The 114,226-nt window shown below is 72.5% G+C and carries 104 protein-coding genes and 5 pseudogenes (2 of these 109 running past the window's edge); 73 read left to right on the top strand and 36 right to left on the bottom strand.

The window, feature by feature from the left end; genetic code table 11:
• Nucleotides 1-1,162: the 3' portion of a glyoxylate carboligase gene (gene gcl, locus ACF1A1_RS18970; RefSeq protein WP_392001112.1), read on the top strand. Its footprint begins 623 nt before the window's first position; the window shows 1,162 of its 1,785 coding nt (coding positions 624-1,785); the start codon falls outside the window, past its left edge; its stop codon occupies nt 1,160-1,162.
• 68 nt (nt 1,163-1,230) lie between these two features.
• On the opposite strand, the gene ACF1A1_RS18965 is transcribed toward gcl, so the two are convergent.
• The 17 genes from ACF1A1_RS18965 to ACF1A1_RS18885 form a co-directional block, all read right to left on the bottom strand.
• A complete protein-coding gene (locus ACF1A1_RS18965) occupies nt 1,231-1,905 on the bottom strand; it encodes a TIGR04222 domain-containing membrane protein (protein WP_392001111.1) in 675 nt (224 codons plus the stop codon).
• 74 nt (nt 1,906-1,979) lie between these two features.
• Entirely contained in the window at nt 1,980-2,225 is a 246-nt protein-coding gene (locus tag ACF1A1_RS18960) for a hypothetical protein (RefSeq protein ID WP_392001109.1), read from the bottom strand.
• A gap of 506 nt (nt 2,226-2,731) precedes the next feature.
• The gene (locus ACF1A1_RS18955) at nt 2,732-3,619 is read right to left on the bottom strand and encodes a 2-hydroxy-3-oxopropionate reductase (RefSeq protein WP_392001107.1); all 888 of its coding nucleotides are present in this window, start codon (nt 3,617-3,619) and stop codon (nt 2,732-2,734) included.
• Nucleotides 3,620-3,653: 34 nt separating this feature from the next.
• A complete protein-coding gene (locus ACF1A1_RS18950) occupies nt 3,654-4,493 on the bottom strand; it encodes a TIM barrel protein (protein ID WP_392001106.1) in 840 nt (279 codons plus the stop codon).
• Nucleotides 4,494-4,645: 152 nt separating this feature from the next.
• The gene (locus ACF1A1_RS18945) at nt 4,646-5,434 is read right to left on the bottom strand and encodes a hypothetical protein (RefSeq protein WP_392001105.1); all 789 of its coding nucleotides are present in this window, start codon (nt 5,432-5,434) and stop codon (nt 4,646-4,648) included.
• Nucleotides 5,435-5,478: 44 nt separating this feature from the next.
• Entirely contained in the window at nt 5,479-6,087 is a 609-nt protein-coding gene (locus ACF1A1_RS18940; RefSeq protein WP_392001104.1) for a hypothetical protein, read from the bottom strand.
• On the bottom strand, nt 6,060-7,337 hold the full coding sequence (locus ACF1A1_RS18935; protein WP_392001102.1) for an MCE family protein: 1,278 nt from the start codon (nt 7,335-7,337) through the stop codon (nt 6,060-6,062). The genes ACF1A1_RS18940 and ACF1A1_RS18935 overlap by 28 nt, the downstream gene beginning before the upstream one ends.
• Nucleotides 7,334-8,638 carry an MCE family protein gene (locus ACF1A1_RS18930; protein WP_392001100.1) on the bottom strand — a complete coding sequence of 435 codons (1,305 nt, stop codon included), beginning with the start codon at nt 8,636-8,638 and terminating at the stop codon, nt 7,334-7,336. Before ACF1A1_RS18930 ends, ACF1A1_RS18935 begins: the two co-directional genes overlap by 4 nt.
• Entirely contained in the window at nt 8,635-9,771 is a 1,137-nt protein-coding gene (locus tag ACF1A1_RS18925; RefSeq protein ID WP_392001099.1) for an MCE family protein, read from the bottom strand. The genes ACF1A1_RS18930 and ACF1A1_RS18925 overlap by 4 nt, the downstream gene beginning before the upstream one ends.
• The gene (locus tag ACF1A1_RS18920; RefSeq protein WP_392001098.1) at nt 9,768-10,871 is read right to left on the bottom strand and encodes an MCE family protein; all 1,104 of its coding nucleotides are present in this window, start codon (nt 10,869-10,871) and stop codon (nt 9,768-9,770) included. Before ACF1A1_RS18920 ends, ACF1A1_RS18925 begins: the two co-directional genes overlap by 4 nt.
• Nucleotides 10,868-11,911 carry an MCE family protein gene (locus tag ACF1A1_RS18915; protein WP_392001097.1) on the bottom strand — a complete coding sequence of 348 codons (1,044 nt, stop codon included), beginning with the start codon at nt 11,909-11,911 and terminating at the stop codon, nt 10,868-10,870. Before ACF1A1_RS18915 ends, ACF1A1_RS18920 begins: the two co-directional genes overlap by 4 nt.
• On the bottom strand, nt 11,908-13,155 hold the full coding sequence (locus ACF1A1_RS18910; protein WP_392001096.1) for an MCE family protein: 1,248 nt from the start codon (nt 13,153-13,155) through the stop codon (nt 11,908-11,910). The genes ACF1A1_RS18915 and ACF1A1_RS18910 overlap by 4 nt, the downstream gene beginning before the upstream one ends.
• A gap of 5 nt (nt 13,156-13,160) precedes the next feature.
• Nucleotides 13,161-13,976, bottom strand: coding sequence for an MlaE family ABC transporter permease (locus tag ACF1A1_RS18905; RefSeq protein WP_392001094.1), 816 nt, complete (start codon nt 13,974-13,976; stop codon nt 13,161-13,163).
• Between the two features lie 3 nt (nt 13,977-13,979).
• Nucleotides 13,980-14,750 (bottom strand): MlaE family ABC transporter permease, encoded by a 771-nt coding sequence (locus ACF1A1_RS18900; protein WP_392001093.1) that lies wholly within the window; start codon nt 14,748-14,750, stop codon nt 13,980-13,982.
• Nucleotides 14,747-15,715 (bottom strand): ABC transporter ATP-binding protein, encoded by a 969-nt coding sequence (locus ACF1A1_RS18895; RefSeq protein ID WP_392001092.1) that lies wholly within the window; start codon nt 15,713-15,715, stop codon nt 14,747-14,749. The genes ACF1A1_RS18900 and ACF1A1_RS18895 overlap by 4 nt, the downstream gene beginning before the upstream one ends.
• A gap of 102 nt (nt 15,716-15,817) precedes the next feature.
• The gene (locus ACF1A1_RS18890; protein ID WP_392001091.1) at nt 15,818-16,885 is read right to left on the bottom strand and encodes a sigma-70 family RNA polymerase sigma factor; all 1,068 of its coding nucleotides are present in this window, start codon (nt 16,883-16,885) and stop codon (nt 15,818-15,820) included.
• Between the two features lie 92 nt (nt 16,886-16,977).
• Nucleotides 16,978-18,024, bottom strand: coding sequence for a lytic transglycosylase domain-containing protein (locus ACF1A1_RS18885; protein ID WP_392001090.1), 1,047 nt, complete (start codon nt 18,022-18,024; stop codon nt 16,978-16,980).
• Nucleotides 18,025-18,233: 209 nt separating this feature from the next.
• Here ACF1A1_RS18885 and ACF1A1_RS18880 point away from each other — a divergent pair, with 209 nt between their 5' ends.
• The 7 genes from ACF1A1_RS18880 to ACF1A1_RS18850 all read left to right on the top strand — a co-directional run bounded on the left by ACF1A1_RS18880 (nt 18,234) and on the right by ACF1A1_RS18850 (nt 24,097).
• Nucleotides 18,234-18,482, top strand: coding sequence for a thiamine-binding protein (locus tag ACF1A1_RS18880; RefSeq protein WP_392001089.1), 249 nt, complete (start codon nt 18,234-18,236; stop codon nt 18,480-18,482).
• On the top strand, nt 18,479-18,847 hold the full coding sequence (locus ACF1A1_RS18875; RefSeq protein WP_392001088.1) for a helix-turn-helix domain-containing protein: 369 nt from the start codon (nt 18,479-18,481) through the stop codon (nt 18,845-18,847). The genes ACF1A1_RS18880 and ACF1A1_RS18875 overlap by 4 nt, the downstream gene beginning before the upstream one ends.
• A gap of 190 nt (nt 18,848-19,037) precedes the next feature.
• Nucleotides 19,038-19,547, top strand: a complete 510-nt coding sequence (gene uraD, locus ACF1A1_RS18870; protein WP_392001087.1) for a 2-oxo-4-hydroxy-4-carboxy-5-ureidoimidazoline decarboxylase — start codon at nt 19,038-19,040, stop codon at nt 19,545-19,547.
• Between the two features lie 15 nt (nt 19,548-19,562).
• Nucleotides 19,563-19,964, top strand: a complete 402-nt coding sequence (gene uraH / locus ACF1A1_RS18865; RefSeq protein WP_392001086.1) for a hydroxyisourate hydrolase — start codon at nt 19,563-19,565, stop codon at nt 19,962-19,964.
• A gap of 4 nt (nt 19,965-19,968) precedes the next feature.
• Nucleotides 19,969-20,925, top strand: a complete 957-nt coding sequence (pucL, locus tag ACF1A1_RS18860) for a factor-independent urate hydroxylase (RefSeq protein WP_392001085.1) — start codon at nt 19,969-19,971, stop codon at nt 20,923-20,925.
• A gap of 130 nt (nt 20,926-21,055) precedes the next feature.
• Nucleotides 21,056-22,435, top strand: coding sequence for an 8-oxoguanine deaminase (locus ACF1A1_RS18855; protein ID WP_392001084.1), 1,380 nt, complete (start codon nt 21,056-21,058; stop codon nt 22,433-22,435).
• Nucleotides 22,436-22,711: 276 nt separating this feature from the next.
• A complete protein-coding gene (locus ACF1A1_RS18850; RefSeq protein ID WP_392001083.1) occupies nt 22,712-24,097 on the top strand; it encodes a nucleobase:cation symporter-2 family protein in 1,386 nt (461 codons plus the stop codon).
• On the opposite strand, the gene ACF1A1_RS18845 is transcribed toward ACF1A1_RS18850, so the two are convergent.
• Nucleotides 24,063-24,665 (bottom strand): exonuclease domain-containing protein, encoded by a 603-nt coding sequence (locus ACF1A1_RS18845; RefSeq protein ID WP_392001082.1) that lies wholly within the window; start codon nt 24,663-24,665, stop codon nt 24,063-24,065. The two genes, ACF1A1_RS18850 and ACF1A1_RS18845, sit on opposite strands and share 35 nt — an antisense overlap.
• On the opposite strand from ACF1A1_RS18845, the gene ACF1A1_RS18840 reads away from it, so the two are divergent.
• Nucleotides 24,656-25,015 carry a winged helix-turn-helix transcriptional regulator gene (locus ACF1A1_RS18840; protein ID WP_392001080.1) on the top strand — a complete coding sequence of 120 codons (360 nt, stop codon included), beginning with the start codon at nt 24,656-24,658 and terminating at the stop codon, nt 25,013-25,015. The two genes, ACF1A1_RS18845 and ACF1A1_RS18840, sit on opposite strands and share 10 nt — an antisense overlap.
• On the opposite strand, the gene ACF1A1_RS18835 is transcribed toward ACF1A1_RS18840, so the two are convergent.
• The 4 genes from ACF1A1_RS18835 to ACF1A1_RS18820 form a co-directional block, all read right to left on the bottom strand.
• Nucleotides 24,975-25,397 (bottom strand): acyl-CoA thioesterase, encoded by a 423-nt coding sequence (locus ACF1A1_RS18835; protein WP_392001078.1) that lies wholly within the window; start codon nt 25,395-25,397, stop codon nt 24,975-24,977. The two genes, ACF1A1_RS18840 and ACF1A1_RS18835, sit on opposite strands and share 41 nt — an antisense overlap.
• A 58-nt stretch (nt 25,398-25,455) precedes the next feature.
• Complete coding sequence (locus ACF1A1_RS18830; protein WP_392001077.1) at nt 25,456-26,142, bottom strand: hypothetical protein; 687 nt, start codon at nt 26,140-26,142, stop codon at nt 25,456-25,458.
• A gap of 226 nt (nt 26,143-26,368) precedes the next feature.
• Complete coding sequence (locus ACF1A1_RS18825) at nt 26,369-26,968, bottom strand: histidine phosphatase family protein (protein ID WP_392001076.1); 600 nt, start codon at nt 26,966-26,968, stop codon at nt 26,369-26,371.
• A gap of 123 nt (nt 26,969-27,091) precedes the next feature.
• On the bottom strand, nt 27,092-28,300 hold the full coding sequence (locus ACF1A1_RS18820) for a pyridoxal phosphate-dependent aminotransferase (RefSeq protein WP_392001074.1): 1,209 nt from the start codon (nt 28,298-28,300) through the stop codon (nt 27,092-27,094).
• Nucleotides 28,301-28,381: 81 nt separating this feature from the next.
• Here ACF1A1_RS18820 and ACF1A1_RS18815 point away from each other — a divergent pair, with 81 nt between their 5' ends.
• Nucleotides 28,382-29,011 carry a winged helix-turn-helix transcriptional regulator gene (locus tag ACF1A1_RS18815; protein WP_392001073.1) on the top strand — a complete coding sequence of 210 codons (630 nt, stop codon included), beginning with the start codon at nt 28,382-28,384 and terminating at the stop codon, nt 29,009-29,011.
• A 146-nt stretch (nt 29,012-29,157) separates the two neighbouring features.
• Here ACF1A1_RS18815 and ACF1A1_RS18810 read toward each other — a convergent pair whose 3' ends face one another.
• The 3 genes from ACF1A1_RS18810 to ACF1A1_RS18800 are packed head-to-tail and all read right to left on the bottom strand — an operon-like array spanning nt 29,158 to nt 32,823.
• Nucleotides 29,158-29,961 carry a hypothetical protein gene (locus ACF1A1_RS18810; protein WP_392001072.1) on the bottom strand — a complete coding sequence of 268 codons (804 nt, stop codon included), beginning with the start codon at nt 29,959-29,961 and terminating at the stop codon, nt 29,158-29,160.
• Entirely contained in the window at nt 29,961-31,223 is a 1,263-nt protein-coding gene (locus ACF1A1_RS18805; RefSeq protein WP_392001071.1) for a VWA domain-containing protein, read from the bottom strand. The genes ACF1A1_RS18810 and ACF1A1_RS18805 overlap by 1 nt, the downstream gene beginning before the upstream one ends.
• Before the next feature lie 55 nt (nt 31,224-31,278).
• On the bottom strand, nt 31,279-32,823 hold the full coding sequence (locus ACF1A1_RS18800; protein ID WP_392001069.1) for an IucA/IucC family protein: 1,545 nt from the start codon (nt 32,821-32,823) through the stop codon (nt 31,279-31,281).
• A 74-nt stretch (nt 32,824-32,897) separates the two neighbouring features.
• Here ACF1A1_RS18800 and ACF1A1_RS18795 point away from each other — a divergent pair, with 74 nt between their 5' ends.
• From ACF1A1_RS18795 to ACF1A1_RS18785, 3 genes are all read left to right on the top strand, one after another.
• Nucleotides 32,898-34,451, top strand: a complete 1,554-nt coding sequence (locus ACF1A1_RS18795; RefSeq protein WP_392001067.1) for an IucA/IucC family protein — start codon at nt 32,898-32,900, stop codon at nt 34,449-34,451.
• Nucleotides 34,452-34,508: 57 nt separating this feature from the next.
• Complete coding sequence (locus ACF1A1_RS18790; protein ID WP_392001065.1) at nt 34,509-35,471, top strand: polysaccharide pyruvyl transferase family protein; 963 nt, start codon at nt 34,509-34,511, stop codon at nt 35,469-35,471.
• Nucleotides 35,472-35,647: 176 nt separating this feature from the next.
• The gene (locus ACF1A1_RS18785; protein WP_392001064.1) at nt 35,648-36,625 is read left to right on the top strand and encodes an SDR family oxidoreductase; all 978 of its coding nucleotides are present in this window, start codon (nt 35,648-35,650) and stop codon (nt 36,623-36,625) included.
• A gap of 325 nt (nt 36,626-36,950) precedes the next feature.
• Here ACF1A1_RS18785 and ACF1A1_RS18780 read toward each other — a convergent pair whose 3' ends face one another.
• Complete coding sequence (locus tag ACF1A1_RS18780) at nt 36,951-38,195, bottom strand: PP2C family protein-serine/threonine phosphatase (RefSeq protein WP_392001155.1); 1,245 nt, start codon at nt 38,193-38,195, stop codon at nt 36,951-36,953.
• Nucleotides 38,196-38,365: 170 nt separating this feature from the next.
• Between ACF1A1_RS18780 and ACF1A1_RS18775 the strand changes: the two genes are divergently transcribed.
• The 38 genes and pseudogenes from ACF1A1_RS18775 (at nt 38,366) to ACF1A1_RS18590 (ending at nt 78,835) form a co-directional block, all read left to right on the top strand.
• The gene (locus ACF1A1_RS18775) at nt 38,366-38,602 is read left to right on the top strand and encodes a DUF3072 domain-containing protein (RefSeq protein WP_392001063.1); all 237 of its coding nucleotides are present in this window, start codon (nt 38,366-38,368) and stop codon (nt 38,600-38,602) included.
• A gap of 422 nt (nt 38,603-39,024) precedes the next feature.
• A complete protein-coding gene (locus ACF1A1_RS18770) occupies nt 39,025-39,591 on the top strand; it encodes a hypothetical protein (protein WP_392001061.1) in 567 nt (188 codons plus the stop codon).
• A 459-nt stretch (nt 39,592-40,050) separates the two neighbouring features.
• The gene (locus ACF1A1_RS18765) at nt 40,051-40,995 is read left to right on the top strand and encodes a hypothetical protein (RefSeq protein WP_392001059.1); all 945 of its coding nucleotides are present in this window, start codon (nt 40,051-40,053) and stop codon (nt 40,993-40,995) included.
• A 1,023-nt stretch (nt 40,996-42,018) separates the two neighbouring features.
• The gene (locus tag ACF1A1_RS18760; RefSeq protein ID WP_392001058.1) at nt 42,019-42,345 is read left to right on the top strand and encodes a TcmI family type II polyketide cyclase; all 327 of its coding nucleotides are present in this window, start codon (nt 42,019-42,021) and stop codon (nt 42,343-42,345) included.
• Complete coding sequence (locus ACF1A1_RS18755) at nt 42,342-43,622, top strand: beta-ketoacyl-[acyl-carrier-protein] synthase family protein (protein ID WP_392001057.1); 1,281 nt, start codon at nt 42,342-42,344, stop codon at nt 43,620-43,622. Before ACF1A1_RS18760 ends, ACF1A1_RS18755 begins: the two co-directional genes overlap by 4 nt.
• Entirely contained in the window at nt 43,619-44,860 is a 1,242-nt protein-coding gene (locus ACF1A1_RS18750) for a ketosynthase chain-length factor (protein ID WP_392001056.1), read from the top strand. The genes ACF1A1_RS18755 and ACF1A1_RS18750 overlap by 4 nt, the downstream gene beginning before the upstream one ends.
• Nucleotides 44,861-44,896: 36 nt before the next feature.
• Nucleotides 44,897-45,166: an acyl carrier protein gene (locus ACF1A1_RS18745; protein ID WP_392001055.1), complete on the top strand. Its 270-nt coding sequence runs from the start codon at nt 44,897-44,899 to the stop codon at nt 45,164-45,166.
• 147 nt (nt 45,167-45,313) lie between these two features.
• A complete protein-coding gene (gene fabG / locus ACF1A1_RS18740; RefSeq protein ID WP_392001053.1) occupies nt 45,314-46,099 on the top strand; it encodes a 3-oxoacyl-ACP reductase FabG in 786 nt (261 codons plus the stop codon).
• Between the two features lie 21 nt (nt 46,100-46,120).
• Entirely contained in the window at nt 46,121-47,056 is a 936-nt protein-coding gene (locus tag ACF1A1_RS18735; protein ID WP_392001052.1) for an aromatase/cyclase, read from the top strand.
• Nucleotides 47,002-48,051: pseudogene (locus tag ACF1A1_RS18730) on the top strand (FAD-dependent monooxygenase); the annotation flags it as partial. The gene ACF1A1_RS18735 and the pseudogene ACF1A1_RS18730, both read left to right, overlap by 55 nt.
• Before the next feature lie 30 nt (nt 48,052-48,081).
• Nucleotides 48,082-48,549 (top strand): hypothetical protein, encoded by a 468-nt coding sequence (locus ACF1A1_RS18725; protein WP_392001154.1) that lies wholly within the window; start codon nt 48,082-48,084, stop codon nt 48,547-48,549.
• Between the two features lie 16 nt (nt 48,550-48,565).
• Complete coding sequence (locus tag ACF1A1_RS18720) at nt 48,566-48,814, top strand: acyl-CoA carboxylase subunit epsilon (protein ID WP_392001050.1); 249 nt, start codon at nt 48,566-48,568, stop codon at nt 48,812-48,814.
• Between the two features lie 93 nt (nt 48,815-48,907).
• Nucleotides 48,908-49,543, top strand: a complete 636-nt coding sequence (locus ACF1A1_RS18715; RefSeq protein ID WP_392001048.1) for an NAD(P)-dependent oxidoreductase — start codon at nt 48,908-48,910, stop codon at nt 49,541-49,543.
• Nucleotides 49,544-49,570: 27 nt separating this feature from the next.
• Complete coding sequence (locus ACF1A1_RS18710; RefSeq protein WP_392001047.1) at nt 49,571-51,085, top strand: FAD-dependent monooxygenase; 1,515 nt, start codon at nt 49,571-49,573, stop codon at nt 51,083-51,085.
• A gap of 18 nt (nt 51,086-51,103) precedes the next feature.
• Nucleotides 51,104-51,616: a nuclear transport factor 2 family protein gene (locus ACF1A1_RS18705; protein ID WP_392001045.1), complete on the top strand. Its 513-nt coding sequence runs from the start codon at nt 51,104-51,106 to the stop codon at nt 51,614-51,616.
• Nucleotides 51,617-51,626: 10 nt separating this feature from the next.
• Nucleotides 51,627-52,898, top strand: coding sequence for a nucleotide disphospho-sugar-binding domain-containing protein (locus ACF1A1_RS18700; protein ID WP_392001044.1), 1,272 nt, complete (start codon nt 51,627-51,629; stop codon nt 52,896-52,898).
• 6 nt (nt 52,899-52,904) lie between these two features.
• Nucleotides 52,905-53,480, top strand: a complete 576-nt coding sequence (locus tag ACF1A1_RS18695) for a dTDP-4-dehydrorhamnose 3,5-epimerase family protein (RefSeq protein WP_392001043.1) — start codon at nt 52,905-52,907, stop codon at nt 53,478-53,480.
• Nucleotides 53,481-53,718: 238 nt separating this feature from the next.
• Nucleotides 53,719-55,308 (top strand): MFS transporter, encoded by a 1,590-nt coding sequence (locus ACF1A1_RS18690; RefSeq protein WP_392001041.1) that lies wholly within the window; start codon nt 53,719-53,721, stop codon nt 55,306-55,308.
• 1 nt (nt 55,309) lies between these two features.
• A complete protein-coding gene (locus ACF1A1_RS18685; protein ID WP_392001040.1) occupies nt 55,310-55,705 on the top strand; it encodes a hypothetical protein in 396 nt (131 codons plus the stop codon).
• Nucleotides 55,702-57,078 carry an FAD-binding oxidoreductase gene (locus ACF1A1_RS18680; RefSeq protein WP_392001039.1) on the top strand — a complete coding sequence of 459 codons (1,377 nt, stop codon included), beginning with the start codon at nt 55,702-55,704 and terminating at the stop codon, nt 57,076-57,078. The genes ACF1A1_RS18685 and ACF1A1_RS18680 overlap by 4 nt, the downstream gene beginning before the upstream one ends.
• Before the next feature lie 17 nt (nt 57,079-57,095).
• On the top strand, nt 57,096-58,211 hold the full coding sequence (locus ACF1A1_RS18675; protein WP_392001038.1) for an acyl-CoA dehydrogenase family protein: 1,116 nt from the start codon (nt 57,096-57,098) through the stop codon (nt 58,209-58,211).
• 11 nt (nt 58,212-58,222) lie between these two features.
• A complete protein-coding gene (locus tag ACF1A1_RS18670; RefSeq protein ID WP_392001036.1) occupies nt 58,223-59,053 on the top strand; it encodes an SDR family oxidoreductase in 831 nt (276 codons plus the stop codon).
• Nucleotides 59,050-59,874 (top strand): SDR family oxidoreductase, encoded by an 825-nt coding sequence (locus tag ACF1A1_RS18665; RefSeq protein WP_392001034.1) that lies wholly within the window; start codon nt 59,050-59,052, stop codon nt 59,872-59,874. Before ACF1A1_RS18670 ends, ACF1A1_RS18665 begins: the two co-directional genes overlap by 4 nt.
• A gap of 28 nt (nt 59,875-59,902) precedes the next feature.
• Nucleotides 59,903-60,391: a flavin reductase family protein gene (locus ACF1A1_RS18660; RefSeq protein ID WP_392001032.1), complete on the top strand. Its 489-nt coding sequence runs from the start codon at nt 59,903-59,905 to the stop codon at nt 60,389-60,391.
• Between the two features lie 54 nt (nt 60,392-60,445).
• Entirely contained in the window at nt 60,446-61,276 is an 831-nt protein-coding gene (locus tag ACF1A1_RS18655) for an SDR family oxidoreductase (RefSeq protein ID WP_392001030.1), read from the top strand.
• A gap of 348 nt (nt 61,277-61,624) precedes the next feature.
• The gene (locus tag ACF1A1_RS18650) at nt 61,625-63,148 is read left to right on the top strand and encodes an FAD-dependent monooxygenase (RefSeq protein ID WP_392001028.1); all 1,524 of its coding nucleotides are present in this window, start codon (nt 61,625-61,627) and stop codon (nt 63,146-63,148) included.
• Nucleotides 63,149-63,237: 89 nt separating this feature from the next.
• Nucleotides 63,238-64,326, top strand: coding sequence for a methyltransferase (locus ACF1A1_RS18645; RefSeq protein WP_392001027.1), 1,089 nt, complete (start codon nt 63,238-63,240; stop codon nt 64,324-64,326).
• Nucleotides 64,327-64,578: 252 nt separating this feature from the next.
• Nucleotides 64,579-65,967 (top strand): FAD-binding oxidoreductase, encoded by a 1,389-nt coding sequence (locus ACF1A1_RS18640; protein WP_392001025.1) that lies wholly within the window; start codon nt 64,579-64,581, stop codon nt 65,965-65,967.
• Between the two features lie 342 nt (nt 65,968-66,309).
• The gene (locus tag ACF1A1_RS18635; RefSeq protein ID WP_392001024.1) at nt 66,310-67,548 is read left to right on the top strand and encodes an acyltransferase family protein; all 1,239 of its coding nucleotides are present in this window, start codon (nt 66,310-66,312) and stop codon (nt 67,546-67,548) included.
• Between the two features lie 356 nt (nt 67,549-67,904).
• Entirely contained in the window at nt 67,905-68,063 is a 159-nt protein-coding gene (locus ACF1A1_RS18630) for a hypothetical protein (RefSeq protein ID WP_392001022.1), read from the top strand.
• Nucleotides 68,060-69,226, top strand: coding sequence for an acyltransferase family protein (locus ACF1A1_RS18625; protein ID WP_392001021.1), 1,167 nt, complete (start codon nt 68,060-68,062; stop codon nt 69,224-69,226). The genes ACF1A1_RS18630 and ACF1A1_RS18625 overlap by 4 nt, the downstream gene beginning before the upstream one ends.
• A gap of 319 nt (nt 69,227-69,545) precedes the next feature.
• Entirely contained in the window at nt 69,546-70,613 is a 1,068-nt protein-coding gene (locus tag ACF1A1_RS18620; RefSeq protein WP_392001020.1) for a glucose-1-phosphate thymidylyltransferase, read from the top strand.
• Nucleotides 70,610-71,593: a dTDP-glucose 4,6-dehydratase gene (rfbB, locus tag ACF1A1_RS18615; RefSeq protein ID WP_392001019.1), complete on the top strand. Its 984-nt coding sequence runs from the start codon at nt 70,610-70,612 to the stop codon at nt 71,591-71,593. The genes ACF1A1_RS18620 and rfbB overlap by 4 nt, the downstream gene beginning before the upstream one ends.
• The gene (locus tag ACF1A1_RS18610; RefSeq protein WP_392001018.1) at nt 71,583-72,620 is read left to right on the top strand and encodes an NAD-dependent epimerase/dehydratase family protein; all 1,038 of its coding nucleotides are present in this window, start codon (nt 71,583-71,585) and stop codon (nt 72,618-72,620) included. Before rfbB ends, ACF1A1_RS18610 begins: the two co-directional genes overlap by 11 nt.
• A complete protein-coding gene (rfbH, locus tag ACF1A1_RS18605; protein ID WP_392001016.1) occupies nt 72,617-73,921 on the top strand; it encodes a lipopolysaccharide biosynthesis protein RfbH in 1,305 nt (434 codons plus the stop codon). The genes ACF1A1_RS18610 and rfbH overlap by 4 nt, the downstream gene beginning before the upstream one ends.
• Before the next feature lie 87 nt (nt 73,922-74,008).
• A complete protein-coding gene (locus tag ACF1A1_RS18600; RefSeq protein WP_392001015.1) occupies nt 74,009-75,418 on the top strand; it encodes an NDP-hexose 2,3-dehydratase family protein in 1,410 nt (469 codons plus the stop codon).
• Complete coding sequence (locus ACF1A1_RS18595; protein WP_392001013.1) at nt 75,415-76,374, top strand: Gfo/Idh/MocA family protein; 960 nt, start codon at nt 75,415-75,417, stop codon at nt 76,372-76,374. Before ACF1A1_RS18600 ends, ACF1A1_RS18595 begins: the two co-directional genes overlap by 4 nt.
• Before the next feature lie 868 nt (nt 76,375-77,242).
• Nucleotides 77,243-78,835 carry an acyl-CoA carboxylase subunit beta gene (locus tag ACF1A1_RS18590; protein ID WP_392001012.1) on the top strand — a complete coding sequence of 531 codons (1,593 nt, stop codon included), beginning with the start codon at nt 77,243-77,245 and terminating at the stop codon, nt 78,833-78,835.
• A 180-nt stretch (nt 78,836-79,015) separates the two neighbouring features.
• On the opposite strand, the gene ACF1A1_RS18585 is transcribed toward ACF1A1_RS18590, so the two are convergent.
• Nucleotides 79,016-79,783 (bottom strand): response regulator transcription factor, encoded by a 768-nt coding sequence (locus ACF1A1_RS18585; protein ID WP_392001011.1) that lies wholly within the window; start codon nt 79,781-79,783, stop codon nt 79,016-79,018.
• A gap of 1,152 nt (nt 79,784-80,935) precedes the next feature.
• Between ACF1A1_RS18585 and ACF1A1_RS18580 the strand changes: the two genes are divergently transcribed.
• Nucleotides 80,936-81,850 (top strand): HipA family kinase, encoded by a 915-nt coding sequence (locus ACF1A1_RS18580; RefSeq protein WP_392001010.1) that lies wholly within the window; start codon nt 80,936-80,938, stop codon nt 81,848-81,850.
• Nucleotides 81,847-82,122, top strand: coding sequence for a SelT/SelW/SelH family protein (locus ACF1A1_RS18575; protein ID WP_392001009.1), 276 nt, complete (start codon nt 81,847-81,849; stop codon nt 82,120-82,122). The genes ACF1A1_RS18580 and ACF1A1_RS18575 overlap by 4 nt, the downstream gene beginning before the upstream one ends.
• A 30-nt stretch (nt 82,123-82,152) precedes the next feature.
• On the opposite strand, the gene aceB is transcribed toward ACF1A1_RS18575, so the two are convergent.
• On the bottom strand, nt 82,153-83,778 hold the full coding sequence (aceB, locus tag ACF1A1_RS18570; protein ID WP_392001008.1) for a malate synthase A: 1,626 nt from the start codon (nt 83,776-83,778) through the stop codon (nt 82,153-82,155).
• A 198-nt stretch (nt 83,779-83,976) separates the two neighbouring features.
• Nucleotides 83,977-84,576 carry an NTP transferase domain-containing protein gene (locus ACF1A1_RS18565; RefSeq protein ID WP_392001006.1) on the bottom strand — a complete coding sequence of 200 codons (600 nt, stop codon included), beginning with the start codon at nt 84,574-84,576 and terminating at the stop codon, nt 83,977-83,979.
• Nucleotides 84,577-84,765: 189 nt separating this feature from the next.
• Here ACF1A1_RS18565 and ACF1A1_RS18560 point away from each other — a divergent pair, with 189 nt between their 5' ends.
• Entirely contained in the window at nt 84,766-85,080 is a 315-nt protein-coding gene (locus tag ACF1A1_RS18560; protein WP_392001005.1) for a DUF5955 family protein, read from the top strand.
• A gap of 242 nt (nt 85,081-85,322) precedes the next feature.
• On the opposite strand, the gene ACF1A1_RS18555 is transcribed toward ACF1A1_RS18560, so the two are convergent.
• Nucleotides 85,323-86,123 (bottom strand): IclR family transcriptional regulator, encoded by an 801-nt coding sequence (locus ACF1A1_RS18555; protein ID WP_392001003.1) that lies wholly within the window; start codon nt 86,121-86,123, stop codon nt 85,323-85,325.
• Between the two features lie 284 nt (nt 86,124-86,407).
• Between ACF1A1_RS18555 and allB the strand changes: the two genes are divergently transcribed.
• From allB to ACF1A1_RS18540, 3 genes are read left to right on the top strand one after another with little or no spacing between them, the layout of a single operon-like run.
• Nucleotides 86,408-87,745, top strand: a complete 1,338-nt coding sequence (gene allB, locus ACF1A1_RS18550; RefSeq protein WP_392001002.1) for an allantoinase AllB — start codon at nt 86,408-86,410, stop codon at nt 87,743-87,745.
• Nucleotides 87,746-87,792: 47 nt separating this feature from the next.
• Nucleotides 87,793-88,908 (top strand): allantoicase, encoded by a 1,116-nt coding sequence (gene alc / locus ACF1A1_RS18545; RefSeq protein ID WP_392001000.1) that lies wholly within the window; start codon nt 87,793-87,795, stop codon nt 88,906-88,908.
• A gap of 32 nt (nt 88,909-88,940) precedes the next feature.
• Nucleotides 88,941-89,204: a hypothetical protein gene (locus ACF1A1_RS18540; RefSeq protein WP_392000999.1), complete on the top strand. Its 264-nt coding sequence runs from the start codon at nt 88,941-88,943 to the stop codon at nt 89,202-89,204.
• A gap of 79 nt (nt 89,205-89,283) precedes the next feature.
• Here the strand turns inward: ACF1A1_RS18540 and ACF1A1_RS18535 are convergent, their stop codons facing one another.
• A complete protein-coding gene (locus ACF1A1_RS18535; protein WP_392000998.1) occupies nt 89,284-90,030 on the bottom strand; it encodes an SDR family oxidoreductase in 747 nt (248 codons plus the stop codon).
• Between the two features lie 526 nt (nt 90,031-90,556).
• Between ACF1A1_RS18535 and ACF1A1_RS18530 the strand changes: the two genes are divergently transcribed.
• A complete protein-coding gene (locus ACF1A1_RS18530; RefSeq protein ID WP_392000996.1) occupies nt 90,557-91,186 on the top strand; it encodes a dihydrofolate reductase family protein in 630 nt (209 codons plus the stop codon).
• Between the two features lie 93 nt (nt 91,187-91,279).
• Here the strand turns inward: ACF1A1_RS18530 and ACF1A1_RS18525 are convergent, their stop codons facing one another.
• The gene (locus ACF1A1_RS18525) at nt 91,280-92,095 is read right to left on the bottom strand and encodes an RICIN domain-containing protein (RefSeq protein WP_392001152.1); all 816 of its coding nucleotides are present in this window, start codon (nt 92,093-92,095) and stop codon (nt 91,280-91,282) included.
• Between the two features lie 718 nt (nt 92,096-92,813).
• The gene (locus ACF1A1_RS18520; RefSeq protein ID WP_392001150.1) at nt 92,814-93,878 is read right to left on the bottom strand and encodes a LacI family DNA-binding transcriptional regulator; all 1,065 of its coding nucleotides are present in this window, start codon (nt 93,876-93,878) and stop codon (nt 92,814-92,816) included.
• Between the two features lie 202 nt (nt 93,879-94,080).
• Here ACF1A1_RS18520 and ACF1A1_RS18515 point away from each other — a divergent pair.
• A pseudogene (locus tag ACF1A1_RS18515) lies at nt 94,081-94,251 on the top strand (transcriptional regulator); the annotation flags it as partial.
• Nucleotides 94,252-94,272: 21 nt separating this feature from the next.
• Here the strand turns inward: ACF1A1_RS18515 and ACF1A1_RS18510 are convergent.
• Nucleotides 94,273-94,473, bottom strand: coding sequence for a hypothetical protein (locus ACF1A1_RS18510; RefSeq protein WP_392000995.1), 201 nt, complete (start codon nt 94,471-94,473; stop codon nt 94,273-94,275).
• Between the two features lie 328 nt (nt 94,474-94,801).
• Between ACF1A1_RS18510 and ACF1A1_RS18505 the strand changes: the two genes are divergently transcribed.
• The 3 genes from ACF1A1_RS18505 (at nt 94,802) to ACF1A1_RS18495 (ending at nt 98,654) form a co-directional block, all read left to right on the top strand.
• The gene (locus tag ACF1A1_RS18505; RefSeq protein ID WP_392000993.1) at nt 94,802-96,064 is read left to right on the top strand and encodes a sensor histidine kinase; all 1,263 of its coding nucleotides are present in this window, start codon (nt 94,802-94,804) and stop codon (nt 96,062-96,064) included.
• A gap of 681 nt (nt 96,065-96,745) precedes the next feature.
• Nucleotides 96,746-97,426, top strand: coding sequence for a response regulator (locus ACF1A1_RS18500; RefSeq protein WP_392000992.1), 681 nt, complete (start codon nt 96,746-96,748; stop codon nt 97,424-97,426).
• Nucleotides 97,427-97,469: 43 nt separating this feature from the next.
• A complete protein-coding gene (locus tag ACF1A1_RS18495) occupies nt 97,470-98,654 on the top strand; it encodes a cytochrome P450 (RefSeq protein ID WP_392000990.1) in 1,185 nt (394 codons plus the stop codon).
• 333 nt (nt 98,655-98,987) lie between these two features.
• Here ACF1A1_RS18495 and ACF1A1_RS18490 read toward each other — a convergent pair.
• Nucleotides 98,988-100,001, bottom strand: a pseudogene (locus ACF1A1_RS18490) (Gfo/Idh/MocA family oxidoreductase); the annotation flags it as partial.
• Nucleotides 100,002-100,131: 130 nt separating this feature from the next.
• On the opposite strand from ACF1A1_RS18490, the gene ACF1A1_RS18485 reads away from it, so the two are divergent.
• The 4 genes from ACF1A1_RS18485 to ACF1A1_RS18470 all read left to right on the top strand — a co-directional run bounded on the left by ACF1A1_RS18485 (nt 100,132) and on the right by ACF1A1_RS18470 (nt 105,907).
• On the top strand, nt 100,132-100,869 hold the full coding sequence (locus tag ACF1A1_RS18485; RefSeq protein WP_392001148.1) for a GntR family transcriptional regulator: 738 nt from the start codon (nt 100,132-100,134) through the stop codon (nt 100,867-100,869).
• Nucleotides 100,870-101,148: 279 nt separating this feature from the next.
• A complete protein-coding gene (locus ACF1A1_RS18480) occupies nt 101,149-102,297 on the top strand; it encodes an ROK family glucokinase (RefSeq protein WP_392001146.1) in 1,149 nt (382 codons plus the stop codon).
• Nucleotides 102,294-102,887, top strand: coding sequence for a sugar kinase (locus ACF1A1_RS18475; RefSeq protein WP_392000989.1), 594 nt, complete (start codon nt 102,294-102,296; stop codon nt 102,885-102,887). The genes ACF1A1_RS18480 and ACF1A1_RS18475 overlap by 4 nt, the downstream gene beginning before the upstream one ends.
• A 176-nt stretch (nt 102,888-103,063) precedes the next feature.
• On the top strand, nt 103,064-105,907 hold the full coding sequence (locus ACF1A1_RS18470; protein ID WP_392000987.1) for an SNF2-related protein: 2,844 nt from the start codon (nt 103,064-103,066) through the stop codon (nt 105,905-105,907).
• Here the strand turns inward: ACF1A1_RS18470 and ACF1A1_RS18465 are convergent.
• Complete coding sequence (locus ACF1A1_RS18465; protein ID WP_392001158.1) at nt 105,885-106,178, bottom strand: hypothetical protein; 294 nt, start codon at nt 106,176-106,178, stop codon at nt 105,885-105,887. The genes ACF1A1_RS18470 and ACF1A1_RS18465 overlap by 23 nt on opposite strands.
• Before the next feature lie 343 nt (nt 106,179-106,521).
• Here ACF1A1_RS18465 and ACF1A1_RS18460 point away from each other — a divergent pair, with 343 nt between their 5' ends.
• The 7 genes and pseudogenes from ACF1A1_RS18460 to ACF1A1_RS18430 all read left to right on the top strand — a co-directional run.
• The gene (locus tag ACF1A1_RS18460; RefSeq protein ID WP_392001145.1) at nt 106,522-108,642 is read left to right on the top strand and encodes an SWIM zinc finger family protein; all 2,121 of its coding nucleotides are present in this window, start codon (nt 106,522-106,524) and stop codon (nt 108,640-108,642) included.
• 577 nt (nt 108,643-109,219) lie between these two features.
• The gene (locus tag ACF1A1_RS18455) at nt 109,220-109,708 is read left to right on the top strand and encodes a GNAT family N-acetyltransferase (RefSeq protein WP_392000986.1); all 489 of its coding nucleotides are present in this window, start codon (nt 109,220-109,222) and stop codon (nt 109,706-109,708) included.
• Between the two features lie 641 nt (nt 109,709-110,349).
• Nucleotides 110,350-111,372 (top strand): aldo/keto reductase, encoded by a 1,023-nt coding sequence (locus ACF1A1_RS18450; RefSeq protein WP_392000985.1) that lies wholly within the window; start codon nt 110,350-110,352, stop codon nt 111,370-111,372.
• A gap of 36 nt (nt 111,373-111,408) precedes the next feature.
• Nucleotides 111,409-111,912 (top strand): annotated as a pseudogene (locus ACF1A1_RS18445) (aldo/keto reductase); the annotation flags it as partial.
• A complete protein-coding gene (locus ACF1A1_RS18440) occupies nt 111,864-112,511 on the top strand; it encodes an aldo/keto reductase (RefSeq protein WP_392000984.1) in 648 nt (215 codons plus the stop codon). The pseudogene ACF1A1_RS18445 and the gene ACF1A1_RS18440, both read left to right, overlap by 49 nt.
• 702 nt (nt 112,512-113,213) lie before the next feature.
• Nucleotides 113,214-113,424: pseudogene (locus ACF1A1_RS18435) on the top strand (aldo/keto reductase); the annotation flags it as partial.
• 291 nt (nt 113,425-113,715) lie between these two features.
• A protein-coding gene (locus ACF1A1_RS18430; RefSeq protein WP_392000983.1) for an SMP-30/gluconolactonase/LRE family protein crosses the window boundary here: on the top strand, nt 113,716-114,226 show its 5' portion. The gene runs 497 nt beyond the window's last position; the window shows 511 of its 1,008 coding nt (coding positions 1-511); it begins with the start codon at nt 113,716-113,718; its stop codon lies beyond the right edge, outside the window.

Raw genomic sequence — 114,226 nt, 5'->3', positions numbered from 1 at the left:
CGTCGCCGGCGGCGGGGTCATCACCGCCGACGCCTGCGCCCTCCTCGTCGAGTTCGCCGAGCTGACCGGCACCCCCGTCGTGCCGACCCTGATGGGCTGGGGCGCCGTCCCCGACGACCACGAGCTGAACGCCGGCATGGTCGGCCTGCAGACCTCGCACCGCTACGGCAACGCGACCTTCCTGGAGTCCGACTTCGTCCTCGGCATCGGCAACCGCTGGGCCAACCGCCACACCGGCAGGCTCGACGTCTACACGCAGGGCCGCACCTTCGTCCACGTCGACGTGGAGCCCACCCAGATCGGCAGGATCTTCGCCCCGGACTACGGCTTCGCCTCCGACGCGAAGGCGGCCCTGGAGCTCTTCGTCGAGGTGGCGCGGGAGCTGAGGGCCGCGGGGGAGCTGCCCGACCGCTCCGCCTGGGCCGCCGCCGCGCAGGAGAAGAAGGCGACCCTCCAACGCCGTACGCACTTCGACGACGTCCCGATCAAGCCGCAGCGCGTGTACGAGGAGATGAACAAGGCCTTCGGCCCCGAGACCCGCTACGTCACCACCATCGGCCTCTCGCAGATCGCCGGCGCCCAGATGCTGCACGTCTACCGGCCGCGCCACTGGATCAACTGCGGCCAGGCGGGCCCCCTCGGCTGGACCATCCCGGCCGCCCTCGGCGTCGCCAGGGCCGACCCGGAGGCGAGCGTCGTCGCCCTCTCCGGGGACTACGACTTCCAGTTCATGATCGAGGAGCTGGCGGTCGGCGCGCAGCACAAGATCCCGTACGTCCACGTCCTCGTCAACAACTCCTATCTGGGCCTGATCCGCCAGGCGCAGCGCGCCTTCGACATGGACTTCCAGGTCAAGCTGGAGTTCGAGAACATCAACTCCCCCGAGCTGGGCGGCTACGGCGTCGACCACGTCAAGGTCGCCGAGGGCCTCGGCTGCAAGGCGATCCGGGTCACCGACCCGAACGAGCTGGGGGCCGCCTTCGAGCGGGCGAAGAAACTCGCCGCGGAGTTCCAGGTCCCGGTCGTCGTCGAGGCGATCCTGGAGCGCGTCACCAACATCTCCATGAGTGGCACCAACGACATCGCCGGCGTCGTGGAGTTCGAGGAGGTCGCGACGGAGGAGTGGCACGCGCCGACGGCCGTCAGGACGCTGAAGGTCTGACCCGTCGCGCGTCGCGCAGGTGAGGGGCGGCCCATCCCGGGGACGGGCCGCCCCTCTCGCACGCCTGCTCAGTCGGAGCCGCCGCCTCCGCCCCCGCAGGAGTACGCCACACCGCCGGTGCCGCCGCCCCGGGGCGAGCGCGAGTGGAAACCCCTGTCCTCCGTCACCTCGGCCCGGGCGACCAGCCCCGCCCGCAGGGCGAAGCGCGGGACCAGGACGTGCAGGGCCGGTCCGCCGTGCAGGGCCACCGCCATCAGGATGCCGGACGTCGACAGGCCCCTGCGGCTCGTGGGCAGCGGGTGCTCGGCGTCCAGGGCGTCGAGCAGCCGCCGGGCGGCCCGGGTGCGGTGGGGCGGGAGGGCGCGCAGGAAGCCCGCGGACTTCAGGCCGGCGCGCAGTCCGGCGAGTTCCGACCGGACGCCGGCGTGGTCCAGTACGTCCGCCGGGCCCGCGGGCCGGCCGAGCGCCGCGTACACGGCCTCGGCGAGGGGCGGAAGCGGAGGCGGGGCCTGCCCGGCAGCCTCGGTGGACGCTCCCGAGGTCCGCAGTCTGCCGGGCCGGCCCGCCTCGACGGCGCCCCGCAGGTGCAGGGCGACCACGGCCACCGTGACGGCGGCGCGGGGGCCGCCCCGCAGCAGTGCGACCTCGTGCGGCTTAAGCCGCACGGTCCTGTCCGCGCTCATGGCACACCCCCTGGGGCGGGATCCGCCGCCCCCGTGCCGGCGGACCCCGCGTGACCACAATGTGCCCTCGAGCAGGGGTGGTTGAAGCCCGCTGAACCATGTTCAGAGGTTGATTTGAGGTTGGCGTACCCGGCCTACGTCTCCTGCTGTGAGTGGTGCTCCGACAGCCCCGGCCAGTCCTCCGGGCCGCCGCCCTGCCACTCGACGAGGTCGCTCTCCTCCACGTCGATCTCGTCCAGGTCGGCCAGCCGGAGGATCTCGACCACGTCGTCGAGATGCGTGGCGATCCCCAGGGGGACGTCACCCGCGGTGACCCGGCGGGAGCCGTCCAGGGCCGGGGCGTGGACCACGATGTGCGGGTTCTGCGTCGGATTGCCCATGCCTTCAGGCTGCTGCGGCCGGGACGGATCCGCACGCCGGGACGGCCGGACCCCGCCCCGGGCCGGGGCGGTGGCCGTCCGACGGCGCGAGGCCGGGCGCGACGGGACGTTCGCGCCGCCGGACGGGGTCCGGGGGTGCCGTGGGCGGGGACCGCGGCGGATGCGACGGAGCCGCCGGTGTCCTCCCTCTGGTCGAGAGGAGCACCGCGTTCCTTCACCACCGCACTGGCTCGCACGCCGCCGCGGTCCTCACCCTGCCCGCCGCGTGCCGTGCGACCACCCCTCATCCCGGACGGCGCGGTGGCGGCGGGCCGCGCGCACCGGATCACGACCTCCCGTCGGATCCCGTGCGCGAGCCGGGGGGCCGGTCCTCGCGCGGGGCGGGGACCGTGAACCGGGCGACAACGGTTTCGTTGACGTCCGGTGTGTGGTTCCGGGCGGCGCCGCCACCTTGGGCGCGACAGGACAAGTGTCGGCGGCGGCGCCGCCCGGAGGTCTCGCAGGGGTCAGACCCGCGCGCCGGACAGGCGCTCCACGCTCCGCAGCAGCGCCGAGTGGTCGAGGCCGCCGTCGCCCTGCGCGCGCAGGCTCGCCACGAGCTGCGCGACCACGGCGCCGACGGGCAGGGCCGCGCCGACGTCGCGGGCGGCGTCCGTGACGATGCCCATGTCCTTGTGGTGCAGGTCGATGCGGAAGCCGGGCCGGAAGTCGCGGTTCAGGAAGTTGTCCTTCTTGCGCGTCAGCACGGTCGACCCGGCCAGTCCGCCGCCCAGGACGTCCAGCGCGGCCCTCAGGTCCACGCCCGACTTCTCCAGGAAGACCACGGCCTCGGCGCACGCCTGGATGTTCACGGCCACGATCAGCTGGTTGGCGGCCTTCACGGTCTGGCCGGAGCCGTGCGGACCGCACAGCACGACGGTCCTGCCGAGCGCCTCGAAGAGCGGCTTCGCCCGGTCGAAGTCGGCCTGCTCGCCGCCGACCATGATGGACAGCACCGCCTCGACGGCGCCTGCCTCACCGCCGGACACGGGTGCGTCCAGGACGCGTATGCCCTTGTCCTTCGCCGCCTTCGCCAGATCGATCGAGGTCTGCGGGGTGATCGAGGACATGTCGATCAGCAGCGTGCCGGGCCTGGCGTTCTCCAGGATGCCGTCGGGGCCGTACGCGACGGCCTCGACCTGTGGGGAGGCGGGCACCATCGTGACGACGACGTCGGCGTCGCGGACGGCCTCGGCGAGGGACGTCGCCGCCGTGCCGCCGGCCGCGGCGAGGCGGTCGAGCTTCTCCTGCTCCAGGGTGAAGCCGGTGACGTCGTAGCCCGCCTTGATCAGGTTCTCGGACATGGGGGAGCCCATGATGCCGAGGCCGATCCAGGCGATCTTGGGGAGACTCATGGGGGTACCTCTCTGCAAGCGGTGCGGGGGAAGGTCAGCGGGCCGCGCGGGCCTCGGCCGGCAGCCATGCGAAGGCCTCGGCGCTCGGGCGGTCGCCCGGCTTGTACTCGAGGCCGGTCCAGCCGTCATAACCGGCCTTCCGCAGCCGGTCGAGCAGGTCCTCCAGCGGGAGCGACCCGGTGCCCGGGGCGCCGCGGCCGGGGTTGTCGGCGATCTGGACGTGACCGGTCCTCGCGGCGTACCGATCGATCACCGACGGCAGGTCCTCGCCGTTCATGGACAGGTGGTAGAGGTCCATGAGGAAGCGCGCGTTGCCGAGGCCGGTGGCCTCGTTGACCCTGTCGACGACGCCGACGGCGGCCGGCGCCGAGACCAGCGGGTACCGCGGTGACTCGGGCCGGTTCAGCGCCTCGATCAGCAGGATCGCGCCGATCCGGTCGGCGGCCCGGGCGGCGAGGGCCAGGTTCTCCAGCGCGAGCGCGTCCTGCTTGCCGGGGTCCACGCCCTCGACGCGGTTGCCGTACAGCGCGTTGAGCGCCCGGCAGCCGAGCGACTGGGCGAAGCCGGCGGCCACGTCGATGTTGGCGCGGAACCTCTCCGACTCCTCGCCCGGGACGGACAGGGCGCCGCGGTCCGGGCCGGGCAGCCGTCCGGCGTAGAAGTTCAGGCCGGTGAGCTGGACGCCCGCGTCCTCGATCGCCTTCTTCAGGGCGTCGAGCCGGGACCGCTCGGGCGTCGGGGAGTCGGTCCAGGGCCACCACAGCTCGACCGCGGTGAAGCCGGCCGCGGCGGCGGCCGCGGGGCGCTCCAGGAGCGGGAGTTCCGTGAAGAGGATCGACAGGTTGACGTTGAAGCGCTGCTCTGCGAATCCCATGGGGCCGGCGCTCCCTTCCATGCGTGAATTTCGTATCGTGGAACTTGGTTTCTGCTTAATGGAAGACTGCCTCTCTTCGGGGACGGCTGTCAAGAGCCGGGAACGCAGAGAGCCCCCGCGCGATCTCGCGCGGGGGCTCGCCGGGGTGCAGGTCAGAGGGCGTCGACGGCGCTCACCTTCCAGCCGGCGGAGGTACGGGACATCGTCATCCGCACCCGGTTCAGATCCACGCGGGACCCCGTGACCTGAGTGCTCTCGGTGACCTGGTTGACGAAGAGCAGCACGACGACCCGGTCCGGCGAGGCCGACACCACCGAGGCCGCCGGGGCGCCACCGCCGGGCGGCTCCACCACCGTCGCCTTCACCACCCCGTCGTACTTCTCGGCGGTCGGCCCCACCACCGCCTTCGTCGTCCTGCCGTACTCGCCGCGGAACTTCCCGGTCAGCAGGGCGCGCGCCCGGGCGAAATCGCGGTCCAGGTGACGGTGGTCGTACGACAGCACGACGGGCGCCGCCTCACGCGCCGCCGCGAGCGCCTGCCGGCGGGCCTCCTCGGTCGCCCGCCCCTCGCGGTACTGCCACCCGAGTACGGCCACCGCGACCAGGCCGGCCAGGAGGAGCAGCGCGAGGGACGCCGTCAGCAGCCTGCGCCCCCGCCCCGGGCGGGCCGGCAGCACGTCGTCGTCCTCCGCGGAGTCCGGTCGCGGCTCCGGCGGGTCGTCCCAGCCGTCCGGCGGCTCGATGAGCACGGTGCGCCCGGACGTCTGGTCCTCGGCCCGCCGCGGCTCCTTCGCCTCGTCCGCCCCGTCGGCCCCGTTCGTCTCGTTCTCGTGGAGCCGCTCGGCGCGCTCCGCACGCTTGGCCGCCGCCCGGGCCGCCGCGCTCAGGGTGCGCCGGGTGGGCGAGCCGGAGCCGCGGGGCTTGGAAGTCAGGTTCGCCACGGTCGTTCTCCTTACTGGTCGTACATCGGGGGGCGGGTGGCGAGTCAGCCGACGAACTCCACGTCGGACGTCAGCCAGCGGCCGTTCTCCAGGACGAGGTCGAGTTGCAGGCGGTACGTGCGGGCCTCGCCCCCGGGCACGGCGACATTGGTGACCTTGCTGTCGGCGACCACCTGCACGCGGGCCGAACGCTCGTCCGCCCGGACGATGCCCGCCTCCAGGACCTGGCCCTCGGACACCGACTTGTTCTGCGCGACCAGCTTGGTCAGCTCGGCGGTCTGCGCCGCGAACTGCTCCTTGAAGTCGCCCGTGGCGCCCTTGAGCACGTTCCCGCTGTCCCGGTCGTAGTGCCGGTAGTCGAGCGAGGTGAAGTTCAGCGCCGACTGGCGGGCCGCCGCGAGGATGTCCTGGCGGCGCTGATCCGTCTGGCGCTGCTCGTACACCCGCACGCTCAGCCAGACGGCCGCCGCCGTCGTCAGCACCGTCGCCGCCACCAGCCCCGCCGGCAGCAGCCGGGCGCGCACGAGGCCCCGGCCACGGGTGTCCGCCCGCCCGGCCAGCAGCCGCCGCAGCGGCCGTACCAGCCGTGCCGACGAGCTCAGCACCACCGCGAACAGGCTCCCGTTCACGCCATCGGTCCGACGAGCAGCCATTGCCAGGACTCCTTTCCGAACACGGCCTGCTGGCCGCCCGTCGAGCCGATCTCGACGGATCTTCCGTCCGGCCCCGTGGCGAGACCGGTCTGCGGGTCGTACGGCGAGACGTACGCGGCCCGGTCGGCGCCATCCGGGCCGGACCGCGCGCCGGGCGCGTTCTGCGCGCCCCGCACCGAGGTGTCGCTGCCGCGCGGCTCCGTGCAGCGCGCCCCGGTGTTCGCCGGGCGGGTGCTGGTGTCCGCCGGGTCGCGTCGCGGGGTGCCGTATCCCTGCGTGCACGCCGACGGGTCGTCGGCGTTGACCACCAGCCCGAAGTGGGTGGTGCCGTCGCCGGGGAGGACGGTGTAGCTGTCGGAGACCACCACCGGGAAGGTGACCAGGGCCTGTTCCACGCCGGGCAGCCGGGCCAGCGTGACCTGACCGCCGCTGATCAGGTTCGCCAGCAGCACCGACAGCCGGGGGCCGGTCGACTTCAGCAGCGAGTTCACCTCGTGGGCGGCCGGCGTCGCGTTGCCGATCAGTTTGCGCAGGTCCCCGTCGCTCGCCTTCAACTGCGCGGTGAACGCGGCGAGATCACGCGAGAACGACGTGATCGCCGAACCCTGGTCGGCCTGCGTCTTCAGGACCGTCCGCGAGTCCTCGATGAGGTCGATCGTCTCCGGCAGCGCCTCGGACGCCGACTCGACGAGCGCGTTGCCCGAGTCGACCAGCCGGCCGAGGTGCGGCCCCGTTCCGGCGAACGCCTTGCCCAACTCGTCCACGGTGACCCGCAGGTCGTCCTTGCCCACCGACTTCACCAGCCGGTCCAGGCTCACCACCATGTCCGTGGCGGGCAGCGGCACCCGGGTCCTGCCGCGCGGGATCGTGCTGCCCTCCAGCAGATACGGGCCGTCCGTCCGGCGCGGCTGGAGGTCGACGTACTGCTCGCCCACCGCCGAACGGTTCGCCACCACGGCGAGCGTGTCCGCCGGGATGCCCGGCGAGCCGTCCTCGATCTCCAGCGCCACCGAGACGCCGCCGTCGCCGCTCAGCCGCAGTGCGCCGACCCGGCCCACCGGCACCCCGCGGTAGGTGACCTCGGCGCCGGTGTAGATGCCCCCGGAGTCGGCGAAGTCGGCCCGCACGGTGTAGCCGCGGCCGAGCAGCCCGTCCACCAGGCCCGTGTACTCGGCGCCGACGTAGGACACCCCCACCGCGGTGACGGTGGCGAAGGCCAGCAGCTGTGCCTTGACCGTACGTGTGATCACGGCAGTATCCCCTTCAGCAAGAGCTCCGCGAGCGCGAGGTCGATGCCCGGCGGGAGACCGTCGGCGGTGCGCCCGTCCTCGTACGCGGCCTGCGTGCCGGTGCACACGGGCGGGCACAGCGGGCCGCCGTCGCCGCCGCCGTCGCCGGAGGGTGCCGACGGCTCGACGGGCGTGTCCGGCAGGCCCGGGGTGCCCGGCAGGCTGGGCTGCGGCACGCCGGGCACCTCCGGGAGGTCCGGCAGCTCCGGCGTGTCCGGGAGGCCGGGTGTCTTCGGGGAGTCCTCGCTCCCGTCGGGCTCGTCGGCGAGGTTGCCGTAGATGCTCGACAGATCGAGGTCGGCGGTCACCGCCAGGTTGACGTAGTCGCCCTTGATGGCGTCCACGGCGTTCCGGGGGAACGGGTAAGTGGTCAGCAGCTCCAGCGAGTTGGGCAGGTCGTTGCCCGCCTTGTTGAGCTGGGCGAGGATCGGCCGCAGCGCCTTGAGGTTGGCGACCGTGTCGTCGTGCGACGCGTTCACGACCTTCGTGCCCGTCTTGCCGAGGTCGGACAGGGCCGTGAGCATCTTGGTCAGATCCCGTCGCTGGTCGGCGAGGACCTTCAGCGCGGGCGGCAGCGTGTCGACGGCCACGGCGATGGTCTTCTTCTCCTTCGCCAGCCGCTTGGCGAGCCGGTCGATGCCCTCGAGGGCGCGGACGATCTCCTTGCGCTGCCCGTCCAGGCCGCCGAGGCACGTGTTCAGCTCCTTCAGCAGCCCCTTGACCCGGTTCTCCCGGCCCGCCAGCGCCTTGTTCAGCTCCACGGTGATCGTCTTGAGCTGGGCCACGCCGCCGCCGTTGAGCAGCGCGGACAGCGCGGACAGCACCTCCTCGATCTCCGGGTTCCGGCCGCTGCGGGCCAGCGGGATCCGGTCGCCGTCGCGGAGCCGGCCGACGGGCGCGGTGCCCACGGGGGAGGTCAGCGCCACGTACTTCTCGCCGAGCATGCTCGTCTGCCGCAGCTCGGCGACCGCGTTGCCGGGCAGCTTCACCGAGTCGGCGACCCGCAGCCGCACCTTGGCGTGCCAGCCGTCCAGCTCCACCTTCTCGACGGCGCCCACGGTGACGTTGTTGACCTTCACCGCGGACTGCGGCACCAGGTCCAGGACGTCGCGGAACTCGACGGTGACCCGGTACGCGTCACCGTCCGCGGCGGCGCCTCCGGGCAGCGGCACGTCGTACCAGCCGTCGAACTGGCAGCCGGACAGCAGCAGCGAGCCGGCCGCCGCCCAGGCGACGGCCCTCCTCGTGGGGATCCCGCTCATGCGTCGGCCTCCAGGATTCCGCCCAGCGTCCGGTCGACCGTGCCCGTGCTCGGCACGGCCGGGGCCTTCGGCACCTCGGGCAGGGAGTCGAACAGCTTCTCCAGCTCCCGGCAGTCGGGGTTCTTGCCGCCCTCGTCCCCGGTCGTGCGCAGGATGGAGCACAGCAGCGCCGCCGGGTCCTGCGGATGGTCGGGGTTGTTGCGGGTGTCGAGGGTGCCGGAGGACGGGTTGCCGGCGTTCTGGAGGTTCGACAGGCCCGTCGGGGCGACCTCCAGCAGCTCCTCCAGCGCCGCCCGCTGGGTGACGAGCACCTCGGTGACCTTGCTGAGCCCCTTCACGTTCGAGGTCAGTGACTCCTTGTTCTTCTTCACGAAGCCGGACACGTCGCCGAGCGCCGTCCCCAGGTGCTTCAGGGCCTCCGCCAGGTCCTTGCGTTCCTCGGCGAGCTGGCCGGCGACCTTGGCGAGGGTGGTGTTGAACGACCGCACGCTCTTGTCGTCGGCCGCCAGCGCCGCGGTGAACACCTGGAGGTTCCGCACGGTGCCGAACAGATCGCTCCGGCCGTCGGAGAGCGTGGTGACCGCCAGCGACAGGTCCTCGACCGTCTGGTGGATGTCCTCGCCCTGGCCGTCCAGGTTGTCCGCGCTCACCCCGAGCAGCCGCGCCAGCGAGCCGTCCTCGTTGGCCCCCTTCGGGCCGAGCGCCTCGGACGTGGTGTGCAGGCTGTCGAAGACACGGTCCAGTTCCACGGGGACGGCCGTGCGCGACTCGGGGATGACGGCGCCGTCCCGCAGCGCCGGGCCCTCGCGGTACACCGGCAGCAGCTGCACGTAGCGGTCGCTGACCACCGAGGAGTTGATGATGGCGGCCTGGGCGCCCGCCGGGACCTTGCGGTCCGCGTCGTACTCCAGCACCACCCGCACCCGTTCGCCCTGCGGCGTGATCTCTGCGACCTCGCCGATCCGGACGCCGAGGACCCGGACGTCGGAGCCGGGGTAGATGCCGACGGTGCGCGGGAAGTACGCGGTGACCCGCACGGTCTCCGACCGCGGCCACACCGCGAACGCGGCGCCGGCGACGAGGGCGAGAACGACGACGACCGCCCAGCGCCTGGTGATCCTGGGCTTCTTCACCGGTCGCCTCCCGTCCGCGGCACCACCGGAGCGGCGACCATGTTCTGGACGTAGCTGTCGAACCAACGGCCGTTGCCGAGGGTGTTGGTGAACACGCGCACATACGGTGCGAGCAGCTTGATGCTCCGGTCCAGGCTCGACTGGTTCCGTTCGAGCATCCCGACGACGCGGTTCAGGCCCTTGAGCGCGGGCCCGATCTCCTTGTCGTTGTCCTCGACCAGCCCGGAGAGCTGGATGCCGAGCGCGGCCGAGGTGGTGAGCAGCTTGTGGATGGCCTTGCGCCGCTTGCTGATCTCCTTGAACAGCTTCTCGCCGTCGCCGACCAGCGCCGTGAAGTCCGCGGACCGCTCGGCCAGCACCCCCGTCACGCCGTTGGCGTGGTCGAGCAGCCCGCGCAGCTCCTTGTCCCGCTCGGCGACCGTCCTGGAGATCTCCGACAGGCCCTTGATGGAGGCCCGCACCTCCTCGGGGGAGTCCTCGAAGGTGGTGGAGATCGTGTCCAGGGCGGTGGCCAGCCGCTCGGTGTCGACCTCCTCCGTGGTGGTCGTGAGGTCGCTGAACGCCTGCACGACGTCGTACGCCGGGACCGTCCGCTTCAGCGGGATCTCACTGCCGGGCGCGAGCCGGCCCGGCCCCTCGGGGTGCAGGGCCAGGTACTTCGCCCCGAGGATCGTCTTCACCCGGATCGACGCGCCGGTCGTGGTGCCGAACTCCGGGTCGCCCTTGATCTTGAAGGTCACCTTGACGTGGTCGCCGTCGAGGTCGACCTCCTCGACCTTGCCGACCTTGACCCCGGCGATGCGCACCTCGTCGCCCGGCTTGAGCCCGCCCGCCTCCGCGAAGGCGGCGCTGTAGGTGTCGCCGCCGCCGATCACCGGAAGGCTGTCGGCGTTGAACGCGGCCGCCGTCAGCAGCGCGAGGGTGGTGAGCCCGACCGCGCCGACGACCACGGGGTTGCGGTCCCGGAACGGCTTCAGGCGTGGTCGGCCCGCCTTCCGGCGCAGCCTGATCCTCGGCAGCTTCGGTGGCAGGATGCGCACCTTCATCAGGGGCTCGGGGCGGCGGCGCCGCGTCCCGCGCGGCACGATGCGGATGCTCATGCGCCGCACCTCGCCCGCGCCACATGCAGCTCCGGAGTGAGCACCTGCCGCGTCTTCGGCAGCACGATCCGGCCGTCGAAGTCGCAGAGGTAGAAGTTGAACCACGAGCCGTAGGACGCCGTCCCGGTCAGCTCGTTGAGCTTGTTCGGCAGCCGCTTCAGCACGCCCTCCACGGTCTTCTCGTTGTCGTTCAGCGTTCCGGTGAGCTCGGTCAGCTCGGCGATGTCGTCCTTGAGCGGCGGGCGGGCGTCCGCGAGCAGTCCGGAGGTGGCCTCCGTCAGGTCGCCGATGCTCACCAGGGACTCGCCGAGGGGCTTGCGGTCGGCGGACAGACCGGAGATCACCCGCCGCAGCTGCTTGAGCAGGCTGGAGAACCGGCCGCCGCGCTTGTCGAGCGTCTCCAGGACGGCGTTGAGGTTGTCGATCACGGATCCGATCAGCTGGTCGCGCCCGGCGAGTGTGGTGGTGAGCGACGCCGTGTGCGCGAGCAGGCTGTTCACGGTGCCGCCCTCGCCCTGGAGCGTCTTGATGATCTCGGTGGCGAGCTGGTTGACGTCCTGCGGACTGAGTGCGGCGAACAGCGGCTTGAAGCCGTTCAGCAGCACGTTGAGGTCCAGCGCCGGCTGGGTCCTCGACAGCGGGATGCGCCCGCCGGGCGGCAGCCGGGTGCCGTCGCCGGTGCCCTCGGTCAGCGCGATGTACCGCTGCCCGACCAGGCTCCGGTAGCGGACCACCGCGCCGGTGCTGGTGAGCAGCGGCCGGTCCGAGCTGACCGTGAAGTCGACCTCCGCCAGCGTCCGGTCCTTGATCCGGATGTCCTCGACCTCGCCGACCCGCACCCCGGCGACCCGGATGTCGTCGCCTTCCTCCAGGCCCGTGACGTCGCTGAACACCGCGCGATACGTGTGCTCCGGGGTGAAGTCGAGGTTGACGATGGTGGCGGCGAGCAGGGTGGTCGCCAGGACCGTCACCACCGCGAAGAGGCTGAACTTGACCAGGGGCGCGGCGGTCTGCCGCGCTGCCGTCGTCTTCACGCTCATGCGACGCTCACCGCCGTCCCACGGGCCATGGGCCCGAACAGCAGGGTCGCGACGGGCGGCACCTCGTCCACCGGTACGCCCATGACGGGTGCCACGAGCGAGCCGACCGCCCGCTGCTCGGCCTCGGTGGCGGACACGTTGACCCCTGCGGGCAGCACACTGCCGGCCCTCCCTGACTTCGTACCGTCGTCGAGCTTGGTGGGTGGTGCGGGCACCGTCGGGTGGGGCAGGCCCCGGCAGTTGGGCCCGGACCGCTCGCCGTAGCGCGGTTCCTCGCCCGGTTCGTACGCGGGCCGCTGGCGGACGACTTCGAGGGTGATCCGCATCTTCCCGCCCCGGAACGCCTCCTCCGACACCTTCTCCTGCCGGACCAGCCCCTCCAGCAGGCACGGGTACTGGGGCGAGTAGCGGGCGAACAGCTCCAGCGTGGGCCGGGAGACCTGGCCGAGGGTGATCAGCCGGTCCCCGTTGGTGTCCAGGAAGTCCTCCGCGGTGCCCGCGACGCCGGTGGTCGAGGTGAGCGCGGCGGCCAGCCGGTCCCGCTTCTCGACGATCGTGCGGCTGGTGGTGACGGTGTTGCGCAGGATCGCCATCAGGTCGGGCGCCGCGTCCCCGTACATCTCGGCGACGTCCGCGAACCGCGAGATGTCCTCCTTCAGAGAGGGCAGGTGCGGGTTGAGGCGCCGCAGATAGGCCTCCACGCGGCTGAGGTTGTCGCCGATCCGGTCGCCGCGTCCTTCGAGCGCGCCCGCGAACGCCGAGAGGGTGGCGTTGAGTTCGCCCGGTCGCACGGTCCGCAGCAGCGGCAGCAGGTCGTTCATCAGCTGTTGCAGCTCCATGCCGACCCGCGTGCGGTCCTGGGTGATGACGTCGCCCGCGCGGATGGCCCGGCCGGACGAACCGCGCGGCACGACCAGGTCGACGTACTTCTCGCCGAACAGCGTCTTCGGCAGCAGCCGCGCGTGCACGTCCGCCGGGATGAACCGCACGTGCTCCGGCTTGAGCGCGATGTCGAGCGTCGCCTTCGCGCCGTCCGCGCGCACCTCGCGCACCTCCCCGACGAGCAGTCCGCGCAGCTTGACGTCCGCGCGCCGGTCGAGCTGGTTGCCGAGGCTGTCGGCCTCCAGCGTGATCCGCACGACGGGTGTGAACGCCTGCTGGTAGACGGCCACGGCCAGCGACAGCAGCAGCGCCATCACCGCGATGAAGGCGACTCCGTACAGCCGCAGTCTCAGCACTCTCATCGACGTCACCCCGCGATCCGTACGGTCGTGTTGGCGCCCCAGATCGCCAGGGACAGGAAGAAGTCCACGACGTTGATGGCGACGATGGAGGTGCGCACCGCGCGGCCCACCGCGACGCCGACGCCCGCCGGGCCGCCGCTCGCGTAGTAGCCGTAGTAGCAGTGCACCAGGATGATCAGCACGGCGAAGACGATCACCTTGCCGAACGACCAGAACACGTCGACGGGCGGCAGGTACTGGTGGAAGTAGTGGTCGTACGTGCCGGTCGACTGCCCGTAGTAGCCGGTGGTGATGGTCCGGGCGGCGAGGTACGAGGACAGCAGCCCGACGACGTACAGCGGGATCACCGCGACGAAGCCGGCGATCATGCGCGTGGTCACCAGGAACGGCAGCGAGGGAACGCCCATCACCTCCAGGGCGTCCGTCTCCTCGCTGATCCGCATCGCGCCGAGTTGCGCGGTGAACCCGGCGCCGACGGTCGCGGACAGCGCGAGCCCGGCCACCAGCGGGGCGATCTCGCGGGTGTTGAAGTACGCCGACAGGAACGCCACGAAGTTGGACGTGCCGAGCTGGTTGAGGGCGGCGTAGCCCTGGAGGCCGACCTCGGTGCCGGTGAAGAACGACAGGAAGGCGATCACGCCGACCGTGCCGCCGACCACGGCGAGCGCGCCCCGGCCGAAGCTCACCTCGGCCAGCAGCCGCAGGATCTCCTTCTTGTAGCGGCGCAGGGTGCGCCCGGTCCAGGCCAGCGAGCGGCCGTAGAAGGTGAGTTGGGTACCCAGCTCCTCCAGGGAGCGCAGGGGGCGTTCGAGAAGTCTCATGTGCTAACCCCTCTGCGGGACGACCTGGAAGTACACCGCGGTCATCACGAAGTTCGTCACGAACAGCAGCATGAAAGTGATCACCACGGACTGGTTGACGGCATCGCCGACGCCCTTCGGGCCGCCCTTCGCGGTCAGCCCCTTGTAGGAGGCGACGATCGCGGCGATCGCCCCGAACACCAGCGCCTTGACCTCGGCCGCCCACAGGTCGGACAGCTGGGCGAGCGTGGTGAAGGAGGCGAGGTAGGCGCCGGGCGTGCCGTCCTGGAGGACGACGTTGAAGAAGTAGCCGCCCGCGACACCGACCACCGACACCAGGCCGTTGAGCAGCACCGCGACCACCATCGACGCCAGCACGCGCGGCACCACCAGCCGGTGGATCGGGTCGATGCCGAGCACCTGCATCGCGTCGATCTCCTCGCGGATCTTCCGCGCCCCGAGGTCCGCGCAGATCGCGGTGCCGCCCGCACCGGCGATGAGCAGCGCGGTGACGATCGGCGAAGCCTCCCGCAGCACGGCCAGCACCGAGGCGGCACCCGAGAACGACTGCGCGCCGAGCTGCCGGGTCAGGCTGCCGATCTGGAGCGCGATCACCGCGCCGAAGGGGATCGAGACGAGCGCGGTGGGCAGGATCGTCACGGACGCGATGAACCACGCCTGCTGGATGAACTCCCGTACCTGGAACGGCCGTCGGGGCAGGGTCCGCAGGATGTCCAGGGCCATCGCGAACAGGTTGCCCGACTGCCGCAGCGCCCCGGTCGGAGACAGGCTCACGCGTCCGCCACCTCCTTCCGGTGCAGTTCGGTCTCCCGTCTCGCGATCGCCTCCCAGCGGGGCGGCCGGGTGATGCCGGGGCCCGGCAGCAGACGGGGAGTCAGTGCCTGGCCGCCGGGAGTTCCGCTGCCCTTGCCACCGCCACCGCCACCGCCTTCGCCTTCGCCGAGCTGGGCCAGCTCCTGCTCGACCTGGGCGGCGTCCTTCTCCTCCGCCATGCCGATCGGCCCCTGCATCCGGCCGTTCAGGAACTGCCGCACGACGGGCTCGTCACTGGTCAGCAGCTTCTCGCGGGGTCCGAACACGACCAGCTCACGGCGGAACAGCAGCCCGATGTTGTCCGGGACCTGGCGCGCCGAGGCGATGTCGTGCGTGACGATCAGGAAGGTCGCGTCGATCTGTGCGTTCAGGTCGACGATCAGCTGGTTGAGGTACGCGACGCGCACCGGATCGAGACCCGAGTCCGGCTCGTCGAAGAGGATGATCTCCGGGTCGAGCACCAGCGCCCTCGCCAGCCCGGCCCGCTTGCGCATCCCGCCGGAGATCTCGCCGGGCAGCTTCTCCTCGGCGCCGATCAGCCCGACCATGTCCATCTTCTCCAGCACGATGCGCCGGATCTCGCTCTCGGGCTTGCGGGTGTGCTCGCGCAGCGGGAAGGCGATGTTGTCGTACAGGTTCATCGACCCGAACAGCGCGCCGTCCTGGAACAGCACGCCGAACAGCTTGCGCACCTCGTACAGCTCGTGCTCGCGCAGCCGGGTGATGTCCCGGCCCTGGATCGTGATCGAGCCGCGCTCCGGCTTCAGCAGCCCGACGAGCGTCTTGAGGAACACCGACTTGCCCGTCCCCGAGGGGCCGAGCATGACCGAGACCTCCCCGGCGGGCAGCGTCAGCGAGACGTCCTGCCAGATGACCTGGTGACCGAAGGACTTGGTCAGTCCCTCCACGCAGATCTCGACACCCATCCGGTCCACCCTTCAGCCGGCTGTGGAGCAGCTTTGACATCTGCTCTACGGGGAGGGGCGGGGCGTCCGTCGCGACGGATCCGGATTTTTTTTCGAGGAGGGCTACGGCAGTGCGCTCACCGGGACGGAGGGCAGCGCGGGGGCCTCCGGAAGGTCCGGGGCGTCCGGGGTGTCCATGACCTCGGGCGGAGCGGGGAGGTCCGGCACGGTCTGCGGGAGGTCGATCGCGTCCGGGGCCTGGGGGGCGACAGGGAGGTCCGGCACCTGCGGTACGACGTCCGGCACCTCGGGAGCGGGCAGCTCCGGCGCCGGGGACAGCTCGACCTCCGGCAGGGACGGCACCGACAGCGGCAGCAGCGGCCGCTCGCCGGGGGCCGGCGTCGCCCGCGGAGCCGCGGGCGTCGGGGCCACCGGACGCCCGTGCCCGTCCGAGGGCCGCACACGGTCCTCGCTGTACGGCCACTGCCAGGCCTCCGGGGCCGGCGAGACGGAGGGCTGCGGCCCCGTGCCCCGACCGTCCCAGTCGTGGACGTACGGCAGGGCGAACCCGGCCACCACCAGGGTCGCCGCCGTCGACGCCACCGCCACGGCCTGGGCGTGGCCGCCCGCCCGCGGCCTGCCGCGCCCGGACAGGAACAGGGCGAGGCCCAGCGTGCCGGCGAGCGAGTTGCGCAGCGTCCGCCGGGCGCGGGCCAGCAGCGACTCGACGGTCCGGTAGCTCAGGCCCATCCGGACGGCGACCTGGTTGACGTCCAGGTCCTCCGACTTCAGCCGCAGCGCCTCCGCCTGGCGGGCGGGCAGTTCCCCGCTGCGCACGGCGAGCCACTTGGCCTCGGCCCGGTCGCACACCACTTCGTCGACCGGCACCGGGCCCGGCTCCACCAGCGTGGGACTGCGGTGGACCTCGGCCTCCCGGCTGACCTGGCGGTGGCGGTCGACGCACAGTCGCATCGTCACCGTGGTCAGCCAGGCGGCCAGCCGCTCGTCGTCCAGGTCCGGGCGCTCCGCGGCGCGCAGCATCGCCTCGTGCACCGCGTCCTCGGCGTCCTCCAGGCTCACCGACCTGCGGCGCGCCACCTTGAGCAGGTGCTCGCGATGGCACCACATACGCTGCCAACGGTCGTGGGCCGCCTGTATCTCCATCTCCGCAGGCATGTCCGTCGTCGCCATGAAGGCCCCTTCGCGCTCACCCGCCGGACCGGTGCTTCCCGGCGGGTGGCGACATTACCGCCGAGTATCCGCGGTTGTGGAGGGGGCCGCCGCTATCGAGTCGGCAACGGTCCGTCATCACCCCCGACCAGCGGCAGCGCCTCGTCCGGGGGCAGGTCGACGCCGGTGCCGGGGAGCGGGGCCACGGGCTCCTCCGGCTCGGCGGGCGCGATCGCCGTACGGGACGGGCCGGGGGAGGGCGAGGACGGCGCGGCCGGTGCCGCCGGCGCGGGCGAGGCGCCGCGCCGTTCCGGCCGTGGTGACGGTTTCGGCGAGGGCGTGGCGGACGCGGTCCGGGACGGCGCCGGGGACGGCTCGGCCGGGGAGGCGGCGGCGTCGGGAACGACCCGGTGGCCGTCGAGGAAGTACGCGTACCAGGCCCGGACCGTCCGCAGGTAGGCCAGGGACTGGTTGTAGCCGAGGATCGCGCGATCCAGGTCGCCGGGCAGGGACAGGTCCCGGTCGCCCGCGCACAGGTAGCGCCCGGCGGCGAGCGCGGCGTCGTGCACGTTGTTCGGGTCGGCGCGGCCGTCGTCGTTGCCGTCCGCGCCCCAGACCGCCCAGGTCGACGGGATGAACTGCATCGGGCCGACCGCACGGTCGTACGCCGTGTCGCCGTCGTGGGCACCGCCGTCGGTGTCCCGGATCTCGGCGAAACCGTTGCCGTCCAGCCGCGGGCCGAGGATCGGCGTCAGCGTCGTGCCGTCCGCCGCGACCCGTCCGCCGCGCGCCTGCCCGGACTCCACCTGGCCGATCGCGGCCAGCAGCTGCCAGCGCAGACCGCACCCCGGGTCGGTCCGCGCCAGTACGTCCTCGGCCCGGCGGTACGCGGTGAACACGCTCGCCGGCAGCGCCCCGGCGACGGGCTCCGCCTCGGCCGCCCTCTGCCCGGCCTCCCGCTCCGGGGCCCGCAGCGGCGGGAGCTCCGTGCGGTACGGAGTGTCGCCGGACACGCTCGGCCCGCGCTCGACGGGCGCCTCCGGCGCGGGCTGCGAGGCCCGCGCGGTCACCGCCCCCGGCGCCTGCGAGGCGGTCAGCGCGGCCATGGCCGCCACCGCGATCGCCGTTCCCCTGCTCCGTCTGGCTGCCCGCGTCGCCATGTCTGCGGTCCCCTCCCTGCGCGGAATCGGTCATCTGCTCTGCTCTACGGGGAGACGCGGGGGTTCCGTCGCGGCGAACCCGGCTTTCCGTCACGGGCGGATGCGGGGCACCGGTCGGTTATGGTCGTCAGCGAACGGCCGGGGCGGACCCGTCCCCGACCGCGGACCTGGCGGAACGCGCCGGCCGGAGCGGATGCCATGGGGGCACAGTGCGACTGCGAGTGGAATTCACGACCGAGCCCTTCGATCTCGACGAGGCGCCCGCGCACGCGCTGGTGGCCCGCGAGGTCGTGGAGGCGGCCGAACTGGACGCGGTGGACGTCGGCCCCTTCGGCAACACCGTGGAGGGCGGTGCCGACGAGGTCCTCACCGCCGTGGACGCCCTGCTGCGCAAGACCCTCAAGGCCGGCGCCACCCGGATCTCGCTCCAGGTCAACGTCCTCGGGGAGGGCGAGTGACCGGGACCGGGCAGGAGACCTTCATCGCCGCCGTCAAGCCGCTCGTCGACGCCATGGGCGGGGAGATCCTCCCGCCCGACGAGGCCGGCCCCGACGACGTCGTCCTCTCCTGGGAGGGCGCCGACGCCGTCGCCGTCCGGCTGCCGCAGCTCGCCGACTCCCTCGACCACATCCTGGCCGCCATGGAGCGCAAGAAGGGCAAGCCGCTCGCCGACCTGGACCGCAAGGCGAAGCAGGAGGTCGTGCGGGCACTCGAGGCACGCGGCGCCTTCTCCGTACGGCACGGCGTGGAGACCGTGGCGAGCGCGCTCGGGGTGAGCCGGTTCACCGTCTACAACTACCTGAACCGCGAGAAGGAGAGCTGAGGGCGGCCACTGGGCCGGCTGCCGACGAAGTTCGGCGGGGCCGCCGCCCCGGGGCCATCGTGCGGGGGCCCGGGTTCCGTCACCCTCGCCCCCCGAATTTTCAACAAAGTGTTGACGTCGTGTCGTGGGAGGGCGTTAGCTGGCCCCAGCCCGTTCAGCACGACGGCCGTTCGCGGCCACGGAGGCTCCCGTGACGTCCACTTCCCCGCCCCCGGGCCTGGCCCGCGTCAACGACCTCGAGGAGTCCGCGGCCCTGGCCGTGCTCCACGAGGTCTGCGCCTCCACGGCCTGGGCGAAGCACCTGCTCGCGGCCCGCCCCTACGACACCGCCGACGAGTTGTACGCCACGAGCGACGCGGCCGTGGCGGAGCTGACCGCCGAGGATCTCGACGAGGCGATGGCCGGGCACCCCCCGATCGGCCGTCCCCGGCCCGGCGACCCGGCCTCGGCCCGCGAACAGCGCGGCATGGCCGGCGCCTCCGAGGAGCTGAAGGCGGAGATGCTCGAACTGAACCTCGCCTACCAGGAGAGGTTCGGCCACGTCTTCCTGATCTGCGCCACCGGCCGCACCGGCGAGCAGATGCGCGACGCCGTCAGGGAGCGGATCGGCAACGCGCCGGAGCGGGAGCGGGAGATCGTCCGCACCGAGCTGGGCAAGATCAACCGTATCCGCCTGGCACGACTCGTCGAAGACGACTGAAGAGGACGCCCGACCATGAGCACCAGCACCACCGCCTCCGTGTCCACGCACATCCTGGACACCTCCGTCGGCCGCCCCGCCGAGGGCGTCGCCGTCCACCTCTCCGCCCGTACGGGCCGGGACGCGCGGTGGCGGGCGCTCGGCGGCTCCACGACCGACACGGACGGCCGGTGCAAGGACCTCCCGGCCCTGCCGGAGGGGACCACCCACGTACGGCTCGACTTCGCGGTGGAGCCGTACTTCGAGAAGACCGCGAAGAAGCAAGCCGATGCGCAGCAGGACGCCCCCGCGAACCGGGACAGCGGTGCCGTGTTCTTCCCGGAGGTGGCGATCACCTTCGCCGTGAACCCCGGCGAGCACTACCACGTACCGCTGCTGCTCAACCCGTTCGGCTACTCCGTTTACCGAGGGAGCTAGCTACATGACCGTCCATTCCCGCCCTGCCCGCCCCGTGCTGCTGGGACAGAACCAGTACGGCAAGGCCGAGAACCGAGTCGTCAGGATCACGCGGGACGGCGCCACCCACCACATCAAGGACCTGAACGTCTCCGTGTCGCTGAGCGGCGACATGGACGAGGTCCACTACTCCGGGTCCAACGCCAACGTCCTGCCGACGGACACCACCAAGAACACGGTGTACGCGTTCGCCAAGGAGCACGGCATCGAGTCCGCCGAGCGGTTCGGCATCCACCTCGCCCGGCACTTCGTCACCTCGCAGGAGCCCATCCACCGGGCCCGGATCCGCATCGAGGAGTACGCCTGGGAGCGGATCGGGACCTCCGGCGCCGGCGCGAAGGCCACCGGCGCCGACGAGGCCGGGCACTCCTTCGTGCGCAAGGGCCAGGAGACCCGCCTGACCCAGATCACCTACGACGGTGCGTCGTGGGAGGTCGTCTCCGGCCTGAAGGACCTCGTGGTGATGAACTCGACCAACTCCGAGTTCTGGGGCTACGTCAAGGACAAGTACACGACGCTCAAGGAGGCCTACGACCGCATCCTCGCCACCGAGGTCTCCGGCCGCTGGCGCTTCGGCTGGTCCGACGACGAGCAGGAGATGCCCGACTGGGAGGAGTCCTACGAGCAGACCAGGACGCACATGCTCCAGGCCTTCGCCGAGACCTACTCGCTCTCGCTGCAGCAGACGCTGTACCAGATGGGCGCGCGGATCATCGAGCACCGCGGCGAGATCGACGAGGTGCGCTTCTCCCTCCCGAACAAGCACCACTTCCTGGTGGACCTGGAGCCGTTCGGGCTGAAGAACGACACCGCCGACGGAGCCGTGTACTTCGCCGCCGACCGCCCCTACGGCCTGATCGAGGCCACCGTCCTGCGGGACGGCTGCGAGCCGAGGATCCCGGTGGACCTCACCAACCTCTGACCTCTCCGCATCCCGCGGCGCATCCCTTTCGGCACCCGTGGCCGGGGAACCCGGTAACCGCCCCGGCCACGGCACTCACATCTCCCGGGGTCCTGCCGTGCCCCCTCCACCTCAGCGCAAAGGACGAACCATGGCAGCAGACCGGCGCATCGTCGTCGAGAACTGTGCGATCGCGACCGTCGACGCCCACGACACCGAGCACGCGAGCGGTCACGTCGTCATCGCCGGCAACCGCATCGAGGCTGTCGGCGCGGGCAGGGCCCCCCAGGGCCTGGAGAACGTCGTCCGCCGCATCGACGCCACCGGTCACCTGCTCACTCCGGGTCTGGTCAACACCCACCACCACTTCTACCAGTGGATCACCCGGGGCCTGGCCACGGACCACAACCTCTTCGACTGGCTGGTCGCCCTCTACCCGACCTGGGCCCGCATCGACGAGCCGATGGTCCGCGCCGCCGCGCAGGGCTCGCTGGCGATGATGGCCCGCGGCGGCGTCACCACCGCCATGGACCACCACTACGTCTTCCCGCGGGGCTCCGGCGACCTCTCCGGCGCGATCATCGGCGCCGCCCGCGACATGGGCGTCCGCTTCACCCTCGCCCGCGGCTCCATGGACCGCAGCGAGAAGGACGGCGGTCTGCCCCCGGACTTCGCCGTCGAGACCCTGGAGGGCGCCCTCACCGCCACGGAGGAGACCGTACGGCGCCACCACGACCCCTCCTTCGACGCGATGACCCAGGTCGCCGTCGCCCCCTGCTCCCCCTTCTCCGTCTCCACCGAACTGCTCCGTCAGGGCGCGGAGCTGGCGCGCCGGCTCGGCGTGCGCCTGCACACCCACGGCTCGGAGACGGTCGAGGAGGAGAAGTTCTGCCACGAGCTGTTCGGCATGGGCCCGACCGACTACTTCAAGTCCACCGGCTGGCTCGGCGAGGACGTGTGGATGGCGCACTGCGTCCACATGAACGACTCCGACATCGACGCCTTCGCCCGCACGAGGACCGGGGTCGCCCACTGCCCGTCCTCCAACGCCCGGCTCGCGGCGGGGATCGCCCGGGTCCCCGACATGCTCGCGGCCGGCGTCCCGGTCGGCCTCGGCGTCGACGGCACGGCGTCCAACGAGTCCGGCGAACTCCACACCGAACTGCGCAACGCCCTGCTCATCAACCGCCTCGGGGCTCACCGGGAAGCGGCCCTGAACGCCCGCCAGGCCCTGCGCCTGGGCACCTACGGTGGCGCCCAGGTCCTGGGCCGGGCGAGCCAGATCGGCTCGCTCGAGCCGGGCAAGCTTGCCGACCTGGTGCTGTGGCGGATGGACACCCTCGCCCACGCCTCCATCGCCGACCCGGTGACCGCCCTGGTCCTCGGCGCGGCGGCCCCGGTCACCGCCTCCTTCGTGAACGGCCGTCAGATCGTCGAGGACGGCCGTCTGCTCACCGCCGACGAGGACGCCATCGCCCGCTCCACGCGCGAGGAGGCACAGCGTCTGGCCCGCGTCGCCGGGCGGGCCTGACCCGTTGAGACTCCGGCCGGGAGGGACGGCTCCCGGCCGGTGGCCGTGGACTCCAGCGGAGTTCACGCCGGCCGTGGCCGGGGCGCGCGTGTGACGCGTGCGCCCCGGAACGGTCCCCGTCCCCGCTCCCGCTCCCGCGCGAAGGGTCCCCGCCCTCGTGGACGGTGCCTCCCCGCTCCCGGCTCCGCTCGAGCGGGAGGTACCGCACGACCACACGCACCACCTCCTTGACACCCACGTCAGAGCCGACGTGCAACCGACCGGAGGAGAGCCGCCGTGTCCGTCCACCCAGTCGACGAGAAACTCCCCGCCCTGAAAACGGCGACGAGCGGCCTGCAGCACGTGGCCGCCATGTACGCGGGAGTCGTCGCCCCGCCCCTGATCGTCGGCGCGGCCATCGGCCTCACCGGCACCGAACTCACCTTCCTCACCGGCGCCTGCCTCTTCACCGCGGGCCTGGCCACCTTCCTGCAGACCCTGGGCATCTGGAAAATCGGCGCCCGCCTGCCCTTCGTCAACGGCGTCACCTTCGCCGGCGTCGCCCCGATGACGGCGATCGTCGCCTCCACCGAGGACAAGGCCGACGCCCTGCCGGTCATCTTCGGCGCGGTCATCGTCGCCGGCCTGCTGGGCTTCCTCGCGGCGCCCGTCTTCTGCAAGGCGGTCCGCTTCTTCCCGCCGGTCGTCACCGGCACGGTGATCACCCTCATCGGCGTCTCGCTGCTGCCGGTCGCCTTCGGCTGGGCCCAGGGCCCGGACCCGGCGGCCGACGACTACGGTTCGACGACCTACCTCACCCTGGCGGGCATCACTCTTCTGCTCGTCCTCCTCCTGCGCCGCTTCACCCGCGGCTTCGTCAAGCAGATCGCCGTCCTGCTCGGCCTCGTCGCCGGCACGCTCGTCGCCATCCCCTTCGGCGTCACGGACTTCGGCCCGGTCGCCGACGCGGACTTGATCGGCTTTCCCACGCCCTTCCACTTCGGCACCCCGCAGTTCCAGCTCGCCGCGATCCTGTCGATGTGCGTGGTGATGGTGGTGTCGATGACCGAGTCGACCGCGGACATGCTCGCGTTGGGCGAGATCGTGGAACGGCCGGCGGACGAGAGGACCATCGCGGCGGGACTGCGCGCCGACACCCTCGGCTCGGCGATCAGCCCGGTGTTCAACGGCTTCATGTGCAGCGCCTTCGCCCAGAACATCGGCCTCGTCGCCATGACCCGGATCCGCAGCCGGTACGTCGTGGCGGCGGGCGGCGGCTTCCTCGTCCTCATGGGCCTGTGCCCGGTGGCCGCCTCGCTCATCGCCGTCGTCCCGCGCCCGGTCCTCGGCGGGGCGGGCGTGGTCCTCTTCGGCTCGGTGGCGGCGAGCGGCATCCAGACCCTCGTCCGGGCCGGTCTGGACCGGGACAACAACGTCCTGATCGTCGCGGTCTCCCTCGCCGTCGGCATCATCCCGATCACCGCGCCGGAGTTCTACCACGCCTTCCCGGAGACGGCGAGGATCGTCCTGGACTCGGGCATCTCCACCGGCTGCGCGGCGGCCGTCCTGCTCAACCTCGTCTTCAACCACCTCGGAAAGGGCGGCGACGCCCAGGACGTGACGCACCCGATGGAGGCGGGGGAGGAGATCACCGGGGCGACCCGGGCCCCGGCCACTCCATGAGGCGGGCGAACAGCTCGGCCTGCTCGACGGCGTCGTCCAGGGCATGGTGCGTGTGGCGGCGCTCCGACAGCAGTTCGCGCGGCATCGTGCCCTTGGCGACGCTCCGCAGCGGCACCCCCGCCTTCGTGGCGTACAGCGTCTTCATGTCCAGGCACCCGGAGTGCCCGAAGGGGTTCGCCCCGGTGAAGCGGATCAGGTACCAGTACAGGAACGTCCAGTCGTACGAGGCCGGGTAGCCGCACATCACCGGCTGCGCGCCGCCGCTCACCTCGCGCACCCAGCCGGTGAACCGGGCGAGGGCCAGGGCGGGTTCGAGACCCTCCTCACGCAGGCGCTCCCGGTCCAGCCCGCTCACGGCGAGTGCTTCGGGAACGAAGTCCTCGCTGATCGGACGCAGTTCACGGTAGAAGGTGTGCCTCTCCGGGTCGGCCGCCGTGAACCCGTCGGCGTCCTGCACTCCGGCGACCGCCGCGCCCAGGCTCAGCATCGAGTACGGGCCGGGGATCGGGCCGTCGGCCTCGATGTCGACGGAGATGTAGAGGCTGGGTCTGATGCGTCGTGCGGCCATGGAGGGGGAGCATTTCAGGTGTCCGGGGCTACCCGCATCCGGATTCCGTCGAGGGCGTCAGCCGCCGCGTGCCCACCCTCACCCCGCGCGACCTGGAGCGCGACGGACTCGTCACCCGCACCGTCCACCCGGCGGTGCCGCTCAGGGTGGAGTACGAACTCACCCCGGTGGCACGGGAGGTGCACGCGACCCTGCAAACGCCTGACCGACTGGGCCGGGCGCACAGGGTCTCCATGGCCGAGGCGCGCGCGGCCCACGAGGGCGAGCACGCGCCGGAGCCGGTGGACGCGCAGGCGGCGCAGGCCCCGGTCAGAGGCCGAACAGGCTCGGATCGGATGCCAGCTCCTTGAAGTAGTCCTGCGGGTTCGCCACCATCCGCCGCTCCTTGAGGTCGAGCAGCCCGCCCACCGCGGACACCTCGGCCGCGACCGTGCCGTCCGTCTTGCGGATGGTCTGCTCGATCCGGAACGTCTTGCCGCCGCCCCATTCGAAGGCGCACGTCACATCGACCTCGTCACCCGCGAGGAGTTCGCGCTGGTAGCGGATGGTCGTCTCCAGGGCGACCGGTCCGACGCCCCTGCCGATCAGTCCGGCCTGGGTGATGCCGGCGGCCTGGAGCAGCGACCAGCGCGCGTGCTCCGCGTAGTTGATGTACACGCTCTGGTTGAGGTGGCCCTGTACGTCGGTCTCGTAGCCGCGGACGGTGACCCGGACGGAGAACGGCTCGCTCACTGCTTCCCCTGCTCGTCGACGAGAATCGATGCCCTGTCCACTGATCTTGGCATGTCCCTCACACCCGGCGGGGGGAAGCCAGCAGATAGCGCGATCTCGTCCGGGGATCGGTGTGCTCGCCGACCTGCCAGCCCGCCTCTTCCAGTGTCGCCGAGCAGGCCGGCAGCGTCCCGTCGTCCGGTCCGTGCACCGCGACGGCCTCGGGCTGCGGGGTCGCGCGCACCCGGTAGCCGTCGCCGTCCGGCCCGGCGGGGCGGTGCCCGGCCGCCTCCAGCGCGAGCGCGGCGGCCCGCACGAGATGCGTACGCTCCCAGCCGCACGGCCGGTCCACGGCCCCGTCCCGGTTGGTCATCCGGCGCAGCTCCAGCAGCCCCTGCCAGGCACTGTGCACCTCCCGCGCGCGGGACGGACCGGTGTCCGGGCGCTCCTCGCCGCCGACGCGCGCGGCGAACACGCCGGTGTCCGCGGCGGGGGTCTCGGCCGCGGGGGCCTCGGACGCGGTCCCGGGCCCCACCCCGGACGCGGCCTCGGACCCGGCCCCGGGGGCGGAGGGCACGGGTGCCTCCTCCCGTATCCGATGCCCCGCCGGTGTCAGGAAGTGGTCGTGCGGCGGGCGTGGGTGCCGGAAGGCGAGCCCCCGCCTGACCAGCGCCGCGAGCTGGGCCTCGGTGCCCCGCAGGCGCCCGGTGACCGGCTCGGCGGCGTCGATCACACGCCGCTGGGCGGCGGTCGGCGGTCGTGTCACGGCGTGCTCCTCCCTGCTGCCGGGGCCGGTCGTCCCCCACATGGCCTCTGCCCGGCCCCCGCTCGTCCCCTTGCTCCGAAGGCTACGACGAGGGTCTGACAGCCGGTCCCCGGCGGGATCGGACCATCGGATCCCCGGCGGGACCGGGCCGTCGGATCCCCGGCGGGACCGGGCCGTCGGATCCCCGGCGGGACCGGGCCGTCGGATCCCCGGCGGGACCGGACCGTCAGATCCCCGGCCGGATGTTCCACCCGGCGATCACCGGCCGCCCGTGCTCCGTGCCCAGCCGGCACACCGTCCCCGTCGCCAGCTGGAACAGGGCTCCCGCGGCCGGCGGCAGCCCGAGCCGCCGTGCCGTGAGCACCCGCAGGAAGTGCCCGTGGGCCACCAGCACCACGCACCCCTCGGTGTTGGCGAGCGCCGCGTCCGCCTCGGCCAGCACGCGGTCGGCCCGCTCCCCGACCTGCTCCGGCGTCTCCCCGGGATGCTCGGGCGGCCCCGGCGCGACCCCGTCGGTGAACAGGAACCAGCCCGGCCGGGTCCGCTGGATCTCGACGGTGGTCACGCCCTCGTACCCGCCGTAGTCCCACTCGCGCAGGTCCGCGTCGATCCGTACGTCGTGCAGCCCGATCAGCTCCGCAGTCTCCCGCGCCCGCTGCAACGGGCTGACGAACGCGGCCCCGATCCGGTGCGAGCGGATCAGCGGTACCAGCCGCCGGGCCTCCTCCCGGCCGCGCTCGGTGAGGGGGACGTCCGTCGAGCCGGTGTGCCGGCCGGAGCGCGACCACGCGGTCTCACCGTGCCGGACGAGGAAGAGATCACCCATGCCCCTCAGGCTAAGGGGTCCTCGCACGGCGCCCGCCTGGTTCGCGCGGCCTGGCAACGCGGCGAGGCGCGCCGCCGGACCACGCGACCTCATGGGCCGCTCATAGGCCAGGACCGCTGGGGGCTACTGCCGGTACCCGCTGAGGAACCGCCCGATCCGCCCGATCGCCGCCTCCAGGTCCTCCGCGTGCGGGAGGGTGAGGATGCGGAAGTGGTCGGGGGTGGGCCAGTTGAAGCCGGTGCCCTGGACCACCTGGATCTTCTCCCGCAGCAGCAGGTCCAGGACGAACTTCTCGTCGTCGTGGATCCGGTGCACCCCGGGGTCGATGCGCGGGAACGCGTACAGCGCCCCCTTGGGCTTGACGCACGACACGCCCGGGATCTCGTTCAGCTTCTCCCAGGCCACGTCCCGCTGCTCGCGCAGCCGTCCGCCCGGCGCGGTCAGCTCGTGGATGGACTGGCGGCCGCCGAGCGCGGCCTGGATGGCGTACTGGGCGGGCGCGTTGGCGCACAGACGCATGGAGGCCAGCATGGTGAGGCCCTCCAGGTAGTCCCGGGCGTGCTGCTTGGGGCCGGTGACGACCAGCCAGCCGGAGCGGAAGCCCGCCACCCGGTAGGTCTTCGACAGGCCGCAGAAGGTCAGGACGACCAGGTCGGGGGCGAGGGCGGCGGCCGAGTGGTGCACGGTGCCGTCGTAGAGGATCTGGTCGTAGATCTCGTCGGCGAAGACCATCAGGCCGTGCCGGCGGGCCAGGTCGAGGATGCCCTCGACGATCTCCTTCGGATAGACCGCGCCGGTGGGGTTGTTGGGGTTGATGATGACGACGGCCTTGGTGCGGTCGGTGATCTTCGAGGCCATGTCGTCCAGGTCCGGGTACCACTCGGCCTGCTCGTCGCAGAGGTAGTGGACCGCCTTGCCGCCGGCGAGCGTGGTGACGGCCGTCCACAGCGGGAAGTCCGGGGCCGGGATCAGGATCTCGTCGCCGTCCTCGACCAGCGCCTGCACGGCCATCGAGACCAGTTCGGACACCCCGTTGCCGAGGAAGACGTCGTCGACGTCGACCTCCAGGCCCCGGCTCTGGTACCGCTGGGCGACGGCCCGGCGGGCGGAGAGCACGCCGCGCGAGTCCGTGTAGCCGTGCGCCTGCGGGAGCATCCGGATCATGTCCTGGACGATCTCCTCCGGCGCCTCGAAGCCGAAGAGCGCGGGGTTGCCGGTGTTCAGGCGCAGCACGCTGTGGCCCGCCTCCTCCAGCGCGTTGGCGTGCTCGATCACCGGGCCGCGGATCTCGTAACAGACCTCGCTGAGCTTGTTCGACTGCCGGAACTCCATGCGCCCCTCCGGTATCTAGTGTTGCTTGGTTTTACCAAGTTCCAGCTTGGAAAGTCCAACGACATGTCTAGACTGCGTCGCATGTCTCGTCGCCGAAGCTACGACCAGTACTGTTCCGCCGCCCGCGCGCTCGACGTCGTCGGCGACCGCTGGACCCTGCTGATCGTCCGGGAACTGCTCGCCGGCCCGCGCCGCTACACGGACCTGCACGCCGACCTGCCGGGCGTGAGCACGGACGTCCTCGCCTCGCGGCTGAAGGACATGGAGCGCGACGGGCTCGCCGGCCGGCGCCGGCTGCCGCCGCCCGGCGCGGCCTACGTGTACGAACTCACCGGCCGGGGGCGGCAGTTGCTGCCGGTGCTCCAGGCGCTCGGTGCGTGGGGGCAGGCGGAGCTGGGGGCGCGGCGGCCCACCGACGCCGTCCGCGCCCACTGGTTCGCGCTGCCCCTGCTGCGCGCGCTGGAGGGGGAGGAGGGGCTCGTCGAAGTCCGCCTGGAGGAAGGGGACTTCCACCTCTTCGTGGGCGCACAGGAGGGACCGGTGTATGGCGACGGTCCCGCGCCCGGGGAACCCGACGCGCGGCTCGTCCTGGACGTCGACACCTGTACGGCCCTGGCCCAGGGGGAGCTGGGTCTGCCCGAAGCGGTGCGGGCCGGGCGGATCGACGTCGGCGGCGACGGCACGCTCGCCAAGGCGTTGCGGGAGGCGTGAGAAGGTCCCACCGGCGTGAGACGCGAGGAGGCCCACCGCGACACCGCGGTGGGCCTCCTCAAGGGATTCAGGCGCATGTTGTCAGGCACCTGCTCCAGGGCACCTGCTGTCCGGTTCCCGCCGTTCCCGCCGTCCGGCACCCGCTGTCAGGCGCTCGGCGGCACCCGGGCCGGCCGTCCCGCCCCGCGCGTGAGCGCGTACCCGCCGATCCCGGCGAGCGCGGCCAGCACACCGCCCACCGCCGTCCACACCCAGCGGTCCGACCACCAGCCGGACGACCAGCCGTCGTCCGGCTCGATGCTCGACAGCACGGCGGAGGCCGACGAATCGTCCTCCTCCGTCTCGGACGCCGCCGCGACACCGGGCACCAGGGGCTTCGCCAGCGAGCCGTCCACGGCCGCCGAACCGCCGATGTCCTCGGACTCCACCCGCAGTTCGGTCTCCACGGGCAGACCGAGGTCGGCCGTCCGCAGAGCGACCGCCGTGAGGCGGACGTAGTACGTGCCCGGCAGCGGGTCGTCGGCCCACGGCTCCGACCAGGCGCGGACCGTACGCAGCACGCAGGCCAGCTCCAGGGAGGCGGTGCCCGGGGCGGCGGTGCGTGTCTGGGCGCCGTACTGGCAGGCCTGGCGGCGGCGCAGGCCGTCGTAGACGTCGACCTGCCAGGTCTGGGCGGCGTGCTCCTGGGGCAGCTTCACCGTCGCCGTGACGGTGGGGCGCAGGCCGGTGTCGGCCGGGAACGACCAGTACAGGTAGTCGCCGGTGGAGCCGCCCGCGGTGGCCGTCTGCCCCTGCTCGACCTCCGTCGCCGTACGGAACGACGTGCCCGCCTCGGTGGGCGCGGAGCCCTCCTCGGAGGGGCTCGCGGAGGGGGTGGAGTCGGCCGCGGCGGGCCCGGCCGCCAGGCCCAGCGCCAGCAGGGCGCCGCTCAGCACACGTGTGATCCGCATCAGTTGGTCCTCCAGACCGCGACACGCCAGCGCGACAGCCAGCCCCACAACACACCCGCGAGGAAGCCGGCCAGCACCAGGGCGCCGAGCAGCCACCAGCCCCGGCCGAGACCGAAGGAGGCCACGTCGCTCGCCCCCGACGGGCCGTCGACGACGTCCACGGTCAGCTCCAGCGGCATACCGGGCGTGGTCTTCACCCCGGCGGCCGCCGAGAAGGAGTTCGTCACCTGGAGGCACACCGTCTCGGCCGGCGCCTCGTCCTCGTCGCTCCGCGCCTTCGGGTAGCGCAGACCGGTCGAGATGACGTCCGTGCGGCCGATGCCGGCCGCCTCGCCGCGCACGATCTCCCGGCCGTGCGCCGTGACCGCCCGCAGCAGCACCCCGTAGTCGGGGTTCATGGCCCGGTCCGCCGACACGCTCACCGAGGCCCGCAGCTCCTGGCCCGGGTCGACGTCCACCCGGTACCACCGCTCCTGGCCGAACTCCTCGCGGTCGGTGTACAGGCCCGACGTCAGCGTCGGCGCCTTCGCGCAGGAGTCCGCGCCCCGGGTGGCGACCGGCGTCACCACCGGGTCGGCCGCGCGGTCCACCAACTGGTTGACCTTGTCGGTGAGTTCGTCGGTGTGCTCCACCGAGGTGTACGTACCGCCCGTGGCCTCGGCGATGCAGCTGAGCTGCTGCCGCATCTTGACGTTGGGCACCAGGCCGAGGGTGTCGATGGTCAGGCGGATGCCCTTGGCCGCGATCTCCCGGGCCACCTCGCACGGGTCGAGCGGCGCGCAGGTGTCCTCGCCGTCGCTGATCAGCACGATGCGCTTGGAACCGGTGCCGCCGTCGAGGTCGTCGGCCGCCGCCAGCAGCGCGGGGCCGATCGGGGTCCAGCCGGTCGGGGACAGGGTCGCCACCGCCGTCTTGGCCTCGGTGCGGTCCAGCGGGCCGACCGGGTAGAGCCGCGCGGTGTCCTTGCAGCCCGTCTTCCGGTCGTCGCCCGGGTAGTTGGCGCCCAGCGTGCGGATGCCGAGCAGAACGGTTTCGGGGGTGGCGTCCAGCACCTCGTTGAACGCCTGCTTGGCCGCGGCCATCCGCGTCCCGCCGTCGATGTCCTTCGCCCGCATCGAACCGCTGACGTCGAGGACCAGGTTCACCTTCGGCGCGTTGGCTGTGGTCTCGTCGGCGACCGCCCCGGCCGGGAACGCGATCCCGGCCGTGAGCGCGGCGAGCAGGGCACACGCGCCCGCCGCCAGCCGTTGTGTTCTGATCATCGGCGGATCCTATTGATCAGAGGTCTCCCCTCACAAAACGGGGTACCGCCCCTCGTCAACTCCCGGAGCACACCAGGGGATTGGGCAGCTCCGTCCACTGGTCCCCGGCCACCCCCGGCGACAGGCGCATCAGCGTCAGCGCCTTCACCGGCAGCGGCTCCTCGCACAGCGCGACGAGATCCGGGGTGCGCGGCACCTCCCGTACGGCCTCCGTCAGCACCGCCCGCAGGGCGTCCCGGCTCCCGGCCGCCCCCGCCAGCGCGCCCGCCACCAGCGAGCCGAACAACTTGCGGCGCAGCGCCGTCACGTCGTCCGTGAGGATCCGCCGCGGCACCTCCGGCAGCGGCAGCCCGTGGTGGGCCAGCCGCGCCGGGCTGACGCGGATGTCGGCGAGGTCCCGGTAGACCAGACGCAGCGGGGCGCCCGACGCCGACAGCACGACCAGCAGGTTCTGCCCGTGCGCCTCCAGCGCCACGCCCAGCTCCAGCAGGCGCAGCCCGACGGTCAGCGCCAGGCGCGCGAACGTCGCCAGCCAGCCTGCCGATCCGGGCAGTCCGGTGGTGGCGAGGGCGGCCACCGGGACGACCCGCTCGCCCGGCCCCGCGTGCACGGCCGGCGACTCGCGCAACACGGCCGCCAGGTCGGGGGAGTGGGCGGTGACCGCGCCCAGCGTACGGGTGATGTGCAGCAGGCCGTCCGTGTGCGCCGCCAGCGTCTCCCCGAACGCCGACAGGGCCGCGGAGGCGGCGACCGACCCGACGGAGATGTCCCGCACCGACGACGTCAGCCGGGCGCTCAACGCGGTCTTCACATGCGGCCCGTCCGGCACCGCGAGCGTGCGCAGCGACATCAGCGGATGCGCCGCCGGCCCCTCCTCGCACGACCGCTTGAGCACGTGCCGCGCCTGCCACGGATGCACCGGGACCACCAGCCGCTCCCCGTCCCGCAGCGCGGCCGGCCACACCCCCGACACCAGGCACTCACCGGCCGGCACCGGCAGCAGCCCCAGCCGCACCGGGGGCGGGCGGTGCTCCGGCGCGTACGCCAGTTGCTCGGCGACCGAGAACCCGGGCCGGGAACGGCAGCCGGGGTGGTACGGGTGCCCGTCGACCACCCGCTGTTCCCACTCCCAGTCGTGCGCGGGCCACTCGTTCGTGGCGCGGTCGGAGGGCTGCCCGGCCCGGGACAGCGCCAAGGACGCCGCACTGTGCGCGAGTTCGGCCGCGAGGCCCCCGCCGTGCGGCACCGCGAGGTCCGTCATCAACCGCGCCGGATCGTCGTACACCACCCCGCCCGGCGCCACTCCGCCCGCCACCACCGCGTCCAGGCGTACGGCGGTCACGTACCCGTCGGTCGCGAACGGGTCGGCGTGCGGGCCGTGCAGGCGGCGGCCGTCACGGAGGTACAGGGTCAGGCCCTCCCGGCCCGGCTCGCGGCGCGCGATCCACGGCAGCGGTTCGTGGGCGAGCGCCCGCCACAGCCGTGTCAGCACGGCCGCGCGGGCGCCGGGCAGCGCGGCCGCGAACCGCGGACCGAGCGCGGGGCGCACGGCGGCGAGCTCGGCGGCCAGCTCGGCCTCGGCGGTGGGGGGACGGTGCACGGGCGGGCTCCTCGGGTACGAGTAGGTCATCACAGCGGGCCGCGACGACAGCGATACTGATCGTCTTCGCCCGAATGAACCGTAGGGAACGAGTACGACGCGTGGACCTCATCCCCCCGCCCGCCGAGGCCGTGGCGCCCGCCGACCGCACCGCACGCCCCGGCGTCGACGGCCGCGCCGACGCCCACGCGGCCGCGCCGCTGCTGAACTGCCTGCTGCGGGAGGTGGCCGAACCGCCGGCGGAGCGCGCCGGACGGCTCGTGCACCGGCTGCCCTCCGGCCGTCGGCTGCGGGTCCGGGGCGCCCGCCGTCCGGCCGAGCCCGAGGTGTACGCGGCCGGCGCCTGGCACCGCCTCGACCACACCGCACTCGTCACCCTCGTGACCGAGGAACTGCGCCGACACACCGGCCTCGCCAACCACGAACTCGCCGCCGAGATGGCAGACAGCCGGGACGCGGTCGCCGCCCTGCTCTCCGCACGCGCGCTCGCCACCCCGCCCGACGACCCCTACCTGCGCTCCGAGCAGTCCCTCATCACCGGCCACCCCCACCACCCCGCCCCCAAGGCACGCGGGGGTGGCCCGGCCGCCGCCTGGCTGCCGTACGCCCCCGAGGCGCACGCCCGCTTCCCGCTCGTCCTGCTCGGCCTGCGCGAGGACCTGGTCGTCGAGGAGGGCGACACCCGCGCGCTCGACGCCCTCGGCGAGGCCCCGCCCGGCTACCGGCTGCTGCCCGCCCACCCCTGGCAGCTCGACCTGGCGCGCCGCGCGCTCGTGCCCGCCTTCGCCGACGGCCGCCTGGTCCGGCTCGGCGCGACCGCGTTCGAGGCCTGGCCGACGGCGGCCGTACGCACGCTGTACGCGCCCGGGCCGGACCTGTTCCTGAAGTTCAGCCTCGATGTGCGCATCACCAACGACATCCGCCGGCTGTGGCGCCACGACCTGCTGAGACTCCGCCGGACCGACGCGGCCGTCACACGGGCCTTCGCGGCGGTCGACGGCCGCGCCGCCTGGCTCAGCGACCGCGGCTACCGCACCGCCGCGTTCGCCTTCGAGGAACTGGCCGTGCTGGTCCGCGACGGCCTGCGCGACCACGTGCTGCCCGACGCGACGCCGCTGCTCGCCGCGAGCCTCGTGGAGGACCGCCCGGACGGCCCCCCGGCCGGCGCGGCCGACCCGGCGGCCTGGTGGGAGGCGTACCTCGCCGCCGTCGTGCCGCCGGCGCTGGCGGCCTTCGCCGACCACGGCGTCGTCCTCGAGGCGCACCTGCAGAACACGCTGGTCGCCGTCGACGCCGACGGCCTCCCGGTGCAGGCCCTGTTCCGGGACGCCGAGGGGGTCAAGCTGCTGCCGGACGTGCCGCGCGCCGCCGGCTGGGAGCGGCTCGTGTACTGCCTGGTCGTCAACCACCTGACCGAGGTCGCCGCCGCCCTGGCCGAACGGCACCCGGGCCTGGATCCCTGGCCCGCCGCCCGCCGCGAGCTTCGACGCCACGACCTCCCCGAGGCGCACGCCCTGCTCACCGCGCCCACCCTGCCCGGCAAGACGAACCTCCTGCTGCGCTGGACGGGCGCGGACGGAGCCGACGCCCGCTACCAGCCCCTGCCGAACCCGCTGGCCGGTGGCTGATCCTGGCGCCGCCGAGTGGGTGATTGGCGCCCGCCCGGCCGGGAACCCGGTCGCACTGTGCGCGAACAACTGCTGGGGGCCCTGCCGGACACACCCCGCAAACTGCTGCTGACCGGGTGGTTCAGCTTCCTGCACGGAGAGGTGACCGCCGGGGACGTGCTGGCCCTGGAGCGGGTCAGGGACGTGCTGGGGCGTGCGGGCATCGCCCATGACATCGCCTGGAGTCCCGGTTTCCGTCCCGAGGGCCTCCACCTGGAGGACGTGCGGCCCGAGGACTACTCCGGCCTCGTCTTCGTGTGCGGTCCGGTGCAGGGGTGGCAGATCGAGGAACTGCACCGGAGGTTCGCGCACTGCGTGCGGATCGCCGTCGGGACCTCCGTCATCGCCGCGGGCAGTCCCGCCGTGACCGGGTTCCATCGCGTGCTGGCGCGGGACGCGTCCGACGCCGAGCCCGGCCGGGACCTGGCGGCCCGGGCCCCCGCCCTCCCGCCGAGGCCGGTCGTCGGGGTGGTGCTCACGCACGGCCAGCACGAGTACGGGCGGCAGCGGCGGCACGAACAGGTCGCCGGGCAGGTCACCCACTGGATGGCGGGAAAGGACTGCGCACGCCTGGAGATCGACACCCGGCTCGACACCCACGACTGGCGTCTGTGCGCGACGCCCGCCCAGCTGGAGTCCGTGCTCACGCGGCTGGACCTCGTCGTCACGGACCGGCTGCACGGACTGGTCCTGGCGCTGCGCGCGGGTGTTCCGGCGCTGGCCGTCGACCCGGTGGAGGGCGGGGCGAAGGTGACCGCGCAGGCGCGGGCCTGCGCGTGGCCGGCGCTGGTGCCCGCGGAGCGGCTGGACGGGCGTGAGCTGGAACGCTGGTGGCACTGGTGCCTGACCTCCGGGCGGGTGACCGCGCGGCACCTTGCCGCCGAGTTCCGGGAGGGCGTCGTCCGGGACGGCGCCGACCGTCTCGTGGAGGTGCTGCGGACGAGTCTCGCCGACCGGGGGCCGGTGGGCCGCACCGGATAGCCGGAAGGGCCGGCCGGGCACCCGGAAGGAGCACTCCGCCACCGGCGCCGGGGGATGCCCAGTGGGCAGGGCCGGGCGGCGCAGGGGGGCGCCCCGGGAGCACTCGCCGACCGGCGAAGCCACCGGTCCGGTGATTAAGTGACTCATCGGACAAAAAGTGCGGAAGGGGACTGTCCATGCGAGTGCGTGATTCCGTGGTCGTGATCACCGGTGCGTCCAGTGGCATCGGGCGGGCCACCGCCCTGGCCTTCGCCCGCAAAGGATGCTCCGTGGTCCTGGCCGCGCGGCGGGAGGAAGCGCTGGAGGCGGTCCGCAAGGAGTGCGAGAGCCACCGCGGCACGGAGGCCCTGGTGGTGCCGACCGACGTCACGGACGCCGGGGCCGTCGACGACCTCGCCCGGCGTGCGACGGAGCACTTCGGCCGCATCGACGTCTGGGTCAACGCCGCGGCCGTGACCGTCTTCGGCCCCTTCCAGGAGGTGCCCCTGGAGGACTTCCGAAGGGTGCTGGACGTCAACGTCATGGGGTACGTGCACGGTGCCCGCGCCGCCCTTCGCGTGATGCGCGAGCAGGACCGGGGCACGCTGGTGAACGTCTCCTCCGTCGTCGGCGTCGTGAGCCAGCCGTACACCCACGCGTACGCCATGTCCAAGTACGCCGTCCGGGCGCTGAGCGCGAGCCTGCGCCAGGAACTGATGCTCGACAAGGCGAAGCACATCCATGTGTGCACGGTGCTGCCCGCCACGATCGACACGCCGCTGTTCGCGCACGCGGCGAACTACACGGGACGCAAACCCGTGGCCATGCCCCCGGTCTACAGCCCCGAGCGGGTGGCCCGGACCATCGTGGACCTGGTGCGCGTCCCCCGCCGCGAGGTCGTGGTGGGACCGATGGGCCGTTCCATGGTGCTCGAGTCCCGGGTCATGCCCGGCTTGGTCGAGCGGACGATGGCCCGGCAGGTGGACAGGGCACACCTGTCCCGTGAGGAGCCCGCCCCGGCCGGCCATGGCAACCTGCACGTGCCGGCGGCCGGGGAGGGCGCCGCTCACGGCGGGTGGGGCGGACGGCGCCGCACCACGATGCGCCGGTTGACGACCGCCACGCTGCTGGCCGGCGTGGCGGCGGGTGTCGCGCGCAGGGCCCGGGCGCATTGAGCCGCCGGGACACGCACGCGCACCCGGCCCGCGGCCGGCACCCGCGTCCACCCCGCCGTGCCGGGGCCCCGTAGGGCTCCCGGGTGGTTGTGCGTCGACGGCCCGGCCCCGGCCGCTCGCCGCCACCGGCTGTCGGCTGCGTTCGCCGGCACTCTCTTGCCGCGCGCCAGAGCCGTCGTCGTGGGCTCCCGGGCTGGTGTGCGTCGACGGCCCCGGGCTGCTCGCCGCTACCGGCTACCGGCTACCGGCTGCCGTTCGCCCGCGCCGGCGCTCTCGCGCCGGGCGCCGGCGGCGTCGTCGTGGACCTGTCGCGCGAGGCGCCGGCTCAGCTGTCGGCGGCGGGGTCGGGTACTCCCGCCAGCGGGGCCGCGCCTGTCGCGGCGTCGGCTCGGGGGCCGAGCCATTCGCACAGCAGGATGGTGGCGTCGTCCTCCAAATGGTGGTCGTGGTGGCGCAGATGGGCGCGGATGAGGCGGCGCAGGGTCTCGGGGACGGAGAGGCCGTCGCTGTGGTGGCGGACCAGGAAGTCGATGAAGCGGGTGAGCCCGAACTCCGCACCGCCCCAGGTGCGGGCTTCGGTGATGCCGTCGGTGTAGAGGACGAGGCGGTCACCGGGCTGGAGCTGCTCGTGGCAGAGCGTGGTGGGCAGACGCAGATCGGCGCCCATGGGATGCGCGGGCGGACAGTGCAGGAGGGTGGTCCAGCGTCCGTCGCGGATCAGGACGGGGGGATGGTGGCCGCGGTTGACCCAGGTCAGCATGCCGGTGGAGGCGTCGAGGTCGGCGAGGACGCCGGTGACGTAGCGGGTCGGGCCGAACTGTTCGAGCAGCACCCGCTCGATGGCGTCGCCGAGATCGCCCAGTCCCTTTCCCTGCCTGCGGTGGTTGCGGCAGGCGCCCATGGCGAGGTTGGCGGTGAGGCCGGCCGAGGTGTCGTGGCCCATGGCGTCGAAGATCGACAGATGGACGACGTCGGCGGCGGTGGCGTAGTCGTAGGCGTCCCCACTGACCTCGTACGCGGGCTCCATCACGGCGCCGATGACCACCCGGTGGTCGGCGTAGGTGCGGGGCGGCATCAGCGTCCACTGCATCTCCGCGGCGACGTTCATCGGCTGGACGCGGGTCAGGCGGGCGTACGAGTCACTGCTGTCCCGGCTCCCGATCACCAGCATCGCCACCAGGGAGGCCAGGGTCAGCAAGTCCTGGCGGACGTCCTTGCCGTCCTCGGCGGCGGAGGCGACGTACAGCACACCGAGGCGTTCGGTGCCGTCCAGGAGCGGCACCCACCATCCGTGCGGCCCGTCCCCGGTGCCGGGGACGGGCACGATGACCCCGTACTGGTACGCACGTCCGGCGACCGTGCCCTCCACCGACAGCTCCGCCTTGTCCTGCGGCGCGCCCTCGGCGGCATCCAGTCCCCTGCCGGTGAGCAGCCGCAGAACGTCGCGTTGCAGGTCCCCCAGGTAGATGAGTACGTCGGAGAAGCCGGCCGTCGCGGCGTGCTCGGCCACCCTCGCCGGCAGGCACTCGAACGACATCACGTGACTCTCGGCCAGCAGCCCCGTCAGCATGCGCCGCATCGCACTGTCCCGCTCTGTCACGGCACACCTCCCTGGACCTCACCCCTCCCCACACCACCACGTCCTGGTACGTCTACCCCGCTGACCGCATCCGGACCCGGCGGCTCGGCCGGTGTGGGTGCCTGTGGGGAGGCGGGGCACAAAACGGGTATTCGGGCGTCATGAGTGACGCGGATCCGACCAAGAACGTCGACGACTGGGCGACCGGCGACGAGCCCGCCACCGGTCCGCAGCTGAGCTACCTGGGGACCCTGGCTCGTGAGGCGGGCGAGGAAGTCCCGGACGACCTCACGAAGGCGGAGGCATCGCGGATGATCGACCGCTTGCAGCGCGCTTCGCCCCGCACGGGAGGGACGGGCGCAGCGGACGGCGGACGCCCCGGCGACCAGGGGACATGACCGGCCCGCTGCCGCGATGCGCGCGACCGCGCCCCGTCCGCTCCGGCCGGCCGCCCTCGGCGGCCCGAGTCCCCGCCCGCCCCTTCGCCGGCCGACCCGGGACAGCGCCGGCCGGCTGCCGAACGGCTTCAGCGGCACGCGGCGAGCGGCGTCACCGTGCGGTGCCCGACGGGGACACGCGGCCGAGCCGTGACCGCGCGGCGCGCCGGACGTGCTCCGTGAGGAGTGGGCTCTCCCCTTCCGGGAGGCCGTCGGCGCGGCCCCCCGGTTCCCGATCCTCGGCCGGGGCGACCGGTGCGGCCAGGGGCCGACCCGGCCACCGCCCGGGCCGCTCTCCCTGCCGCGGCCGCCGAGCGGTCCGGGCACCGGTGATCCCCCGGACGGCCCGGGCCCGGCACCGGGACTCGGGTGCCCGCAGGCGCGTGCCGAAGAACCCGGTACGGCGGGCCGGGAGCTCGGGGCAGGTCGAGGTCCGGCCCGGCAGCCCGGCGGTGTTCTTCCTGGCCCTCGGCCTGTCCGTCGACCCCGGTGACCCGCTGCCGGCGCTGCCCGCCGGCGCGGCCCTGGCCCTGGTCACCGCGGTCACCGAAGTGGCGCAGGAGGGTACGCCGCCCGCAACGCTCGGGGATGGCCGGGGATTCCAAGCCGGCCGCACCCTCGGGGACGGCCGGGGATCCGGAGGCGGCCGCAGGCCCCCAGGCAGCCGCAGGCTCGGACGCGACGGGGCGGGTCGCCGCGGCCGACTGCGGGCGGGGACCGCGCTCATCGCCCGCGGCGAGTTCTCGGTGGTCATCGTCGGCCTGGCAGGCCCCGCACAGGGCCGCCTCGGGGCGCTGGTCACCACCTACGTGATGATCCTGGCGGTGTGCGGCCCCCTGCTCACCCGTGTGGCCTCCGCCCCCCGGCGCCGCCGCCGAAGGCGGCACGAGGCGGTGGGCCGGCGCACTCGGTCAGACGCGTCGGCTCCCCGCACCACCGCCACCGGGTAGTGCGCGTGGTGCACCGGGGCCTGACCGACCGGCCCCAGCAGGCGGCCGGTGAGCCCCTCGGCCGGCGGGCCGGTGACCCATACGGTGATCCGCGACGCCCGGTGCCCGGTCGCCGTGGTCCCGCGCGACCGAGCCGCCCCCACGGCCGCGAGGGCCGGGTGACGTCCTCTCCGCCTCCTCCGGCCCTCGCTCCGGCACCGTCACTCGAGGACGAATCCGGAAGGGCCGTTCGATAATGGCCCGGACCGCGTCCTCGGCGGTATCGCCGTTCGGCTGAAAACCGATCACGCGCCGTCCGGAATATGATGGCCGTCATCCCTTCCAGCCGATCGACATATGCGGGACAGCTCCCTCAGGGAAAGGGAAGGCCCGCTACAGAGAATTGACATGGAGGGGGTCTTTCCTTGCCTGTCGATAAATCCGCGAAATAGATTCGCCCCACTCGAGACGGGGGCAAACATGACAAGCGAATGCAACGACATGACACGAGCGCCCTACGCGGTGGCGGACCTCACGGAATGCGAGGGCATCGCCTGCCGCGGGAGAAGCAGGACATCGGGGCGTTCACGAGACCTCGCCGTGGCCGGGAGCCGGCTCTGCTCGGCCTGCGCCCTCCACCTGACCAGCGATCTGACGCGGCTGCTCCGCCTGTACGAGGAGTGCGGACTGCTTCTCGCGGGCTCCGACCGGCCGCGCGACCGTACGTCCGGCGGCGGCTCGCTGCCCGGGCTCCCCTTCAACACCGCGGCGGCCGAGGCCCGCACGGTGATCCTCGGTGTGCTGCGGTCCTGGGCCGGGCTGGTCGTCGAGGAGCGGGGCGTCGCCGCGCCCCGGGACACGGTGGCCGGCGTCGTCGGCTTCCTGGTGCGGCACGCCGGGTGGCTCGCTGCGCACGATGCCGCGGGCGAGCTGTCCGCGGAGGTGGCGCGGGCGGTACGCCGGGCACGGTATGTGATCGACCCGTCCCCCGGCCGGGGGATGCGGCTCGGCGCGTGCGTCGTGGCGGACTGCGAGGGCGCGCTGACGGCCGTGGTGCGCGTCGACCGGGCCGATCCGCCGGTCGAGATCAGGTGCGCCGCGGTTCCCTCGCACCGCTGGTCCGCGCAGGAGTGGATGGCGCTGGGCCGCGGCGCGTCGACGGGCCGGACCGAGCGGCCGGCCGAACCGGCGCTCACCGCGTCGACGGGCCGGACCGAGCGGCCGGCCGAGCCCGCGCTCACCGCCTCGACGGTGCGGTGGCTGAGCGCCCGGGACATCTCCCTGCTGTGGGGGATGCCCTCCGGCAGCGTCTACCGCCATGCCAGCGAACAGCGGTGGCGGCGGCGCACCGGCAAGGGTCGCACCTTCTACCACGGGGAGGACGTGCTGGGGTCTCTCGGAGTGCGCACGGGCGGTCGCTCCTGACGGACGGGTCCTCCAGGGACGAGCGGGCACGGCCACGGCGCCGTGCCCGCTCCGGTTTTTTCCGGCGGATATGCGGCTGCGTGCGAAACGGTGTCGCATCCGCGTCCTGGTCAGGTGAAACCGCCTTGTCCGCGCACCGGGACTTAACCATTCTCTGACTCAGCCCTGTCGCTGCTGTGAGAAATCGGCATTGACATCCTCCGGTTCTTCGAAGAAGCTGTTCACTAACTTCCTCAGCACTGTGCCGATTCGCCGGCCGGGATAATCGACGGCCGTTTCGGGGACACTTCTCGAGACTTTTCCGGTGGCACGGTGATGTCCGGCCCACTCGGCGACGGCGGCGCCATTCGCGTCATCGTCTGTTTCACCGCGTACCGGCCGGAAGCCTTCGCCGCTGTCGTGGCGCCGCCCTGGAATCACCGCTCGACACGTACCCCGTGGAGCGGCACGTGGTCGGCGAGCGATCGATGACGAGCCTGAAAACGCAGGGCCTGAGGACGCAGGGCATGCCGTCCCTCCCCGGTGAGGACGTGCGCCCGCCGCACGACGTACTGGCCGAGCTGCTCCGGTTCGAGGAGGCCGGCCGTCACCCCGCCGACGTGGTGAGCGGTCCGCAGATCCGCTGCGCCGCCGGCCCCGACAGCCGCCCACCACCGGGACCGCGCTTGCCGCACCCGGAGCCGGTGACCCGCGGCCGGAAGACCGGCGGCACGCGGGAACCGCACGCCGACAGGGCGTTCCGCCCGGTCCGGAGGACAGCGCCGTCCTCCGCGACCGGACGCCCGGGCGGTCCGTCCGTGGGGTGCGGACATGGTGCGGACATCGTGACCGCGGCACCCCAGGGCTCCGGCCGGCAGCCCGCTCACCGGCACATCGGCCGTCCTCGGCCACCGGCACATCGGCCGTCCTCGGCCGCCCCGACGGGCACGCCGGGCCGCGCCCGGCAGCCACCATGACCCGCCCATGGCGCTCGGCGCCGGTTCGGCCCCGTCCGGATCTGATCGTCCAGACAAGGAGATGTGGATGCACAGCACGTTGATCGTGGCCCGGATGGAACCCCACTCGGCCGCGGAGGTCGCGCGTCTCTTCGGTGCGTTCGACGACACGGAGATGCCCCATCGGATGGGGACCAGGCGCCGAGAGCTCTTCTCGTACCGCGGCCTGTACTTCCACCTGCAGGACTTCGACGGCGAAGACGGTGGCGAGCGCATCGAGGAGGCGAAGACCGACTCCCGGTTCGTCACCATCAGCAACGACCTGAAACCGTTCATCACCGCCTACGACCCGGCCACCTGGCGCTCTCCCGCCGACGCCATGGCGGAGCGCTTCTACCACTGGACCGCGCGGTGAGCGCGGCGCACGGCCGACGGGTCGTCATCACCGGAATCGGCGTCACCGCGCCCGGTGGTGTGGGCGTCAAGAACTTCTGGAGTCTGCTGACCGACGGCCGCACCGCCACCCGCCGCATCAGTTTCTTCGACCCGGCCCCGTTCCGCTCCCAGGTCGCCGCGGAGGTCGACTTCGACGCCGAACTCCACGGACTGAGCACCCAGCAGATCCGGCGGATGGACCGGGCCGCGCAGTTCGCCGTGGTGACGGCACACGAGGCGGTCGCGGACAGCGGACTGGACGTCGCCGCCCTCGATCCGTACCGCACCGGCGTGACGATCGGCAGCGCGGTCGGCGCCACCATGGGGCTGGACGAGGAGTACCGCACCGTCAGCGACAGCGGCCGGCTCGAACTCGTCGACCACACCTACGCCGTCCCGCACCTCTACAACTACCTGGTGCCCAGCTCCTTCGCCGCCGAGGTGGCGTGGGCCGTGGGCGCCGAGGGCCCCGCCACGGTGGTCTCCACCGGCTGCACCTCCGGGCTGGACGCGGTGGGCTACGCCACCGAGCTGATCCGCGAGGGCTCGGCCGACGTCATGGTGGCCGGCGCGTCGGACGCCCCCATCTCACCGATCACGGTGGCGTGTTTCGACGCGATCAAGGCGACCACATCGCGCAACGACGATCCGGAGCACGCCTCCCGTCCCTTCGACCGCACCCGCAACGGATTCGTCCTGGGGGAGGGAGCGGCCGTCTTCGTCCTGGAGGAACTGGACAGCGCCAGACGCCGCGGCGCGCACGTCTACGCCGAGGTCGCCGGCTACGCCACGCGCAGCAACGCCTTCCACATGACGGGCCTGCGGCCCGACGGACGGGAGATGGCCGAGGCGATCCGGGTCGCCCTGGACGAGGCCCGGCTCAACCCGGACGACGTCGACTACATCAACGCGCACGGCTCGGGCACCAAACAGAACGACCGGCACGAGACCGCCGCCTTCAAGCGCAGCCTGGGCGAGCGCGCCTACGAGGTGCCCGTCAGCTCGATCAAGTCGATGGTCGGTCACTCACTGGGCGCCATCGGGTCGATCGAGATCGCGGCCAGCGCGCTCGCCATGGAACACGGTGTCGTGCCGCCGACCGCCAACCTGCACACGCCCGACCCCGAGTGCGACCTGGACTACGTGCCGTTGACGGCACGTGACTGGCGGACCGACGCCGTGCTCTCGGTGGGCAGCGGCTTCGGCGGGTTCCAGAGCGCGATGGTGCTGGCCCGTCCGGAGAGGAGCGCGGCATGAGCGACGCCGCCGTGAGGACCGTGGTCACCGGTCTGGGCGTGGCCGCCCCCAACGGCTGCGGCACGGACGCGTACTGGACGGCGGTCCGCAAGGGGATCAGCGGCATCGGCCGCGTCTCGCGGTTCGACCCCGCGCAGTACCCGGCCCGGCTGGCGGGGGAGATCGACGACTTCGTCGCCGAGGACCATCTGCCGGGGCGGCTGCTGCCGCAGACCGACCGGATGACCCGGATCGCTCTGGCGAGCGCCGACTGGGCGCTCGCCGACGCGGGCGTCGACCCGCGGGAACACTCCGACTACGACATGGGCGTGATCACGGCCAGCTCGTCGGGCGGCTTCGAGTTCGGTCAGCGGGAGCTGCAGGCGCTGTGGAGCAAGGGCAGCCGTCACGTGAGCGCCTACCAGTCCTTCGCCTGGTTCTACGCGGTCAACAGCGGCCAGATCTCCATCCGCAACGGCATGCGCGGCCCGAGCGGTGTGGTCGTCAGCGACCAGGCGGGCGGGCTCGACGCGATCGCGCAGGCCCGGCGCCAGATCCGCAAGGGCACCGGGCTGGTGATGTCGGGTGCCGTCGACGCCTCGATCTGCCCGTGGGGCTGGGTCGCCCAGATGGCGGGCGGCCGGCTGAGCACGAGTGAGGACCCGGAGCGGGCGTATCTGCCCTTCGACGCGGCAGCGCACGGACACGTGCCGGGGGAGGGCGGGGCGCTGCTGGTCCTCGAGGACCTGGAGAGCGCCCGTGCCCGAGGGGCCCGGGTGGTCTACGGGGAGATCGCCGGATACGGCTCCACCCTGGACCCACGGCCGGACAGCGGCCGTCCCCCCGGGCTGGCCAGGGCGATCGAACGGGCGCTGGCCGACGCGGACGTCGCCCCCGAGGAGATCGACGTGGTGTTCGCCGACGCGGCCGCCATCCCCGAACTGGACCGTGTCGAGGCCGAGGCGATCCGCCGGGTGTTCGGTCCGCGGGCCGTGCCCGTCACCGCGCCCAAGACCATGACCGGACGCCTCTACTCGGGCGCGGCACCGCTGGACGTGGCCGCCGCGTTCCTCGCCATGCGCGACGGGGTGATCCCGCCCTCCATCGGCGTCACCCCCGACCCCGCGTACGACCTGGACCTGGTCGTCGACGAGGAGCGCACCGCGACGGTCCGCTGCGCCCTGGTGATCGCCCGCGGCCACGGCGGCTTCAACTCCGCGCTGGTGGCACGCGCCGTCCAGCCCGGCCCCCCGCAGTGACCACCCCACCAAGATGAGATGAAAGGACAGCCATTCATGTCTGCTCGCGAGTTCACCGCCGATGACCTGAAGCGCATCCTGCGCGAGGGGGCCGGCGCCGACGAAGGCGTCGACCTCGACGGAGACATCCTCGACACCGACTTCGAGTCGCTCGGCTACGAGTCGTTGGCCATGCTGGAGACCGGCAGCCGCATCGAACGCGAGTTCGGTGTGACGCTGGGCGACGAGACGCTGACCGACGCCAGGACGCCCCGCGCCCTGATCGAGGCCGTCAACGGCGCGCTGGTGCCCTCCGGCGTCGCCTGATCCCCGACCGCGCCGCCGGTCCCCGCCGGTCACCCGTCGATGCCCCCGGCGGGGCCCGGCGGCGCACCCACTCCACTTCACGCCCCCGCACCGCCGTGCCACGGCCGGCGTGCCCGGCGTCGCCCACCGACGCAGTCAGGAGACAGCATGACGGAGCACAACCCGAAGGTCGCCATCGTCACCGGCGCCACCAGCGGCATCGGCCTGGAGACAGCCAGGCTGCTGGCCCGCCAGGACCACCGCGTGTTCCTCTGCGCCCGCACCGAGGAGAGCGTGACCCGTACCGTCAAGGAGCTCGTCGACGAGGGACTCGACGTCGACGGCGCCCCTTGCGACGTCCGCTCCGCGGCGGACATCCACCGCTTCGTGCAGCAGGCCGTCGACCGCTTCGGCCCGGTCGACGTGCTGGTCAACAACGCGGGCCGGTCCGGTGGCGGGGTCACCGCCGACATCGCCGACGAGCTCTGGTTCGACGTCATCAACACCAACCTCAACAGCGTGTTCCTGATGACCCGTGAGGTGCTCACCACCGGCGGCATGCGGCACAAGAACCGCGGCCGGATCATCAACATCGCCTCCACCGCCGGAAAGCAGGGCGTGGTGCTCGGTGCCCCGTACTCCGCCTCCAAGCACGGCGTCGTCGGCTTCACCAAGGCGCTCGGCAACGAACTGGGTCCGACCGGGATCACCGTGAACGCCGTCTGCCCCGGCTACGTCGAGACCCCGATGGCGCAACGCGTCCGCCAGGGCTACGCGGCCGCCTACGACACGAACGAGGAGGCCATCCTCCGCAAGTTCGAGGCGAAGATCCCGCTGGGCCGTTACTCCACCCCCGAGGAGGTCGCGGGACTGGTCGGCTACCTGGCCTCCGACACCGCCGCCTCCATCACCGCCCAGGCACTGAACGTCTGCGGCGGCCTGGGCAACTTCTGACACTCGCGGAGAAGAGGACCGATGACGAACCGTCTGGTCGAGCACGAGATCACCGTCGACGCCCCAGCCACCGCCGTCTACCGGCTGATCGCCGAGGTGGAGAACTGGCCCCGGATCTTCCCGCCCACCATCTACGTCGACCACGTGGAGCGAGGCGTCGACGAGGAGCGCATACGGATCTGGGCCACCGCCAACGGCGAGGCCAAGAACTGGACCTCGCGCCGCACCCTGGATCCGCGAGAGCTGCGGATCACCTTCCGGCAGGAGGTCTCCAGCCCGCCGGTCGCCGCCATGGGCGGCACCTGGATCGTCGAACCGCTGTCCGACTCGGCCTCCCGGGTGCGGCTGCTGCACGACTACCGGGCGGTCGACGACGACCCCGAGAGCCTGAAATGGATCGACGAGGCCGTCGACCGCAACTCCCGCAGCGAACTCGCCGCCCTGAAGCAGAACGTCGAACTGGCCCACGCCTCCGAGGAGATCACCTTCTCCTTCGAGGACACGGTCCAGATCCAGGGCCAGGCCAAGGACGTCTACGACTTCGTCAACGAGGCGGGGCTGTGGGCCGAGCGGCTCCCGCACGTGGCGAGCGTCCGCCTGGAGGAGGACACTCCGGGGCTGCAGACCCTGGAGATGGACACCCGCGCGAAGGACGGTTCCACGCACACCACCAAGTCGTACCGGGTGACCTTCCCGCACCACAGGATCGCGTACAAGCAGGTCACCCTGCCCGCCCTGATGACGCTGCACACCGGCTACTGGACCTTCACGGAGAACGAGCGGGGCGTCGCCGCCTCCTCGCAGCACACCGTGGTCCTCAACACCGACAACATCGCCCGGGTGCTCGGCCCCGAGGCGAGCGTCGCGGATGCCCGGGAGTACGTCCGCAACGCGCTGAGCACCAACAGCCGCGCCACCCTCGGCCATGCGAAGGACTACGCGGAGAACAAGCGCTGACCATGGCCGCGCATTCTGTGGACACCGACGTGATCGTCGTGGGCGCCGGACCGGTCGGGCTGATGCTCGCCGGGGAACTGCGGACCGGCGGGGCGCGGGTGACCGTACTGGAGCGGCTGGCCGAACCCACCACCGAGTCGCGGGCGTCGACCCTGCACGCCCGCACCATGGAGATCCTCGATCAGCGAGGGCTGCTCGACGCGCTGGGGACGGTGCCCCACGACATGGTCGGGCACTTCGGCGGGATCCGCCTGGACTTCAGCGGGCTGGACAGCCGGTACCGGGGCCAGTGGAAGGTGCCACAGGCCCGCACCGAGCGACTGCTGGGCGACTGGGCGGTCGGTCTCGGCGCGGTCGTCCGGCGCGGTCACGAGCTGGTGGGCCTGCGGCAGACCGGGTCGGGGGTCGAAGCCGAGACCGTGGGCCCCGACGGCCGGGTCCGGATCCGGGCCGCCTACCTGGTGGGCTGCGACGGGGAGAGCAGCGCCGTACGACGGCTGGCGGGCTTCGCCTTCCCCGGCACGGACGCGACGAAGGAACTGCTCCGCGCCGACGTGGCCGGCATCGACGTGCCCAACCGCCGGTTCGAACGCCACGAGCGAGGCCTGGCCATCGCCCACCGCCGGCCCGACGGGGTCACCCGGGTCATGGTGCACGAGTTCGGCCGGACTGCCCAGCCCCGTGCCGGGGAGCCGGAGTTCGCGGAGGTCGCCGCCGCCTGGGCGACGGTCACCGGGGAGGACATCGGCGCGGGCAGGCCGATCTGGGTGAACGCGTTCGGGAACGCCCGCAGGCTGGCCGAGCGGTACCGCAGCGGCCGGGTGCTGCTCGCCGGGGACGCCGCCCACGTACAGATGCCGGTCGGAGGCCAGGCCCTCAACCTGGGCCTTCAGGACGCCGTGAATCTGGGCTGGAAGCTGGCGGCGCAGGTGCGTGGCCGGGCGCCGGCGGAACTGCTCGACAGCTACCACGACGAGCGGCACGCCGTCGGCCGCCGTGTGCTGGCCAACATCGAGGCGCAGGCCATGTTGCTGCTCGGCGGCGCGGAGGTGGAGCCGCTGCGCGCGACGGTGGCCGAACTGCTCGGCCACGACGAGGTGGTCGGGCACCTGGCCGGCATGATCAGCGGTCTGGACGTCCGGTACCCCGACAAGAGCGACGCCCCGCTGCTCGGCGGCCGGGCGCCGCACTGGGAGCTGACCACCGAGACCGGCCCGTCCACCACCGCGGAACTGCTCCGCACCGGCCACGGGGTGCTGCTCGACTTCGCCGCCGGCCTGCCGTCCGAAGCGGTCGCCGGCTGGGCGGACCGGGTCCGCGGGGTAGCGGCCGCGCCACCGCACGGCCCTGGGACCGGGTCCCCGTCCGAGTCCGGCGGCACGGCCGTCAACGCGGTCCTGCTCCGCCCCGACGGTCACGTCGCATGGGTCGACGACGGTACGACACCTCTCCATGCCGCGCTGCACCGTTGGTTCGGCGCCCCGAACCCCTGACCGAGAGAGGACCCGCATGAACGAGAGCGCGAGGAAACGGCACGGACCGGCTCCGGCGGACGGCGCGGGCGCGCTGATCGGTGTGGTGAGGGGGTGCCCGACGGCCGAGGAACTGGCCGCCGTGGTCACGGTGCTGCTGGCGCGCCAGGAGCCCGGCTCTTCCGCGCCCGTCCCGGCGCGCGGTGCCGCCGCGGGCTGGCGGCGCCTCGAGCGGGCAGCGGGGCACCCGTCGCCCCGCAGTTGGCAGTCGCCCGCCGATGCGTGAGGGCGCCCGGGCGCAGCCGTTGCCGTCCGCCGTCGAGGGCGGCGCCACCCCGCACACCGGGGAGACCGGGCAGGTCCGGCTGAAGGGAAGCGCATGAGGCTCACCGTTTTCGGGGCGACCGGCGGCACCGGCGTCCAGATCGTCCGTCAGGCCCTGGACGCCGGTCACCGGGTCACGGCCGTCGTGCGCGATCCGGACGCGCTGACCGTCCGTCACGAAGCACTGGAGGTGCGGGTCGCCGACGTGACCGACCCGCGGGCGCTGCGGCCGCTCCTGACCGGACGGGAGGCGGCGATCTCCGCCCTCGGCGCGCGTGGCAACGCCGGCGCGGGCATCGCGTCGGCGGCGACCCGGGCGATCGTCGAGGCGGCGCGGGACTGCGGGGTGCGGCGGTTCCTCGCGGTGAGCGCCGCTCCGGTCGGCCCGGTCCCCGAGGGGGAGAGCCTGCTGATCCGCACCGTGATCCTGCCCCTGGTGTCCCGGACGTTCCGGCCGCAGTACGACGATCTCGCGGTGATGGAGGACCTCATCCGGGGCAGCGCCCTGGACTGGACGATCGTGCGCCCCCCACGGCTGCTGGACCGGCCACTGTCCCGGGAGTACCGCAGGGTCGTCGGCGGCAACGTGCCGAAGGCCCATTCCGTTTCCCGGGCCGATCTCGCCCACGCCGTCCTGGCGATGGTGGACGACCCGGCGACGGTGCGGCAGCCGGTGGGCGTCGCACGCTGAGCCCGGAATCTGAACAGGAGACCACTGATGGATGATGCATTCGACGCCGAGGTCATCGTCGTCGGCGCCGGGCCGACCGGGCTCATGCTCGCCGGGGAGCTGCGGCTCGCCGGGGTCGAGGTCGTCGTGCTGGACCGGCTGGCCGAACCGACCACCGAATCCCGCGGACTGGGCTTCACCCCGAGGACCATGGAGGTGTTCGCGCAGCGCGGCCTGGTGGACAGGTTCACCATGCTGGACACCCCGTTGCAGACAACGACCCGCGGGCACTTCGGCGGGCTGCCCCTGGACTTCGGGGTGTTTCCCGAGGCCCATCCGGCCGTCGTGAACCTGCCGCAGGTCCACACCGAGACCATGCTGCGTGGCTGGGTCGCGGAACTCGGCTGCGACCTGCGCCGCGGCCACGAGGTCGTCGGCCTGGCCGACACGGGCGAGGCGGTGGAGGTCCAGGTCGAGGGCCCCGACGGGCCGCTGAGGCTGCGCGCGCGGTACCTGGTCGGGTGCGACGGCGGCCGCAGCACGGTCCGCGGGCTGGCCGGTTTCGACTTCCCCGGCACCCCCGCCACCCTCGAGCTGTTCCTCGCCGACGTCCGGGGCTGCGACATCCGGCCACGCTTCATCGGCGAGTGGCTGCCCGGCGGCGTCGCGATGTCGGCCCCCATCGGCGACGGCGTGGACCGGGTCGTGGTGTGCGAACGGGACACGCCCCCGCAACGGCGCACCGAGCCGCCGACGTTCAGCGAGGTCGCCGCCGGCTGGCAGCGGCTCACCGGAGAGGACATCAGCCACGGCGAGGCGCTGTGGGTGAGCGCCTTCGGCGACGCCACACGACTGGCGACCGAATACCGCAGGGGGCGGGTGCTGCTCGCCGGCGACGCCGCGCACGTCCACCTCCCGGCGGGCGGGCTCGGCATGAACACCGGCATCCAGGACGCCTTCAACCTCGGCTGGAAGCTCGCCGCCGTGGTGCGCGGCCGGGCCCCGGACGCCCTGCTCGACACCTACCACGACGAACGGCACGCGGTGGGCAGGCGGCTGCTCAACAACACCCGCGCCCAGGGGCTGCTCTTCCTGGGCGGCACCGAGATGCAGCCGCTCCGCGACGTGCTGGGCGAGCTCACCGACCACGACGTCGTGCACCGGCACCTGGCCGGCATGGTCAGCGGGCTGGAGATCCGCTACCCGACGGGCCCGGGTGACCACCCGCTGCTCGGGCTGCGCATGCCCGACCTCGAGCTCGCCGGCGAAGCGGGGGCCACCACGGTCTTCCCCCTGCTGCGCGGGGCGCGCGGCCTCCTGCTGGACCTCGCCGACGACGACTTTGTACGGCGGTCCGCGCAGCCGTGGGCCGACCGGGTCGACGTGGTGACCGCCAAGCCGGCCGCCGATTCCTCGGTCCCGCGGGTGGACGCCGTGCTGGTGCGGCCCGACGGGCACGTGGCCTGGGCCGCGCCCGGCGGCCGCGAGGAGCTGACCGACGCGCTGGACCGCTGGTTCGGCGCCCCTGCCACCCCGGCGGACCCTGCCACCCCTGTCGGCTGAGAGCACAGGAGGACGCACATGCCGCACGACACGGGCCCACTGCGCCGGCTCGCCGACCGGATGGATGTCCAGGACCTGGTCGACCGCTATCTGGCCGGTCTGGACGAGGCCCGGTTCGACGACGCCTGGGCACGGTCGATCTTCACCGAGGACGGCAGGTTCCAGTTCGCGGTGGGCGGTCACGACGGAGTGGCCGGCATGGCCGAGTACACCGCCGCGATGATGGGCAAGTGGCGGCGGACCCACCATGTGGCCGCCGGCCACCTCGTCGAGATCGACGGGGACCGGGCACGGGTGAGGGGAAACCTGATCGCCACCCACCTGCACCCCCAGAAGGCGACACCGGAGCGGCCGCCCGGGCGGTCGGGGGCGCGGGAGACGCCCGCGGCACCCGAGCCCTTCCAGGTCGGGGACCGCTTCGAGGGCGAGGCGGTGCGGACCGACGCCGGCTGGCGCTTCGCGCGGCTCGCGTTCGAGGTGGTCTGGACCCGCGGTACGCCGCCGGGGCGCGTTGACATCCACGACGACTAGGGCCATACACATGCGGATTCTCATCGCGGTCGCACCACTGACCGCTCATCTCTATCCCAGCGTCCCGCTGGCGTGGGCGTTGCAGAGCGCCGGACACGAAGTGCGGGTGGCCAGCAACACCGGGCTGGTCGAGCAGATCACCGCAGCCGGTCTCACGGCGGTCGGGCTCGGCGAACGCACCGCGCCGCCCGCGCCGATCACCGACGAGGAACTGGACCGCTTCAGCGACGCGCTCGGGTTCGAGGCCGGCTCCGGCTTCGACCAGCTCTTCCGGGCGACCCGCTACTACCTGGTGGCCGCGTACAAGCGGTACCACCCGGACGAGGAGGGACGGCAGGAACTCGCCGACACCCTGGTCGAGTTCGCCCGGAACTGGCAGCCGGACCTGGTGATCTGGGATCCGGCGTGTCCGGTGGGGCCGGTCGCGGCCCGCGAGTGCGGGGCCGCGTCCGCTCGGATGATGTGGGGCCCCGACTACTTCGGCTGGGTCCGCAGGCGCCTGCTCGCACGCATGAACGACCCGGCGTCCGCGGTGAGCGCGGACACCGATCCCCTGGCCGCGACCCTGGCGCCGGTGTTCGGGCGGTTCGGCCACGACTTCTCCGACGACCTGCTGTTCGGCGACTTCACCGTGGACCCGCTCCCCGCGCAGTTGCCCAGGCCCGAAGGGCTGCGCAGCGTGCCGATGCGCTGGGTGCCGTACACCGGGGCGGCCCCGGTGCCGCGGTGGTTGTCGCAGCCGCCGTCGCGGCCCCGGGTGTGCCTGTCGTTGGGCGTCACCGGGCGTACGGTCTCCGCCGGCCGGGACGAGCGGGTCGCGGCCGTGCTCGAGGCGGTGGCCGGCATGGACGTCGAGGTGGTGGCCACGGTCAACACCGACCAGCTGGGGGAGGACCGGAAGGTCCCCGACAACGTGCGGTTGGTCGACTACCTCCCGCTCACCCAGGTGATGCCGACCTGCTCGGCGATCATCCACCACGGGGGCTTCGGCACGTTCTTCGCCGCGGCCGCACACCGGGTGCCCCAGATGATCGTCATGGAGGAGTTGGGCAGCGCGCTGTCCAGTACCCGCTACCTGGAGGCCAGGGGCGCGGGCGTGGCCCTCCCCGGCGACGGTCTGACCGCGGCGCAGGTGGGCGGCGAGCTGTCCAGGCTGCTGAGCGAGCCGTCGTTCCAGCGGGGGGCCGCCGCCGTGTACGCGGACATGACCGCCGCCCCCGGACCCGGCGAGATGGTGCCGATCCTGGAGCGGATGGCCGCGCAGTACCGCACCCGGGACTGACCGGACGTGGACGTGGTCGAGAGCCGGGTACCCGGCGCGTTCGTGTTCACCCCGAAGCAGATCCGCGACGAGCGGGGTGCGTTCTTCGAGGCGCTGCGCTGCGACCGGGTCGAGGCGGTCACCGGGCGTCCGTTCCGGCCCGAACAGATCAACTACTCGGTGTCCCGGCGGAACACCCTCCGCGGTCTCCACGGAGTGGCCGTACCGCCGGGACAGGCCAAGTACGTCACCTGCGTGCGCGGGGCGCTCCGCGACATCGTCGTCGACCTGCGGGTGGGGTCGCCCACCTTCGGCGCGCACGACGTGACCCTGCTGGACGCCGACTCCGGGCGGTGCGTGTACGTGCCGGAGGGGGTGGGGCACGGATTCCTGTCGCTCACCGACGACGCCTGCATCTGCTACGTGGTCTCCACCCCGTACGTGCCCGGCACGCAGATCGACATCAACCCGCTCGACCCCGACCTGGCGCTGCCGTGGGGGTTCGGCGAGCCACCGCTGATGTCGGAGAAGGACGCGCGGGCACCCGGGGTGCAGACGGCGCTCGCCTCGGGGCTGCTCGCCAACTGGCATGACGTGCGCTGACCCTGCCCGACGGGCGGGGCGCGCGGACGGCAGCGCGTCGACGGCGGCGGCGCCCCGAGCACCGTCGACCGGCGTGGCCTCCACCCTCCCGCGGACCGTGTGCCGGTGCCGCCGGTGGCGCGCGGATGCGGGGAGCGGCCGGCGGAGCGGCAGCAAGATCAGCTCTTGACCTCAACTCGGCTTGAGGTTCTAGCGTTCCCTCGACCAGCGCTCCCATGACAACGCAAGGAGATTCCCTTTGAGTACCGACGTCGGTACGTCGGCAGCACCGCGGGCGACCAGAAAAGAATGGCTGGGGCTGGCGGTCCTCGCGCTTCCCACCGTGCTCATCGCCATGGACCTGACCGTCCTGCACCTGGCACTGCCCACGCTCACCGCCGACCTGCGGCCCGGCAACACCGAGCTGTTATGGATCGTGGACATCTACGGCTTCCTCATCGCCGGCTTCCTCATCCCCATGGGCGCGATCGGGGACAGGATCGGCCGCCGGCGGCTGCTGCTGATCGGCGCGGTCGCCTTCGGAGCGGCCTCGGCGATCTCGGCCTTCGCGGTCAACCCGCCGATGCTCATCGCCGCCCGGGCGCTGCTGGGCATCGCGGGCTCCACGCTGATGCCCTCCACCCTCTCCCTGATCCGGGTCATGTTCCAGGACCCCAAGCAGCAGGGCGCCGCGATCGGGGCCTGGACCGGCTTCTTCGGCCTCGGCACGGTGATCGGACCACTGGTCGGCGGCACCTTCCTGGAACTGTTCTGGTGGGGCTCGGTCTTCCTGCTCGGCGTCCCGATCATGGTGCTGCTGGTCGTCTTCGGCCCGCTCGTGCTGCCGGAGTACCGGGATGAGTCGGTCTCCCGCCCGGACTTGATCAGCGCGATCATGTCCGTCGTCGGGATCCTCGGCCTGATCTTCGGTCTGAAGCGGATCGCCGCGGACGGCCTGAGCCTCGAGTCGGGCCTCGCCATCGTCGTCGGCCTGGCGGTCGGAGCGCTCTTCATCTCCCGCCAGCGCCGGATCGACCAACCGCTGGTCGACCTCACGCTGTTCCGCAACAAACTGTTCGGCACCGCACTCGGCATGCTCGTGCTGGCGACCCTGCTCTCCGCGGGCCTGCAGTTCCTCGTCATGCAGTACCTCCAGCTGGTGCGCGGGCTGGACCCGATCCAGGCCGGGCTGTGGACGCTGCCGATCACACTCGGCGTCATGGTCGGCGCCATGGGGGGACCGGCGCTCGCCGGACGGATGAAGCTGAGCACCCTGCTCTCCGGGGGCCTGGTGGTCTCCGCGCTCGGCATGGTGCTGCTGACCCGCGTCAGCGGCCCCTCCGACCTGTTCCTCGCGGTGACCGGGACGGCCGTCATCGGTCTCGGGCTCGGCCCGATGATCTCGCTGGGCACCGGACTGATCGTGGGAGCCGCACCGCCCGAGCGGGCCGGTGCCGCCTCCGCGATGGCCGCGACCGGCACCGAACTCGGCAGCGCGCTGGGCGTCGCGGTGATCGGCAGCGTCGGCTTCGCGGTGTACCGGGCGGACCTGGCCGACAGGCTCCCCGAGGGGCTGCCCGCCTCCGCCGGCGAGGCGGCCAAGGACACCCTCGCCGCCGCGGCGGACGTCGCCCGCACCCTGCCGGCCGCCGACGGCTCCCGGCTGTTGTCGGTGGCCCGCGAGGCCTTCGTGAACGGCCTGCAAACGACCGCGATCATCGGTGCGGCGCTCGCCGTGCTGCTGGCCGTAGCGGCCGCGACCCTGCTGCGCACCGCCCGGATGCCGGGCCCTCCGCCGCTCACAGAGGCGGACGACGCGGCGAACTCCTTAGAAAAGGTGGACAACTGACGTGCTGGACACGAACTCCGCGACCGACGCCGTCCAGACCCCCGTGGGTGTCTGGACCGGCCAGGTGAGCTACGACGGTCACACCGACTCCTACACCATCTCCTTCGCGCCGGACGGCACGGTCGCGCTGCGTACGTCCGCGACCGTGGGCACCGGGACCTGGGCCGCCGGGCCGACGGGGGGATTCACCTACGACCTCACCGAGACCTTCACCCCGGCGAGCGGCCGCGCGGGACGGGTGGAAGCACATGTCGAGGCCAGCCTCGAAGGGGCCGCGCACAGCGGAGTCGGCACCGCCCGGATCTACACCCCCGACGGCGTCATGGTGCACACCACCACGGCCGAGTTCACCGGTGAGCGGGTCGGTGACGCACCGGCCGCCTGGCACGCCGCGTGAGCCTGGGCGCACCCGTCCGCGGACGCACGCTCCACCCCGGTGACGACGGCTTCGAGGAGGCCACCTCCGGCTGGCTGCTGACGGTCGAGCACCGGCCAGCGGCCGTCGTGGTCGCCGCCGGAGCCGACGACGTGGCCGCCGCCGTCCGGTTCGCCGCCACGGCGAACCGGCCGGTCGCGGTGGAGTCGACCGGGCACGGCAGGTCGGTGCCCGCCGACGGCGCGGTGTTCATCGCGACCGGGGAGCTGCGGGAGCTGTCTGTCGATCCGCAGGCCGCGACCGCCCGGATCGGGGCGGGGCTGCGGTGGGGCGAGGTGCTCGCCGCCGCCGCCGAGCACGGCCTCGCGCCGCTGTGCGGCTCCTCGCCGGACGCCGGGGTGATGGGCTACCTGACCGGCGGCGGACTGCCGCTGACCTGCCGCACGTACGGCTTCGCCGCGGACCGTGTCCGCTCCCTCGAACTGGTCACGGCCGACGGCCGGATCCGCACCGTCTCACCGGCCCGGGAACCCGACCTGTTCTGGGCGGTGCGGGGCGGCAAGAGCAACTTCGGCGTGGTGACCGCGGCCGAGATCGACCTGGTGCCGCTGCGGAGCGTCTTCGCCGGCGAGCTCTACTACCCGGGTGAGGACCGCGCGCACGCGGCGCACGTGGTGCGGTCCTATCTGGCCTGGGCCAAGGACCAGCCGGACGAGATGTCGTCCTCGGTGACCCTGCTGCGGTTCCCGGACCTGCCGAAGGTGCCCGACGCGTACCGCGGCCGGTCCTTCGTGCTGGTGCACATCGTCCACACCGGCGACGAGGCGCAGGGCGCCCGGCTGGTCGAACCGCTGCGCGCGCTCGGCCCCGAGACGGACACCTGCGCCACGATGCCGTACACGCGGCTCACCGAGATCCACCACGACCCGAAGCACCCGGTCAGGGTGCACTTCCGCAGCGCGCTGCTGTCCGAGCCGGACGACGGGGCGGTCGAGGCGCTGGTCCCGTTCATCGATCCGGCGGCGCCCGGAGACCCGTTCGTCAACATCGAGCTGCGCCACCTGGGCGGCGCGCTGAGCCGGCCGCCCCGACGTGCGCACGCGGTGGGCACCAGGGGCGCGGCGTTCCACCTGTGGATGCGGATCCCGGCCCCGGCCGAGGAGGCGGGCGCGGCGCGCCGGGCCGCGGACGAGGTGCTGGCACGGCTGAGGCCGTGGGACACCGGCGACCTGCTGCCGGGGTTCCTGTTCGACCACGACTGCGACCCCGAGCGGGTCCGGCGGGCCTACGCGGAGCCGGACCACCGGCGGCTGACCGAGCTGAAGGCCGAGTACGACCCGAACAACCTGTTCCGCATCAACCACAACATCCCGCCCGTCGTCGACGGCGCGTGAAGGGGGGAACCACCGGAATGTCACTCTCTACGGAGACACAGTCGGCGATCGTCGAGGTCGCCAAGCTGGCCGGGGCGCAGGCCGCGCAGGCCGACGCCGAGCGCAGGGTGAGCCCGGACGTGATCCGGGCGGTGGTGGACGCCGGGTTCGCCCGATGGCTGGTGCCGGCCCGTTGGGGAGGGGACGAGCGCGGCTACACGGAGCTGACCGCCGCGGTGGCGAAGCTGGGTGAGGAGTGCTCCTCCACGGCGTGGCTCGCCTGCCTCGCCGCGCATGCCGCCCGCTACGTGGCCTGTCTGCCCGAGCAGGGCCAGGCCGACATCTGGGCGGACGGCCCCGACACGCTGGTGGCGGCCGTCATCAAGCCGCTGGGGACGGCCGTCGCGGTGGAGGGCGGGTTCCGGCTCACCGGCTCCTGGACCTATGTCAGTGGCGTCGAGTACTCCGACTGGGCGCTGTTGACCGGCCCGGCCCCCGGCCCCAAGTCCGGCGGGCAGCCGATGAGGATCTTCGCGGTACCGCGACAGGACTACACCTTCCAGGACACCTGGGCGTCCCTCGGCATGCGGGGCACCGGCAGCCACACGCTCGTGCTGGACGACGTGTTCGTGCCCGAGCACCGTGTCTGCCTGCGCGAGGACGCCTTCCGGGGCGCGACGGTGGGCCTGCCGGGGCGCGCCCCACTGCCGAACGCCGCCGTGAGCGGGCTGACGTTCGTCGCTCCCGTCCTGGGGGCCGCGCGTGGTGCGCTCGCCGTCGCGGCGCAGCTCGTGGCGGTCGCCCCGACCGGTCCCAGGGCCGCCGCCGGCCAGTCGTACCAGGTGGACTTCGCCAGGGCCGCCGGAGAGATCGACGCGGCCCAGCTGCTGCTGGAGCGGGCCTCCACCGTCGTGGACGGCGGCGCCCTGACGCCGGAGCTCGTGCGCCGCAACCGCAGGGACTACGCGCTGGCGCTCCAGATGCTGGCCGACGCGACCGACCGGTTGCTGAGGACCGGCGGCACCAGGGCCCAGGAGGACGGGCACCCGCTCCAGCGGTACTGGCGGGACGTGCGCTCCGTCACCAGCCACGCGGTCATGCAGTTCGAGCCCGCGGGGCTCGACTACACCCAGGGTCTCGTCGGGACGGCCTGAAGGAGTCGACAATGATCTTGATATCCGGAGCCACCGGGCACGTCGGCAGACCCCTCGTGGACGAGCTGCTCGCGGCCGGCCGAAAGGTGCGGGCACTCAGCCGCGACCCGGGCCGGGCCGACCTGCCCGCCGAGGTCGAGGTGGCCGCCACCGCCGATCTGCCCCTGGACGGCATCGAGTCCGTCTTCTTCGTCATGGCCGCGTTCCCGGGAGGCTCCGCGGAGCCGGTCGCCCGGATGAAGGCGGCGGGGGTCCGCCGCATCGTCGCCCTGTCGTCCTACTCGGTCCTCGACGACGACCCCAAGAACATGATCGCCGTGAAGCACCGGGAGCTGGAGCGCCAGATCCGGGAGACCGGTGCGGAATGGACGTTCCTGCGGCCCGCCGGAGGGTTCGCGGCGACCGCCCTGGAGTGGGCCGAGGGGATCAGGACCGACGGCGTCGCCCGTTTCCCCTTCGGGGACGCGCGGACCGCCCCGGTGCATGAGCGTGACATCGCGGCGGTGGCCGCCCGCGCTCTGCTGACCGATGAACTCGTGGGCGAGGCACCGCTGTTCAGCGGGCCGCAGTCGCTCAGCTACGCCGACCGGGCACGGATCATCGGCGAAGTGACCGGCGAGCCCGTCCGCTTCGCGGAGCTCACCCACGACGAGGCCCGGCAGGAGTGGCTCCGGGCCGGTGTCCCCCCGCACGCCGTGGAGGCACGGCTGAGGATGTTCGCCAAGCTGGTCGGCCGCCCGCACGAGATCTCGCCGGTCGACTCCTACCTCGGCAGGCCCGGGCTGACCTTCGCCCAGTGGGTGGCCGATCACGCCGACCAGTTCCGGAAGGGAACGTCATGATTCTGGTAGCCGGTGCCACAGGCAACGTCGGCGGCGAGCTGCTGCGGCAGCTGCGTGCCGAGGGGGTCCCCGTCCGGGCGCTCAGCCGGAACCCGGGGCGGGCCGCGCTCCCGGCCGACGTGGACGTGGTCGGAGGGGATTTCACCGCACCGGAGTCTCTGGCCAAGGCCTTCACCGGGGTGGAGGGCCTCTTCCTCATGATGTCCGGGAACGAGACCGCGGTGGTCGAGGAGGCGGCCCGCGCCGGGGTGCGGCGGATCGTGCTGCTCTCCAGCGTGGCCGTGGAGACCCGCCCGGACTCCCTGATCGGCAGGGTGCACCGGGAGGCCGAACGCGCCGTCGAGGAATCGGGTCTCGAGTGGACGTTCCTGCGTCCGGGCCAGTTCGCCTCCAACACGCGGGCCTGGGCGTCCCAGATCGCGCAGGGCGACGTCGTCCGCACGCCGTTCGCCCGGGTGGGCCTGCCCGCCATCCACCCCGGTGACATCGCGGCGGTGGCCAGGATCGCGCTCACCGAGGAGGGGCACGCCGGCGCGGTGTACCCGCTCAGCGGCCCCCGGCCGATCACGCCCGTCGAGCAGGTGGCGGCGATCGGCGAGGCGATCGGCCGCAAGCTGCGGCACGAGGAGATCACCGCGGAGCGGGCCGGCGAGGAGATGGCCGCCTTCATGCCGGCCGAGATCGTGGCCGCCACCCTGGACTTCCTCGGCAACCCCACCGTGACGGAGACCCAGGTCCTGCCCACGGTCGAGAAGGTGACGGGGGAGCCGGCGAGGACGTTCGCGCGGTGGGCGCGCGACAACGCCGACGGGTTCCGCTGACGCCCGGGAAAGGGCAGGGTGCGCGACAGTGTTGACCCAGCGCAGTTTCCGCGACGTACTGGGATGTTTCGGCACCGGAGTGGTGCTGGTGACCGCGGAGTCGGACGGCGGGCCGGTCGGCATGGCGGTGAACTCCTTCACCTCCGTGTCACTGCATCCGCCTCTGATCGCGTTCTGCGCCGCGCTGACCTCGACCACGTGGCCGGCCATCCGGGCGACGGGCGGTTTCGCCGTGTCGATCCTCAGCGATGCGCAGGAGGAGGTCTGCCGGACCTTCTCGACGCGCGACGCGGACCGGTTCGCCGGCGGGGACTGGGCCCGGACCGCCGCCGGGCACCCGGTGGCGGCGGACGGACTCGGCTGGCTGGACTGCCGGATCAGGACGGTCCAGGTCGAAGGGGACCACGAACTGGTGATCGCCCAGGCCGTGGACTGGTCCATCGGGGCCGGCGCGAGGCCGTTGATCTTCCATTCCGGCCGCTACGCCAGCCTGACGGAGCGATCACGTGCGGAATGACGGTACCGAGAACGATGCAGGGAGATCGGCGATGTGGAGGGGTCTGTGTTTCTGGTGACCGGAGCGACCGGGAACGTCGGTCGTCATGTGGTGGATCAACTGCTCGCCGCGGGTGCGGCCGTACGCGCGCTGACCCGCAACCCCGCGGGAGCCCGCCTGCCGGCGCAGGCCGAGGTGGCGGGTGGCGACCTCACCCGGCCGGAGACGGTGGAGCCCGCGCTGAAGGGCGTCTCCGCGCTGTTCCTGTTCCCCGCGCCGGGTACGGCGGGACCGGTCCTGCGGGCCGCGCGGGAGAGCGGGGTGCGCCGGGTCGTCCTGCTCTCCTCGTCGGCCGTCGAGTTCGGCACCGAAGGCGCCGACAACGCGATCGTGGCCTACCACAAGGAGATCGAGCGCCAGGTCGAGGAGTCCGGGCTCGAGTGGACCTTCGTCCGGCCCGGCGCGTTCGCCGTCAACACCCTCCAGTGGGCACCGCAGATCCGCGCGGGCGGCGTGGTGCGCGGGCCGTACGCCGAGGCCGAGATGGCGCCCATCCACGAGCGTGACATCGCGGACGTCGCGACCCGCGCGTTGCTGACGGACGGCCACGCGGGCGCCAAGTACCTGCTGACCGGCCCGGAGTCCCTCACCCAGGCCGAGCAGGCCCGGCGGATCGGCGAGGCCATCGGACGACCGGTGCGGTACGAGGAGTTGGCGCCCGACGTCGCGCGTGAGCAGATGATCCGGAACCAGGTCCCGGCCGACTTCGCGGACATGCTCCTCAGCTTCCAGGCGGGTCTCGTCGGTGTGCCGGCGGAGGTCTCGGCGACGGTCGAGGAGGTCACCGGCCACCCGGCACGCACGCTCGGACAGTGGGCCGCCGATCACGCGGCCGACTTCCGGTAGGGGCGTGCGGGAGCCGCCGGCCGCCGGAGGCTCCCGCACGCCCCGCGACGACTGCCGTGGAGGTCTTCGGCGCCCGGCGCGGGAGGCGGTCGGCGAACCGTGCGCCGGCCGGTGCCCAGTCCCTCCGTGCGAGCGCACCGGTCCGCCGGTCGACGCCGGCGCGTCGGGGGCCGGGCCGGCCTCGGCGACGAGCGGCGCCGGCCGTCGGCGCACGCCCCGGGCCCCGCCCGGCGTCGCGTGCGGGTCAGGAGCCTTGGACCGCCGTGCGATGAGTAGCTCGACAGCCCGTACACAACAGGAATGAACCGCCCGCATGGAGTTTTCCGGCGGAACGAGAGAGGTGTCCTCATGGCAGATGTGATAATCGCCGGCAGCGGCCCGACGGGGCTGATGCTCGCCTGCGAGCTGCGGCTCGCCGGAGTGGACGTGCTGGTGCTGGAACGGCTCGCGGAGCGAAGCGACAAGTCACGGGCCGGCGGCCTCCACGCCCGGAGCGTGGAACTCCTCGACCAGCGCGGGATCGTGGACCGGTTCCTCGCGGCCGGCAGGGCGATGCCGCTCGCGCACTTCGCTTTCATGCATCTGGACATCGAGGACTTCCCGACGAGGCATCCGTACGCGCTCGCCATGCACCAGACCCGGATCGAGCAACTCCTGGAGGAGCGCGCGCTCGAGCTGGGCGTACGGCTGCGCTGGGCCGCCGAGGTCACCGATCTGCGCCAGGACGAGACCGGGGTCGAGGTGGAGATCTCCGGGGGTCAGGGCACCGAGCGGCTGCGCGCCGACTACCTGGTGGGCTGCGACGGCGGCCGCAGCGTCGTGCGCAAGCTGACCGGCATCGGATTCCCCGGCACGCCGGCCACGCTGACCGCGCTGCTCGGCGACGTCACGCTCACCGACCCTCCCTCCGAGGTCGTCTTCGGGCCCGAGGGCCGGCGGGAGAACGGGTTCTTCATGGCCTTCCACTCCGAACACCCCGGCATGTACCGGGTGATCACCGTGGAGTTCGACAAGGTCACGGACCGGGACGCCCCGGTGACCCTGGAGACGCTCAGTGAGGCGTGCGCCAAGATCGCCGGTACCGACTTCGGCATGCACAGCCCGTACCGGCTCGACAGGTTCAGCGACGCCTGCCGGCTGGTCGACACGTATCGCGCAGGACGGGTCCTGCTGGCCGGGGACGCCGCCCACGTCCATTTCCCCTCCAGCGGACAGGGATTGAACCTGGGGCTCCAGGACGCCGTCAACCTGGGCTGGAAGCTCGCCGCGGTCGTGCGCGGACAGGCCCCCGAGGAACTGCTGGACAGTTACGACGCCGAACGGCGCCTGTCCACCGAGCGCATGCTCAACAACATCCGTGCGCAGACCGCCATCTGGCGCGCGAGCACCCAGGCCGACGCGCTCCGCCAGGTGTTCAGCGACCTCATCGAGTTCGACGACGGCAACCGGTATCTGGGCGGCGTCATCAGCCAGCTCGACACCTACTACCCGGTGGGCGACGGGCATCCGGCCCTCGGACGCCGGATGACCGACCTCGACATCAAGTCACCCTCCGGGCAGGTACGCGTCTACGAGCTGCTGCACGTCGCACGACCTGTGCTGCTCGACCTCACCGGCCGGTCCGACCTGCGTGCCGCCCTCGACGGCTGGACGGACCGGGTGGACCACGTCGAGGCTGAGCCCCAGGACGATCACTGGGCGTTCCCGGTGATCGGTGACGTCCCGGCCCCCGCGGCCGTGCTGATCCGCCCCGACGGCCATGTCGCCTGGGCCGCGCCCGCCGCCCCCGTCGGCTCTGCCGTCCCGCAGACCGCCACCGCGGACCTCAGGTCCGCGCTCACCAGGTGGTTCGGACCCGCCCGCGCCAGCTGAGGACCGCGCCCGGGCCCGTCGTCGGCGCCCGAGCCGGTCGAGATTCCCTGACATCCGGTCGATGTCGCCCCTGTTGATTGGAGAACTGCATGCCCATGGATGACGTGCCGACCGTCGCGGCGCACGAGCCCGAGGACGGCGGTCCCGGCGGGCCCACCGCGGTCGCCGACACATCCACGGGGTTCGCCGCCCTGATGCGGCTCGCCGACCTGGTCACCCCCATGGCACTGAGGGTGGCCGCGAGCCTGCGACTGGTCGACCACATGCGCAACGGCGTGCATGACCTCGAGTCGCTCGCGAAGGCGACCGACGCGCATCAGGACACGCTGCGGAGGCTGATCCGGCACCTGGTCGCCGTCGACGTGCTGGAGGAGTCCGCACCGGACCACTACGTGCCCACCGCCGTCGGCGAGTTACTGGCCCACGGCCACCCCGCGACCCAGGTGGGCTGGCTCGACCCGTCTCACATGGTCGGGCGGGCGGACCTCGCTCTCGTCCACCTCTTCGAAGCCGTCCGCGACGGCGCCCCCGTCTACCGGCAGCGGTACGGCAAGGACTTCTGGGACGAGGTCTCGGACGACCCGGCCCTCGGCGCCACCTTCTACGACATGATGGCGCACGGCCAGCAGACCGTCTTCAAGCAGGTGGCGGAACGGCACGACTGGACCGGCGTGCGTCACGTCCTCGACGTGGGCGGCGCCGACGGCGATCTGCTCGCCACCGTGCTGGCGAAGGAGCCCGGCATCAGCGCCACCCTGCTGGAGCTCCCCGGCCCGGCGGCCAGGGCGCGTGCGAAGTTCGAGGGAACCGCACTGGCCGGCCGGGTCGGCGTGGTCGACGGCAGCTTCTTCGATCCGCTCCCGGTGACGGCCGACACGATCACGCTGTCGTTCGTTCTGCACAACTGGTCGGACGAGGACGCGGTGCGGATCCTGCGCCACTGCGCGGACGCGCTGGAACCGGGCGGCTCCGTGCTGCTCATCGAGTGCGCCGACCAGTCGCCCTCCGCGCCGGATCCCGGCTTCACCAGCGCCGATCTGCGGATGCTGGTCTACTTCGGCGGGCGCGAGCGCACGTACGACCAGTGGCAGGAACTCGCGGTCGCCGCCGGCATGACCATCGACTCGGTGTCGCCTGCCCTCGCCTACGGCGCACGCGTGCTCACCCTCGTGAAATAGGCGGGGGAGAAGGTTCTGACGGCGCCGGGTACGCAGCCCGAAATACCCGGGGATTCTCTTTCGGGGCCGGGTATCCTCGGTGAATTCCTGGGGCCCGGCCGTTTGTCTTCCTGTGACATCGGCTTAGGCGGCTCAATATCTTGGCCGAATGTGATCGGGTATTCCATCCGGGGATTGACAGGGAAAACACCCGGGTGACACGGTCCGACGGGCTACAAGATCGATCCACGCAGCATATTAAGGAGTCACTCTGTGACAGCACCTCTCGGCCGCGCCCCCCTGGTGATCGGGGAGCTCACCGATGAGCGGTACGGCCAGGTCATCCGGCCCGGTGATGCCGAGTACGAGGCAGCGCGCACCGTGTACGCGGGCGACGTCGACCGCAGGCCCGCCGTCGTCCTGCGGCCCAGGAACGCCCAGCAGGTGGCGCGCGTCGTGGCGCTGGCGCAGGAGACGGGGCTCGAGCTGGCCGTCCGCAGCGGTGGACACAGCGGGGCCGGGCACGGTGTCTGCGAAGGCGGCATCGTCCTGGACCTGGCCAACATGCGCGCGCTGGAGATCGACGTCGAGGCCCGTACGGCCTGGGCCGAGACCGGCATTTCCGCCGGCGAGTACACCGAAGCCGCCGCGGAGCACGGGCTCGCGACCGGATTCGGCGACAGCACCATGGTCGGGGTCGGGGGCATCACCCTCGGGGGCGGCATCGGTTTCCTGTCCCGCAAGTACGGAATGACCATCGACGATCTGCTGGCCGCGGAGATCGTCACGGCCGACGGCGAACTGCTGTTGGTGGACGAGCACCACCACCCCGACCTGTTCTGGGCGATCCGTGGCGGTGGCGGTAACTTCGGCGTGGCGACCCGCTTCAAGCTGCGGTTGCACGAGGTCGACAGCGTGTACGGCGGAATGCTGGTGCTCCCTGTGACCCCCGAGATCCTCGAGGCCTTCATCGCCGAGGCCGAGGCCGCCCCCGAGGAGCTTTCCACGATCGTGAACGTGTGGACGGCGCCCCCCTTCCCGTTCGTGCCCGAGGAGTACCACGGCAAGCCGATCATCCTTGCGGTGATGTGCTACGCCGGCCCCTCCGAGGCGGGCGAGGAGGTCATCGGCCGGTTCCGGGCGATCGTCCCGCCGCTGGCCGACATGGTGCGGACCATGCCCTACCCCGGGATGTTCCCCCCGGCAGACCCCTCGCAGCGCCCCATCTCCGTGGCGCGCAACATGTTCATCGACCGGGTCGACCGCGCGACCGCCGAGACCATCCTGGAGCGCGTCACCACCTCGACCGCGATGGTCGCCGGGGCGCAGCTGCGGGTACTGGGCGGGGCCATAGCGCGGGTCCCGTCCGACGCCACGGCCTTCGCCCACCGGCAGAGCAAGATCATGGCCCACCTGTCCGCCGTCTACGCCGACCAGGCCGACGCCGGTCTGCACGCGACCTGGGCCGACGAGTTCATGGCCGCCATCCGGCAGTCCGACTCCGGCTCCTACGCCAACTTCATCGTGGACGCGGGGCAGGAGCAGATCCGGGAAGCCGTCTACCCCGGGGCCACAGGGGAGCGACTCGCCCAGATCAAGGCGAAGTACGACCCGACCAACCTGTTCCACTGCAATCACAACATTCTGCCCGCGACGTCGTGAGAATCCACCGGTCGTGCCCGGCTGCGCTCCGGCAGCCGGCCAGAGCCCGGGGGCCGTCGACCCCCCGGACCCGGTGGTCGTCTGCTTCCAGGTGACGTCCCGGGGTGATGCTCCAGGTTTTCGTGAAGGGGACGCCGTTTCCGGCGTCCCCTTCCCGCGTTTTCCACGGTCGGCGGAGCCGGCCAGGGCGCGAGAACGCGGGCCGGCCCGGTGCTCGACGCCGCAGGGCTGACCAGCGCCGGCCGAGCCCGGCCCGCCAACCCCGACACCCACCCGCGACACAGCCGACCCGCGAGCCGCGCACCGACGGCCCGCGGATCGCCCCCGCCTGGGAGGAAGTTCATGGCACAGGGAATCGACGGCCGTGACGGCCGTGAAGCGGAGGACAGAGCAGTGACCTCCCTCGACAGAGCGCAGACACGCACGCGGGCGGCAGCGCCCCAGGAGGGGTCGCCCCCCGCCGGCGCCGGCCGTCCCAGACTCGACTCGCTGACCGGACTGCGCTTCTTCGCGGCGCTCGCGGTCTTCGTGACCCACTCCTCCTTCCTCCTCATCGGCTCGGCCAGCCTGGTCTTCCCCACCTTCGCCGACCAGCGGACCAACGCCGCCTTCGCGGACGCGACCGGCCAACTGGGCTCCCTCGGTGTGGGCTTCTTCTTCGTCCTCAGCGGCTTCGTCCTCACCTGGTCCGCACGTTCCACCGACCGCACCAGCAGCTTCTACCGCCGCCGGTTCGTCAAGATCCTGCCGCTGTACTACGTGGCCGGCGTCGCGGCGACGGTGCTGCTGTGGGACCTGGGTGTCCGGTGGCAGGACCTGCTCGCCTACGCGGGCCTCGTCCAGGTGTGGGTCCCGAACCCGGAGGTCAACTTCAGTGTCCTCACGCCGGGCTGGTCCCTCGGCGTGGAGGCCGCCTTCTACCTGGTCTTCCCCCTCGTCATCCGCACGTTCCGGGGCCTCGGCCCACGCGCGGCCTGGACGGGCCTGGCCCTCTGCGTGGCCACGGCCTTCCTCATACCGACCCTCGCCTACGTCCTGCCCGCCGGGACCGGCGAGCTCGTGGGCGCGCCGAACGAGGCCGCCTTCCAGACGTGGTTCGCCTACGTCTTCCCGCTCGGCCGCCTCTCCGACTTCTTCGCCGGTATGTTCGCCGCGCTCCTGGTGACCTCCGGCCGCTTCCCCCGGGTGAGCCTGCCGTGGGTGCTGATCTCGTTCATGCCGTGTTACCTCGTGGCGATCAACACCCCCTGGCTGTTCGGCCAGCGGGCACCCCTGCTGATCTCCTGCGTGCTGCTCATCGTCGCCGCCGCGCAGCGGGACATCGCACGGCGCCCGACGTTCCTGTCGTCGAGCACGATGGTGCTGCTCGGCAACGTGTCGTTCGCCTTCTACCTCTGCCACCACCTGGTGCTCTACACCGTCAACATCAAGGTGCTGCACGGCCCGTTCGACTCAGTGGCCATGGTGATCGCCTACATCGCAGCGTCCCTCGTCGTCTCCGTCGCCCTGGCATGGCTGCTGCACCGGTACGTGGAACTGCCGATCGTCCGACGCTTCAGCACGGCCAGGAAGCGGCGATGAACCACGAGCCGACCCGGCTGTCGCATACCCGCCGCGACACCGCCGGCACCGAACACCCGTGGGCCGGCTCGGGCACACGCCGGGGCGGCCCGGCCTGACACCTGGTCGGCCCTGAAGCCCGCGAGGCCGCACAGTCCGTCCGTACCGCGGTAGCGCACCGAGGCACGGTGCGAGGTCCGGAACAAGAACCCCGGACGAACCTGCGCCGCCCCCTGGGAAGGGTCCGCCCCCGCCCCCGCGCCGAGGACCGGCGGCCGGCCGGACCCGTCCGCCACCCCTGACCACCACCGCGACACAACCGACCCGCGGGCCGCACACCGGCGGCCCGCGGACCGTACTCCCCTGGAGGAGAGTTCATGACACAGGAATCGACGACCGTGGTGCTCGGAGGCGACGGCCCGGCCGGGACCGGCAGCGTTCCCCTGGACCACGACGCGCGGGGCGTGGCCGCCGTGCTCGGCCACGAGGACGGCCTCGCCGCCGTGGCGGCCGTGATGTCGTGGAGAGAGCAGTGACGTCCCCCGGCAGAGCGCAGACACGCACGCGGGCGGCAGCGCCCCATAAGGGGTCGCCGCCCGCCGGCGCCGGCCGTGCCAGGCTCGACTCGCTGACCGGACTGCGTTTCTTCGCGGCGCTCGCGGTCTTTGTGTTCCACTCCTCGAGCCCGGGCTTTCCGGCCTTCGCCGACCAGCGGACCAGCGCCGACTTCAGTGCCGCGGCCAGCCAACTGGGCGGCCTCGGCGTGGGCTTCTTCTTCGTCCTCAGCGGCTTCGTCCTCACCTGGTCCGCACGTTCCACCGACCGCACCGGCGCCTTCTACCGCCGCCGGTTCGTCAAGGTCCTGCCGCTGTACTACGTGGTCGGCGTCGCGGCGACGGTGCTGCTGTGGGACGTGAGCATCCGGTGGCAGGACCTGCTCGCCTACGCGGGCCTCGTCCAGGTGTGGGTACCGAACCCGGTGGTCAACTTCAGTGTCCTCGCGACGGGCTGGTCCCTCGCCGTGGAGGCCGTGTTCTACCTGGTCTTCCCCTTCGTCATCCGGAGGTTCCGCGGCCTCGGCCGACGCGCGGCGTGGACGGGCCTGGCCCTCTGCGTGGCGGGCGCCTTCCTCATGCCGATCCTGGCCTACCACATGCCCGCCGGGATCACGGAGTTCGTGGGGGCGCCGAATGCGATCGGCTTCCAGATGTGGTTCGCCTACGTCTTCCCGCTCGGCCGCCTCTTCGATCTCTTCGCCGGAATGTTCGCCGCGCTCCTGGTGACCTCCGGCCGCTTCCCCCGGGTGAGCCTGCCGTGGGTGCTGATGTCGTTCGTGCCCTGCTACGTCGTGGCGAGCTACAGCCCGTTGCTGTTCGGCTGGCGGGCACCCCTGTTGATCTCCTGCCTGCTGCTCGTCGTCGCCGCCGCGCAGCGGGACATCGCACGGCGCCCGACGTTCCTGTCGTCGAGAACGATGGTGCTGCTCGGCAATGCGTCGTTCGCCTTCTACCTCTGCCACTACCTGGTGCTCCACACCCTCAACATCAACCTGCTGCACGGCCCGTTCGAATCAGTGGCCATGGTGATCGCCTACATGGCACTGGCCCTTGCCGTCTCCCTCGCCCTGGCATGGCTGATGCACCGGTACGTGGAGATGCCGATCGTCCGACGCTTCAGCACGGACGAGAAGCGGCGATGACCCACGAGCGGGCCCGGCTGTCGCGTATCCGCCGCGACACCGCCGGCATCGAGCACCTGTAGGCCGTCTCGGGCACGCTCTGCCCTCGGCGCCGTGGATCAGGGGGATTGACCCTCTGCGCCGGCGTGCCCGAGCCGTCCCGGCCCGCCCGGGACGCCCACCCGCCCCGCCATCCACAGGCCGGCCCCTCGGCACGAACCCGGGAAGACCGCGAGACAAGCTCACCGAACACCTCCGCTCGAAGCGGCAGCGAGGTTCAACGCCACGCTCAGGCCGCTCGAACAGCCGGCATGACCACACGAACCGAGAGGACCTCTCGATGAAGGCTCTGGTGCTCGCAGGCGGATCCGGTACCCGCCTGCGGCCTTTCAGTTACTCGATGCCCAAGCAGCTCATCCCCATCGCGAACACGCCCGTCCTGGTGCACGTACTGCAGGGCGTCCGGGAGCTGGGGGTGACCGAGGTCGGCGTCATCGTCGGCAACCGCGGGCCCGAGATCGAGGCCGTACTCGGCGACGGCTCCCGGTTCGGCCTGCGGATCACCTACATCGCCCAGGACGCACCGCGCGGACTGGCCCACACCGTGTCCATCGCCCGCGACTTCCTCGGCGACGACGACTTCGTGATGTACCTGGGCGACAACATGCTGCCCGACGGGGTCGTCGGCATCGCCGAGGAGTTCGCCACGCACCGCCCGGCCGCCCAGGTCGTCGTGTACAAGGTGCCCGACCCGCGCTCCTTCGGGGTCGCCGAACTCGGCCCCGACGGCGAGGTGCTGCGCCTGGTGGAGAAGCCGCAGGAGCCGCGCAGCGACCTGGCGCTGATCGGCGTGTACTTCTTCACGCCCGCCATCCACGAGGCGGTGGAGGCCATCGAGCCCAGCGCCCGCGGCGAGCTGGAGATCACCGACGCCATCCAGTGGCTGGTCTCCTCCGGCGCGGACGTCCGGGCCAGCCGGTACGACGGCTACTGGAAGGACACCGGAAAGGTCGAGGACGTCCTGGAGTGCAACAGCCATCTCCTCGACGGTCTGAGCCGGCGCGTCGACGGGCACGTCGACGCCGGCAGCGTCCTCGTCGGCCAGGTCGTGGTCGAGGTGGGCGCACGCGTCCTGCGGTCCCGCGTCGAGGGCCCGGCGATCATCGGCACCGGCACCGTCGTGGAGGAGAGCCATGTGGGCCCGTACACCTCGATCGGACGCGACTGCCTGGTGACCGGCAGCCGGCTGGAGAGCTCCATAGCCCTGGACGAGGCGTCGGTCACCGGCGTCCGCGGCCTGCGCGACTCGCTGATCGGGCGCGCCGCCTCCGTCGGCACCACCGGCCGGGGCACGGACCATCACTGCCTGGTCGTCGGAGACCACACCCGAGTGGAGGTCGCGGCATGAGGATCCTGGTCACCGGAGCGGCCGGTTTCATCGGCTCCAACTTCGTCCGCAAACTGCTGGCCGACGAGTACACCGGCTGGGCGGGCGCCCAGGTCACCGCCCTGGACAAGCTCACCTACGCGGGCAACCGGGACAACCTGCCCGCTGCGCACGAGCGGCTGCTGTTCGTCCGCGGCGACGTCTGCGACCGCGACCTGATGCGCGAACTGCTACCGGGCCACGACGCCGTGGTCCACTTCGCCGCCGAGTCCCACGTCGACCGCTCCCTGGAAGGAGCCGGCGAATTCTTCCGCACCAACGTCCTGGGCACCCAGACCCTGCTGGACGCGGTGCTGGAGAGCGGCGTGGAACGGGTCGTGCACGTCTCCACGGACGAGGTGTACGGCTCGATCGAGGAGGGCTCCTGGACCGAGGAGTGGCCGCTGGCGCCCAACACCCCGTACGCCGCCTCCAAGGCCTGCTCGGACCTGGTCGCCCGGACGTACTGGCGCACCCACGGCGTGGACCTGTCCGTCACGCGCTGCTCCAACAACTACGGGCCGTACCAGCACCCGGAGAAGGTCATCCCGCTGTTCGTCACCAACCTGCTCGAGGGCCGCCAGGTCCCGCTGTACGGCGACGGGCGCAACGTCCGCGAGTGGCTGCACGTGGACGACCACTGCCGCGGCATCCACCTGGTGCTCAACCACGGGCAGCCCGGCGAGATCTACAACATCGGCGGCGGCAACGAGTACACGAACCTCGCCCTGACCGAGAAGCTGCTCGAACTGACCGGCGCGGGCGAGGAGATGATCCGCCGGGTCCCGGACCGCAAGGCGCACGACCTGCGGTACTCGATCGACGAGTCCAAGATCCGTGAGCAGCTCGGTTACGCTCCGCTGACCGGCTTCGAGGAGGGCCTGGCCGAGACGGTGGCCTGGTACCGGGACAACCCCGACTGGTGGAAGGCCGTCAAGCACGGGGTGAGCCGTGCGACCTGATGCCCGTCCGGTGGCCGGGCTCTCGGTCGTCGTCCTGGGCGGCACCGGGTTCCTGGGCCGCCACATCGGCGAGGGCTTCGCCGCGCTCGGCGCCCGGGTGCACCCGGTGTCCCGCACCGATGGGTACGACCCCGCGCGGGACCGCACGCCCCTGCGCCTGGATCTGCTCGCGGCGACGCCGCAGGAGATCGCCGGGCTCCTCGACTCGACCGGCGCCGACGTGGTGGTCAACGCGGCCGGCCGGGCCTGGCGGGCGGACGAGGAACAGATGGCCGCAGGCAACGCCGAGCTGGTCGAGCGCCTCGTCGCGGCGCTCGCCGAGCTGTCCGGTCCGCCGGTACGGCTGGTCCAGCTCGGCAGCGTCCACGAGTACGGGGCCGGCGCCCCGGACGCCGCCACCGGCGAGGAGCACGAGCCCGCCCCGGTGACCGCGTACGGACGCACCAAGCTCCTGGGCACCCGGGCCGTCCTGCGCGCCGCGTCCGAGCGGGGCGTCGACGGCGTGGTGCTCCGGCTCGCCAACGTGATCGGTGCCGGAGTGCCGCAGGGCAGTCTCTTCGGCCGGGTCGCGGCCCATCTCGGCGCGGCCGCGCGCGCCGACGCGCGCGGCGAGAAGGCCGCCGAGCTGCGGCTGCCGCCGCTGCGCGCGGCCCGCGACGTGGTGGACGCGGGCGACGCCGTCGCCGCGGTGCTGGCCGCGGCCACGGCACCGGGAGCGGCCGTCACGGGCCGGGTGATCAATGTGGGCCGCGGCGAGGCGGTCCCGATGCGCGCTCTGATCCACCGGATGGTCGCGCTCAGCGGCCTGGAGGTCCCGGTCGTCGAGGCCCCCGAGGGCCCGCCCTCGCGCACCGACGTCGCCTGGCAACAACTGGACATCGCGCGCGCCGAGCGGCTGCTGGGCTGGCGGCCGCGCCGGTCCCTCGACGACTCCCTGCGCGATCTGCTCGCACCCGTACCGCCGCCGGAGCGCCCACCGCTCGGCATCACGGCCAACGCACCGGACATGGAAGAGGAATCACCGTGAGCGACCGCAAGGAACTGGTACTCGAAGAGGTCCGCAAGTACCACCACGAGGTCTCCCCGGAACGGGAGTTCGTCCCCGGTACGACGGAGATCTGGCCGTCCGGCGCGGTGCTGGACGAGGCGGACCGGACGGCCCTGGTGGAGGCCGCGCTGGAGATGCGCATCGCCGCCGGACGCAGCTCCCGCAAGTTCGAGTCGGCCTTCGCCCGACGGCTGGGGCGCCGCAAGGCCCACCTCACCAACTCCGGTTCGTCGGCGAACCTGCTGGCCGTGTCGGCGCTCACCTCGCACGTCCTGGAGGACAGCCGGCTGAAGCCGGGCGACGAGGTGATCACCGTCGCGGCGGGCTTCCCGACCACCGTCAACCCGATCCTGCAGAACGGCCTCGTCCCGGTCTTCGTGGACGTGGACCTCACCACCTACAACGCGACGGCCGACCGGGTGGCGGCCGCGATCGGCCCGAAGACCCGGGCGATCATCATCGCGCACGCGCTGGGCAACCCGTTCCCCGTCACCGAGATCGCCCAACTCGCCGAGGAACACGACCTGTTCCTGATCGAGGACAACTGCGACGCGGTCGGCTCGCTGTACGACGGGAAGCTCACCGGCTCCTTCGGCGACATGACCACCGTCAGCTTCTATCCGGCGCACCACCTCACCATGGGGGAGGGCGGCTGCGTACTGACCTCGAACCTGGGCCTCGCCCGGATCGTGGAGTCGCTGCGGGACTGGGGCCGGGACTGCTGGTGCGAGCCCGGCGAGAACGACAAGTGCCTCAAGCGCTTCAAGTACCAGATGGGCACCCTGCCCGCCGGGTACGACCACAAGTACATCTTCTCCCACGTCGGTTACAACCTGAAGGCGACCGACATCCAGGCGGCCCTGGGACTGACCCAGCTGGCCAAGCTGGACGACTTCATCGACGCCAGGAAGCGCAACTGGCGGCGGCTGCGGGACGGCCTGGACGGCGTACCGGGCCTGCTGCTCCCGGAGGCCACCCCCCGCTCCGACCCGAGCTGGTTCGGCTTCGTCCTCACGGTGGACCCCGGGGCACCGTTCAGCCGCGCCGAGCTGGTGGCCTTTCTGGAGGACCGCAAGATCGGCACCCGCCGGCTCTTCGCCGGCAACCTGACCCGGCACCCGGCCTACATCGACCAGCCGCACCGGGTCGTGGGCGAGCTGACGAACAGCGACATCATCACCGAGCACACCTTCTGGATCGGGGTCTATCCGGCGCTCACCGACGAGATGCTGGACTACGTCACCGCCTCGATCAAGGAGTTCGTGGCCGCGCGCGGCTGAGCCTGCCGGCCGACTCCTGGGCCGGCCACCTGATTTCGCGGCTCGGGCCGCTTGCCTCATCGACGTCGAGACCCAGGGAGTCCCCTGATGACTTCTCCGTCCCTTCTCTCTGCGCTCCAGGCACGCGCGGACGTGCGTCTGCCGTCCCGCATCGCGCTGTCCGCGGCGGCCGCGGAAGGCGTCCGGCCGGGCACCGGGGACTTCGCCGCCTGGCTGGCCGAGCGCGGCCGGGCCAACGAGTTCCGCGTGGACCGCATACCGTTCGCGGAGCTGGACGGCTGGTCCTTCGACGAGCGCACCGGCAATCTCGCCCACCGCAGCGGCCGCTTCTTCACCGTCGAGGGGCTGCACGTCACGGAGGAGGACGGCCCCTACGGGGACGGCCCGTACGCCGACTGGTACCAGCCCATCATCAAACAGCCCGAGGTGGGCATCCTGGGCATCCTCGTCAAGGAGTTCGACGGGGTGCTGCACTTCCTGATGCAGGCGAAGATGGAGCCGGGCAACCCGAACCTGCTCCAGCTCTCGCCCACGGTCCAGGCCACCCGCAGCAACTACACGAAGGCCCACAAGGGCGCGGACGTGAAGTACATCGAGTACTTCGTCGGCCCGCGCCGCGGGCGGGTCGTCGCCGATGTGCTGCAGTCGGAACACGGCTCGTGGTTCTACCGGAAGTCCAACCGCAACATGATCGTGGAAGCGACGGGGGACGTGCCGCTGCTCGACGACTTCTGCTGGCTCACTCTCGGCCAGATCAGCGAACTGCTGCACCGGGACAACGTCGTCAACATGGACTCGCGCACCGTGCTGTCCTGCCTGCCGTACCCGGACACCGGAGCGCGAGCGCTGCTCAGCGACATCGAGCTGTTGTCCTGGATCACCGGGGAACGCGCCCGGCACGATGTGCGGGCCGAGCGTGTCCCGCTCGCGAGCGTTCCCCGGTGGAAGCGCGGCGAGAGCGCCATCGAGCACGAGGACGGCCGCTACTTCCGGGTGGTGGCGGTGTCCGTGCGGGCGGGCAACCGCGAGGTCACGGGGTGGACCCAGCCCCTGTTCGAACCGGTGGGCCAGGGTGTCACCGCCTTCCTCACCCGCGAGTTCGAGGGCGTGCCCCACGTCCTGGTGCACGCCCGTGTCGAGGGCGGCTTCCTCGACACCATCGAGCTGGGCCCCACCGTGCAGTACACCCCGGCCAACTACGCCCACCTCGACGCACGGGACCGGCCGCGCTTCCTCGACACGGTGCTGCGCGCGCGCCAGGACCGCATTCGCTACGAGGCCGTCCACTCGGAGGAGGGCGGGCGCTTCCTGAACGCCGAGAGCCGCTATCTGATCGTGGACGCGGACGAGACCGACGCACCGCAGGACCCGCCGCCCGGCTACGCCTGGGTCACCCCGGCACAGCTCACTTCCCTGGTCCGCCACGGCCACTACGTCAACGTCCAGGGGCGCACCCTGCTGGCGTGCCTCAATGCCACGGCGGTGACCGCCCGATGAGCGAACCGGTGCGCGTCGGGGTGATCGGCTGCGCGGACATCGCGGTGCGCCGGATGCTCCCCGGCTTCCGGGCCGATGCGGACACCGAGATCGTCGCGGTCGCCAGCCGCTCCCTGGAGAAGGCGGAACGGGTCGCGGGCCGCTTCGGCGGCCGCGCGGTGCGGGGCTACGCCGAGCTGCTGGACCTCAAGGAGGTGGACGCCGTCTATGTGCCGCTGCCCGCCGCGCTGCACGACCGATGGGTGCAGGCCGCTCTCGACGCCGGCAAGCACGTGCTCGCGGAGAAGCCCCTGACGACGAACGCCACCCGCACCGGGCAACTCCTCGACCTGGCCCGGGACCGCGGGCTGGCGTTGATGGAGAACGTCATGTTCGTCCACCACCCGCGGCACGAAGCGGTGCGGCGCCTGCTGGCCGACGGCGCGATCGGCGAACTCCGGGCGCTGCACGCGGCGTTCACCATCCCGGCCCTGGCGGACACGGACATCCGCCACCGGCCCGAGCTCGGCGGCGGGGCGCTGGCGGACGTCGGCCTCTACCCGCTGCGCGCGGCCCTGCACTTCCTCGGCCCCCACCTGGAGGTCGTCGGGGCCCAGCTCACCCGGGGTCGCGGTCGCGAGGTCGAGACCTCGGGCGCCGTCCTCCTGCGCACACGCGAGGGGAGTACGGCACAGATCACCTTCGGTATCGAGCACGCGTACGTCTCCCGGTACGAGCTGTGGGGGAGTGCGGGCCGGATCACGGTGGACCGTGCGTTCACCCCGCCGGCGGACCTCGTGCCGGTGATCGAACTGCACCGGGGCGGCGGCCGGGAGGAGATCCGGCTGGCACCCCACGACCAGGTGGCCGCCACGATCGCCGCCTTCGTCGCCTCGGTGCGCGCCGGTGCCGCTCCGGCCGAGGAGACGCTGCGCCAGGCCCGCCTGCTGGACGACGTACGCGAGTGGGTCGCATGACCGCCCCCTGGTCGCGGCTCGGGGCCGAGCCGCGGCTGCGGCGGGGGCGGCCGGACCTGTGGCTGCCGCCCGCGCCCGAGACGGCCCACCCGCACGGTCCCCCCGCGCCGCACGGGCCGGACGGATCCGGGCGCGCTCGCGCGGACGCGTTCCGGCGGCCCGCCGACCGCGAGCGGTACGTCGTCGCCCGCATCACGCTGCGGCGCCTGCCGGCCGCGTATCGGGGGACGGCGCCGCAGGGCACCGCCGTCTCGCGGGTGCGACGTCCTCGGCGCGGCGTTCCGCACGGGCGCCCGGTGCCGGTCGACGCGGGTGCGCGCCTCTCGCCGTCGCATAGCCGGGGCGCCGTCCTCGTCGGAGTGGTCCGCTCACCGGTCGGCGTCGACCGCGCCGGCACTCGTCGGGGTCGGCCGCGTCGAAGCGGGCCGTCGGGTGGGCGTTCGGAGCGGCTACCGAGACCGGAGCGTGTCGGTGCGCGCGCGTCGGCACACCGCCCGGGCGAGCGGCGCGCATCGGAGGAGCATGCGCGCCGGGACCGCCCGGCTGTGTCCGCCCGGCCGGGGGCCCGCGAGGAGGCCTACCCCGAGAGGTCCGGCATCGGGATCGGCGGCTGGATGCCGGACGTGTACCGCGGCGACGAAGGGTCGCACACCCCGTGGCGGCCCGCCGGCCGGACCGTCGGGGACGGGCCCTGCGGCAGGGACCGCGCCGCCGCGGCGGCGGTCCGGGGACACACGCCCCGGCAGATCGTGCGTCGGCCGCCGCCCCGGGCGGTGCTCGCCGGTGGACGCCCCCGGGCGCTGCCGCAGCCGGCGCGAGCCAAGAGCCCGGGCCCCCAAGCCCGGCACAGTTGTGAGGAGGAGAACCGATGACCGTCTTGGACGACCGTCCGGGGGAGAAACAGCGACTCGACGACGCGCGCGGACGAGTGGCGGAGTTGCACGAGATCCGTGCGCGGGCGCTGGCCGGGCCGAGCGAGAAGGCGACCCAGGCGCAGCACGCCAAGGGCAAGCTGACCGCCCGCGAGCGCATCGAGCTGCTCCTGGACCCGGGGTCCTTCCAGGAGGTCGAGCAGCTGCGCCGGCACCGGGCGACCGGCTTCGGCCTGGAGGCGAAGAAGCCGCACACCGACGGTGTCATCACCGGCTGGGGCACGGTGGAGGGCCGTACGGTCTTCGTCTACGCCCATGACTTCCGCATCTTCGGCGGCGCGCTGGGCGAGGCCCACGCCACGAAGATCCACAAGATCATGGACATGGCCATCTCGGCCGGTGCCCCGCTGGTCTCGCTGAACGACGGCGCGGGCGCCCGTATCCAGGAGGGCGTCTCCGCCCTGGCCGGCTACGGCGGCATCTTCCAGCGCAACACGAAGGCCTCCGGTGTCATCCCGCAGATCTCGGTGATGCTCGGCCCGTGCGCGGGCGGCGCGGCCTACAGCCCCGCCCTGACCGACTTCGTCTTCATGGTCCGCGAGACCTCGCAGATGTTCATCACCGGCCCCGACGTGGTCAAGGCCGTCACCGGTGAGGAGATCACCCAGAACGGCCTCGGCGGCGCGGACGTGCACGCCGGGACGAGCGGCGTGGCCCACTTCGCCTACGACGACGAGGAGACCTGCATCGCGGAGGTCCGCTACCTCCTCTCCCTCCTCCCGCAGAACAACCGCGAGCTGCCTCCGAAGGCCGTCTCGGACGACTCGGCCCACCGCCGGAGCACCGCGCTCCTGGAGCTGGTTCCGGCGGACGGCAACCGTCCGTACGACATGGCCGAGGTGATCGAGGAGATCGTCGACGACGGCGAGTACCTGGAGGTCCACGAGCGCTGGGCGCGCAACATCATCTGCGCCCTTGCACGCCTGGACGGTGAGGTGGTCGGCATCGTCGCCAACCAGCCGCAGACCCTCGCGGGGGTGCTCGACATCGAGGCATCCGAGAAGGCGGCGCGTTTCGTGCAGCTGTGCGACGCCTTCAACATCCCAATCGTCACCATCCTGGACGTCCCCGGCTTCCTGCCCGGCGTCGACCAGGAGCACGGTGGGATCATCCGCCACGGCGCGAAGCTCCTCTACGCCTACTGCAACGCGACCGTGCCCCGGATCTCCCTGATCCTGCGCAAGGCGTACGGAGGTGCCTACATCGTCATGGACAGCCAGTCCATCGGCGCGGACCTCACCTACGCCTGGCCCACCAACGAGATCGCCGTCATGGGCGCCGACGGTGCCGCCAACGTCATCTTCCGCCGCCAGATCGCCGAGGCCGACGACCCCGAGGCGATGCGCGCCCGCATGGTCAAGGAGTACAAGGCCGAGCTGATGCATCCGTACTACGCGGCCGAGCGCGGCCTGGTCGACGACGTCATCGACCCCGCCGAGACCCGCGAGGTGCTCATCAGGTCCCTGGCGATGCTCCGCACCAAGCACGCAGAGCTGCCCTCCCGCAAGCACGGCAACCCGCCGTTGTGACCGCCGCCGAGTCACCGCCTCTGTGCAGGAGCCGGTCACCGGCCGACATGCGCGGACCGGGCGCCGGGCATTTCGATTCCCTTTTCACCACAGCGCCTGGAATGTGCCGGAATTCTCGGAGGAGTACCCGGGCGGGGATTCGGTGGTCGGGGCGACAGCCGCGCTGCTGCCGCCGGAAAATCAGCAGGACAATACGAGGCGAAAACCGACACCGCGCACCGTGGCGATCCACTGACTGCAACCGAGTTTACTGCGCAGGCTGCTGACGTGCGTATCTATCGTCCGGCCGGGTTGCCCTTTGGGGTCTCTCCACACCTGGGTCATGATCTGCCTGCGCGAAAACACGCTGCCCGGCCGCGAGGCGAGCAGATAAAGTAAATCGAATTCCTTTCGGGTCACCTCTATGCGGCGGCCGTCGAGGCGAATTTCCCGGGCGCGGTGATCGATGCGCAGCGGACCGACCGCGATGACGTCCTCGGGAACGAATGGCTGCAACCGAAACCTGCGCATCACGGCTTCGACTCGAGCGGTCAATTCGGTCAGACTGCACGGCTTGACGACATAGTCGTCAGCTCCCGCGCGCAGACTGAGGACCCTGTCGAGTTCCGTGTCGCGGGCGGTGACCACGATGATGGCGACGTCACAGACGGCGCGAATACTGCGGCACAGTTCCACACCGTCCAGGTCCGGCAGATCCAGGTCGACGAGGAGCAGGTCGGCCTTCCGGTACTGCTCGAGCGCCTCGGCACCGGTCCGGACCTGCTCCGTCCTGTACCCATGTCGGCGCAGTCCGAGAACGAGCGGGTCGGGGTCCTGGGACTCGCTCTCCACGACGAGTACGCGTACAGTCTCGCGATCCGTCCGCTCCTGCGGTCGAGTGGACGCCGCTTCTCCGGATAATTGCTGCGGAATGCGCGGCGCGACCGTTTTCGTGGACTGGTGTTTCATACCGAGATAGTCTCCACTTTCGTCCAATAGAACGGAGTTTGAGTAGGAATCTCCATGCATGCGTGCGCGCACGCCGACATTCTCGGCTGAAGTCCGATGCTTGGTGAACGGCGATGGAAGGGATCCGGTATGGCATCGGAACGAGGCGGGAAAAGTCGATGTGCCCCGGGGCCATTGGTCAGCTGGCCCGCACATGTCAACTTGTCAGAGAAAATACCTCGGCCATACTGTCCCCCGTTCTGTTTGGTCCGCCAGTGATGTCATGACGTCGACCATGAAAGCTTCCCCGTCTCATGCAAGTCAAACATGAACTATCATGATGTCATTCTTTCACTACGCAAACAGTGTACACACAGGCCAGGTGTCTTGCACACGCGGGTTTCGGGTGTGCCGCCCGATGGGCGGGAGGAGAGATGGTGTAGCCCGTGTAGTGGCCATGTGTGTATCCCCCCGCCCACCGACCTTTTCCGGCCAACCCGGTGGGAGTCGCTTATCGGGCGTGGTGAAAGAGGGAGATCGCGAAGTCGCCACCGGTGGTGCCCGCACTTCCGCGACGGCGCGTCACCGGTCGCCGGTTCGCGCGTTCCGGTCGGTCGGTTTATGTGCTCTCCCCACCGCCACCGGACCTGACCGGTTCCCGCGCGGGCGTCCGCATGGTGAGTCGTCCGCGTCCGCCGCAAGGAGTTCGGCCCCGACGAACCCCCACGTCCACTCGTCCTGACGCCGAGCACCTTCTTCCCCTTCGTCCCCCGCTTGCACGCTGCTTTGGCCCGTGCCGGCGCCACGACGTCGTGGCCGAGAGTCATCGGCTCCTCATCGCGGTGTTTTGAGCCTTCAGTGTGAGCAACGTCGCGAGCGCCGACCGGAGGAGGCTCGCTGCGGGGCGCGGCCGCCCCGGGCTGCTCGCGGACCCCGGTGCGCGGCGCCGCTTCCGCAGCACCACCTCGTACGGTGACATCGGCGCGACGGCTCGGGCGCTCCCCCCGGCTGTCACGCCTGGTTACTATGCTCACTTCGGGCCGGAGGCCGGAAGTAAAGGGGGCGCGGCTCCCCGGAATTCTCGCCAAGGCTGGTCGGGGAGGCTTCCCACGATGGCGCCGCGTGAGAGCCGGCCATGGAAGGTAAGGCAAACGACTGGTGGGCCTTGGGAAGATGATGAGAGAGGTCGCTGCAACCCGCTACATCGAGCCCCTGCGGTCCGGCGGCTCCGTCCCCGGAGTGGTCGAGGCCGACGACCTGGGGACGTACGTCGTGAAGTTCACCGGCTCCGCGCAGGGCCGCAAGGCGCTGGTCGCCGAGGTGATCGTGGGGGAGCTGGCGCGGGCCCTGGGCCTGCGCTTCCCCGAACTGGTCCTGGTGCACTTCGACCCGGCGATCGCCGACGACGAGCCCCACCAGGAGGTGCGCGAACTGCACGGCGCCAGCGCGGGCCTCAACCTCGGCATGGACTACCTGCCGGGCGCCCAGGACTTCACCCCCGAGGTGGCGAAGACGTTCCGGGTGGATCCCCTGGAGGCGGGCAGGATCGTCTGGCTCGACGCCCTGACGGTGAACGTCGACCGCACGGTCCACAGCTCCAACCTCATGATCTGGCCCACCTTCGGCACGGTCCCGCCGCGCCTGTGGCTCATCGACCACGGCGCCGCCCTCGTCTTCCACCACCGCTGGGACGCCTCCGACCCCGCCAAGGCCTACGACCTCCGCCACCACGCCCTCGGCCACTCCCTGCCGGACGTGCGGGCGGCCGACGCCGAGCTGGCGCCGAAGGTGACGCGGGATCTGCTGCGGGACATCGTCGCCGAGGTCCCGGACGCCTGGCTGGCCGGCGAAGAGGGCTTCGCCACGCCCGACGACATCCGGACGGCGTACGTGGACTACCTCCACGCGCGCGTGGAGGCCTCCGGAGCCTGGCTCCCCACCGGCTTCCCCTCGCGGGAGGAACTCGCCGCCGAGGAGGCCCTCCGGGCGGCACGTACCCAGCAGGGCCGTCCGGACTGGCTGAAGCGGGTCCCCGACCTGCACGGCAAGCCGGCGGCGGAACAGGATTGGTCGGTGCACCTGGGATGACGGACACGCAGCGGGTGGAGATCGAGTACTGCACGCAGTGCCGCTGGCTGTTGCGCGCCGCCTGGCTGGCCCAGGAACTGCTCACGACGTTCGAGGCGGAGCTGACGGAGCTGTCCCTGAAGCCGGGCCGGGGCGGGGTCTTCGTCGTCCGGGTGAACGACGAGGTCGTCTGGGACCGGCGCGAGCAGGGCTTCCCCGAGCCGACGGCCGTGAAGCGCCTCGTACGCGACCGAGTGGCCCCGGGCAAGTCCCTGGGCCACTCGGAGAAGTGAGCGTCTTCCGGTGGTTCTTCCCGGTGGTGGTCAGCCCCTGAGCTGCTCGTACGCCGGCAGCGTGAGGAAGTCCGCGTAGTCCTCGTCGAGGGAGACCTGGAGCAGCAGGTCGTGGGCCTGCTGCCAGTGCCCGGTCGCGAAGGCCTCCTCGCCGATCTCGGCGCGGATGTTCGCCAGTTCCTCGGCGGCGACCCTGCGGGCCAGTTCCGGTGTGGCCTTCTCGCCGTTCTCGAACTCGACGCCCGCGTTGATCCACTGCCAGATCTGCGAGCGGGAGATCTCGGCGGTGGCCGCGTCCTCCATCAGGTTGAAGATGGCGACCGCGCCGAGCCCGCGCAGCCAGGCTTCGATGTACCGGATGCCGACCTGCACGGCGTTGACGAGACCGTTGTACGTGGGCCTGGCGTCGAGCGAGTCGACGGCGATCAGGTCGGCCGCCTCGACGTGGACGTCCTCGCGCAGCCGGTCCTTCTGGTTCGGCTTGTCGCCGAGCACCTTGTCGAAGGACTCCATGGCGAGGGGCACCAGGTCGGGGTGGGCGACCCAGGAGCCGTCGAACCCGTCGCCCGCCTCACGGTCCTTGTCCGCGCGGACCTTCTCGAAGGCCACCTTGTTGACCTCGGGGTCCCTGCGGGACGGGATGAAGGCCGCCATGCCGCCGATGGCGTGCGCGCCGCGCTTGTGGCAGGTGCGGACGAGGAGTTCGGTGTACGCCCGCATGAACGGGGCGGTCATCGTCACCGCGTTGCGGTCCGGCAGGACGAACCTGGCGCCGCCGTCACGGAAGTTCTTGACGATGGAGAACAGGTAGTCCCAGCGCCCGGCGTTCAACCCCGAGGCGTGGTCGCGGAGTTCGTAGAGGATCTCCTCCATCTCGTACGCGGCGGTGATCGTCTCGATCAGCACGGTGGCGCGGATGGTGCCCTGCGGGATGCCGAGGTGGTCCTGCGCGAAGACGAACACGTCGTTCCACAGGCGGGCCTCGAGGTGCGACTCGGTCTTCGGGAGGTAGAAGTACGGGCCCTTGCCGAGATCGAGGAGGCGCTGGGCGTTGTGGAAGAAGTACAGCCCGAAGTCGACGAAGGCGCCCGGCACCTGACGGCCGTCGCCGTCGACGAGGTGGCGCTCGTTCAGGTGCCAGCCGCGCGGCCGCATGACGACGGTGGCGAGTTCCTCGTTCGGGCGCAGGGCGTACGACTTGCCGGACCGCGCGTCGGTGAAGTCGATGTTGCGGGTGTAGGCGTCGATCAGGTTGAGCTGGCCGAGAACCACGTTCTCCCAGGTCGGCGCGGAGGCGTCCTCGAAGTCCGCGAGCCAGACCCTGGCACCCGAGTTGAGGGCGTTGATGGTCATCTTGCGGTCGGTGGGGCCGGTGATCTCGACCCGGCGGTCGTCGAGGGCCGCGGGGCAGGGGGCCACCTTCCAGGAGTCGTCGGCGCGGACGGCGGCGGTCTCCGGGAGGAAGTCGAGCGTGGAGGTGCGGGCGATCTCGGCGCGGCGCTCCGCCCGGCGGGCGAGGAGTTCGTCACGGCGCGGCGTGAACCGGCGGTGCAGCTCGGCCACGAAGGCGAGGGCCGCATCGGTGAGGACCTCCTCCTGCCGGGGCAGGGGCTCGGCGTCGACGATGGCCAGCGGGGACGGCGCTGGTGCGGACATGAGCTGTCACTTCCTTCAGCGAGCGTGGCACCGGGTGCCAGGAGACCCGGAGGTGGGGCGGGAGCACCCGGGGAGCGGCTGAGGGCTCCCGAGCGCTTCTGAGCAGTGGATACTAGTTTCCTCATCGTGGAAGTTCAATGGTTTGTTGATGTCGAGATTCTCCGGGTCGAGAAAGGGTGACTCACCGTGCCACCCCGTTCACTCGAGGTGCACCAGGTCCTCGGCCGTGTCGATGTCGTAGGGATCGGCCACGTCCCCGCACTCGACGAGCGTGATCGCCTCCTCGTGCGCCTTCAGGTAGGCACGTGCCCCCCGGTCGCCGGTCGCAGTCGCCGCGATGCCGGCCCAGTGCGCGGCGCCGAAGAGGACCGGGTGTCCGCGCACGCCGTCATAGGCGGCGGACACCAGCGACGACTCGTCCCGGTACGCGCCGAGCACCCGCGCCGCCGCCCGCGCCCCGATGCCCGGCTGGTCGACCAGCGACACCAGAGCGGCCCGCGCCCCCGTCCCGGCGAGCGAGTCGAGCCCGGCCCGCAGCGAGGAGCCCATCCCCCGCTCCCACTCCGGGTTGGTGACGAGCACGCACCCCTCCAGCCGCGCCCGCTCCCGTACGGCGTCGGCGGCGGCCCCGAGGACCACGTGCACGCGCGCGCACCCGGCCGTGCGCAGCACCTCCACCGCGTACTCCACGAGCGGTCGTCCCCGGTGCGTCAACAGCGCCTTGGGGCGCCCGCCGAGCCGCCGCCCCCCGCCCGCCGCGAGGAGCAGCCCGGCGACCTGGTCTTCTGTGTGCGTCATACGGTCTGCATACCGGACGCGGCGACGTTCGGGCGGTTCCCGGGGGGCTGAATTTCGGTCCGTGGTGTGGCGCGCCGGGCGACGGTGGCGTTTACTGACCCGCGCGTCCCCCGGTGTCCGACCAGCGCCGCGGGGGCCGGGTGGGGACACGAGGTGCTTGCGCACGAGGACGTGCCAGGGGGGAGAGCTGTGTTGCGGAGCTTGGGGCAGAGGCCAGTGACCGGCAGCGACGAGGACGCGAGGGTGGCGGAACTGCGGACCGCGGTGTCCCGGCTGCGCCGCGAACTCGCCGCGCATCCGGCGGAGTTCCCCGATCGCGTCATTGCCGAGGACGAACTCGCCGCCCTCGCCGCGATGGCGGCCCACGGCGTCCCGGAGGTCCCGCGGCTGCGCCGCTCCCTGCTGCTGATCGCCGGCGCGATCGGCTCGGTGAGCGCGCTGGCCCGGGGGCTGTCGGACGTCCGGAGCGCGGTGGAGCTGTTCGGTGAGCCGCCGCGGGCGTGAGGCTCGGCGGCCGGGTCCCGTGACCGGCTGAGGCCGGCTCGGGCGGTCCGGGCTGTCCGGGGACGACGGAGGCCGATGATGACCACGGTGTCGTCCGGTGTGGGGTCCGGGCGGCCCGCCGACACCGGCCGAGGGCGACGACGGCGGGAGTCGGCGCCGCCGCCGTCACCGTCCCGGGCGGTCCCGGCGCGACGGGCTGTCGTCGAGCGGGCGCTCCCGGGGTGGGCGGCCGGGCCGGCCGGTCAGGCCGCCGTGCCGCCCGAGTTCGTCAGTGCCTCCGACAGCTCCACCGCGACCTGCTGGAGCACCGGCACGATCTTCTCCGTGGCCGTCTCCGTGACGCGGCCCGCCGGGCCGGAGATCGAGATGGCCGCCGCGGTGGGGGAGTCGGGGACCGGGACCGCGAGACAGCGGACGCCGATCTCCTGTTCGTTGTCGTCGACCGCGTAGCCCTGGCTGCGCACTTCCTCGAGGGCCGCCAGGAAGCCGTCCGGGGTGGTGATCGTCTTCTCGGTGGCGGCGGGCATGCCCGTGCGGTGCAGCAGGGCGCGCACCTCGTCGTCCGGGAAGCCGGCGAGCAGGGCCTTGCCGACGCCCGTGGAGTGCGGCAGGACGCGGCGGCCGACCTCGGTGAACATGCGCATCGAGTGCTTCGACGGGACCTGCGCGACGTACACGATCTCGTCGCCGTCGAGCAGCGCCATGTTCGCCGTCTCGCCGGTCTCCTCGACCAGGCGGGCCAGGTAGGGGCGGGCCCAGGTGCCCAGCAGGCGGGCGGCGGACTCGCCGAGGCGGATCAGGCGCGGGCCGAGCGCGTACCGGCGGTTGGGCTGCTGGCGGACGTAACCGCAGGCCACCAGGGTGCGCATCAGGCGGTGGATGGTGGGAAGCGGGAGCCCGCTGCTCGCGGACAGCTCGCTCAGGCCGACCTCGCCGCCCGCGTCCGCCATCCGCTCCAGCAGATCGAAGGCGCGCTCGAGGGACTGGACCCCTCCGCCGGCGGACCTGGCGGAGTCGGTGGTGCTGGCGTTGGACGTCGGCACGGCGCGTTCCTTTCGAAACTGGCGGGAAGAGCTGAAGCCTACCCGGCGGTCGGTTGACTCCTCGCTTGTGCGTAGCTACGTTCTGCTTGCCGGAATGGTAATTCCGCTTTGTGGAAACGTCCAGACCGGCGGTGTCGGGGTGCACTGTGGAGGGGTGTGCCCTTGACGGCGGCGCGACCGGGAGTGAAGACTCCTTCAACAGAACGTTGAATTCCGTTACGTGGACGTCACACGGGTGTAAAGCCCGTTTCCCGGAAGCAGAACGGCGACAGAGAGGGGTCCGGGTGTCCGACGCTGAACTGGTGCTGCGCTCGACGCGCGTCATCACTCCGGAAGGGACGCGCGCCGCCGCCGTCACGGTCGCCGGGGGAAGGATCACGGCCGTCCTGCCCCACGACGCGCCCGTACCCGAGAGGGCCCGCCTGGAGGACCTCGGCGACGACGTCCTGCTGCCCGGCCTCGTCGACACCCACGTGCACGTCAACGATCCCGGCCGCACCGAGTGGGAGGGCTTCTGGACCGCCACGCGCGCGGCGGCGGCCGGCGGCATCACCACCCTCGTCGACATGCCGCTGAACTCCCTTCCGCCCACCACCACGGTCGACCACCTGAGCACCAAGCAGCGGGTGGCCGCCGACAAGGCGCACATCGACGTCGGCTTCTGGGGCGGCGCCCTGCCCGACAACGTCAAGGACCTGCGCCCGCTGCACGACGCCGGTGTCTTCGGCTTCAAGGCCTTCCTCTCGCCGTCGGGCGTGGACGAGTTCCCGCACCTGGACCAGGACCAACTGGCCCAGTCCCTCGCCGAGATCGCCGGTTTCGGCGGCCTGCTGATCGTGCACGCCGAGGACCCGCACCATCTCGACGCCGCCCCGCGGCAGGGCGGCCCCAGATACGCCGACTTCCTCGCCAGCCGCCCCCGCGACGCCGAGGACACCGCCATCGCGAACCTGATCGCGCAGGCGAAACGCCTGCACGCGCGCGTGCACGTCCTGCACCTGTCCTCCAGCGACGCGCTGCCGCTGATCGCCGCCGCCAAGGCGGAGGGCGTCCGCATCACGGTCGAGACCTGTCCGCACTACCTCACCCTCACCGCCGAGGAAGTCCCGGACGGCGCCAGCGAGTTCAAGTGCTGCCCGCCCATCCGCGAGGCCGCCAACCAGGACCTGCTCTGGCAGGCGCTGGCGGACGGCACGATCGACTGCGTGGTCACCGACCACTCCCCGTCCACGGCCGACCTCAAGACCGACGACTTCGCCACTGCCTGGGGCGGCATCTCGGGCCTGCAACTGAGCCTGCCGGCCGTCTGGACGCAGGCGCGCCGACGCGGCCACGGCCTGGAGGACGTGGTCCGCTGGATGGCGACGCGCACGGCGGCACTCGTGGGCCTCGACCGCAAGGGCGCCATCGAGGCCGGCCGCGACGCCGACTTCGCCGTCCTCGCCCCCGACGAGACCTTCACCGTGGACCCGGCGGCCCTCCACCACCGCAACCGGGTCACGGCGTACGCGGGCCGGACCCTGTACGGCGTCGTGAAGTCCACCTGGCTGCGCGGCGAGCGCATCGTCGCGGACGGCGAGTTCACCGCCCCGAAGGGCCGGCTGCTCACACGCCCCCACTGACACCCGCTCCCGCACCCGCGGCGGCCGACTCCCGAAAGGCACCTCCCGTGACGGCGATACCCAGCTTCACCGGCGACGCGCATCCCTACGGCGGCGGCGACCCCTACGCGGACTACCGCACCGCCGGCTTCCCCTTCACCCAGTACGCCAATCTCGCCGACCGGCAGCTCGGCGCCGCCGTCATCGCAGCCAACGACGAGTTCTTCGCCCAGCGGGAGAACCTGCTGCTGCCCGGGCCCGCAGAGTTCGACCCCGAGCACTTCGGGCACAAGGGCAAGGTCATGGACGGCTGGGAGACCCGCCGCCGCCGCGGTGCCTCCGCCGACCATCCCTGGCCCACGGCCGACGACCACGACTGGGCGCTGGTCCGCCTGGGCGCGCCGGGCGTGATCCGGGGCATCGTCGTCGACACGGCCCACTTCCGCGGGAACTACCCGCAGGCGGTGTCGGTCGAAGGCACGTCGGTCGCGGGCTCACCCTCCCCCGAGGAACTCCTCGGGGACGACGTGAAGTGGACGACGCTCGTGCCCCGCACCCCGGTCGGCGGCCACGCGGCGAACGGTTTCTCCGTGGCGGTGGAGCAGCGCTTCACACACCTGCGCGTCAACCAGCACCCCGACGGCGGCATCGCCCGCCTGCGCGTGTACGGCGAGGTCGTCCCCGACCCCGCCTGGCTGGCCGTCCTCGGCACCTTCGACGTCGTCGCGCTGGAGAACGGCGGCCGGGCCGAGGACGCCTCCAACCTCTTCTACTCGCCGGCCGCCAACACCATCCAGCCGGGCCGCTCCCGCAAGATGGACGACGGCTGGGAGACGCGCCGCCGCCGCGACCGGGGCCACGACTGGATCCGCTACCGCCTGGCCGCGCAGGCCCGGATCCGCGCCCTGGAGATCGACACCGCCTACCTCAAGGGCAACAGCGCCGGCTGGGCGTCGGTCTCCGTGAAGGACGGCGAGAACGGCGACTGGCAGGAGATCCTCCCGCGCACCCGCCTCCAGCCCGACACCAACCACCGCTTCGTCCTGCCGGCCCCGGCGGTGGGGACGCACGCGCGCGTGGACATCTTCCCCGACGGCGGCATCTCCCGTCTGCGGCTGTTCGGTTCCCTGACGGAGGAGGGCGCCTCGTCCCTCCGGGCCCGGCACCGGGAACTGGGCGGCTGACCCACCCCCGCCACCGTGAACGCTCCGTAGGAATGCGCGCCCCGCACCGCCTCCTCGGCGACCTCCGCCGCGACCACGAGCACCCCGCCGACGTCCTCGCCCGGCTGCGCCGGGAGATCGACGATTCCGTCGCGGACCACCGCGCCGCGGCGAAGGGCAGCCTCGTGGCCTGGGGGGAACGGTCGGTCGTGGTGACCGTCGCCCCCCGCGGCCGCCGCCGGGCGCGTGCTGCGACCGGGCCCGGCGTGGGTCCTGGGAGCGGTGGGCGGCGACACGCTGAACGTGGCCACCCGTGAGATCCGCCCCCTGGCCGCAGACCGCGAGGAGCACGGAGTCAGCTCCCCGCACCGGGTCCGGGGGACGCTCGCCCGACGGTCATGCCGCGTGCCCGCCGTCCACCGCGAACTCGGCACCCGTGACGTAGGCGGCGCCCGCCAGATGCGCGATCGTCGCCGCCACCTCCTCCGCCCCGCCGAACCGGCCCAGCGCGGTCATCGCCGCCTGGCCGGCCGCGTACGGGCCGTCCGCCGGGTTCATGTCCGTGTCGATCGGACCGGGATGGACGACGTTCGCCGTGATGCCCCGCGGGCCCAGCTCCCTGGCGAGCGCCTTCGTCAGGCCGACCAGGGCCGACTTGCTCATCGCGTACAGCGTCCCGCCCGGCCCCGGCACCCGCTGGGTCATGCAGGTGCCGACCGTGATGATCCGGCCCCCGTCCCGCATGCGCCCGGCCGCCGCCTGGGAGGCCAGGAACACCCCGCGCACGTTCACCGCGAGCACGCGGTCGACGTCGGACAGGGCCAGGTCCTCCAGCGGCCCGAGCACCCCGACACCCACGTTGTTGACCAGCACGTCGAGCCCGCCCAGCGCCTCCGCCGCGAGCCGGACCGCGCCCGCCGCCTCCCCGGCGACCGCGGAGTCCGCCCGCAGGGCCACCGCCCGCCGCCCGAGGGCCTCCACGGCCCGTACGACCTCCTGCGCGGCCTCCTCGCCGTTCACGTAGGTCAGGGCCACGTCCGCGCCCTCCCGCGCCAGCCGCACCGCCGTCGCCGCGCCGATGCCGCGGCTGCCGCCGGTGACGAGGGCGACCTTGCCGTCGAGAGATCCGTAAGTCGTTGTCATGGGTCCATCCCAGCGGCCGCGGCACGCGCGCGCCGGCGGCGAACGGACACCGATGTCACCGGCCCGACCTCCTCCCTCGGCCCCCCCGCGCGCACCCGTGTGCCCCTTCACCCGGCGGCCTGTCCGGCGGCGGCCGGGACCAGTCCCGTCGCGGCCGCTCCGGCACCGGCACCGGCACGGCGGGCATGCCGCGCCAGGCCATAAGCATCGCCATCCGGGTGGGCCGGCGCGCCCTAGCGGCCCGGTCGCCGGCGCTCCCGCACCTCACCGCCCGGGGCAGCGGGCGCACCACCGGCTTCGCGGGCGTGCGCCCCGACGACAAGCGCGCCCCGGAGCCGGACGGCACGCGCGCGTGGTCCGCCGAGAAGGACGCCTCGTCGCCGCCGAGTCCACCGCCGGCTTCGGCACGCGCGACGACGTCACCCGGGACGATCCCACGCGCGCGGCACCGATGAGTTGCGGGACCGGGCGGGGTCTGCCCTGATGACAGTGGAACCCCCGAACACCAGCAAGGAGGGCACCCGCCATGGGCAAGCTCGTCCTCACCAGTTTCGTCACCCTCGACGGCGTCCACCAGGCCCCCGGCGGCCCCGGCGAGGACACCCGCGACGGCTTCGAGCAGGGCGGCTGGAGCGTTCCGTACGGCGACGACGACTTCGGCCGGTTCATCACCGAGGTCTTCGACGGCGCCGACGCCTTCCTCCTCGGCCGCCGCACCTACGAGATCTTCGCCTCGTACTGGCCGAAGGTGACCGACCCGGCCGACCCCGTCGCCTCCCGGCTGAACTCCCTGCCGAAGTACGTGGCCACCTCGACCGCCCTCACCGAACCCGTCTGGTCCGGCGCCACGGCGATCCACGGCGACCTCGCCAAGGAGGTCACCGCCCTCAAGGAACGCACCGACGGCGAACTCCAGGTCCACGGCAGCGGCGCCCTGGCCCACAGTCTCTTCGCGCTGGACCTGGTCGACACCGTTCACCTGCTGACGTTCCCGGTCGTCCTCGGCGCCGGCCACCGCCTGTTCGCCGAGGGCACCCTGCCCACCGCCTTCCGGCACGCGGGCGGCCGCATCACCGCGGCGGGCGTCTCCATCCAGACGTACGACCTCGACGGCCGCCCCCGCTACGGCTCGTACGCGCTGCCGGACGACGTCTAGCCGCGGAGAGTGCGGAAATGGGGCCCACCGGGCCCGCTGACGTCCGTCTGCCGGCCCGGTGGGTGTGGTGGGGCTGGTGTGCCCGTGTGGTGGTCAGTTGATGCGGACGATCTTCCAGAGCTGGTCGTCGACGGTGACGTCGTTCCACTGGATGACGGCCGCGCCGTTGGCGGTCGAGGACTGGGCGACGCCGACGGCCAGGCCGCTGCCCGCGTTGACCAGCTTGAAGTAGCCACCGCCCGCGTCGGTCGGAGTCCACCGCTGCGAGGCCGCGGTCGAGGACGTGTTCTGGATGACGGCGGCTCCTGCCGTGGTGGAGGAGCCACGGACGTCCAGGTTGAGGCCGCTGCGCGCGTTCCTGACGGTCCAGGCTCCGCCGCCGGCGGACTGGAAGGTGAACAGCTGGCAGGCGCAGGTGGTCATTTCCCACTGGTTGGCCGCGGTGCCGCTGGTGGTGGAGGCGGCGGGGATCTCGAGGTACTTGCCGCTGTTCTTGTTGACGAGGATGTACTGGCCGGTGCCCAGCGGAGGCAGGGCGGTCTGGGTCAGGTTCCAGCGCTGGCAGGCGCAGCCGGTGCTGTCCCACTGCCCGGCGGTGGTGCCCACGGTGGTGGAGGCGCTGGGGATCTCCAGACGCTTGCCGGTGAGGCGGTTGGTGAGGGTGTAGCCGCCGGCCGGGTGGGGGGCGACGGCCCATTCGTGGTCGAGGGTGCCGTTGTCGTCCCACTGAAGGACCTTGGCGCCGTTCGCGGCGGACTGGTTCTCGACGCCGAGGACCTTGCCGCTGGCGACGTTGACGATCTCGAAGTAGCCGGAGGGCTGCCGCTCGAAACGCCACCGCTGGTCGGCTGCGTTCGTGGTGGTCTGCTGGGTCGCGTACGTGCCGTTGCCGGTGGAGCCGCCCGCGATGGTGAGCTTGAGATCACTGACAGGGTGTAGGTGGCCCCGTCTGAGATGCCGCCGCCCAGGTCCATCGTGCCGTAGGTGACGGGGTTGGAGAGGTTGCTGCCTCCGTTGCCGCCGCTCAGCACCAGCAGGCTGTGTCCGTCGGCGAGGGGCAGCAGGCCGCGGCTGTAGCCGGGGGCGACGTTGGGGCTGATGCGCGTCCAGGTGTTCGCGGCGCCGTTCTGGGTGTTGAGGAAAAGGTCACCGGTGCTGTAGCGATCCTGGCGAGGGCGCGTCCGCAGGCGGGGTGTACATCGTCTGAGAGGGGCGGGATATGGCGTCCGCCCTGCCCGCGGCGGGCAGCACCACCGTCGCCGCGGCGACGATCAGGGCGAGCAACAGGAACAGGAGAGTGGCGGGGAGGGGACGCGAAGCGGCGCCGGGTCTGGTGCCCGTCTGCGTAGGGGACATGTGCGGCTCCCATGACGGGGGATGGGGATGTGCTCGGAGTCCCGCGGCTCCCGGGGACCGAGTCCGGACGGGAGAGGCGGTGTTCGCGGTGCGCGTCAGCCCGGCCCCGAGGGCCGGACGACGTCGCGAGCGACGCGTCACCGCGCTGCACGGGGCCGGACCGGCCGGGAGCTCGCGGTGTGACGGTCGTGGGGTGACGGATGTGGTGCCCCTGGCCTTTGTGCCTGCCGGGGGCTCGTGAAGTGGCCTGCGGCGGCGACGGGGCGGGTGGTCAGCTGGTGCCGGGTACCGTCCGGCCCTGGTGGGGCGGTGGGGGTGCGGTCGAGCCGCGGACGACGAGTTCGACGGGCGGGTCGCTCACCGGCGGCAGGTCGGTGTCCGGCTTCTCGATGGCGTGCACGAGAAGCCTGATCCCCTCCCGTGCCGCGGCGTCGAAGGGCTGACGCGCGGTGGTCAGGGCGGGAGTGAGGTAGGCGAAGACGGGGTTGCCGTCGAATCCGACGACGCTGACGTCCTCCGGCACGCGGCGCCCGGCTTCCCGCAGGGCGTGGATCAGGCCGACGGCCATCTCGTCGCCCGAGGCGAACACCGCGGTCACGGAGCTGTCACCGGCCAGTGCGCGGCCCGCCGCGTAACCGGAGGCGGCGGACCAGTCGCCCTCGACGACCGGCGGTTCGGGCGCGCCCCGTGCCGCCAGCGCGGCCCGCCATCCTTCCAGGCGGTCCTTGGAGGCGTACCACCGCTGCGGACCCGCGAGGTGATGGACGGTCACATGTCCGAGGTCGAGCAGGTGGTCGGTGGCCGCCCGCGCCAGTGCGTGGGCTCCCATGTCCACGGTCACCGTCCGGGCGGCGGTGAAGGCCGGCGGCGCCCCCACGAAGAGGACCGGCACGTCGACGCGGACGGACACTTCTCCTTCCACGATGGGTTCGGAGACGACGACTCCGTCCACGCCCTGCTCGTGGAGTGACTCCACGGCGCCGGCGATGCGTTTCGGGTCGCCGTCCGGCGTGTTGACCACGCGCAGCGCGTACCCCGCGTCCCGCACCGCCTGCTCGATGTGCACGAGGAGCGAGGCGGTGCCGTAGCCGGCCGTCCCCAGCGCGACGACTCCGATGGAGCGACTGCGCCCGGAGGCCAGTGCGCGGGCCGCGTGGTTCAGCCGGTAGCCCAGTTCCTCGGCGGCTGCGAGGACGCGTCGGCGGGCTTCGTCGGAGACGTACGGCTCGTCGTTGAGGACACGTGAGACCGTCTTGCGCGAGACTCCGGCCACACGGGCCACGTCCGCGCTGCGCGGCGCCGGTGAGTCCACGTTCCGCCCCACCCCTGGTGTCATCATGTCTCCTGATGGCCGTACGCCTGCATCGAACGAGGCCAACTGTATGACCGCGCGGTCTGACCGCGCGGCCATGTCTACGCATCCGCAGGGTCTGCGTCAAGAGATGTCACAGCACTTCTTCCCGCCTCCCGGGAGGCAAACATCCAGGGAGGAAACTCTCCCCCTCTCCCGACCATCGGAAGGTGCCAGACCGACCGGCATGACCAGCGCGCATCTCCACGAGCTGGGGGCCTTCCTCAAGGCGCGCCGTGCCGAGCTGAGTCCCGCCACCGTCGGCCTGGCCGACACGGGCGGGCCGCGGCGGGTGACCGGACTCCGCCGGGAAGAGGTCGCCCTTCTCGCCGCGATCAGCACGGACTACTACACCCGCCGCCCCGCACCCGGTGAGCGTTCAGTCGGCCTTGCGGCTCTCCGCGGCGGCGAAGAGGGCGAATGCGAGCACCAGGAGCGCGACGCTCGCGTAGACCTCGTAGCCGTCGAGGACGTCGAGGCGATGGACGAGCCCCCAGTTCCAGTCGGTGAACTCGTGCACCAGGCCGGCGACGCCCTGCACCAGGGCGATGAATCCGAGTACCTCCAGCAGTTGCTTCATGGTCCAGACCCTCGCCCCGTGGATGCCTCACCCACATCGGCCGCGGGGCGAGGCCCGTCCGACGGAAGGCTCGCCCGCACCCGGCCGCCCGCGCCGGAAGTGGGCGCCCGGCCGGTCTTCGGAGGGCCCGGCCGTCGACTTCGGTAGGTCCTCCGCCGACTTCGGTGGGTCCTGGGCGACTTCGGCGAATCCTGCGGCGACTTCGGTGGGTCCTGGCGCGACTTCGGTAGGTCCTGCGGCGACTTCGGTAGGCCGTCGTCCCGCTTTGGTCGTCGATCCCGTCCGGGGGGAGGTGGCACGGGGCTGCGCCTGCGTAGATTTGCCGACCATGAGGGGTGACGACCAGGCGGTGCCGACGGCGCCGGCCTTCCCGGGGCGCCGGTGGCTGCTGCCGTCCGCCGTGGCCGCCGAGCTGGACCCGGACGCCGGGAGGTCCGGGCGCCCGCCGCGGCGCACCGTACGCGACTGGATCGTCGACTTCTCCTGCTTCCTCCTGGCCGTCGCCATCGGCCTGATGGTGGCGGACGCGCTCCCCGGCGCCCAGGACCTCCCGCACGCCGTCCTCGTGGCCGACCAGCTGCTGGGCGCCCTCTCCTGCGCCGCTGTCTGGCTGCGCCGCCGCCGGCCCCTCGGCCTGGCCGCGGTGACGGTCCCGCTCGGCTTCCTCTCGACCACCTCGGCCGGCACCGCCGTGGTCGCCCTCTTCACGCTCGCCGTGCACCGGCCCTTCCGGTACGTCGCCTGGGTCGGCGGCATCCAGCTCGCGCTGATCCCGGTGCTCGTGTGGGTGCGCCCGGACCCGGACCTGGAGTACGGGCCGGCGGTGGTGTGGACCGTGCTGCTCACCGTCACGCTCATCGGCTGGGGCATGTTCGTCCGCTCCAAACGGCAGCTCGTGCTCAGCCTGCGCGACCGGGCCCGGCACGCGGAGGCGGAGGCGCGGCTGCGCGGCGAGCAGGCCCAGCGGCTGGCCCGCGAGGCCATCGCCCGCGAGATGCACGACGTGCTCGCCCACCGGCTGACCCTGCTCAGCGTGCACGCGGGCGCGCTGGAGTTCCGGCCGGACGCGCCCCGCGCGGAGATCGCGCGGGCGGCCGGCGTCATCCGGGAGAGCGCCCACGAGGCCCTCCAGGACCTGCGGGAGATCATCGGCGTGCTGAGGGCCGGGCAACCCGACGACCCGGGCCGACCCCAGCCGACCCTGGCCGCCCTGGACGCGCTGGTCGCCGAGTCCCGCGAGGCCGGCATGAAGGTCGTCCTCGACCAGCGCGTCACCGACCCCGCCGCGGTCCCCGCCTCCGTCGGCCGCACGGCGTACCGCATCGCCCAGGAGTGCCTCACCAACGCCCGCAAACACGCCCCCGGGACCCAGGTCGCGGTCACCGTCACCGGCGGCCCCGGCGACGGCCTCACGGTGACCGTCCGCAACCCCGCGCCGGAGGGCGACGTGCCGCCCGTCCCCGGCTCCGGGCAGGGTCTGATCGGTCTCACCGAACGGGCGACCCTGACCGGTGGCCGCCTGGAGCACGGGCCGTGCGAGGACGGCGGCTTCGAGGTACGGGCATGGCTGCCCTGGCCGGCCCGGGCGTAGGGATCCGCAGCGTCCGCCGTCCCACGGCCGACGGCCGGCCTGCCTCAGCGCCGGCGCGGCACCATCCGCCGGCCCGCCTCGCCGTACACCCGCGGCGAGGCCCTTCGATGCACTCGTTGGGAAAGCCGGCCCCGAAGCCGGTCGGCTCCTCCAGCCCGCGCGGTGCCGTCGGGCTCGGTGACGGTGAGCATCAGCCAGCACCGCCTCGGGCAGCGTGAGGTCCGCCGCGCCGAGGTTGTCGTCGAGCCGGCCGAGACGGCGGGCGCCGCGGACCCGGTGGACGGCGGGGGAGCGGGCCATGGTCCAGGGGATCGCCACCTGGGCGGCGCAGGCGCCGAGTTCGCCGGCGGCCGACTGCACGGCCCGCGCCACGGCGTGCTCGCGCTCCCCGATCCCTTCCGCCGACAGCCGCGTCGACTCGCCCCCGCCGACCCGCCCGGCCGCGTGTACTCACCCGACAGGGATCCCGCCCTGCAAGGGGCTCCACGCCCCCACCGACATCCCGAACGCCTCGGCCACGGACAGCGGTTCCCGCTCGATGTCCCGGTTCACCAGCAGGGTGAAGCACGTTTCCCGAGCGCACGGCGTCGTCGAGGGCCCGGGTCCGCGACGTGATCCCAACGACGGGCCCTGTCGGCCGCACGGCCAACTCACCGGCCGCGACCGTGATTACGTAAGCCCATGACTGCCATCAGACTCCTCCTCGTCGACGACGACCCGCTGGTGCGGGCCGGGTTGTCCTTCATGATGGGCGGCGCCGACGACATCGAGATCGTCGGTGAGGCCGCCGACGGCGGTGAGGCCGAGGCGCTCGTCGACCGCACCCGCCCGGACGTGGTCCTGATGGACATCCGGATGCCGTCGGTGGACGGGCTGACCGCCACCGAGCGGCTGCGCGCCCGCGCGGACGCCCCGCAGGTCGTGGTCCTCACCACCTTCCACGCCGACGAACAGGTGCTGCGGGCGCTGCGCGCGGGTGCCGCCGGTTTCGTCCTCAAGGACACCCCGCCCGCCGACATCCTCGACGCGGTGCGCCGGGTCGCGGCCGGCGACCCCGTCCTGTCGCCCGCCGTCACCCGTCAGTTGATGGAACACGCGGCCGGCTCCGCCGCCGACACCCGTCGCTCCCGCGCGCGTGCGCGGATCGCCGTCCTGGGCGAGCGCGAACGCGAGGTCGCCGTCGGCGTGGGCCGCGGCCTGTCCAACGCGGAGATCGCCGCCGGCCTGTTCATGAGCGTCGCCACCGTCAAGGCCCACGTCTCCCGGATCCTGGCCCGGCTCGACCTCAACAACCGCGTGCAGATCGCGCTGTTGGCGTACGACGCGGGGCTGGTCGACGAGAACGCGGAGGACGGGCACTAGCGGGGGCGCTCGCGCGTTCTCGCAGTGACGGGAGGGGAGCGAGATGACCGATGTGATCGACCTGGAGGCGTTCGGCGAGGAGTTCCGGCGGGACCCGTACGCGGTGTACGCGCGGCTGCGGGAGCGCGGCCCGGTCCACCGGGTGCACCCGCCCGGAAGCGACGCGACCTACGCGACCTGGCTCGTGGTGGGGTACGAGGAGGCGCGCGCCGCGCTCGCCGACCCACGGCTGGTCAAGGACGGCGAGCGGATCGGCGCGATCTTCCTGGACGAGCAGCTGGTCGGCAAGCACCTGCTGGTCACCGACCCACCGCAGCACACGCGGCTGCGCGCCCTGGTCTCGCGCGCGTTCACCGGGCGCCGGGTCGAGGAGCTGCGCCCGCGCGTGCAGCGGATCACCGACGACCTGCTCGACGCGATGCTGCCGCGCGGCCGCGCCGACCTGGTGGAGTCCTTCGCCTACCCGCTGCCCCTCACCGTCATCTGCGAACTGCTCGGTGTCCCCGAGACCGACCGCGTGGCGTTCCGCGACATGTCGACGGAGGTGGTCGCCCCGACCAGCGAGCAGAGCGGCTACGAGGCCTTCGTGCGGCTCGGCGCCTACCTGACCGAGCTGATCGAGGACAAGCGGTGCGCCGGGCCGGGCGGCGATCTGCTCGACGACCTGATCCGCACCACCGCCGAGGACGGCGACCGGCTCTCCCCGGAGGAGCTGCGCGGCATGGCGTTCCTCCTGCTCATCGCCGGCCACGAGACCACGGTCAACCTCATCACCAACGCCGTCCACGCCCTGCTCACCCACCCGGACCAGCTCGCGGCCCTGCGGGCCGACCCGGACCTCGTCGACGGCGTGGTGGAGGAGACCCTGCGCTGGGAGGGGCCGGTGGAGAACGCCACCTACCGGTACGCCGTCGAGCCCCTGGAGATCGCGGGCGTGGCGATCGAGAAGGGCGCCCCGGTGCTGGTCGGCCTCGCGTCCGCCGACCGCGACGCGCTGCGCTATGAGGACCCCGACCGCTACGACGTCCACCGCGACCCGCGCGGCCACCTCGCCTTCGGCCACGGCATCCACTACTGCCTGGGCGCGCCCCTGGCCCGCCTGGAGGCCCGCACCGCCCTGCGCTCCCTCCTGGAGCGCGCGCCGGACCTCAGCCCGGACGGCCCGCCCGGCGAGTGGCTGCCGGGCATGCTGATCCGCGGGGTGCGCAGTCTCCCGGTGCGCTGGTAGGCACCGTGTGTGCGCGCCGGTGAGGTGGGTGAGGTGGCGGCGCGCACTCGCGGAGCGCGGATCGCGCCGTACGCGTCCGCAGGCCGGCTACGGCGCGCCTGGCGCACCCGAGGTGCCTGGCGCGCCGAAGGTGCCTGGGATGCCCGCTGCGCCTGGCGCACCCGAGGTGCCTGGGATGCCCGCTGTGCCTGGCCTGCCCGCCGTATTCGGCGTCCCCGCCGCGTTCGGTGCGCCCGCCGCACCGGGCGCACTCGGCATCCCCAGCGCTCCCGGCGTCCCCGGCGTTCCCGCCGCGCCCGTCATGCCCGCCGCGCCCGGTGTCCCCGTCGCCCCGGACGCGTCCTGTGCCCCCGGTATCTCCGCCAGCGCCACCGCCCGCCGCTCCCGCCGGGACACCTCGCAGGCCTCCGCGATCCGCAGGGCCTGGAGCGCCTCGCGTCCGTCGCAGGGGTTGGGCCGCCCTCCCCGTACGACCTCCACGAACGTGTTCAGCTCCGCCTCGTACGCGGGAGCGAAGCGTTCGAGGAAGCCGGTCCACGGCTTGTCCGCGGCCGGCGGGCCGGTGGGCTCGGTGGAGGCGATCGGGGTGCGGTCGTCCAGACCCACGACGACCTGGTCGAGTTCCCCGGCCAGCTCCATGCGGACGTCGTAGCCCGCGCCGTTCAGCCGGGTCGCCGTGGCCGTCGCGAGGGTGCCGTCGTCAAGGGTGAGGATCGCGGCTCCCGTGTCCACGTCCCCGGCCGCGCGGAACATCGGGGGCCCGGCGTCCGAGCCGGTGACGTACACGTCGGCCACCTCGCGGCCGGTCACCCAGCGCAGCACGTCGAAGTCATGGATCAGCGCGTCCCGGAACAGCCCCCCGGACACCGGAAGCCACGCGGCCGCCGGCGGCGACTGGTCGGAGGTCACCGCCCGTACGGTGTGCAGCCGCCCGAGCCGGCCCGAGCGCACCGCATCCCGCGCCCCCGCGTAGCCCGCGTCGAAGCGACGCTGGAACCCCATCTGCAGGATCGTTCCGGCGGCTTCGACCTCGGCGATCGCCGCTAAGGTTCCCGCCAGATCCAGGGCGATGGGCTTCTCGCAGAACACCGGAAGCCCGGAGCGGGCCGCGCGGCCGATCAGTTCGGCGTGGGCCGAGGTCGCCGTGGTGATCACCACGGCGTCCACGCCCCACCGGAAGATCTCGTCCACTCCGGGGGCGGCCGTCTCGCCCAGCCGGAGGGCCAGATCCTGGGCCCGCGCGGGCTCCGTGTCCGTCAGGATGAGGGATCCGACCTCGCGGTGACGGCTGAGTGTGTTCGCATGAATGGTGCCGATGCGGCCCGTCCCGATGACGCCGATGCGCATGTGTTCAAGGTGACGTCGGAGCCCTCGCCCTGTCAATGCGTTTGTCCGGACAATCGAACTACAGAACTTCCCGTCAACCGGCCGCGGAGCTACGCTCAGGCCCGTGCCGAAACCAGAAGTGGACCCGACCGTGCAGCTGGAACTCCGTGTGGACCGAAGCTCTCCGGTGCCGTTGTACTTCCAGCTGTCCCAGCAGCTCGAAGCCGCCATCGAGCACGGATCGCTCACCCCCGGCAGCCTGCTCGGCAACGAGATCGAGCTCGCCGCCCGGCTCGGCCTGTCCCGCCCGACCGTGCGCCAGGCGATCCAGTCCCTCGTCGACAAGGGCCTGCTGGTGCGGCGCCGGGGCGTCGGCACCCAGGTCGTGCACAGCCAGGTCAAGCGCCCACTGGAGCTCAGCAGCCTCTACGACGACCTGGAGGCGGCCGGCCAGCGCCCCGCCACCACGGTCCTGGTCAACACCGTCGTCCCCGCGACGGCCGAGGTCGCGGCCGCGCTCGGCGTCGCCGAGGGCGACGAGGTGCGCCGGGTGGAGCGGCTGCGTCTCGCGCACGGCGAGCCGATGGCGTATCTCTGCAACCACCTGCCCTCCAACCTGCTCGACCTCGACACGGCACAGCTGGAGGCCACGGGCCTGTACCGCCTGATGCGGGCGGCCGGGATCACCCTGCACAGCGCCCGCCAGTCCATCGGCGCCCGCGCCGCCACCGCCGCGGAGGCCGAGCGGCTCGCCGAGGAGGAGGGCGCCCCACTGCTCACCATGCAGCGCACGACCTTCGACGACACGGGCCGCGCGGTCGAGTTCGGCGACCACATCTACCGCCCGACCCGCTACTCCTTCGAGTTCCAACTGCTCGTTCGGTCCTGAACGGGCGGATCCTGGAGGGGGATCCTGAACGGGCGGATCCTGGGCGGGCGGGCGGGCGGGCCGGGCCGCCGGACCGCGTTGGTCGCATTGTCCGGACAAGACGGCCACATGTTCGGACAAAAGACCTGGACGATGTGCGACACGAGGTGAACGCGTTCCTGAGGGGCGTGGGGAACAGTGTGACCAGCCATGAAACACCCGCACACGGCGACGCTCCGGCAACCTCCCCTCCGCCCCCGTACGCCACCCAGCGTGAGCGTGCGGCAGAATCTGGCGGTGATGAGCACCTACGGCACCTTCACCGCCCCCATCGGCTCCCGCCGCGCCCCGGCGCTCCGCACCGTGGGCACACGAGAGCGCCGCTCGCACCTGACCGCACCCCGCGTGCCGACGGTCGGCATCGACATCGGCGGGACCAAGGTGATGGCGGGCGTGGTCGACGCCGACGGCAACATCCTGGAGAAGCTCCGCGCGGAGACCCCGGACAAGTCCAAGAGCCCCAAGGTCGTCGAGGACACGATCGTCGAGCTGGTCCTGGACCTGTCCGACCGGCACGACGTGCACGCCGTCGGCATCGGCGCGGCCGGCTGGGTCGACGCCGACCGCAACCGTGTCCTGTTCGCCCCGCACCTGTCGTGGCGCAACGAGCCGCTGAGGGACCGCCTCTCCGGCCGCCTGTCGGTCCCCGTCCTCGTCGACAACGACGCGAACACCGCCGCCTGGGCGGAGTGGCGCTTCGGCGCGGGCCGCGGCGAGGACCACCTCGTCATGATCACCCTGGGCACCGGCATCGGCGGCGCGATCCTCGAGGACGGCCAGGTCAAGCGCGGCAAGTACGGCGTGGCCGGCGAGTTCGGGCACATGCAGGTCGTGCCCGGCGGCCACCGCTGCCCGTGCGGCAACCGCGGCTGCTGGGAGCAGTACAGCTCCGGCAACGCCCTGGTCAGGGAGGCCAAGGAACTGGCCGTCGCCGACTCGCCGGTGGCGTACGGGATCATCGAGCACGTCAAGGGGCAGATCGGTGACATCACCGGCCCGATGATCACCGAGCTGGCCCGCGAGGGCGACGCGATGTGCATCGAACTGCTCCAGGACATCGGCCAGTGGCTCGGCGTCGGCATCGCCAACCTGGCCGCCGCCCTCGACCCGTCCTGCTTCGTGATCGGCGGCGGTGTCTCGGCCGCCGACGACCTGCTGATCGGCCCCGCGCGGGAGGCGTTCAAGCGCCACCTCACCGGCCGCGGCTACCGCCCCGAGGCCCGGATCGTGCGCGCCCAGCTCGGCCCCGAGGCCGGCATGGTCGGCGCCGCCGACCTCGCCCGCCTGGTCGCCCGCCGCTTCCGGCGCGCCAAGCGCCGCCGTGTGGAGCGGTACGAGCGCTACGAGCGGTTCACGGAGGCCGCCCGCCGGGCCCGGGACACCGCATGACGGCATCACTGCCCCACCAGGGCGCGCCCCCGGACGAGCCGTCCCGCCCGCCGGAGACCCGGGGGCACGTGATCCGCCGCCGGGCGCTCACCCTGCTGATCATCGTGCTGCTCATCGGCGTCCCGGCCGGCTATCTGGTGATCTCCGCCAACCAGAGCCGCGACAGCGGCAAGGACAAGGAGGCCAAGTACTCGGCGACCGGCCTCACCGAGGGCTGGCCGTCGAAGGTGCAGCTCCGCCTGTACCAGGTGCCGGTCCCGCACCCGGCGAACCAGGTCGCCTACTACGAGACGAACAACTGGAAGACCAGCCGTCTCTACGTGCAGTTCCAGACCACGCACGCCGGCCTGGACGCCTTCCTCGCGGAGCTCGGCCTCACCCGGGCCGCCCTGAGGAAGGACAGGATCACGATCGGCGAACGCGACCAGGACGTCACCGGCTGGAGGTTCTCCGGACCCGGCTCCCGCTCCGGCGACTACTTCGGCTTCGTCCGCGCGCAGAAGAACCCGAAGCCGACGCTGGACGTGGTGGTGAACACCGGGAACCCGGTCTACCCCATGGTGTACGTCGTCTCCCGCACCGTCCCCTGACCGTACGGCGGCCGCCGGATCCGGCCCGGGCCCGGCAGGAGGGCCTCCAGGCCGGTGGGTCGGCGCCCGACGCCCACCGGCCCGGAGATCGCCGGCCGCCGGGGCCGATTGTCAGACCCCGCCCGTAGAGTCGAAGACGACTGATCCGACACGCGGGCGGGAGGTGGACACTCCGTATGAGCGACACGACTGCGGTCGCCGATGCGGTCGCCGAGCACACGGCGCAGCCGCTCGGCGTGCGCCTGCCCGCCGTCTTCCTGCCCGCGCCCCTCCCGCGCGACGGCCGCATCGCCTTCTGGGACCCGGAGGACGGCCCCCTGCCCGCTCCGGCGGACGCCGACCGCACGGACCTGACGGTCGTCCGCCGCCAGGGAGCCACCGTCCGCCGCCGCCGGACCCCCGCGCTGTCGCTGCCGCTCGACACGGCGCTCCCGCTCCTGGTGCGCGCCCGCCGCGACCCCGCCGCCCACCCCGCGACGGCCTGCTGGGGCGCCGTCGCGCTGCACGCGCTGCGGCTCGCCGCCCGCGGCCGCCTGCTGCCCGGCCTGACCCCCACCGGCCACGACGCCTGGCGCGCGGGCCCGCTGGACCCGGAGGACATCGCGCACCTGCGCGCGATCGCCGCGGCTCTGCCGTACGAGGGGCACGCCGTCCCGCTGCCCGGCCCCGGCCCGCTCCGCCTGCCCCGGCCGGAAGCCCTGATGCGGTCCTTCCTGGACGCCGTCGCGGACACCCTGCCCCGCACCCCGGCCGCGCCGTACGCGTCCGGGAAGCCCTTCGCGGACCGCCGGCCCCAGCGGCTGCCCGGCGCCCACGACTGGGCGGCGGAGGTCGCCGCCGGCATGGACGCGGGCGTGCGGATCTCCCTCCGGCTGGACCTGTCGGCGTACGACCTGTTCGACGACGGCGAGGGGGCGCGCCGCGCGGGCGCCGCGGTCGTCCAGGTGCACAGCCTCGCCGACCCGACCCTCGTGACCGACGCGGCGGCCCTGTGGGCGGGCGACGCGGACGGCGCGTTCGGCCCCCGCGCGCGCGTCGACGCGGCCCTCGCCGTGCGGCGCGCCGCACGCGTCTGGCCGCCGCTCGCCCGGCTCGCCGACCAGGACGCACCGGACGTCCTCGCCCTGTCCGAGGACGAGCTGAGCGACCTGCTCGGCGTGGCCGCGACCCGCCTCGCCGCGGCCGGGGTCGCCGTGCACTGGCCGAGGGACCTCGCCCACGACCTCGGCGCCACCGCGGTCGTACGGCCCGCCCCCGGCTCCGCGACCGACGGCACCGGCTTCTTCGAGAGCGAGGAACTGCTGCAGTTCCGCTGGCAGCTGGCGCTCGGCGGCGACCCGCTCAGCGAGGCCGAGATGGACGCGCTCGCCGAGGCACACCGGCCGGTCGTCCGGCTGCGGGACCAGTGGGTCCTCGTCGACCCCGCCCTCGTCCGCAAGGCCCGCAGGCGCGAACTGGGCCTGCTGGACCCGGTGGACGCGCTGTCCGTCGCGCTCACCGGCACCGCCGAAGTCGACGGCGAGACCGTCGAGGCGGTCCCCGTCGGCGCCCTGGCCGCCCTGCGCGACCGCCTCACCACCGGGGTACGCCCCGCCGAACCGCCGGCCGGCCTGCGCGCCACCCTGCGCGACTACCAGCTCCGGGGCCTGGCCTGGCTCGACCTCATGACCTCCCTCGGCCTCGGCGGCTGCCTCGCCGACGACATGGGCCTCGGCAAGACGATCACCGTCATCGCCCTCCACCTGAAGCGGGCCCGCACCGAACCCACCCTGGTGGTCTGCCCGGCCTCCCTCCTCGGCAACTGGCAGCGCGAGATCACCCGCTTCGCCCCCGGCGTCCCCGTCCGCCGCTTCCACGGCCCCGACCGCACCCTGGACGACCTGGCCGGCGGCTTCGTCCTCACCACGTACGGCACCATGCGCTCGGCGGCCCCGACACTTGCCGGACAGCCCTGGGGCATGGTCGTCGCGGACGAGGCCCAGCACGTCAAAAATCCTTACTCGGCGACGGCGAAGGCCCTGCGCACCATCCCGACCCCCGCGCGCGTGGCCCTCACCGGCACCCCCGTCGAGAACAACCTCTCCGAGCTGTGGGCCCTCCTGGACTGGACGACTCCCGGCCTCCTCGGCCCCCTGAAGTCCTTCCGCGCCCGGCACGCGCGCGCGGTGGAGAACGGGGAGGACGCGGAGGCGGTGGAGCGCCTCGCCCGGCTGGTCCGCCCGTTCCTGCTGCGCCGAAAGAAGTCCGACCCCGGCATCGTCCCCGAACTGCCGCCCAAGACCGAGACCGACCACCCCGTCCCGCTGACCCGCGAACAGGCCGCGCTGTACGAGGCGGTGGTGCGCGAGTCGATGCTCGCCATCGAGACGGCGGACGGCATCGCCCGCCGTGGCCTGGTGCTCAAACTCCTGGGCGCCCTCAAGCAGATCTGCGACCACCCCGCGCTGTACCTCAAGGAGGAGACCCCCGCCCTCGGCGACGCCCTCGCCGCCCGCTCCGGCAAACTCGCCCTGCTGGACGAGCTGCTGGACACCTTGCTGGCCGAGGACGGCTCCGCGCTCGTCTTCACCCAGTACGTGGGCATGGCCCGCCTGATCACCGCCCACCTGACCGGCCGCGCGGTGCCCGTGGACCTCCTGCACGGCGGCACTCCGGTACCCGAGCGCGAGCGCATGGTGGACCGCTTCCAGAGCGGCGCGACGCCCGTCCTGGTCCTCTCCCTCAAGGCGGCCGGCACCGGCCTCAACCTCACCCGCGCGGGCCATGTCGTCCACTTCGACCGCTGGTGGAACCCGGCCGTGGAGGAACAGGCCACCGACCGCGCCTACCGCATCGGCCAGACCCAGCCCGTCCAGGTCCACCGCCTCATCACCGAGGGCACGGTCGAGGACCGGATCGCCGAGATGCTGGAAGCCAAGCGTGCCCTCGCCGACGCGATCCTCGGCTCCGGCGAGTCGGCCCTCACCGAGCTGACCGACCGTGAGCTGTCCGACCTGGTCAGGCTGCGGAGGGAGGCGTGATGGGCGAGAAGGAGGCCAGCCCGGCCGACGCGGCACGCCGTGCGCTGCGGGCCGCGCGGGAACAGCAGGGGGAGCATCCCTCGCGGGAGTCGGCGCAGGGACAGCCCGCCGACCGTCCCCCGAGGCCCGCCGACGCGGCCCGCGCGGCCCTGCGCCGCACGACGGACGCCACCCGGCCGGACGCCCGGTCGGACACCTCCACGACGGACGCCGACGCCTCCGCGACGGACGTCGGCGCCTCCTGGCCGGACACCGCGTTCGTTTCGGACACCGCCTCCGGTCCGGACTTCGGCTCCCGTCCGGACGCCGCCTCCCGTCCGGACACCGACGCCCGGACGGGCGCCCCTCCGGCAGCCGACGAGCCGCGGGAGGCGCGCGCCGCCACCGGATCGCGGCCCGCCGACATCGCCCGCGAGGCGCTGCGGGCGGCGCGCGCTGCGTCACGGCGGGCCTCGGACGGGCCCGGGCCCGAGGAGTCCGGAGACGAGACCGTCCGCCGACCCCTCCGCACGGGCCCACGCTCCGCTGCCGCCCGGCGCCCCGGCCGCACGGGCGACCGTGTCACCGACGACCGCGCCCGTCACCTACGGAGCTTCCTGGCGGACGCCTTCCCCATGCCACCGGAGGAGACGACCGCCTCCGACGAGACCGACCGGGACGACCCGACCGCGCCCCAGGGGAGTTCACGAACCCCGGCCGCCGATCCCACGTCTGGGGCTGCGGGCGCGCCTGAGCGTGCGGCCTCGTCCGGGCGTGCGGGTGTGCCGGGGCGGGCGGGTGTGCCCGGGCGGACGGGTGTGCCTGGGCGTGTGGCCTCGTCGGGGCCTGAGTCCTCGTCGGGGCCTGAGTCCTCGTCCGGCCCCGAGTCCTTGTCCGGTCCTGCGGCGATGTCCGGCGCTGCGGCGGTCCCCGGGGCCACGGTTGACCCAGGGACTGTGGCTGTGCCTGGGGCTACGGCTACGCCCGGGGCCGCGGCCACCTCCGAGCCTGCGGCCACCTCCGAGCCTGCGGCCACGCGTGGGTCCGCGGCCGCCTCCGAGCCTGTGGCTACCTGGGGGCCTGCGGCCGCCTCCGGATCTCCGGCCGTCCCCGAGCGTGCGGCCGGCCTGGAATCTCCGGCCGTCCCCGAGCGTCCGGTCGGCTCCGGATCCCCGGCCACGCCCGGATCCACGGTTACCTCTGGTCCGGCGGTCGGTTCCGGGTCTCCGGCTCCCTCTGAGCCTGCGGCGGGCTCCGGTGCTCGGGCGGCTTCGGGGCCTGTGGCTGCCTCCAGTGCTTCGGCCGGTTCCAGGTCTTCGGCTGCCTCCGGGCTTACGGCTGCGTCCGGCGCTGGGGCGACCCCCGGGCCTGCGGCCACCTCCGCGCCGCCGACCACTCCCACCTCCGCGCCGCCGACCACTCCCACCCCCGGGCCGCCGACCACCCCCGGGCCGTCGTCCACCCCCGCCCGCACCCCCCGTTCCATGGCTGCCCCCTCCCGGGACGGTGATCATCGCCGTACCTTTTCCGCCTTTCCGGCGCGGGGGGTCGGTGAGGGGGGCGGGTTCGCTGAGACGTGGTGGGGCAATGCCTGGGTCAGCGCGTTGGAGGAGGGGGCGTTGGACGCCAAGCGTCTGGTGCGTGGCCGGGGGTACGCCGAGCAGGGAAACGTGGACGCCATCACCGTCACCCCGGGGCTCGTCCTGGCGTACGTGCAGGGCAGCCGTCCCCGCCCGTACCGCGTACAGGTACGGCTGCGCACCCTCGGCGACGACGACTGGGAGCGCTTCCTGGAGGCGGCCGTGGAGCGTCCCGGGCACATCGCCGCGCTGCTCGACAAGGAGATGCCCGAGTCGCTCGCCGAGTGCGGGGTTCCGTTGCTCCCCGGCCCCGGCGATCTGGAGCCGCACTGCAGTTGCCCCGACCGGGGCCACCCCTGCAAGCACGCCGCCGCCCTCTGCTACCAGACCGCGCGACTGCTCGACGCCGACCCCTTCGTGCTGCTCCTGCTGCGCGGCCGGGGCGAGCGTGAACTGCTGGACGCGCTGTCCCGTCGTAACGCCACCCGCGCGGCCCGCGCCGCCCAGGAGCAGGAGCCGGAACCCCTTCCCGGTGTCCGGGCCACAGAGGTCCTCGCCGCCGCACGCGTACTCCCGCCCCTTCCCGCCCCGTTGCCCGCGCCGCCGCACCCCGGGCAGCCCCCGGCGTACCCGGCCGTCCCGCACGGCCCCGACTCCTTCGCGCTGGACCAGCTCGCGACCGACGCGGCCGCCCGCGCCCACGCCCTGCTGACCACCGGCCACGACGAGATCGGGGAGCTGACCCTCTGGCAGGACGCCGTACGCATCGCCGCCTCCCGTCCCGGCTCCGGCCTCACCGCCGGCACCCGCGCCCTCTACGCCTCCCTCGCCACGGCAGCCGGCCGCACGCCGGCCGAGCTGGCGCGCGCGGTCGCGGCCTGGCGCCAGGGCGGCCCGGACGGGCTGGCCGTCCTGGAGGAGTCCTGGGACCCGCCGGCCGGCCGCTTCGACCGGGCCCGCCCTCTCCTCCTCGCCGCCGACCTCCCCGCCTTCCGTCCCTGGCGCAACCACCTCACGCACCCCCGCGGTCATGTCCAGCTCCGCCTCGGCCGCGACGGGCTGTGGTACGCGTACGAGTCGGAGCCGGGCCACGACGACTGGTGGCCGCGCGGCACCCCCGACCCCGACCCGGTGGGCGCGCTGACGGGCCTGGGCGGCCCCGGCGACGACCTCTGACCAAACCCCCCGGCGAGCCGTCCGCCCCCGGCCGGGATCACCGCATCCGGTGAAGGCCGTGTGAGAGTTCGCCGATGATGTCGGGGGTCCGTGGGGGAAGACCCGGGGTCCCGTGACCGCGACGTGAGAAAGGGCGGTCAGCGTGGAGCGGTGAGTGAGACGAAGACCCCTGCCCTCCAGTACCGCTTCGACGGCCCGGACGACGCCCCGGTCCTGATCCCGGGCCCCTCGCTCGGAACCACCTGGCACAGGTTGTAGATCGCGTCTTGTGCGGTCCAGGTGGTCCACGTGAAGCGTATACGCGCAGGTCAAGGTCTTGTGGTCCGGGAGCGTCGACCCTGTTCGTGAGACGTGCGTGAGAGCGCCGGTGATACGGCGGAGCCCTGTCGGGAACCGTCCCGACGGGGCTTTTGCGGGGTTGATCGTGGCCGCCGGTGACCTGTCGGCCTACGCGGACGCCGGTCACTTGGCCTGCCGAGGCCGACGCCCTCGCCTTTCCCGGGAGCGGTGCGAGAGCGCCTGCGCGAGCAGCCGACCCGCCGCACGAAGGCACTCCCCGGTGGGAGATACTCTCCGGATGAGTTCACGCACTTCCCCGAGCAGTCAGCCGATCACGATACGGAGGGCCGTCGCGGGGGATGCCAAACGGCTCACGCGGCTCGTGCGTGGCTCAGGCGCCTACGAGGGTAAGTACGCGGCCGCAGTCGCGGGCTACCGGGTCGGTCCTGATTACATCGAGGCCCACCGCGCCTTTGTGGCCGTCGGCTCCGACGAGCACGGAGGCCGGGTCCTCGGGTTCTACTCGCTCGTCCTCGCTCCACCGGAGCTCGACCTGCTGTTCGTCGCCGACGAAGCGCAAGGACGGGGTATTGGACGGCTACTCGTCGCGCACATGCAGTCCGAGGCCCGTGCCGCCGGGATCGACCGTCTCAAGGTCGTGTCGCACCTTCCCGCCGAGGGCTTCTACCACCGCGTCGGTGCGGTGCGGACCGGGACCGCGTTCGCGAACCCGCCCGCCGTGCCGTGGGACCGTCCCGAATTCGAGTTTCGCATTCCTTCGGGATGACGCGGTGTGCCGGTTGGCGGGGCACCAGCTTCGCCTGCATGGTGGCCGGCTTGCAGGAGTCGCTGTCCGCCGCGCGCTCCGTGTGTGCCGTCGCCTTTGCCCCGGCGTGGTGATCGCCTGTGCCGGCTGCCTGCCCCGAGGTGAATTTCTCACTCGCTTCGACATGCGCACCCAGGACTACTACGAACGCCGCATCAAGGAGAGCAAGACCCGACGCGAAATCGTCCGATGCCTCAACCGCTACGCCACCCGGGAAGTCTTCCGCCTGATCAGGCCGACACAGTCAGGCCCCCCGTCATAGGGGCAGTCGTGCGGTCGGACACCGAGCGGTAGCACCAGGCCCGCATCCCTCCCCCCAGGCTCCTGGCCTGGTCCTGGAGCCGTCCCCGGCCTCAATGCCGACGCTTTCATTCGCCGCCCAGGGCCGCTTCTGCCATCACAGGCTGCCCGCACTCGCCGCTGCGGCCGGTCGGCTCAGTACCCCTTCGCACCGTGTACTCACCTACGTATTCGGCACGAAGGGGTCCCTGTCCTTACCCCTGACAAGAGTGACTGTCTGAGGGACAGGGGTGCTGATTCCATGGAATGTGGCGGAGCCCGAACGACTCCGCTGCACCCGGACACGACCCTTGGAGATGTTCGTGGAACACCGTCTGCTCGGCCGTACCGGCCTGTCCGTCAGCAAGCTGTGCCTGGGCTCGATGATGTTCGGCCCGTGGGGCAACCCCGACCACGACGAAGCCAACCGGACGATCAACCGCGCCCTGGACGCCGGCATCAACTTCATCGACACCGCCGACGTCTACTCCCAGGGCGAGTCCGAGGAGATCGTCGGACGGGCGATCAAGGGACGCCGTGACGACATCGTCCTGGCCACCAAGTTCCACAGCCCGATGGGCGACGACCCCAACCGACGCGGCAACTCCCGCCGTTGGATCATGCGCGCCGTCGAGGACTCGCTGCGCCGGCTGGGCACCGACTACATCGACCTTTACCAGGTGCATCGGCCCTCGCCCGACACCGACATCGAAGAGACTCTGGGCGCGCTGACGGACCTGGTGCGCCAGGGCAAGGTCCGCTACCTCGGCTCCTCCACCTTTCCCGGCAGCCAGATCGTCGAGGCCCAGTGGGCCGCCCACGACCGGCGGCTGGAGCGGTTCGTGTGCGAGCAGGCGCCGTACTCCATGCTGGTGCGCGGCATCGAGGCCGACGTACTGCCCACCGCGGCACGCCACGGCATGGGCGTGATCACCTACAGCCCGCTTGCCGGCGGCTGGCTCTCCGGCAAGTGGCGCCAGGACGCCGACCTGCCCACCCCGTCGCCGGCCCGGCAGCGGCTGGCCGACCGCTTCGACATGTCCCTGCCGGTCAACCAGCGAAAGCTGGAGGCCACCGAAGCCCTGGCCCACCTGGCCGAGGACAACGGCATGACGCTGATCGAGATGGCCATCGCGTTCGCGCTCAGCCATCCCGCGATCGTCTCGGTCCTCATCGGCCCGCGCACCCTGGAGCACCTGGAGACGCAACTGCCCGCAGCCGACGTGACCCTGGACCCGCCGGTCCTGGACCGCATCGACGAGATCGTCACCCCCGGCACGGTCATCAACCCGGCCGACACCAGCTTCGTCAACCCCGCCCTGGAGCCGGCGGCCCGCCGGCGCTGACCGGACACCCGTCACCCGTTCACCCAAAGGAGCAACGTGCGGTATCGCAAGCTCGGCAGCTCGGACCTGGAGGTCTCCGAGATCTCCCTCGGCTCCTGGCTCACCTACGCCGGCGGCATCGAGGCGGACGCGACCCGCGCCTGCACCGAGGCCGCCTTCGACGCGGGCATCACCTTCTTCGACACCGCCAACGCCTACGGCCGAGGAGCCGCCGAGGCGGCGTGGGGCGAGATCCTCTCCGCCCACCCCCGCGACTCGTACGTCCTTGCCACCAAGGTCTGGGGCCCGATGTCGGACGCCCCGGCCGACCGGGGCCTGTCCGCGGCGCAGATCGCGAAGCAGATCGACGCCTCCCTCGCCCGCCTGAAGACCGACCACGTCGACCTGTACCAGGCGCACCGCTTCGACCCCGCCGTCCCGATCGAGGACACCATCGAGGCGTTCCAGAAGGTCGTCGAGCAGGGCAAGGCCCGCTACCTCGGCTTCAGCGAGTGGACCCCCGAGCAGATCCAGGCCGGAATCCACATCGCCGGACCCGACCTGTTCGTCTCCTCCCAGCCGCAGTACTCCATGCTGTGGCAGGCCCCCGAGGCCGAGGTCTCTTCGACCTCTGCGCCGCGAACGGCATCTCCCAGATCGTCTGGTCACCCCTCGCCCAGGGCGTCCTCACCGGCAAGTACAAGCCGGGCCGGCCCGTACCGGAGGGAAGCCGGTTCGCGTCCGCGGACATGGCGGTCTCCCAGGACCTCGTCTACAGCGACGCCATCCTCGAAGCGGTTCAACGCCTCGTCCCCATCGCCGAGGAGGCCGGGATGAGCATGCCCACCCTGGCGCTCGCCCGGGTCCTGCGCCGCCGTGAAGTCGCCTCCGCAATCACCGGCGCCTCCCGCCCCGAACAGGTCCACGCCAACGCCGCCGCCTCCGGCCTGGAGCTGTCCGACGACCTGCTGACCGCGATCGACCAGGCACTCGGCTGCGTCCCCGTCACCGAACCGACCCTCGCCCCCGCCGCACAGGCCGGCGTCAAGCACCGCGGTGGGCTGGGCTTGCACCCCTACTTCGCCCAGCCCGAGGTGCAGCAGGCGGACGCCGAGCACGGCATCCTCACCCAGGGATCCCAGCCTGCGCAGCGTACGTAAGCCGACCAGCCACCACTTCCGACCGGTCCTGGGGGCGATCGTGTTCGGTGTGTTCACGATGTTCTGGACAGCTCTCACGTTCCTGCTCAGCGCACCGCCGTTCGACTATTCGGTCTTCGTCATCGGTGCTGCACCACCGCGGCTGGTGGCTGCCCGCGACTTGGGCGGGCTGAGCACTGGTGCTTGCAGCCTTCGTGCTGGCAGGTGTCGCAGGCGACGGCGGCTCGGTGGTGTTCCTGCTCCTCGCAATCGTCCTGCTCGACATCGGCATCCAGGACCTCAACATCCTCAACCGGGTACGCCTGTTCGTCCTCGCTCCTGAGGCCCGCTCCCGCCTCAACACGGCCTTCGGGGCGTGCGACTTCACCGGCGGGGCGATCGGCTCGGCCGCCGCCGACCGCGCTGCGGTCGGCGGGGGGCGCTTGCCCCGACGACGTAGAGCGACTGGCACTCGGCCGCAGCGAAGGGCCGGGCACCGGGGTCCAGCAGTAGTCGCTGCCGTAGAGGATCCGCTCGGTGCCGAACTCGGCAGCCAGAGCGGAGACTTGATGCAGCCTGCTGGGGGTCCCTGCTGGTACCCCTCACAGCGAAGACTCCCACCTCAGACGCGCTTCCGATTGCATGGATGAGTGCCCCGCCGCGGGGCGGCCCGGGCCGGCCGGTTCCCGGCATCGAACGGTCTGTCTGAAGTGAAGGATCACCATGACTGGCAAGAATCCGCTGATCGAGCTGAACAACGGCATCGACATGCCCGCGCTCGGCCTCGGCGTCTTCCGGAGCACGCCCGAGGAGACCACCCCGCGGTGGCGAGCACGTTGCAGCAGGGCTACCGCCTGATCGACACCGCCGCGCCTACGGCCACGAGAGGGAGGTTGGCGAGGGCATCGCCGCTTCCGGCGTCGAGCGCAGCGAGAACTGACGCGATCGACAGCGAGGTACGCGTGGTCCCGACCCCGATTTCCGCCTCAGCGGCTCGGGCAGTTGACCGCAACCTCCGGCCAGGCTCCCGAGCCGGACCGACACCTACGCAACGTCCTGGCACATCGACCACATGGACGCCCTGCTGACCTGCGAACGCAGTGACCGTGCAGCACAGCGGCGAGGGCGCGCAAGCCGGCCTTGAAGCCGGGTGATACCGGCCCAAGCCCTGAAAACTGTTGCCAGGCCGCTGGCCCCCAAAAGCCCCTGACCAGGAGTCATTTCCGTGAACGAGCGGTTCACCACCTGTGCCGCCGCGGTCGCCGTGACGGCCGCCACCCTCATCTCGGTCCCGTCTGCATCCGCCAGCACCGGGCACGCACCGGCACAGCCGGTCGTCACCCAGGTGAAGACCGTGTCCGCGTTCGACTACGCCTCCGGCGCCGCGCCCGAGAACATCACCGTCAACCCGGACAACACGGTGACGCTCTCCATGCTGGGATCCGTGGCCAACAAGGCGCCGACACTGGTGAAGCTCACGCCATCCGGCCACCGCACCACGCTGGCGACCGGCCATGCGGGCGATCTCATCACCGGCAACACACGCGGCAGGGACGGCACCGTCTACTACAACGTGCAGTCCGAGAACGCCTCCCGCTCCGGCGTGTGGAAGCTGCCCGTCGGCGGCAGCCCCCAGCGGCTGGCCGCGCTGCCCGCCGACGGGCTCCCCAACGGCCTGGCCCTCGATACGGCCGGCCGGACCCTGTACATCGCCGACAGCCTCAAGAGCACCATCT

It is taken from the genome of Streptomyces sp. NPDC014995 (assembly GCF_043080745.1).
Taxonomy (GTDB): Bacteria; Actinomycetota; Actinomycetes; order Streptomycetales; family Streptomycetaceae; genus Streptomyces.
Note: the sequence above shows the minus strand (reverse complement) of the source record. Positions and strands in the feature narration are given on the sequence as shown.

Bases quoted from the DNA above. Each gene is read 5' to 3' on its own strand.
- ACF1A1_RS18960 (WP_392001109.1), bottom strand. From the start codon at position 2,225: ATGGGCAATCCGACGCAGAACCCGCACATCGTGGTCCACGCCCCGGCC.
- ACF1A1_RS18955 (WP_392001107.1), bottom strand. From the start codon at position 3,619: ATGAGTCTCCCCAAGATCGCCTGGATCGGCCTCGGCATCATGGGCTCC.
- ACF1A1_RS18950 (WP_392001106.1), bottom strand. From the start codon at position 4,493: ATGGGATTCGCAGAGCAGCGCTTCAACGTCAACCTGTCGATCCTCTTC.
- ACF1A1_RS18940 (WP_392001104.1), bottom strand. From the start codon at position 6,087: ATGGCTGCTCGTCGGACCGATGGCGTGAACGGGAGCCTGTTCGCGGTG.
- ACF1A1_RS18930 (WP_392001100.1), bottom strand. From the start codon at position 8,638: ATGAGCGGGATCCCCACGAGGAGGGCCGTCGCCTGGGCGGCGGCCGGC.
- ACF1A1_RS18920 (WP_392001098.1), bottom strand. From the start codon at position 10,871: ATGAGCATCCGCATCGTGCCGCGCGGGACGCGGCGCCGCCGCCCCGAG.
- ACF1A1_RS18915 (WP_392001097.1), bottom strand. From the start codon at position 11,911: ATGAGCGTGAAGACGACGGCAGCGCGGCAGACCGCCGCGCCCCTGGTC.
- ACF1A1_RS18910 (WP_392001096.1), bottom strand. From the start codon at position 13,155: ATGAGAGTGCTGAGACTGCGGCTGTACGGAGTCGCCTTCATCGCGGTG.
- ACF1A1_RS18905 (WP_392001094.1), bottom strand. From the start codon at position 13,976: ATGAGACTTCTCGAACGCCCCCTGCGCTCCCTGGAGGAGCTGGGTACC.
- ACF1A1_RS18895 (WP_392001092.1), bottom strand. From the start codon at position 15,715: ATGGGTGTCGAGATCTGCGTGGAGGGACTGACCAAGTCCTTCGGTCAC.
- ACF1A1_RS18890 (WP_392001091.1), bottom strand. From the start codon at position 16,885: ATGGCGACGACGGACATGCCTGCGGAGATGGAGATACAGGCGGCCCAC.
- ACF1A1_RS18885 (WP_392001090.1), bottom strand. From the start codon at position 18,024: ATGGCGACGCGGGCAGCCAGACGGAGCAGGGGAACGGCGATCGCGGTG.
- uraH (WP_392001086.1), top strand. From the start codon at position 19,563: ATGAGCACCAGCACCACCGCCTCCGTGTCCACGCACATCCTGGACACC.
- pucL (WP_392001085.1), top strand. From the start codon at position 19,969: ATGACCGTCCATTCCCGCCCTGCCCGCCCCGTGCTGCTGGGACAGAAC.
- ACF1A1_RS18855 (WP_392001084.1), top strand. From the start codon at position 21,056: ATGGCAGCAGACCGGCGCATCGTCGTCGAGAACTGTGCGATCGCGACC.
- ACF1A1_RS18845 (WP_392001082.1), bottom strand. From the start codon at position 24,665: ATGGCCGCACGACGCATCAGACCCAGCCTCTACATCTCCGTCGACATC.
- ACF1A1_RS18825 (WP_392001076.1), bottom strand. From the start codon at position 26,968: ATGGGTGATCTCTTCCTCGTCCGGCACGGTGAGACCGCGTGGTCGCGC.
- ACF1A1_RS18820 (WP_392001074.1), bottom strand. From the start codon at position 28,300: ATGGAGTTCCGGCAGTCGAACAAGCTCAGCGAGGTCTGTTACGAGATC.
- ACF1A1_RS18815 (WP_392001073.1), top strand. From the start codon at position 28,382: ATGTCTCGTCGCCGAAGCTACGACCAGTACTGTTCCGCCGCCCGCGCG.
- ACF1A1_RS18810 (WP_392001072.1), bottom strand. From the start codon at position 29,961: ATGCGGATCACACGTGTGCTGAGCGGCGCCCTGCTGGCGCTGGGCCTG.
- ACF1A1_RS18805 (WP_392001071.1), bottom strand. From the start codon at position 31,223: ATGATCAGAACACAACGGCTGGCGGCGGGCGCGTGTGCCCTGCTCGCC.
- ACF1A1_RS18795 (WP_392001067.1), top strand. From the start codon at position 32,898: ATGAACCGTAGGGAACGAGTACGACGCGTGGACCTCATCCCCCCGCCC.
- ACF1A1_RS18785 (WP_392001064.1), top strand. From the start codon at position 35,648: ATGCGAGTGCGTGATTCCGTGGTCGTGATCACCGGTGCGTCCAGTGGC.
- ACF1A1_RS18780 (WP_392001155.1), bottom strand. From the start codon at position 38,195: ATGCTGACGGGGCTGCTGGCCGAGAGTCACGTGATGTCGTTCGAGTGC.
- ACF1A1_RS18775 (WP_392001063.1), top strand. From the start codon at position 38,366: ATGAGTGACGCGGATCCGACCAAGAACGTCGACGACTGGGCGACCGGC.
- ACF1A1_RS18765 (WP_392001059.1), top strand. From the start codon at position 40,051: ATGACAAGCGAATGCAACGACATGACACGAGCGCCCTACGCGGTGGCG.
- ACF1A1_RS18760 (WP_392001058.1), top strand. From the start codon at position 42,019: ATGCACAGCACGTTGATCGTGGCCCGGATGGAACCCCACTCGGCCGCG.
- ACF1A1_RS18750 (WP_392001056.1), top strand. From the start codon at position 43,619: ATGAGCGACGCCGCCGTGAGGACCGTGGTCACCGGTCTGGGCGTGGCC.
- ACF1A1_RS18745 (WP_392001055.1), top strand. From the start codon at position 44,897: ATGTCTGCTCGCGAGTTCACCGCCGATGACCTGAAGCGCATCCTGCGC.
- fabG (WP_392001053.1), top strand. From the start codon at position 45,314: ATGACGGAGCACAACCCGAAGGTCGCCATCGTCACCGGCGCCACCAGC.
- ACF1A1_RS18735 (WP_392001052.1), top strand. From the start codon at position 46,121: ATGACGAACCGTCTGGTCGAGCACGAGATCACCGTCGACGCCCCAGCC.
- ACF1A1_RS18725 (WP_392001154.1), top strand. From the start codon at position 48,082: ATGTTGCTGCTCGGCGGCGCGGAGGTGGAGCCGCTGCGCGCGACGGTG.
- ACF1A1_RS18720 (WP_392001050.1), top strand. From the start codon at position 48,566: ATGAACGAGAGCGCGAGGAAACGGCACGGACCGGCTCCGGCGGACGGC.
- ACF1A1_RS18715 (WP_392001048.1), top strand. From the start codon at position 48,908: ATGAGGCTCACCGTTTTCGGGGCGACCGGCGGCACCGGCGTCCAGATC.
- ACF1A1_RS18710 (WP_392001047.1), top strand. From the start codon at position 49,571: ATGGATGATGCATTCGACGCCGAGGTCATCGTCGTCGGCGCCGGGCCG.
- ACF1A1_RS18705 (WP_392001045.1), top strand. From the start codon at position 51,104: ATGCCGCACGACACGGGCCCACTGCGCCGGCTCGCCGACCGGATGGAT.
- ACF1A1_RS18700 (WP_392001044.1), top strand. From the start codon at position 51,627: ATGCGGATTCTCATCGCGGTCGCACCACTGACCGCTCATCTCTATCCC.
- ACF1A1_RS18675 (WP_392001038.1), top strand. From the start codon at position 57,096: ATGTCACTCTCTACGGAGACACAGTCGGCGATCGTCGAGGTCGCCAAG.
- ACF1A1_RS18670 (WP_392001036.1), top strand. From the start codon at position 58,223: ATGATCTTGATATCCGGAGCCACCGGGCACGTCGGCAGACCCCTCGTG.
- ACF1A1_RS18665 (WP_392001034.1), top strand. From the start codon at position 59,050: ATGATTCTGGTAGCCGGTGCCACAGGCAACGTCGGCGGCGAGCTGCTG.
- ACF1A1_RS18650 (WP_392001028.1), top strand. From the start codon at position 61,625: ATGGCAGATGTGATAATCGCCGGCAGCGGCCCGACGGGGCTGATGCTC.
- ACF1A1_RS18645 (WP_392001027.1), top strand. From the start codon at position 63,238: ATGCCCATGGATGACGTGCCGACCGTCGCGGCGCACGAGCCCGAGGAC.
- ACF1A1_RS18635 (WP_392001024.1), top strand. From the start codon at position 66,310: ATGGCACAGGGAATCGACGGCCGTGACGGCCGTGAAGCGGAGGACAGA.
- ACF1A1_RS18630 (WP_392001022.1), top strand. From the start codon at position 67,905: ATGACACAGGAATCGACGACCGTGGTGCTCGGAGGCGACGGCCCGGCC.
- ACF1A1_RS18620 (WP_392001020.1), top strand. From the start codon at position 69,546: ATGAAGGCTCTGGTGCTCGCAGGCGGATCCGGTACCCGCCTGCGGCCT.
- rfbB (WP_392001019.1), top strand. From the start codon at position 70,610: ATGAGGATCCTGGTCACCGGAGCGGCCGGTTTCATCGGCTCCAACTTC.
- ACF1A1_RS18600 (WP_392001015.1), top strand. From the start codon at position 74,009: ATGACTTCTCCGTCCCTTCTCTCTGCGCTCCAGGCACGCGCGGACGTG.
- ACF1A1_RS18595 (WP_392001013.1), top strand. From the start codon at position 75,415: ATGAGCGAACCGGTGCGCGTCGGGGTGATCGGCTGCGCGGACATCGCG.
- ACF1A1_RS18590 (WP_392001012.1), top strand. From the start codon at position 77,243: ATGACCGTCTTGGACGACCGTCCGGGGGAGAAACAGCGACTCGACGAC.
- ACF1A1_RS18585 (WP_392001011.1), bottom strand. From the start codon at position 79,783: ATGAAACACCAGTCCACGAAAACGGTCGCGCCGCGCATTCCGCAGCAA.
- ACF1A1_RS18580 (WP_392001010.1), top strand. From the start codon at position 80,936: ATGATGAGAGAGGTCGCTGCAACCCGCTACATCGAGCCCCTGCGGTCC.
- ACF1A1_RS18575 (WP_392001009.1), top strand. From the start codon at position 81,847: ATGACGGACACGCAGCGGGTGGAGATCGAGTACTGCACGCAGTGCCGC.
- aceB (WP_392001008.1), bottom strand. From the start codon at position 83,778: ATGTCCGCACCAGCGCCGTCCCCGCTGGCCATCGTCGACGCCGAGCCC.
- ACF1A1_RS18565 (WP_392001006.1), bottom strand. From the start codon at position 84,576: ATGACGCACACAGAAGACCAGGTCGCCGGGCTGCTCCTCGCGGCGGGC.
- ACF1A1_RS18540 (WP_392000999.1), top strand. From the start codon at position 88,941: ATGCGCGCCCCGCACCGCCTCCTCGGCGACCTCCGCCGCGACCACGAG.
- ACF1A1_RS18535 (WP_392000998.1), bottom strand. From the start codon at position 90,030: ATGACAACGACTTACGGATCTCTCGACGGCAAGGTCGCCCTCGTCACC.
- ACF1A1_RS18530 (WP_392000996.1), top strand. From the start codon at position 90,557: ATGGGCAAGCTCGTCCTCACCAGTTTCGTCACCCTCGACGGCGTCCAC.
- ACF1A1_RS18520 (WP_392001150.1), bottom strand. From the start codon at position 93,878: ATGACACCAGGGGTGGGGCGGAACGTGGACTCACCGGCGCCGCGCAGC.
- ACF1A1_RS18510 (WP_392000995.1), bottom strand. From the start codon at position 94,473: ATGAAGCAACTGCTGGAGGTACTCGGATTCATCGCCCTGGTGCAGGGC.
- ACF1A1_RS18505 (WP_392000993.1), top strand. From the start codon at position 94,802: ATGAGGGGTGACGACCAGGCGGTGCCGACGGCGCCGGCCTTCCCGGGG.
- ACF1A1_RS18500 (WP_392000992.1), top strand. From the start codon at position 96,746: ATGACTGCCATCAGACTCCTCCTCGTCGACGACGACCCGCTGGTGCGG.
- ACF1A1_RS18495 (WP_392000990.1), top strand. From the start codon at position 97,470: ATGACCGATGTGATCGACCTGGAGGCGTTCGGCGAGGAGTTCCGGCGG.
- ACF1A1_RS18480 (WP_392001146.1), top strand. From the start codon at position 101,149: ATGAGCACCTACGGCACCTTCACCGCCCCCATCGGCTCCCGCCGCGCC.
- ACF1A1_RS18475 (WP_392000989.1), top strand. From the start codon at position 102,294: ATGACGGCATCACTGCCCCACCAGGGCGCGCCCCCGGACGAGCCGTCC.
- ACF1A1_RS18470 (WP_392000987.1), top strand. From the start codon at position 103,064: ATGAGCGACACGACTGCGGTCGCCGATGCGGTCGCCGAGCACACGGCG.
- ACF1A1_RS18460 (WP_392001145.1), top strand. From the start codon at position 106,522: ATGCCACCGGAGGAGACGACCGCCTCCGACGAGACCGACCGGGACGAC.
- ACF1A1_RS18455 (WP_392000986.1), top strand. From the start codon at position 109,220: ATGAGTTCACGCACTTCCCCGAGCAGTCAGCCGATCACGATACGGAGG.